The sequence below is a fragment of the Streptomyces sp. NBC_00075 genome (assembly GCF_045041225.1).
Classification (GTDB): domain Bacteria; phylum Actinomycetota; class Actinomycetes; order Streptomycetales; family Streptomycetaceae; genus Streptomyces; species Streptomyces adonidis.
Map to the genome: position 1 here is coordinate 3,512,115 of NZ_CP108243.1, position 113,531 is coordinate 3,625,645.

Below are 113,531 nucleotides of genomic sequence, written 5' to 3' on the forward strand. Positions count from 1 at the left end.
CGAGAACAGCCGCAGCACGCTGTCCGCGAACCCCGCGACCAGCGGATCCCGGTGGTACAGATACAGCCCGGGTGCGTCCAGCGCGGCATGGAGACGGCTCCTGAGTTTCCGCCAGGCGGCGGGCCGGCCGTGCACGATGTCACGGTCGTGACGGTCGTCCCAGACGAAGAACCAGGCACTGAAGTCCGCTATCGCCTGGAGTACGTCGTCCGGGGCACCGAGGTAGTACCCGGCCATGAGGTCGGTATAGCAAAGGCCGTCGGCATATTCTGCGACCTTGTCCGCCGGCATGAGGCGTTTTTCCAGCAGCCAGCCCCTGGTGTTCTCCTGAAGTCGGGGCCAATACGGATGCAGTTGCCGGGGAAACGCCGCCTCGATCACCGGTAAGGCCAGTGATGGTGGGATCGCTACCGCTGTTGTCGCCGGTGAGGTGCTGTGTGGGAAAGCAGGCACGAACAAACCCCTCTCAGCCGCCAGTTGGCGCAACACCCCTCCCGCTGTGCCGGGCGTGCGCCGTTGCGTATCCCCGCACTTCCCATTCAGCACCACAACTGACCGTTCTGGGAACGGATTTGCTTCCTTCACTACCCCAAGCTGCCGAGATTCGCCGCTGGTCTGACTGATTCTGGATCACTACAAGCACACTTGAGTCCGACTTTCGATCGAACGTGCGACGGACGCATGACCGAAACATGAACGGCCCCTGGTCAGGGGCCGTTCGTGTGCGGATGAGTGCGCGTGCGCCTCAGGAGCTGTCAGTCGTTCGCGACCACGGGGTAGCGGGGCTCGTTCTCGGCCATCTGACGCAGGGCGTCCTTGCGCTCGCGCTTGGAGAGCCGGTCGATGTACAGGTACCCGTAGAGGTGATCGGTCTCGTGCTGCAAACAGCGTGCGAAGTAGCCGGTGCCGCGCACCTTGATCGGGTTGCCCTTCTCGTCCTGCCCGGTCACCTCGGCGTAGTCGGGCCGGGCGAGCGGCGCGTACGCGGTCGGCACGGAGAGGCAGCCCTCGTTGCTGTCGTCCAGTCGGCGCCGGTCGGCGGGCAGCTCGACGAGCCTGGGGTTGCAGATGACCCCGGTGTGCCGCTGACCCTCGTCATCGGGGCAGTCGTAGATGAAGACCTTCAGATCGACACCGATCTGGTTGGCGGCCAGGCCCACGCCCTCGGCGGTGCGCTGGCTGGCGAACATGTCCGCGACCAGCTGCTCCAGCTCCGCGCCGAACTCGGTGACGTCCTGGCACTCCTTGTGCAGCACCGGATTGCCGACGACCGTGATGGGCCGCGAGGTCCCACGCTCCCGCCAGGCTGCCTCCCGCTCCTCCCCGTCCTCGGTGTCGATGACGAAGCCCTCGTCGTCCACGGGAAGCACGCCCACGTGCTGCTGATCGGTGTCCTGCTGCGCCATGACCGACGATGCCTTCCTCAAACAAACGGGGGGAGAGTTGCGGATACAGGGTACGGGCAGCGCCCCGCAGGGGCGCGCCCGTCAGGGGCGCGGGGAACTGCGCGACCAGCCCCCACCGGCCCGCACCCGGCAAGCAACCCCTAACAAACCTCTTCGAGATCCCGCCAGGCCCGAGTCTCCGGACTGTCAGCGACCCACCCGTCCAGCAACCCCCGCACCAAAGACGCAGGCGCAGCAATCCCACATTCCCGTTCAGGCGCCCAGAACTGCCCGTCCGTACGATGCCCCAACGGCCCAGGATGACCGGGCTCACTGTGATCGTGCGGATCAAGATGGTCACCGTCACCCTCGTCGGACGGCATCCGCGACTCCGAACACATCCGACACAACAACCGAACGGACGAAGACCAGTCCTCGGCGGCGAACCCCGCGTCGGACGCCAACCGCTCCAACGCGTCCCGGTCCTCCTCCGCCGCAGCCTCCAGCAGAACCACCCACGTCGGCACCGGCGACGGCGCCCACAGCTCGATCTCGTCGAAGACGGGGTAGGAGTGCCCGGCGGCAGTCGTCCGCTCACCGTGCGGCACCCCGTCGTGCAGCACGACCTCGCCCCAGCGCCGCCCGGAGGACGGCAGCGGGATCGACAGCACCTCGATCCGGGCGGGATCCAGCCGCCGCCCCCACACGACCTCGGCCTCGCCCTCGGGCGACAGCCGTACGGCCGCGCTGCCCAGGTCCATGCCGACGGGCTCACCGGCGGCGGTGACACCCCCGGGCACCCGCAGCCCGTACGCCTGCCAGGCCCGGCGGGCCAGCGGCCAGTCCTGGAGGGCGGTGGCGGCGATGCCCACGTTCCACCAATCGGGGGCACCGGTCTCCCGGTCGAGCAGCGCGACGGCCCGCAGACCGGCCGCCCTGGCCTGCTCCCAGTCGTGCCGGAACTTGTGCAGCAGGGCGAGGTTGAACCAGGACTCTGACAGCCACGGTTCAAGATCGGCGGCACGTGTCAGCAGCGCGCCCGCGTCCTCGTACCGCCCGTCGCCGATCAGCGTGAACGCGCGGTCGGTGGCCTGCCGCCATGAGGCGGAGGGCCGGTGCCGTCCCTTGCCGAAGATCCTCACGATTCCCGCCTGCCAGTGCCGTGGAGTGGGCCGGCTTCTGCCCCCGTACAGCCTCTCCCTCGCATCCAACCACGGACCGCTGGAGGGGCGCTCATTACCCATGGGTTACCCAACCGAGGGCAGCGTAAGACCGTCCACCCCTCTCCCACCACCACCTTCAGCCGATGCGCTCGCGGACGGCGCCGCCATTTCTGGCGAGCACCCGGGCGAGTGATTCCACGACCTCGGGCTCGTAGTCCCGGCCGGTCCCCAGCCGCAGCTCTTCGAGAGCCCGCAGCGGCCCGTCCGCTCCGGCTTCCCGGACTTTCTCCTCGTATGCGTTGACGGCCCGCACGATCCGCGCGGAGACCGGCTGCTCCCGGTACGGATCGGCCTGCCGCTCCACGACCACGGCGACCGCGGCGGCCACCCCCGTCTGCCGTACGACAGCCCCGCCGAGCAGCGCGATCCGGCGCTGTTCCGCCACCGGGAGTACGGCCGTGGCGCCGGCCGGTACCGGGTCGACGAGGCTGAGCTGCCCGATGTCGTGCATGAGGGCCGCGTACTCCAGCACGGTCAGCTCCGGCTCGGACAGCCCCAGCTCCCGCCCCACCGCCGTGCTCAGCACCGCGACCCGCCGGGCGTGCCCGGCCGGGGTGTACCCGGCGATCTCGGTGGCGCGGGCCAGGGAGGCGATGGTCTGCCGATAGGTGGCCCGCACGGCCGCGTACCGCCGGAAGGAGAGCTGGGTGAGGAGCAGCGGCAGCGAGAAGACAGGCAGCGCCCAGAGGCCGACCACGGCGACGGCCAGCGCCATGACGACCCCGGTCGCACACACCGCGGTCCCGATGCCCAGCGTGGCCCGCAGCTCGTCCCGCAGCAGCGGACCGAAGGGCCAGCCGGTGCGGGAGTGGGCCAGCGCGGCGGCGAGTACGGCGTCGCAGAGCGCGGTGAGCCCGAGCAGCGCGACGAGCAGCAGGACGTGGGCGGGGCCGCCCCAGGCCTCGAACACGCCCTGGTTGTAAAGGGGTTGGAAACAGACGGCGGCGAATCCGGCGGTGAGGACGCGCCGGGCGAGGTGGTCGGCGGTCGGCCCCTGCCCGCGTGCTACGTGCGGTACGCAGCCGACGAGGGTGGCCGCGAAGACGACGGCGACGACCTGGAGGGCGCCGTGGTGCGTGGCCCGCCCGGCGTCCTCCCCGAGCAGCGCGTACGACAGCGTCCCGGCGGCGGCGAGCGGCGCGATCTCCCGCGACTCGGGCCCGCTCCACCGGGTCAGCTCCCCGAGGACCACGAGCAGTCCGAAGCAGAGCGCGACGGCACGCTCGTCGAGGCCGGACCAGAGGGTGTGGGCGAGGGAGAGCAGGGTCAGCAGAGCGGCGGTGAGATGAACCAGTGTTCTCATCTCACCGTCCCCGCGGTGGACCCCAGCGGGGCCGGGATCCCGGGGGCCGGCGTGCGGTCGGCGTCGGAGTGCGCCGAGTCGGCCGTGACCGCCGGATGCCACCCGCCCCCGCGCTCCAGCCCCCGCACCAGCGCCCGGACCATCACCGGGTCGAACTGCGTCCCCGCACACCGCTCCAGCTCCGCCAGGGCCACCGGCACGGGCCGGGCCCTGCTGTAGGACCGTGTCGACGTCATCGCGTCGAACGCGTCCGCGACGGCCACGACCCGCGCGAACTCCGGGATCTGGCTCCCGACGAGCCCGTACGGGTACCCGCTCCCGTCCAGCCGCTCGTGATGGTGCAGGATCGCCGACCGGGCCTCCCCGAGGAAGCCGATCCCCCGGACGATCTCGTGCCCGTACTCCGGGTGCAGCTCGATCACCCGGCGCTCCTCCGGGGTGAGCGGCCCGTCCTTCCGCAGCAGCCGCGTGGGAACGCCCAGCTTTCCCACGTCGTGCAGGATTCCGGCGAACCGCAGCACCTCGACCCGCTCGTCGTCCATGCCCAGTTCCCGCGCGATCAGCATCGACGCCTGTCCGACCCGCTCACTGTGCCCGCGCGTGTACCCGTCCTTGATGTCGACGGCCTGCACGAGCGCCCTGATCGTCGCCTGGTGCGCCGCCCGCTCCCGGTGGTACTGGGCGAACACCCACCACGACACCCACATCGGCAGCAGCACGAGCAGTGCGGCGACGGGCCCGTAGGGGCCGCGCCACAGGACGGCCATCATCAGCCCGGCGAGCCCGTGCACCCCGACCGGCACCAGGGACCGTACGAACAGTCCCCGCCAGGCCAGCCGCACCGGGACCCGTTCGGCGAGCGCCAGGATGCCTCCGTCGAGCAGGGCCAGGACCAGGCAGAACGCGACCACGGCCACCCCGGCGCCGAACAGGGCGTACGGGAACCCGGCGGAGTCGACCGCGTCGGGACCGCCGAGCGACCAGTGCACCCGCGAGGCCGTCCAGGTGCCGATCCCGAGTTGTCCGGCCCGCCAGAGCCGGCGCGGCAAGGGCGTGCGTTCGGCGCCCCTGACCAGCAGCGCGCCCGGCAGCGGCACGAGCGCGGCCGCGGCGGGCGGCAGCAGGAAGGCGCCGGCGAGCAGGACGGGCGTGTGCCACCGGGGCGGACCGGCGCCCCCGGAACCGGCGGCACCCGGACCCTCGTACCCCCGGCCCCCGCCGAACCGGCCGACCGCGAGCTGCTCGCACGCGGCGCACAGCGCGGTGAACAGCGCCACGGCGCCCCAGGGGGCGTGCGCGGAGCGGACGGGCGCCGCGCAGAGGACGGCCCCCAGGGCGACAGCGACGACGTAGACACGCGCCCACGGTGTGATCGACCGCATGGCGCTCCCTCCCCCGTGTCCCGGACCGGGGCCGGCCGGGCTGGCGTTCGGCACAAGCCTGTTCAGGCTCCGGGACATGGAGGATAGGGCGGCCGACGGCGGCCATACCGGGGCATTGGGCGAATCCCAGGCCTCAGGAGCCGCAGATTAGCCCGTTAGAGGGAACCGTGAGCTTCTGTGTCAGTACGCCACATCCGCGGCCAGCACCTTGGTCAACTCCTCGACCGTGGCCGGGGATTCACGCTGGAACGCGGCGATGTCCAGCCCGTCGTCGCCCATGACGGTCAGCAGGGCGCGTTCGCCGACGGCCAGCACGATGACATGCCCCGCACCGCAGCGGGCGACCACCTCGCGGAGCACTCCGACGTTCGCCTGCTCGGCGATCCGGCGGCTCACTCCGAGCGTGGCGGCGGCGAGCGCGGCGATCGACTCGGGGTGCGCAGTGTCCGTGTCGGCGACGACGAGAAGGCCGTCCACCGTGGACAGGACGCTTTCGGAGACTCCCATCACCCGGTCCCGCAACGAGGTGAGGATGCCGGTCAGCTGGACGGACTGGGAGGGCTCCGGATTTTCTTCGCTCAGGGGAGGGCTCAGGGGACCCATGGGACGTACTCCTTGCGGTCAGTCGGGCTCCGGAAGAGCGCGCAACGCATGGCGGACCCGCCGCAGCGTCTCGACAGAGGGTTGGTCGGCGGCCAGCTCTTCGGCCGTGGGGCCCAGTAGGGCGGTGTTCGCGGGAGGCCGTACGGGAAGCGGCTTCCGTACGGGCGGAGTGGGTGTGCTCACACCCTGATCGTTCTGGGTGGCCGCGCCTTGGTCGGCGGTTTCGCCAGCTGTTCCCCCGTCGGCTCCCCTGTTGGTTCCTCTGTCGGTTTCCCTGTTGGTTCCGGCAGCGCTTTCGGCATCTTTTCCGTCGTCCGCACTCACTACCCCCCTCTCTCTCCGCCCCTGGGCATACGCCTCGGCAGCGGCTCGGTTCTCGACGGCACCGGCGGCGGGCCGGTGGCCGTCGTACGGCCGGGGGTGACACGCGGCGCGGTGCTGGGCCGGCCGCCGGGTGCGGTCGGGGTCCCCCATCGGAGGAGCCCGAGCGTCTCCATGCGGATCAGGTCCAGCATCACGGCGTACAGTCCGCGCCCCAGCGCGAAGGCGATGTCCCGGGCCGTACGGCGCCCGTTGACCTGGTTCAGAACGTCCTCGTGCCGACCGGACAGCGGTCCCTCCACGACCCCTGTGCCCGGTGTGGGGCGCGCGCGGGCGAGTTCGCCCGGGGGTCCCCACAGACGGCTGAGCAGCGCGATGCGCCGCGTGGTCTCGTCGGTCAACTGCCGCGGTTCCACGCCGGGCCGGACACGGAGAGCCGGTTCCGGGGCGCTCAGCTCCCAACTGCCCGGCGCGCCCAGCGACATGGCGAAGGCCGCGTCGAACACGGCGGCCGTGCAGACGACTTCGAGTTCGGCGGCGCCCACCAGCCCGTCGGCCACCAGACGTTCACCGAGCAGGTCGGGGTCGGGCTGTGCGGCGCACGCGGCGAGCCAGGCCTCGTCGTCGATCCGGCCGGAGGTCAGCAGGGCCGAGGTGGCGGTCGGCGCGCCCGGTGTCTCCACCGCGCCCACCAGACCGGCTCGTAGGTGAATCGTGCCACCAGGCATGCCCGCGACCCGTACCGTGCCGCTGAACTCCTCCTCGCGCAGCCCCAGGAGCAGCGCGGGCAGGTTGCGCGCGGCGGACGCGTTCATGCGCTCACCCGCGCTCTCGGGCCGGCCACGCCGAGGATGCCGGTCATGCGAGCACCTCGTCGGCCAGGTCGCCCATACTGCGCGCGGCGAGGGCGAGATTGGCCCGCTCGCGGTCGAGTCCGGCCGTCAGCAGCAGCGGGTCGCCGGCTTGGCGGCCCACCGCGAGCAGGACCTGATGGCGGCGCACGCTGGTCGTGACGACACTCTCCAGCTCGCCCTCGGCACCCGCCCGGCCCAGCCGGTCGGCGACGAGGGAGGCGAACTCGGAACTCTCCTGACCGTCGCCGGCCTCGGTGACGTCTCCCGCCACTCCGTAGGTGAGGCCGGTGACGGCGTCGACGAGGGCGACACCGGTGACGCCGGGGGAGTCGAGGAACCGGGCCAGCGAAGCCTCAACTGCCGTCGTCATTTCGCCATTCCCCCTTCACGTACGACCGTTGCACAGTACTTTGAACGACAACTTTCGTAACACACACCAAAGTTGATGTTTTGCGACCCGCAAGTCGCTTGAGTTCGATCGTAGTTGCACGGACAGCGACCGGTCAGCGTCACTGAGGAATTGGGGCAGCAAGAATGAACATCGAGACAGCGCTCAAGGAAGTCATGACCGTCGACGGGGCGCTCGGAGTGGCGCTCGTCGACTACGACAGCGGGATGTCGCTCGGCACCCTCGGCGGCGGCCCGGGCCTCGACCTGGAACTGGCGGCGGCGGGCAACACCGAGGTCGTACGGTCGAAGATGCGCACGCTGGCCTCGCTGGACATGGACGACACCATCGAGGACATCCTGATCACGCTGGGCAGGCAGTACCACCTGATCCGCCCGCTGGCCAGCAGCAAGGGCGCGCTCTTCCTGTACGTCGCGCTCGACCGGTCGCGCAGCAACCTGGCGCTGGCCCGGCACAGCCTGAAGCGGATCGAGAACGGCCTGGACGTCTGAGGACGTCCAGGCCGGAAAGCGGCGATCGGCCCCGCCGAGCGGGGCCGATGGCGGTTCGAGAGCGTCAGCCCTCGGTGGCGATGTCGTGCTCGGGCACGGTCTGGCCGGAGCGGATCATGTCGAGCCGCCCCATCACCTTGGCGCGCAGATCGGTCGGCACGTCGTCCTGACCGCAGCAGCGCTTGACGAGCTTCTTCACGGCCTGTTCGAGCCCGTACTTCTCCAGGCACGGAGAGCACTCCTCGAAGTGGACCTCGAACTTGGTGCAGTCCGAGTCCGGCATCTCCCGGTCGAGGAACTCGTAGAGATGATCGAGTACTTCACTGCAGTCCGTCTCGTGCGGCTCTCCGCAGCTCATGAGCCCGAGCCTTTCGCTTCGTTCGACTCTCCGGCACCGGCCGGGACCAGGCCACGGTCACGGGCGTAGTCCTCCAGCATGCCGCGCAGCTGGCGACGGCCGCGGTGCAGTCGGGACATCACCGTACCGATGGGTGTCCCCATGATGTCCGCGATCTCCTTGTACGCAAAGCCCTCTACGTCCGCGAGATACACCGCGATCCGGAATTCCTCCGGGATCGCCTGAAGTGCTTCCTTGACGTCCGAGTCGGGCAGGTGGTCGAGCGCCTGCGACTCGGCCGAGCGCAGACCGGTCGACATGTGCGACTCGGCGCGCGCGAGCTGCCAGTCCTCGATCTCCTCGGCCGCACTGCGCTGGGGCTCGCGCTGCTTCTTGCGGTACGAGTTGATGAACGTGTTCGTGAGGATGCGGTACAGCCACGCCTTGAGGTTGGTGCCCTCACGGAACTGGTGGAAGGACGCGTACGCCTTCGCGTACGTCTCCTGCACCAGGTCCTCGGCGTCGGCCGGGTTGCGCGTCATGCGCAGCGCGGCCGAGTACATCTGGTCGAGGAATTCGAGCGCGTCCCGCTCGAAGCGCGCGCTGCGCTCCGCGGTCGACTCACTCCTGCCCGGGCCCTCGGGCTGCTCCGCCTGGCCGTGTTCGGTCCCTGCGTCGGTCCCAGTGACCGGACCCACCTCCTCCAATGACGTTGCGAGACCGAAACCGATCCCACTCGAATCGGAGGATAGACGAACATCGTGTCCGCCCGCCGCCCGAATAGGGGCGGTCTTCGCCGCGTGCAGGACCGTCCAGTCCAGGTCAGCGCTGCTGCGGCGATTCGGGCAGATGGTCGAACCCATGCGGCGGACTTCCTCTCGTACGACGGTCACCACACGCTTGTGGTATCTGATCCGCACAACAGCAGTCCGCCGCCCGGCATTCCCGGCCGTCACCCGAGTGACGCGGTCCACTCCACGACCCGCCCCGTGATCAACGCCACGGCCTCGTCCTGCCCGAGGGGTGCCCTCTTGGGCACGGCGAAACCATGATCGCCGTACGGCACCTCCGCCAACTCGAAGTCCCCCGCCGGGAACTCGTCCGGCTTCCCGAACGGATCGTTGCCGCCCTGGACGACAAGGGTGGGCACCCCGGCCCCGAGCAGCTCGTCGGCCCGCGACTTCTCGGGCCTGCCCGGCGGGTGCAGCGGGAAGGAGAGCGCGAGCACGGCGACGGCGCCCAGTTCCCCGGCGGTACGACAGGCCACGCGGGCCCCGGCGCTGCGCCCACCGGCGATCACCGGCAGCCCGGCCTCGGCGAGCGCGGGCCAGATCCCCCGCCACCCCACGTCCAGCGTCTTCGGCGCGGGCGCCACCTTCTTCCCGGCCACCCGCCAGGGCTGCTCGACGAGCGCGACGGTGACGCCGTGCGCGGGCAGCTCCCCGGCGAGCGCCTGAAGATCGCGGGCCTCGATGCCGCCCCCGGCGCCATGACTGACGGCGAGGACGAGGCGCTGCTGCGGGGCCGGGTGCCAGGTGATGCGAGCGGGACCGGCGTCGGTCTCGACGGTCTGGATACGTGTGTTGGTTGGGCTCACGTCAGAAGAGTGTGCCCTCCTCGGGCCCCTCCAGCTCGGTCAGCAGCTCCGGTCCGTTGTTGCGGACGTTGCTGACGGCCGTGGAGACGGGGTACGCGCGCATCAGCCCGGCGGGCGGCGGCGCGAGCAGCTCGCGCAGGTCGTCCACGTCCGTATGAGCGGGGTCGAGCCAGGCGTCCCAGTGGTCCGGGGTGAGCATCAGGGGCATCCGGGGGTGGATGTCGGCCAGGGCGCGCGGGCCCTCGGCGGGGCCGACGGCGAGCGGGGAGGTCTCGGCCTCGGTGGTGATGACCGAGCACGTCACCCACCAGGCCTGCGGGTGGTCGTCGGGCAGGGTCCGGTCCCGCCAGAACTCGTACAGCCCCGCCATCGCGAAGACCGACCCGTCGGCGGGCGTCACGAAGTACGGCTGCTTGCGGGGCCGCTTCTTCTTCCCCTCGACCTCCAGCTCCCGCTCGCCGGCCGCGGTGACCCACTCGTAGTAACCGTCGGCGGGCAGGATGCAGCGCCGGGTGGTGAAGGCCCGCCGGTACGAGGGCTTCTCGTGGACGGTCTCGGCGCGCGCGTTGATCATCCGGGCGCCGCCTTCGGGGGTCTTGGCCCAGGACGGCACAAGCCCCCACTTCAACTTCCGCAGCTGCCGAACCGGCTTCGGATCCTCGGCGTCCTTGAGAGGACGGTCGAGTACCGCGTAGACCTCTTTGGTCGGGGCCACGTTGTAGTCGGGGGCGAGTGTCTCCTCGGGATCCCACTTGTCGATCTCAAAGACTCCTGCGAGATCCTCGGGCGCACGACTCGCTGCATACCTACCGCACATACATGTCACACTGCCAGATTCGACGCGACACTAGGGAGCCTCCGCCGACAATGGACAGCACCGCATCCACCTCGCTGGCCGGCCTCTGGGACGAGATCTTCGGCAGCCAGCCCGACCCCGACCTGTGGGTGGTGATCGCGACCCTGGTGGCCGCGCTCGCCGTGACCGTCCCGCATCCCCTGTGGCGCCTCTCGCGCAACGCCATCACCATCGCGCACGAGGGCGGCCACGGTCTGGTCGCGCTGCTGACCGGCCGTACCCTCACCGGCATACGCCTGCACTCCGACACCAGCGGCCTCACGGTCAGCCGGGGCAAGCCGCACGGCATAGGCATGATCCTGACGGCCGCGTTCGGCTACACGGCTCCCCCGCTCCTGGGCCTGGGCGGCGCCGCCCTGCTGGCCGCAGGCCACATCACGGCTCTCCTATGGCTGGCGACAGTCCTGCTCGTCGCGATGCTGGTGATGATCCGCAACGCGTACGGCGCCCTGACGGTGTTCATCTCCGGCGGCACCTTCCTGGCGGTCTCCTGGCTGACCGGCCCCCAGATCCAGGCGGCCTTCGCCTACGCGGTGGTCTGGTTCCTGCTGCTGGGCGGAGTCCGCCCGGCCTTCGAACTCCAGGCAAAACGCCGCAGGGGCGGAGCAGGCGACTCGGACGCAGACCAACTCTCCCGCCTGACCCACGTCCCAGCAGGCTTGTGGCTCTTCCTGTTCCACGCGGTAAGCCTGTGCTCACTGATAGGCGGGGGCAGGTGGCTCCTGGAGGTGTGAGCCGGGTGGCGAGGGGAGGGCGGGGCCTGCGCGGACGCGGGGCCTAGGCGGATACGGGGCATGGGCGCGGATGACGCCGCCCCGAAGGGGCAGGCGTTTAGGGGCGCGGGGAACTGCGCGACCAGCCACAACGCGCCCGCACCCGACAACGAACCCACCTTCCCCAGCCAAACCCGACACACCGAACCCCCACTAAAGTGACCCCATGGCCCCGAACCCCGCAGACACCGCCCTCTGGCCCGCCCCGCACGCGAGCGGAGCCGTCGACGCGACGGTCCACGTGCCCGGTTCCAAGTCCGTCACCAACCGCGCCCTCGTCCTCGCCGCCCTCGCCTCAGAACCGGGCTGGCTGCGCCGCCCCCTCCGCTCACGCGACACCCTCCTCATGGCCGGCGCCCTCCGCACCATGGGCGTAGGCATCGAGGAGGGCGTCGGCCCCGACGGCACCGGCGAGACCTGGCGCGTACTCCCCGCAGGCCTCCACGGCCCCGCCACGGTGGACGTCGGCAACGCCGGCACCGTGATGCGTTTCCTCCCCCCGGTCGCCGCCCTCGCCGACGGCCCCATCCGCTTCGACGGCGACCCCCGCTCGTACGAACGCCCCCTCAACGGCGTCATCGACGCCCTGCGCGCCCTCGGCGCCCGCATCGACGACGACGCCCGCGGCACGCTCCCCCTCACCGTGCACGGCAGCGGCGCCCTCGACGGCGGCCCGGTGTCGATCGACGCGTCCTCGTCCTCGCAGTTCGTGAGCGCCCTCCTCCTCTCCGCCCCCCGCTTCAACCAGGGCGTCGAGGTCCGCCACACCGGCGCGACCCTGCCCTCACTCCCCCACATCCGCATGACCGTCGACATGCTCCGCTCGGTCGGCGCCCAGGTCGACACCCCGGAGTCGGGCGGCGAACCGAACGTCTGGCGGGTCACCCCGGGCGCCCTGCTCGGCCGCGACCTGACCATCGAGCCGGACCTCTCCAACGCCCAGCCCTTCCTGGCGGCGGCCCTGGTGACCGGCGGCAAGGTGACCATCCCCGACTGGCCGGCCCGCACCACGCAGCCCGGCGACCGGCTCCGCGAGATCTTCACGGAGATGGGCGGCTCCTGCGAACTCACCGAGTACGGCCTGGAGTTCACCGGCTCCGGCGCGATCCACGGCATCGACGTGGACCTGAGCGAGGTCGGCGAGCTGACCCCGGGCATCGCCGCGGTCGCGGCCCTCGCGGACTCCCCCTCCACCCTCACCGGGGTGGCCCACCTCCGCCTCCACGAGACGGACCGCCTGGCGGCCCTCACCAAGGAGATCAACGAACTCGGCGGCGATGTGACCGAGACCGCCGACGGTCTGCACATCCGCCCGCGCCCCCTGCACGGCGGCACCTTCCACACGTACGAGGACCACCGCATGGCGACAGCCGGCGCGATCATCGGCCTGGCGGTGAAGGACGTGCAGATCGAGAACGTGGCGACGACGGCGAAGACCCTCCCGGACTTCCCCGATCTGTGGACCGGAATGCTCGGGAACTGACGGGCGGACCTGGATCATGCGCCGCTACGGCAAGAACACCGACGAGGACGACATCCGCTCCCGCCCGAACCCCAAGGGCAACCGACCCCGTACGAACATCCGCCCGAAGCACGAGGACGCCGCCGACGGCATGGTCCTCACCGTCGACCGGGGCCGGCTGACCGTCCTGGTCGACGACCGGATCGTCATGGCGATGAAGGCCCGCGAACTGGGCCGCAAGGCCGCGGTGGTCGGCGACCACGTGTCCGTCATCGGCGACCTCTCCGGCAAGAAGGACACCCTGGCCCGGATCGTCCGCATCGGGGCGCGCACGTCCCTCCTGCGCCGCACGGCGGACGACGACGACCCCTACGAGCGCGTGGTCGTGGCCAACGCCGACCAGCTCGCCATCGTCACGGCCCTCGCGGACCCGGAACCCCGCCCCCGCCTGATCGACCGCTGCCTGGTGGCGGCGTACGCCGGCGGCCTGACCCCCCTCCTCGTCCTGACCAAGTCGGACCTCTCCCCGCCCGACAAGCTCCTGGAGCTGTACGGCGCCCTGGACATCCCGTACGTCGTCACGAGCCGCCAGGAGCTGGAGGACGGGACCGCTGTCGCCCGCGTACGCGAGCAGCTGGACGGCAAGATCACGGCGTTCGTCGGCCACTCGGGCGTGGGCAAGACGACCCTGGTCAACGCTCTCGTGCCGAACGACCAGCGCCGCTCGACGGGCCACGTCAACGCGGTCACGGGCCGCGGCCGTCACACCACCACCTCCGCCCTCGCCCTCCCCCTCTCGGGCGACGCGGGCTGGGTGATCGACACCCCGGGCGTACGTTCGTTCGGACTGCACCACGTCGACCCGTCCCTGGTGATCCACGCCTTCCCCGACCTCGAACCGGGCACGGAGAACTGCCCGCGCGCGTGCAGCCACGACGAGCCCGACTGCGCCCTGGACGAGTGGGTCGAGAAGGGCCACGCGGACCCGGCGCGTCTCTACTCGCTGCGCCGACTGCTGTCGACCCGGGAGCGCACCGAAGGCGACTGACCTCCGCGTTGTTTGGCCGACACTGCGACCGGTAAGTGCATAATCGCACCGAGCCGGATCCGAGCGGGACGAAGCAGTCGACGCGGTACACGGGAGGACAAGACATGGCGTGGCTGCTGGTCGTCGTGGCGGGACTCCTGGAAGTCGGATTCGCGGTCTGCCTGAAGTTGTCCCACGGCTTCACCCGTCTCTGGCCGACAGCGGCCTTCTGCGTCTTCGCCCTCGGCAGCTTCGGCCTGTTGACCCTCTCCCTGAAGAGACTCGACGTGGGCCCGGCGTACGCGGTGTGGACCGGCATCGGCGCGGCGGGCACTGCGATCTACGGAATGATCTTCCTGGATGACCTGGTGTCCGTCCTGAAGATCGTCTCGATCAGCATGGTCATCATCGGTGTGATCGGCCTGCAACTGTCGGGCTCGTCGCACTAGAGCCGGCCCAGGACCGGTCCTGCGGGGTCAGTTCCAGACAGCGGAACCGGCCGACCTCTGCAGCACACTCCCCACGAGATCGGCGACACCGCCCTCCCCCGGAGGCGCGGCGACACAGGACAGGGCGAGCCGGACGGCCAGTTCGCAGGTGCGGGACATCTCGACCGCCTCCGACTTGGCCGCGCCGGGACCGGACAGCACCGTCACGGCACGGTCGCGGACGAGCGCCACGAACTCGCCGGGCGAGGGCAGCGGCCCGTCGGCCCGCCGCTGCGCGGGCACCGAGGCGGAGGACGGCACGGCGGACAGCGTCGGCGAGGGCAGCCGTTCGCTCCAGCAGCCGGTCAGCAGGGCCCGTACGAGCACGCTGTCGCGGGCGGACGCCGTGGTCCACTCGGCGGCGGCCGTGAGCCGCTCCCGCGCACCGGCACCCGGGTCGGCGGGCCCGGTGAGCGCCCGTTCGACGCCCGCGAGGTAGGCGTCGGCCTCTCTGCGCACCAGGGCCCGGGCGAGCCCGTCCTTGCTGCCGAACTCGTTGTACAGCGTCTGCCGGGACACTCCGGCGGCCACCGCGACGTCGACCATCCGTACCGCGGACCACGGACGGCGCGCGAGCGCCGTGTAAGCGGCGTCCAGCAGGGAATCCCGCGCTGCGGGCATCATCGGCCTCCCAGGGGCGAGCGGCTCTGCGCCCCAGGTTTGACGCGGACGGAGTCACTGTCAAGGGTTCGCGGCAGCGCCAGGGGGCGCGTATCGACATTCGCACCCCGGCCAGGACCGGGCAGGGGCCGAACAACTGCGGGTAACCGCACCCATGGCCCCTGTAGCCGGGCGGCAGGCGTGAAAGATACGGTTCGCCTATGCCCGACTATCACGATGACCTGCGCCTTGCCCATGTCCTCGCGGACGCCGCCGACGCCACGACGATGGGCCGGTTCAAGGCACTCGACCTCAAGGTCGAGACGAAGCCGGACATGACCCCGGTCAGCGAGGCGGACAAATCCGCCGAGGAACTGATCCGGGGCCAGTTGCAGCGGGCCCGTCCACGCGACGCGATCCTCGGCGAGGAGTACGGCATCGAGGGCACGGGCCCCCGCCGCTGGGTGATCGACCCGATCGACGGCACCAAGAACTACGTCCGCGGGGTGCCCGTCTGGGCCACGCTGATCTCCCTGATGGAGGCGGCCGAGGGCGGTTTCCAGCCGGTCGTCGGCGTCGTGTCGGCCCCCGCCCTGGGCCGCCGCTGGTGGGCGGCGAAGGGCCACGGCGCCTACACCGGCCGCAGCCTCTCCTCGGCGTCCAGGCTGCGCGTCTCGGGCGTCTCCAAGATGTCGGACGCGTCGTTCGCGTACTCGTCGCTCACCGGCTGGGAGGACCGCGGTGTACTGGGCGGCTTCCTGGACCTGACCCGCGAGGTGTGGCGCACGCGCGCGTACGGCGACTTCTGGCCGTACATGATGGTCGCCGAGGGCTCGATCGACATCTGCGCGGAGCCGGAGCTGTCCCTGTGGGACATGGCGGCCAACGCGATCATCGTCACGGAGGCCGGCGGCACGTTCACCGGCCTCGACGGCCGCCCGGGCCCGCACAGCGGCGACGCGGCGGCATCGAACGGCCACCTCCACGACGAGATGCTGGGCTACCTGAACCAGCGTTACTGACGCCCCTCTTGTTGACCGTCTCTTTAACTGCCACTCTGAAGTTCCCCCCACTTGTGAACTTGTGAAATCCTGAACAAGGAAGTGAACAGGGGCGGGAACTCTATAGGAGGTGGCTCCACCCCATGCTCGTACGTGACGCCATGAGCACCGTGGTCCTCACCATCGGCCCCGATCACACACTCCGCCAGGCCGCCGCACTGATGGCCGCGCGCCGTATCGGCGCGGCGGTGGTCCTCGACCCGGACGCCGGCGGAATCGGCATCCTCACCGAACGCGACATCCTCAACTCCGTAGCCCTGGGCCAGAGCCCCGACACGGAACGCGCCCACGCCCACACCACCAACGACGTAGTCTTCGCGGCCCCCTCCTGGACCCTGGAGGACGCGGCACATGCGATGGCCCACGGCGGCTTCCGCCACCTCATCGTCCTGGACGACACCGGCGAGCCCACGGGCATCGTCTCGGTCCGCGACATCATCCGCTGCTGGGCCCCGACACGCCTGAGGGCCGGAGCCCTGTAACGGACTCCGACCCTCAGTTCAAAGTAGCGGGGACAGGATTTGAACCTGCGACCTCTGGGTTATGAGCCCAGCGAGCTACCGAGCTGCTCCACCCCGCGTCGGTAAACCCAACGTTACGTCAGCCCAACCAACAAAGGCAAATCACTTACGTTCAGCACCGACCGGGGCACCACCAGCCTGTCCGGCGTTTGAGGACGAGCACGTCCAGCCCGCCCCTCTCTCCCACCAACCCGCCACACCCCCACCCAGCCCGTCCGGCGTTTGAGGACGAGCACGTTCAGCGCGAAGGGGGGTCTGGGGGCGCAGCCCCCAGGAACGGGATGGGACGGGTAGGGGCGGCGGGGGCGAAAAAAACCAACGCCCCCCGCTCAAGCGGACAGCTCCTCCCGCAACGCATCCCGCAACCGAGCCGCCCGCTCAGCGACCTCCCCCGGCCCAAGAGAAACCGCGAGATCAGCCCACCGCTGCCCCTCCGCCAACTCCCCCCGCCGCGCATACACCAGCGCCAACCTCAACGCCGCCCGCCCATGCCCCGCCTCAGCCGCCCGAGCCCACCACACAGCCGCCTCGGGCTCACTCCCCTCACGGGCCAACAACAGCCCCAGGTTGAACGCCCCGTTTCGAGAACCGGCCTCAGCCGCCGCCCGGTACCACCGGGCCGCCTCCACCACGTCCCCCCGAGCCGACGCCAGCATCCCCACCCGCACCTGCGCCCGCCGATGCCCCTGAGAAGCCGCCCGCTCGTACCACTCCTCGCACTCGGTCTTCTCGTGCGCGATCTCACCCAGCTCGTGCGCGGGCGCAGGCGGACGCCGCGCGTCGAGCACCGCGGCCAGCCGATAGGCCGCCTCGGCGCTCCCCCCACCCGCCGCACACCGCAGATACCGCTCCGCGTCCCGCTCGTCCCCGTCCCGCAGCCGCGCGGTACCGACCTGAAGCGCCGCCTCGGTGTGCCCGGCGCCGGCGGCACGCTCGTACCACCCCAGCGCGGCATCGTCCTCGCCTCGCCCGGCGTACAGGATCCCGAGGTTGAAGGCGGCGTCCACGCTCCCCGCCTCGGCCGCCTTGGAGAACCACGGCTCGGCCCCCGACGTGTCCCCGCCCTGCAGCAGCAGAATGGCGAGCGCGTTGGCGGCCTCACGGTGCCCGGCGTACGCGGCCCGCCGGTACCACTGCTCGGCCTGCGCGGTACGTGCCTGCTCGGCGCAGAGCAGACCGAGGTTGTACGCGCCGTTGACATCCCCCGCGTCCATCGCCGCGCGGTACCACCGCTCGGCGGTCTGGGTCTCACCGCGCTCGGCGTGCAGCGCGCCCAGCGCGTTGGCGGCGTTGCCGTCCCCGTCCTGGGCGGCCCGCAGCCACCACACGGCGGCGCTCTCGGTGTCCCCCGCGTCCCGCAGCAGGAACCCGAGCGCGCACGCGGCCCGGGCCTCGCCGTCCTTGGCGGACGTCAGATACCAGCGCCCGGCCTCCTTGAGTTCACCGCGCTTCTCCAGAATGGCCCCGAGATGCAGCGCGGCCCGCTGATGCCCCCGAGCGGCGGCCTGCCGATACCACTGCTCGACCTCTCCTGCACCGCTCTCGGAACCCTCGCCCTCGCCACCCTCCGCGGCCTTCCGGTCCAGCGCACGGGCCAGCCGATAGGCGGCCTCCCGATGCCCCCGCTCGGCAGCGACCCGCATCCACTGCTCGGTGGCCGCGTCCCCGCGGTGCTCCAGCAGATCGGCGAGCGCGTACGCGCCCAGCACATGCCCCTGCTCGGCGGACTGGCGCAGCCAGTACTCGGCGGCCGGTTCGTCACCGCGCTCACGGTGGTGGCGGCCGAGGGCGTGCGCGGCGGGGGCGGAGCCGGCGACGGCGGCGATCCGCCACCAGCCGGCGGCGTCGTCGGCGTACCCGCGCTGATGGAGGAGGACACCGAGGTTGTTGGCGGCGGCACGGTCACCGGCCGCGGTGGCGGCACGCAGTTGAGGCTCGGCTCCGTCGAGATCACCACGGCGCAGCAGCATGGCTCCGAGGACACTCATCGCCTCGACATCGCCGGCTTCGGCGGCGAGCCGTTGACGTGCCTCTTCTACCGCCTCGCCGGTTTCGTCCCGGTCGGAAGGCTGCACAAATCGCCCTGTCTCCAACAGAGTTGCCTTGTCCCCCATAACGTCCATCGTCGCACCACCTGCAACCTGGGTACACCTGGTATACCGCAGTCAGTGAGGTCTCTACAGCGTTTTGTCGACATGCCCACAGAGAGACAAGTCAAACACAGTTCCCTTCAACTGCCCCGGGAAGACGCGGCCTTCACCATGTCGGCACATGCGTTCGCACAACGCGAAGGCCCGGATCCTTGGAGGATCCGGGCCTTCGCGATCAGTAGCGGGGACAGGATTTGAACCTGCGACCTCTGGGTTATGAGCCCAGCGAGCTACCGAGCTGCTCCACCCCGCGCCGTTGTGTTGCAACCGTACCACGGCGCGGGAGGGGCGGAGGCCACTGCCTCAACAGGGCCTCCGACCAGCACTAACCGCTACTTGGACTACTGCTGGGACTGGGACTCGCGCTACTGGAAGAACCGCTTCCGGCACCACTCCCGTTCCCGCTCCCACTCCCTGCCTTGTCCGCGTCGGCCTGGGCCTCCTCGGCCCGCTGGAGCGCGTCCTCAAGGGCCGCCTGTGCCTTGCCGTACGCCTCCCAGTCGCCCTTCTTGAGGGCCGCCTGGCCGTCGTCGAAGGCCTTTTGGGCATCGTTGAGTGCCTCTTGGACCGTCGGATCCTCGGCTGTCGGCGGTGTCGTCGTACCACCGCCCTCGTCCGGTGGCTCGGTCGTCGTGCCCTCCGCCCCGAAGACCTTGTTGAGCGCGGCGTCGAGCGTGTCCTCGAAGGCGGTCTGGCCGCCGTAGGTCACCAACACCTTCCGCAACAGCGGGTACTTGAGGCCGCTGCCGCGGACGTAGACGGGCTCCACGTAGAGCAGGCCTCCGTCGAGCGGCACCGTCAGCAGGTTGCCGTACTCGATCTCCGAGTCGCCGCCTCTCAGCAGCCTGATGGACTCGGCGATGTCCTGTTCGGAGTTGAACTGGCTCTGGACCTGTTTGGGCCCGTCGACGGTTCTGCTCGTCGGCAGCTTCAGGATTCTGATCGTGCCGTAATCACTCGTCCCCGCCTCGGCGTTGACGGCCATGAAGGCACTGAGGTTGTCCCGGCCGTTCGGCGTGAACGTCGTCGTCAGGGAGAACGCCTGCGCCTGCTGGTCGGGCATCTTCATGCTCAGGTAGTACGGGGGCACCGCGTCGCCCGACTTGTTGCTCGGGTCGTCCGGCACCTGCCACACCTCGCTGCCGGAGAGGAACGTCTGCGCGTCCTTCACGTGGTAGCGGGTCAGCAGCTCGCGCTGGACCTTGAACAGGTCCTGCGGGTACCGGAGATGAGCCATCAGGGACGCCGAGATGTCGCTCTTCGGCTCGACCGTGTTCGGGAAGGCCTTCATCCAGGTCTTCAGAACCGGGTCCTTGGTGTCCCACTGGTAGAGCTTGACCTCGCCGGTGTACGCGTCGACGGTCGCCTTCACCGAGTTGCGGATGTAGTTGACCTGGTTCTGCTGGGCCACCACCGCGCGCTGGTTGTTGTTGGCGGTCAGCGAGTCGGCCGTCGTGTCGCCCAGGGTGGTGCGGGAGGCGTACGGATAGCCGTTCGTCGTCGTGTACGCGTCGACGATCCACTGGATCTCACCGTCGACGACAGCCGGGTAGGCGTCACCGTCGATGGTCAGCCAGGGCGCGACCGCCTCGACGCGCTCCTTGGGCGTGCGGTTGTACAGGATCCGCGAACCTTCGCCGATGGCACCGGAGTAGAGGATCTGCGGCTCGCTGAACGCGACGGCGTACGCGGCACGGTTTATCGGGTTGGAGAGGTTGACACCGCTCTTCCCCTTGTAGCTGGTGGTCTTCTCACCGGCGTCGTCGGAGTAGTCGATCTCCTTCTGGGGACCGCCGACGATCGAGTACTGGCTGGTCTTCTCGCCGTAGTAGATCCGCTGCTGGTACGTCCCGAGGTCACCCGTGGACGGCAGGTCGGACTCGGTGAAGACCGGGCGGCCCTCGGCGTCTGCCGTGGTGCCCTTGGCCGCGACCACACCGAAGCCGTGCGTGTAGCGGAAGTGGTCGTTGATCCAGTTGTTCTTCGGAATGCCGTTGAGGTTCAGCTCACGCAGACCGATGACCGTGTCCTGCTCCTTGCCGTCCTTGCTGTAGCGGTCGACGTCGAGGTTGGTCGGGAACGCGTAGTAGTTCCTCATCTGCTGGAGCTGCTGGAACGTCGGCGACACGATGTTCGGGTCGACGATGCGGATGCTCGCCGTCGCGTCGACGTCGTCACGCAGCTTGGTCTTGTCCTCGGTGTCGCTGCGGCCGGGGTACTCGCTGACCTTGGCGTCGTCGATGCCGTACGCCTCGCGCGTCGCCTTGAGGTTCTTGGTGACGTACGGCGCTTCCTTGGCCTGCTCGTTCGGCTGGACCTGGAACTTCTGCACGATCGCCGGGTACAGCCCGCCGATGAGGATGGCCGAGAGGACCATCAGTCCGAAGCCGATGACGGGCAGCTGCCAGGTGCGCCGCCAGAGCGTCGCGAAGAACAGCAGCGAGCAGATGATCGCGATGCAGAACAGGATCGTCTTGGCCGGCAGATAGGCGTTGGCGTCGACGTACCGCAGGCCCGTCCAGTTGCCGGTCGCCTTGAAGTCGCTCGACTTCACCGCGAGGCCGTACCGGTCGAGCCAGTACGCGACCGCCTTCAGGGCGACGAAGAGGCCCAGCAGCACGGACAGATGCCCGGTCGCCGCGGACGTGGCACGGGCTCCCGGGCTGGTGACGCGCAGCCCGCCGTACAGATAGTGGGTCAGGGCCGCGGCGATCAGGGAGAGGATCGTGGTGGCGAAGCCGAAGCCCAGCAGGAAGCGGTACCAGGGCAGGTCGAAGGCGTAGAAGGACACGTCCAGACCGAACTGGGGGTCCTTCTGTCCGAAGGACACTCCGTTGACCCACATCAGCCAGGTCCGCCACTGCCCGGACGCCGAGGCGCCCGCGATGAGGCCGACCAGGGCGGTGATACCGAGCAGCAGCCACTTCTTGTACGGGGCGATGCCCATGCGGTACCGGTCGAGGCTCTGCTGCTCCATCGACATGGCGCTCAGCGGCGGGCGCAGCCGGTGCGCCAGCCAGATGTTCACTCCTACCGCGGTCGCCATCAGCAGACCGAAGACGAAGAACAGTCCGATCTTGGTCCACAGTGTGGTCGTGAAGACCGACGAGTAGTTGACCGAGCGGTACCAGAGCCAGTCCGTCCAGAAACCCGCGAACATGACGAACGCCATGCCGAGTACGGCAAGGACGCCCAGCGTCATGAGCAGGGTCCGGACGCGCCGGGACGGGCGGCCCACTCTGATCCGTGGCCCCTGCGGGCCTCCGCCGCGGTCCGGCATCTGGAAAGCCAAGGTGGCACCTCAAAAGTCGCTGTCGGTCCGTCAGGCCCCCGTGATCGCGGACCATCCGTCAGGCCTCGTGATCGTAGAGGCCTCACCTATGCAACTTACTCACGCTTTACTCGGTTCCCGGTTCGGGCCATGAACGAGGCAGGATTGTGACCATGTCCAACACTCCCATGGCGGCGAACCCGCTCACCCGGGCCGTACTCGAGATCGACGAGTACGTCTCCGGCCTCGGCTGGGACCAGCCGGCCAGGCTCTTCGCCCTAGTAGACACCGCCCGGCTGAAGGTCCAGGAGCCCTCTCTCGCGGCCCAGCTCGGCCTGACCGACGAGCAGGAGGCCGTCGGCCTCACCCCGATCGAGCAGGACGAGATCCCGGCGGGCAAGCCGCTGGACGAGTTCCTCGCCACCATCGCCTGGCCGGACGCGGTGGTCGGCTGCGCGCTCACCGTGGAACGCCTGATGCTGCCGCCGTCCGCCGAGGCGTCGGTGCCGCAGGGACTGAGCGACAAGAAGCTGACGGCCTGGGTCGCCGCGCACCCGGACCGGCAGGAGGTACGGATGACGGTCGCGGTGCTGCGCGACGGCACCCGGGACTCGGCGGTGCGTCTGCGCGAGAAGGACGCGGCGACGGAGGTGCTCACGGGCTCGGGCCTGGTACCGGGCCTGGCGGAGGCCCTGTCGGCGACGTTCGCGGAGTAGCGAAGGAGCGAGTGAGCAGTCCTACGGACTGCTCACTCGGTGCTGCACTTCGGCAGATCGCCGGTGTCTCCGGAGCGGATGTCCTTGAGGGCGCTCAACGCGTCACCGATGGTGCCCACCTTGACGAGCGTGAGCCCCTCGGGGGTGTCCTTGGCGGCGGCCGCGCAGTTGTCGGCGGGCGTCAGGAAGTACTGGGCCCCCTTGTCCCGCGCGCCGACGGTCTTCATCTCGATCCCGCCGATGGGACCGACCTTGCCGTCGTCGTCGATGGTGCCGGTACCGGCCACGAACTTGCCGCCGGTGAGGCTCCCGGACGTCAGCTTGTCGTAGATCCCCAGGGCGAACATCAGCCCCGCACTCGGGCCACCCACGTCGGCGAGCTTGATGTCGATGGTGAACGGGAAGGTGTGATCGGTCCCGGCCGAGATCCCGACGATGGCGCGCTCGGCCCCGTCGTCGTCGGACTTGGCGGTGGTGATGGTGATGTCCTGCGTCTTGGTCGCCGCCCGGTTCGCCTTCTCGGCGGCGGCCTGCTCCGCGGCGGGCACGATGGTGAAGACGACCTTCTCGCCGGCCTTGTGCTTGGTCACCAGCTTGGCGACGTCGGTGGGCTCCTTGACGGTCGTACCGTCGACGGCCTTGATGACATCACCGGCGTGCAGCGCGCCCTCGGCAGGAGACCCCTTGAGCACGGTGGAGACGATCACCCAGGACTGCACAGGAACGTCGAGCTCTTTGAGGGCCGCGACCTTGGCGCTCTCCTGGGACTGACTGAACTCCTCGGCGTTCTCCTGGGTCGACTGCTCCTCGGTCTTGCCGTCCGGGTAGAGCGTGTCGTGCGGCACGACCTTGTTGTCGTGCGCGAGCCATCCGTACACGGCCTCGACGAGGTTCATGTTGTAGTCGGCGCTGGTGACCCGGACGGTGGTCATGTTCAGGTGCCCGGAAGTCGGGTAGGTCTTGCGCCCGGAGATCTGCAGCACCGGCTCGCCGTCGTGGTCCCCGAGTGTGTTCACGGTCGGCCCCGGCGACATCTCCGCGTACGGCACGGTGATGAACACTCCTGCGCAGAGGAGCGCGATCAGCATGAGGGTGGAGGCGAGCATCGTCGCGGTGCGGCGTGGCATGGCACGACAGTACGGGACGGTCCTGTCGGCGCACCGTCAGGGCCGCCCATGCGGTGTCTCAGGTGCGGGACTTCTCCATGGCCTCACGGAACCGCACATAACCATCGAGCTCGGGCCCGTCACCGCGGGTCCTGCGAGTCCGGTTGGCCCAACTTCCCCACAGGCCGGCGCCGATCGCAGCCACCAGCGGAATCAGCAACCAGGCGAGCGCCGCCATGCCGACCTCCCAACCCCAAAGAGTGACCGCAACTGACTGATCAGCAGATTAACCTCCGCTGTGTTAACGCTCACGCCCGGGGGCCGGTTACGCAACCGGAGCCGGGTGGCTCAGCAGGCGCCGACCCATTCCTCGGTCCCGTCGGAGAACGTCTGGTGCTTCCAGATGGGCACTTCGTGCTTGAGGTCGTCGATCAACTTCCGACACGCGGCGAAGGCCTCCCCCCGATGAGGACAGGACACGGCGACAACGACAGCCAGATCCCCCACACGCAAATCCCCAACACGATGCACAGCGGCGAGCGCCCGCACCGGAAACTCGGCGACGACCTTCTCGGCGACACGCCGCATCTCGGCTTCGGCACTGGGATGACACGAATAGCCGAGCGCCTCGACATCGGCACCCCCGTCATGATTCCGCACGGTCCCCACGAAGAGCGCGGTCCCCCCGGCGGAGTCGTCCCCCACGGCCCGAAAAACCTCATCCAGAGAGAGCGCCTCATCCCGAACAGCAAGAAGCTTGATGGGCTCCGAAGCGCCCTGCTCACCAGGATGATCACTGAGAGATGCCATACCCCCATCGTGCCATCTCAGGGCGCGGTCATTTCAGCCCGTCCGGCGTCTGAGGACGAGGCCGTTCAGGCCGAGCTTCTGCCCACCCACCCGCCGCACCCTCCACCACAGCCCCCAGGCACCTCCAGCCCGTCCGGCGCTTGAGGACGAACGCGTTCAGCGCGACAAGGGGGTCTGGGGGCAGCGCCCCCAGGGATGGGACGGGTAGGGGCGGCGGGGGCGAAACAAACCCACCCCACCCCCGGCCCTCAGATCCGCCGCCGAGCCTTCCGAGCCCGCCGAACCACCGCAGCCGCACCCAACAACGCCACCGTCGCCCCAGCAGCCCCCGCCGCAGTCGCATCCTTCCGCCCCAGCCGCCGCCCCACCACGGTATGCCGCCCCGCAACCTCCTCGAGCAGCTCAGCAAGCACCTCCTCATTGCTCCACTGAGGCCGCCACCCCGCATCGTGCAACCGACTCCCGCTCACCACCCACGGATACATCGTGTACGCCAGATCCCCGGCGGGAGACGGCGTGAGCCCGATCCGGTGCAGCCGGGCAGCCGCCCCCAGAGCGACAGCGGACGGCAGCTCCATGCGCCGGATCCCGCTCAGCTCCTCGACCTCCTCCTGCTCCAGCCACCCGTCACACCCGACGGCAAGCTCCCCCTCGACCTTCTCCAGCACCGCGTACTCAAGAGCGCTGCACAGATCCTCGACGTGACAGAACTGCCACGCAGGCCGCGACCCGGCCACGACAAGCAGCCGAGGCGACTCGAAGTACCTGGTCAGAGCGGTGTCCGTGCCTCCGATCAGCACCGCGGGCCGCACGACCGTCACATTGAGCCCGGGATGCGCCCGCGGTGCGCGCCGCGCGAGCCGCTCGATCTCCAGCAGGTCACCGACACCCGTCGCCTCGGCGGTCGCCCGCAGCTCGGCGTCCTCCGCCAGCGGCAGTTCGTTGTCCGGCAGCGCCCCGTAGACCATCGCCGACGTGCACAGCACGACCCGATGGACCCCGGCCGCGGCGGCAGCCGTCAGCACGGTCTGCGTCCCGCGCACGTTGTACGCCGTTCGGGCGGCCCCGTCCGTCTCCAGGTCCAGATCGACGGCCAGATGCACCACGACGTCGGCGCCGCGCAGCTTCTCCGCGATGGCCGGATCCCGTACGTCGATGATGTGCCACTGCGCCGCCGCGCACTCGCCGCGCCGCTCGTCGATGGCGACGACCTGCTTGATCTCCTCGGACGCGGCGAGCCGCTCGGTGAGCAGCGCTCCGATGCCGGTCGCGGCGCCGGTGACCGCGACGACCGGCCCTCGTACGGCCGGGTTGGTTGAGTGGTTTCGCGCTGCGCGAACCTGCGGATCTGGGGAACTCACCGGCGTCTCCAGCGGTTGTCTTCAGTAAGGACGCGCGTGACGCGTACGTACCAGGTGACATCCATCCTGCCGCAGGCCAGGAGTCGGCGGAGCACCGAGCCCCACAACCGGCCGCGGTGTCTAGGCTGGGTGGTGTTGTCGGGCAGCCGCCGTCGAAGAGCCGACGGCCTTACCAGCCGAGGAATCCCGTGAGTGACACCCCATTCGGATTCGGCCTTCCGCCGGAGGAGCCGGAGAACGGCGACGAGGGCAAGAAGAAGGACCAGCAGGGCGGCGGTGGTCAGGGACCGTTCGGTTTCGGACTGCCCGGCTTCGGCGGTCCAGGAGGCGACAATCCGCTCGCAGCCATGTTCGGTTCCATGAACCCCAACGACCTGGGCGCGGCGTTCCAGCAGCTGGGCCAGATGCTCTCGTACGAGGGCGGTCCGGTGAACTGGGACATGGCCAAGCAGATCGCCCGCCAGACGGTCTCCCAGGGGACGTCCGACGGCGTCAAGGACTCAAGCATCGGTCCCGCCGAGCGCACGGCGGTCGAGGAGGCCGTCCGGCTGGCGGACCTGTGGCTGGACGACGCGACGTCGCTGCCGTCCGGTGCGAGTTCCGCCGTGGCGTGGAGCCGCGCGGAGTGGGTCGAGGCGACCCTGCCCGCGTGGAAGGAGCTGGTCGACCCGGTCGCCGAGCGTGTCGGCGCGGCCATGGGCGATGTCCTGCCCGAGGAGATGCAGGCCATGGCGGGCCCGCTGATCGGCATGATGCGCTCCATGGGCGGCGCCATGTTCGGTACGCAGATCGGGCAGGCCGTCGGCGTGCTCGCGGGCGAGGTCGTCGGCTCGACGGACATCGGTCTGCCGCTGGGCCCGGCGGGCCGGGCCGCGCTGCTGCCGGCGAACATCGAGGCGTTCGGCAAGGACCTGGGTGTGCCCCAGGAGGAGGTGCGGCTGTATCTCGCCCTGCGTGAGGCCGCCCACCAGCGCCTCTTCGCCCACGTGCCGTGGCTGCGCTCGCACCTGTTCGGCGCGGTCGAGGGCTACGCGCGCGGGATCAAGGTCGACACGGCCAAGCTGGAGGACGTGGTCGGCCAGTTCGACCCGCAGAACCCGGAGCAGATCCAGGAAGCGCTCCAGCAGGGCATGTTCCAGCCGGAGGACACCCCGGAGCAGAAGGTCGCCCTGGCCCGTCTGGAGACGGCTCTGGCGCTCGTGGAGGGCTGGGTCGACGCGGTGGTCCACGCTGCCGCGAAGCCCCGTCTGACGTCCGCTGACGCGCTGCGCGAGACCCTGCGCCGCCGGCGTGCCTCGGGCGGCCCGGCCGAGCAGACGTTCGCCACGCTGATCGGCCTGGAGCTGCGCCCGCGCCGGTTGCGCGACGCCTCGCGCCTGTGGGCGTCGCTGACGGACGCGCGCGGTGTCGACGGCCGTGACGGCCTGTGGGCCCACCCGGACATGCTGCCGACGGCCTCCGACCTGGACGACCCGGACGGCTTCGTGCACCGCGAGCAGCTGGACTTCTCGGAGCTGGACAAGATGCTCGGCGAGGCGGCGGGCGGCTCCGCCGACAAGCCGAACCTGAAGAAGGACGACGACTCCGAGTGACGCTCCACGGTGACGCGGTCCAGGTGCTGGAGAAGTACGAGGACCAGCAGGATCTCCGTCAGGTCTACCTGGACCATCTGGACGGCCATCCCGACGGGATGTGGAAGGCCTGCAAGGACGGACACATCACGGCCAGCGCTCTGGTGATCGACCCGGAGCGTGAGCGGGTCCTGCTCACGCTCCACAAGAAGCTGCGGATGTGGCTCCAGATGGGCGGGCACTGCGAGCAGGGCGACGACACGCTGGCGGACGCCGCGCTCCGCGAGGCCACGGAGGAGTCCGGCATCCCGTCGCTGCGGCTGCTCCAGAGCACTCCGGTCCGCCTGGACCGGCACCACACGCCCTGTGCCTGGCACCTGGACGTGCAGTACGCCGCCGTGGCTCCGAGGGGAGCCGTGGAGGCGATCAGCGACGAGTCCCTGGACCTGCGCTGGTTCCCGTACGACGAAGTGGCGGGCGTGGCGGACGACTCGGTCGTACGACTGCTCGAAGCGACGCGCGCCAGACTGTGAACGGGTAAGGGGCGACCGCCCATGGTGGTCGCCCCTTACATGTCCGCTCCGGCTAGCTCCAGGCGTTGCCCTGGTTCTGCGCCCGGACCCCCTGCTGCCCCATACCGAACTGGGCGGCGGCGCCCTGGCCGATCTGGGCGTGCTGCGGCGGCAGCAACTCGCTGGGCTGGACCAGCGCGTAGCCGCTGCCCATGAAGCTGAGCTCCCAGCCCTCACCCGTGTTGCCGCGGCGCCGCCACACACCGGAGGTGTGCGTCTGGGCCTGCATCTGCACACGCAGGCCGGTCGACCAGGCGACGATCGCGTCGGCGTCGCAGTTGACGTACTTGTCGGGCGTCACCTGCATCATCAGCGGCGCGCCCGAGGTCATCAGGGCGACCCTGCCGCGGCCGGTGATGTTGAGCTGGTACTTCCCGGAACCGGAGATGCCGTACAGGCTGTCCACGGCGATGACCTCGTGGTGCAGCCCGGAGTCCATCGCCAGTACGTAACTGCTGTCGACCGTCAGCCCGTCCTGTTCCACGTCCACCAGATGGATGTGCTGGGCGAGGTTGGCGAGAAAGACCGTGCCCTGCCCGTGGCAGCGCATCAGGTCCAGGCCCTCGCCCGTGCGGGCGCGGGAGCGGCTCTGGTTGCCGCTCTGGTACTCGGCGTCGAACTCCATCAGGCCCTGGTAGGCGACCATCGTGCCCTTGCGGGCGAGGATGTCGTCGTTGCCCTCCAGGGTGACCCGGAGCATCTGCTTGTTCTGCAAACTCCAGCGTTCCTGGGTCTGCGAGTCGTTGTGCGCGAAAAGTGGGCTCTGCATGGCGTTCTGGCTCCCCCTCAGCCCCGGATCCGGAGACGGTCGGTGCTGTCCTCGCTGGGCTGGACGACGACGATGCCCTGGCCGGAGAAGGCCATCTGGAAGGCCTCGCCACTGCCCCGGCCGATGAGCGACTGCGCCTTGAAGCTGCGCTTGCCCTTCACCTTGAGGTTCGGGGACCAGGCGACGAGCGCGTCCGGGTCGACGTACGTCTCGTCCTCGCCGCCACCGCAGTCGACGACGATCGGCTTGCCCCGGGAGGTCAGCGCGACCCAGCCCTGCCCGGAGATCCTGGTGTTCCACAGGCCCTGCCCGGCGAACTTCGCCAGCCCCTTGACCCGCTCGACGCCCCAGGTGAGGTGTGCGTCGAAGGCGAGCAGGTTGGTGGCGTTGACGGAGATACCGTCGCCGTTGAGGTTGATCACGATCACGTTCGCGCCGTAGTCGGCGAGATAGAGCAGGCCGTCCCCCGAGCACTTCATCAGGGGCGCGCCCTCGCCGGTGGCCCAGTCGCGCGCGATCTGGCGTACGGCCGGCGGGTTGGGCTCGTACTGGACGAAGCCTTCATAGGCGACCATCGACCCCACGCGCGCGAGGAGGTCGTTTCCGGTCTGCATGGCGACCTTCAGCATGTGGTTGCCGTGGTTCTCCATGCGGGCGGTGACGGGTGCGGGAGCGTAGCCCGCGAGCGGCTGGTTCATGACGGGCTCCCTCAGACCTCGTACGGCTGGACGACGATGAAGTTTCCGGGCGCGCCTCGGAACTGGAGGTTGACGCTCTCTCCGGTGTCGCCGGGGTAGGCGTTGCGGCGCATCCGTACCTGGCTGGAGACGACCACCTGGGAGGCGGCCGACCAGGCGACCACTGCGTTGCAGTCGGCGAACGTGGTGGGCGTGACGGGCAGCACCACGGGCGTGCCGTGCGTCTTCACGACGATCGTGCCGGTGCCCTGGAACTGCATCGTGAACAGAGCGCCGCCGGGAATGCCGTGTCCCTCGACGCGGCGGACCTCGTACTGGAGGCTCTCGTCGAAGGCGAGGACGTTCTCGGCGGAGACGCAGATCGCGTCTCCCTGGAGCTCCACGGGGTGCAGATGGGTGGAGTTGTCGGCGAGGAACACCTGGCCCTGGCCGGTACAGCGCATCAGCTGCATCTCCTGGCCGGTCGCGTTGCCCACGATCCGGCCGGCGAATCCGGCGCCCTTGTAGCTGAAGTCGACCTTGCCCTGGTAGAGCACCATGCTGCCCTGCCGGGCCAGCACGGGCTGGCCGCCGACGCCCAGGTCGACACGGATCAGCTTCTTGCTCTGCGGTGTCCAGCGCTGCCCGGTCGGCGTCTCCTTGAACTGCTGGAGCGCGGCTGTGACACCGGGGTTCTGCCCGGCGCCCTGCGGCACCCCGTAGGAGGCCTGCGGGCCGGGGACCTGCCCGAACGGCGGCTGCTGGCCGAAGCCGGGAGGGCTGGGAGGACCGGGAGGAGCCTGGGGCGGCTGCGGCTGGCCGTAGCCGGGGGGCAGCGTTCCGGTCTGACCGGGTACCTGGCCGTACGGAGCCTGCGGGGGCTGGGGAGCCTGCGGAGGTACCGGCTGTCCGTAGGGCGCGGGGGCCGGAGCCGGGGGCGGCACCTGGGCACCGCCGGGCGGTGTCATGGGCGCGACGATCGTGGGAGCCGCGTGCATCGACGGCGCGGGGGCCGGAGCCGGGGGCGCGGGGGTTGCCGGAGGGGGCGCGAAACCCTGGGCGGCGGGCTGCGGAGCGGCCGGGGCCGGCGCCGGAACGCCGAACGCGGGAGGCGCGAACCCGGGAGCGGCAGCGGGCTGGGGCTGCTGCGGCTCAGGGGTCTCCTCCTCGGCGACCTCCCCGCCGAAGTTCTTCAGCAGCGCGTCGAGGCCGCCGTCGAAACCCTGTCCGACCGCGGCGAACCGCCACACGTCCTTCAGGTAGAAGTCGCCCAGCATCACGGCCCGCTCGGTGGAGAACTCCGAGCCGTCGAAGGAGTAGCGGGCCACCTCCTCGCCGCCGGCGACGATACGGACGTATCCGGGGGCGATCTGCGACATCTGCCCGGCGCCGTCGAGCGTGGCCGTGAACGACAGTTTCTGGATCTGCGGCGGGATCCGGTCGAGCGTGACGCGGAAGGACTCCGTGTCGCCCGCCTGAGCGCCCAGGAGCTGGATGGACTCCTCGGGAGACTTCGGCTGGTTGAAGAAGACGAAGTACCGGTCGTCCGAGAGCTGTTCGTCGGCGTCGAGGCCGAAGCAGCTGATGTCGAAGGTCAGCCCCGGTCCGGAGATCTGCACGCCTACGTACAGATCCGTGCCCGCGGTGAGATCACTGATCCTGGCCTTGTGGCCGCGCTGGAATTCCCTGGCCATGCGTACCGACCGTCCCCCATCCCGAATGCCGAATGCGTCGGGTCAGGCTAACGGCTAATTCCGGCCGTGACCGAGGCCGGTACAAACCCGGTACACAACGCCCCGTCACCACCGTGCGCCCGCCGCCCGGAGATCACTCCCCGCGCGCGGAGGGCGGATGCGGCAGCCGGTCGGCGGCGACCACTCCTTCGAGGTAGCCACGGGCCCGCTCGGTGCGCGGATAGGCGTCCAGGAGCCGCCAGAAGCGGGGCCCGTGTCCGGGTACCAGCAGATGGGCCAGCTCATGGAGGAGGACGTAGTCGACGACGTACTCGGGCATGCCCTGCAACCGGTGCGACAGCCGGATGCTGCCCTCGGCCGGGGTGCACGAGCCCCAGCGCGTGTTCTGGTTGGTGACCCAGCGCACCGAGGTGGGCCGGGCCCGGCCGTCGAAGTACTGGGCCGAAAGCTGCTCGGCGCGCTCGGCCAGCTCGCTGTCGCCGGGCACCCGTTTGTGTTTGCTCTCCTGGGCGGCCAGTTTGTCGAGCATGACAGTCACCCAGCGCTGTTCCTCGGCCTCGGACATCCGGGCCGGGATGAGCACGACGGTGCGATCGCCCTCGCGGTACGCGGAGACCGTCCGGCGTCGCCGGGCACTCCTGCGAACCTCGATCACGCTCGCCCCCGAGCCGCTTGGCGGCTGGCTCGTCGTACTGCGCTGTGGGTTTCCGGCGCGGTGCAGTGGGTCGGCGGGCACGGCACGACGTTACCCGCTGCACATGGGGGAAGTCTTGACTCCGGGACGGTTCGGCGTCGATCCCCCACCATGCGTTTGATTTGTACGACGAATACCCACCGCCTGTGGACAACTTTCGACGCCCGATGAGCAAACCCGGCATGCTGACTCTCGTCGACGGAACGAGCACCGACATCCGCCGACAAACAGGGACTTTCAACGGGGACTTTCTCTGGCTACGGGGGCCTGCCATGCGATCAACCACCACACCCGCGCCTGCGTCGGACACACCGGACACGTCTGTCGCGCCGCCGGACACGACCCACTCGGGTGAGACCCGCCCGCGCGTCACCCATCCGATGATGAAACCCGCGCTGCGGCGTGGCTGGCGGGATCTGAACACGGTCCAGTTCGGGATGACACCCGCACACGCGATGACCCTCGGTCCGATGGACACGGCGACGGGCAGCTTCCTGAACATGCTCGACGGCACGCGCGGACTGTCCCGCCTCCACGAGGAAGGGCATCGCATGGACCTGCCGGTCCATCATGTCGACGGACTGGTGGAGCGACTGGGCGAGGCCGGCCTCCTCGACGACGCGACGGGCGGCGGCCCGGCCGTCGAAACGCTGCGCGGCAAGAAGAAGGTCCTGGAGCGGCTGAGCCCCGATCTTGCCTCCCTCTCCCTGGTCGCACCGGCACCGGGCGAGGCGATGGCACGGCTGGCCGCCCGCCGGTCACTGCGCGTGCAGGTCCGGGGCGCGGGCAGGGTGGGCGCGGTGGTGGCGTCACTGCTGGCGGGTGCGGGGGTGGGTCACGTCGATGTGCGCGACGGCGGCGTGGTCGAGCCGTGGGACGTCGCACCGGGTGGCCTGCCCGCCGAGTCCGTCGGCGAACGCCGGGACGAGTCCGCCCGGCGCGCTGTCCGACGGGCGGCCCCGGACCGCGCACCACGGCGTACGGAGGTCCAGTCGCCGCCCGGCGAGAGCGACCCCGGTTTCTCCCTGGTGATCCTCGCCCCGCGCGACGACCTCGCCGTGCACGCGCCCGACCCGGCCGCCGCCGAACCACTCGTGACCTCCGGCACACCGCATCTGTACGCCGGTGTCGTGGAGGGAACCGGTGTCGTGGGCCCGCTGGTACTGCCCGGGGAGACGGCCTGCGCCGGCTGTATGGACCGCTGGCGCGTCGACCGGGACGCCGTCTGGCCACGACTGGTCGCGCAGTGGCGTTCCGCACGACCACGCCAGGTCAGGGCCTGCGACCTGCCCCTGGCGACGACGGTCGCGGGGCTGACCGCGAGCCATGCGCTGGCCTTCCTGGACGGCAGGACCCCGTCCACTGCGGGTGCCCGCTGGGAGGTCTCCCTCCCGGGGCTCGACTGGCACGCCCGCCCGGTCTGGGCGCACCCCGCATGTCCCTGCGGTGCCGAGGAGAAAAGTAAGAAGGGGCAACGCACCTCCGAGGACGGGGAGTCGCACGAGACAATGGCTGAGCAACGGCCGTCGACCGGGTTACGCCGTAAGGCACACACGACGCGGCCGTCCGGAACTTGGAGGGCGCATGTCTGATCTTCCCCGGAAGGCGGTCACCCGTACCGCCAAGCTCGCCGCGCTCCCGCTCGGTATCGCCGGGCGGGCGACCTGGGGACTGGGCAAACGGATCGTCGGTGAGTCGGCGGACATCGTCGGCCGCGAGTTGCAGCAGCGCACGGCGGAACAGCTGTTCAAGGTCCTCGGCGAGCTGAAGGGCGGCGCGATGAAGTTCGGGCAGGCCCTGTCCGTCTTCGAGTCGGCCCTGCCCGAGGAGGTCGCGGGCCCTTATCGCGCGGCGCTGACGAAGCTTCAGGAAGCGGCTCCACCGATGCCTACGCGCACGGTGCACTCGGTTCTGGAGAAGCGGCTCGGCGCGGACTGGCAGGAACTGTTCCTGGAGTTCGAGGAGAAGCCGTCCGCCGCGGCCTCGATCGGCCAGGTGCACCGGGGGGTGTGGCACGACGGACGCGAGGTCGCGGTCAAGGTGCAGTATCCGGGCGCCGGCGAGGCACTGCTCTCCGACCTGAACCAACTGAGCCGCTTCGCCCGCCTGTTGGGCCCACTCATCCCCGGGATGGACATCAAGCCGCTCATCGCCGAACTCCGGGACCGCGTCTCCGAGGAACTCGACTACGGCCTGGAGGCCCAGGCCCAGCGGGCCCACGCGGCGGAGTTCACGGACGATCCGGACGTCGTGGTACCGGACGTCGTCCATCAGTGCGAGCAGATCCTGGTGACGGAGTGGATCGACGGCATACCGCTGTCGGAGGTGATCACCGACGGCACCCGGGAGCAGCGGGACCGCGCAGGCCAGCTGCTGGCCCGGTTCCTGTTCTCGGGCCCCGCCCGCACCGGCCTCCTGCACGCCGATCCCCACCCCGGCAACTTCCGTCTGCTGCCCGGCGGCCCGGCCGGCAAGGACGACTGGCGTCTGGGTGTGCTGGACTTCGGCACCGTCGACCGGCTCCCGGGCGGTCTGCCCCCGACGATCGGCGACTCACTGCGGCTGACCCTGGACGGCCAGGCCGAGGCGGTCTACGAGACCCTCTGCGCGGAAGGCTTCGTCAAGGACTCCATCGACCTGGACCCCGACGCCGTGCTCGACTACCTCCTGCCGATCATCGAACCGGCGCAGGCGGACGAGTTCACCTTCACCCGAGGCTGGATGCGCAACCAGGCGGCTCGCATAGCCGACCCGCGCTCCCCCGCACACCAACTGGGCAAGCGCCTCAACCTGCCCCCGTCGTATCTGCTGATCCACCGGGTGACCTTGAGCACCATCGGTGTCCTGTGCCAGTTGGGGGCGACGGTCCGCATGCGCGCGGAACTGGAGGAGTGGCTGCCGGGTTTCCTGCCGGAGGACGAGGAGGAGGCGTCGGCTGCCGGAGTCTGAGCCGGTTCACCACCAGGCCGAGTCCAGCCGTCCCTCGATCGCTCTGAGGTTCTGCCGGGCGCATGTGTCGCAGAGGTAGTGACGCGTGCCGTTCTCCACCGAGCAGGTCCAGGTCAGCGGCGGGCCCTCGGCCTGCGTGCCGCAGTGGGCGCACACGACGGTGTGGGGTTCCGTGGAGGAACCGCTGTCGTCACCGCCACCGGGGAGGTCGTTGCTGCTTGGAACACTCGTCACCAGCCGACGATATCGCTGTGACCGGTGGTCCGGCGGGCACAACGCACTGCGGGGGCCGGTCCGTTCGGACGGACCGGCCCCCGCGGGAAGGGACTGCTGTTACTGCCGAATCGCCGTGGTCGTTACTGCATGACCGCCATGGCAAGCGCACGGCGGGCACGCAGCGAGGCGCGCTCGGCTCGGCGCTGGAGCCGACGGGCGGTCACCACGCGGTGCGCGCGGCGTTCCCGCTCGGCCTCCTGAAGGCGGTCGTGCATATGCGCACGAGCCAGGGCTTCTGGGATGAGTTGCATCTCTCGGGTCCTGTTCTGGCGCGAGTCGTTCGCACCGGTGGTGGTGAAGTCCGGGGTCGCGGAGCCGACTGGCTCGCTGGTGGTCGGCGTCATCGGGGCCTGCTTCTTGGGGTCGTGCGTGAAGGGGCGGTCGATCGTTCCTGTGATGTTCATGCCGTGACCGGGTTCTTGCGCGGACGGCCACGCGGCCGCTTGCGGGCCACGACGACACCCTGGACGAACAGTTCGCCGCCCCAGACACCCCACGGCTCACGCCGCTCCTTGGCGCCGGCGAGGCAGGCCTCCATCAGCGGGCAGGTGCGGCAGAGCGACTTGGCGTACTCGACATCGGCCGGCGACTCGGCGAAGAAGACCTCCGGGTCGTAGGAACGGCAGGGGACGGGTACGCCGAGGTTCTCGATGGCGTCGTCGAGCGCGGTGAGCGCAGTGAGCGGGATCAAGGTGGAGTCCTCCGTGAGGCCGGGCGGGGGGATCGTTTCGGAAGGCGGTACTGACGGGGCGTGCGCTTCGAGTTGCACGGTTCGTCTTCCTCGTCTGTTCGTCCCGGCCCTGTTGGGCCGGTGTGGCTGGTACCGGCGGGTTTTCTCTTGTCCCGAGGCCCCTTCACTCCGTCGTCCCCGTTCGGGGAAAACAGAAGGGCCGCGGATCCCGGATGGGGTTCCGCGGCCCTGAAGGCGCCGGCCTGATCACTCAGGCTGGATCACTCCAGGGTTCTGGCCCACGGAAGGCCCACATCGTGTGGTGCTGCGTCGTCTGCTTCAGGGATCCGGCACCGGCCGCGAAGGCATAGACCGGGGCCTGTGCCTTTACTGCTCCTGCTTCCAGTGCCTTGATCGGTCGCTCATTGCGCTCGCGGACAGGGAGACCCGCGAGAGACAGGGAGGACGCCGGCCGGACGGCAGGAATGCCGGACAGACCGGTGCCCAGGTTCGAGACGCCGAGCATGCACAGGGAGACGGCCGAGAGATCGGTCATTTTGACCTCGCTGACAGAGCTGGTGTAGATGCTGATCACTGGACTCGCCTCCTCTCGGCGTCTTGGGGGACTGGGGTGAACCAGTCCAACGGATATACGACTATGAAGTACAGCACGGATCCAGGTCTTCTGAGAAGACTCCGTGCCCGTGGCTAAGAACCTATGGGGATTGCCGGGGCATGCGCAAACTATTTTTCCGACGAGTTTGAATCAGTCACTCCCGCCCTCACCCTCAACTCCCTGACCAGCGCAGATGGCCAGGACATCGGCTCCGTACCGGTTGAGCTTGCGCACCCCGACGCCGGGGATGCGGGCCAACTCCCCTGCTTCGTCCGGGACGGTCTCCGCGATCGCCATCAGGGTCCGGTCGGTGAAGACGCAGAAGGCGGGCTGCCCACTGCGCGCCGCCTGGTCCGCCCGCCACTCGCGCAGCCGCTCGTAGAGGCCCTCGTCCATGTCGGAGGGGCACTCGTCGCAGCGCATCAGTTTCATCTCGCCCGCGTCGGTCAGCGTGCGCCCACAGACCCGGCAGCGGGCCGGTGTTCTCTGGGTCCGGCGCGGGGCCACGCCGGGGCTGCCGCCGAAGCCGCGCTCGATGCCGCCTGGGCCGGCCGTGCCCGTCCGGTGGGCGGTGGTGACGGAGCCGGGGCGCAGGCCGTCGAGGAAGCGGCTGGGGCGGCGGTTCGGGCGGCCTCCGGGGGCGCGGGAGAGCGCCCAGGAGACATGGAGGCGTTCTCGCGCACGGGTCACACCGACATAGAGGAGACGGCGCTCCTCCTCGATCTGCTCGTCCGTCTTCGCGTAGGAGATCGGCATCATGCCCTCGGCGACTCCGACGACGAAGACGACGTCCCATTCCAAGCCCTTGGCCGAGTGGAGGGAGGCGAGGGTGACGCCCTGCACGGTCGGGGCGTGCTGGGCGTTCGCCCGCTCGTCGAGTTCGGCGACGAGGTCGGCGAGCGTGGCGCCCGATTTCGCGGCCGTGAAGTCCTGTGCGAGGTGCGCCAGTGCGGCCAGCGACTCCCAGCGCTCTCTCACGGCCCCGGAGCCCGCGGGCGGCTCGCTCGTCCAGCCCTCTCCCGACAACACGGCACGCACTTGTGAGGGCAGGTCGACGACATCGTCCAGGAGGGAGTCGTTGCCTCCGAAGCGGGCGGCGGCACGCAGCGCGCTGATGGCCTTGCGCACCTCGGGTCTGTCGAAGAACCGTTCGGCGCCGCGCAGTTGGTAGGGGACTCCGGCATCAGCGAGGGCCTGCTCGTACGTCTCGGACTGGGAGTTCGTCCGGAACAGGATGGCGATCTCGCCCGCCGGGACGCCGGCGGCGACAAGGTCGCGGATGCGGCGGGCGGCGCCTTCGGCCTCGGCAGGCTCGTCGGCGTACTCGGTGTAGCCGGGCTCGGGTCCCGGGTCGCGCTGGGAGATCAGTTCCAGGCGGTGTTCCGCGGCACGGCCTCGGGCCTGGGCGAGCAGGCCGTTGGCGAGGTGGACGACCTGGGGGGTGGAGCGGTAGTCGCGGACCAGCTTGACGACGGTGGCACCGGGGTGGCGGACGCGGAAGTCGAGCAGATGGTCCGGAGTTGCTCCCGTGAACGAGTAGATGGTCTGGCTGGCGTCGCCGACCACGCACAGGTTGTCCCTCTCCCCGAGCCACAGTTCCAGCAGCCGCTGCTGGAGCGGGCTGACGTCCTGGTACTCGTCCACCACGAAGTGCTGGTACTGGGAGCGGACCTGTTCGGCGATGTCGCGCCGGTCCTGGAGGACGGCGACGGTGAGCAGCAGGACGTCCTCGAAGTCGATGACGGAGCGGTCCCGCTTGAGGTCCTCGTAGGTGGCGTAGATCTGGGCGATCTCGGCCGGGTCGCGGGGGGCGACGCGGCCGGACTTGGCGACGGAGGGCGCGTAGTCGGCGGGGACGGTCTGGGTGACCTTGGACCACTCGATCTCGGCGGTGACGTCCCGCAGTTCGCCCCGGTCGAGGCGGATACGGCAGGCGGCCGCGGCATCGGCGACGAGCTGGATCTTGCGGTCGACGAGGCGGGGCATGGAACCGCCGACGGCCTTCGGCCAGAAGTACTGGAGCTGGCGCAGCGCGGCCGAGTGGAAGGTACGCGCCTGGACTCCGCCTGCGCCGAGCTGCCGCAGGCGCCCGCGCATCTCACCGGCCGCCCGGGCGGTGAAGGTGACGGCGAGCACGCTGGAGGGCTGGAGGATCCCGGCGCGGACGCCGTAGGCGATGCGGTGGGTGATCGCCCGTGTCTTTCCCGTGCCGGCGCCTGCCAGCACGCACACCGGACCGTGCAGGGCGGTGGCCACTTCGCGCTGCTCGGGATCGAGTCCGTCGAGCACCGCGTCGGCCGAGTCCGGAACCTGCGGGAAGAGGGTGGAGTGCGTTGCTGCTGTCACACGGCCATGCTGCCAGGTCGCCGGAGACAGGTGAGCCGGTTGTCCACAGGCACCCCCTTGCAGTCGTACTAATGTGGCAGGCGTGTCCCTCTCGGAAACCCCCGGATACTCCCGGATACCCCCCTCGGGAATGGCGGACGGGTCGCGTACGTTCCACCACAGCGAGCACCCGTCCCCCGAACTGCTGAGGAGCGCGAGAGACATGCCGGGCACTGTGACGATGTACAGCACCACGTGGTGCGGCTACTGCCGTCGGCTGAAGAGCCAGATGGACCGCGAGGGCATCGCGTACAACGAGATCAACATCGAGCAGGACCCGGACTCCGCGGCGTTCGTGGAGAAGGCGAACGGCGGCAATCAGACGGTTCCCACGGTGCTGATCGTGCCTTCCAACGACGGCCCCGAGGTCGTGATGACGAACCCGAGCCTCGCGCAGGTGAAGCAGGCCCTCGGCGCCTGACCCGCGTGTCCCCGACCCCCGACCGGCCCGGCGGCCGCGCGGGGGTCTTCTCATGGGTCAGAGCGCGCTGCCCGGCTTCGGCAGTGGCTTGCCGTACCAGAGTTCGATCAGGCGGGCCGCGATCGAGATGCCGTACGGCGGGAGGACCTCGCCGGACTCGAAGCCGGCGCGCAGCTCCTCGCGGGAGAACCAGCGTGCCTCGTGGATCTCGTCGCCGTCGACCTCGATGTCGGTGGAGGCAGCGCGGGCCATGAAGCCGAGCATGAGGCTGGACGGGAACGGCCAGGGCTGGCTGGCGACGTACTCGACGTGGCCGACGAGGATGCCGGCCTCCTCGAACACCTCGCGGCGCACCGACTGTTCGATGGACTCGCCGGGCTCGACGAATCCGGCGAGCGTCGAGAAGCGGCCCTCGGGCCAGTGGACCTGGCGGCCGAGGAGGATACGGTCCTCCTCGTCGGTGACGGCCATGATCACCGCCGGGTCGGTGCGCGGGTAGTGCTCGGCGCCGCAGGCCGGGCAGCGGCGGATGTGGCCGGCGGCGGCGATGACGGTGCGCTCGCCGCAGCGGGAGCAGAAACGGTGCAGCCGCTGCCAGTTCTCCAGGGCGACGGCGTGGACCATCAGCCCCGCGTCCCGGGGCGAGAGGAGCAGGCCGGCCTCGCGCAGACCGGCGGGGCGCGCCGACTGGTCCATGCGGCCGGGCAGGGCGTCCTTCTGGAGGGCGAAGTAGCTGGTGCCTTCCTCGTCCTTGCCGAGGAAGTAGCGGTGCGCCTCGGTGAGGGGGGCTTCGAAGGAGGGGGTCATGACGAGTTCGGTACGTCCTTCGGACGTCTCGTCGATGAGGACCTGGCCGCCGGAGACCACGAAGCAGCGGGTGGTGGGGTGGCTCCACGCCGCGGCGAGCCAGGCCTCGTCGAGCCGGTGGTGCGCGGCCCGGTCGATGCCGCTGGGGGCGGTGAGCGAGATCGGACGGTCGGCGGTGTGGTCGGTCCAGGTGGTCACAGGTGCTTCCAACTCCCCCGGTGGAACGGATATTTCGGCGGGCGGTTCGGCGGGATGCGGGTGGGGACGCGTGGGGGGCGGTGGTTTTCGAGCGGGCTCGGGCGGGTGCGGGGCAGTGCTCCCAGTGTGCCCCGGGACGGCTGCCGACTCCGACCGCGCGGGGTCGTCAGGACTCATGGCGCCAGTTCCCTGCGAGGTCGCCCCAGAGGTGGGCGGTGGTCTCGACGCCCTTGAGGAGCAGGTCGATCTCCACCTTCTCGTTCGGGGCGTGCCAGCCGTCGGAGGGGACGGAGATGCCCAGGAAGAGCACGGGGGCACCGAGGACGTCCTGGAGGTCGGCGGCCGGGCCGCTGCCGCCCTCGCGCGTGTAGCGGACCGGTTTGCCGAAGGCGCGGCTCATGGCGCGTACGACGGACTGCAGGGCGGGGTGGTCCAGCGGGGTCAGGCACGGGCGCGTGGCCGCCGCGAACGTGATCTCGTACCGGATCCCGTCGGGAACCCGGGCCGCGGTCCAGTCGCGGACGATCTTCTCGATGTGGTCGGGGTCCTGGCCTGCGACGAGCCGGAAGGAGAGCTTCACCATGGCCGAGGCCGGGACGATGGTCTTGCTGCCGGGGCCCTGGTAGCCGCCGCCGATGCCGTTGACCTCGGCGGTGGGGCGGGTCCAGACGCGCTCCAGGGTGGTGTGTCCGGCTTCGCCGTGGGTGGCGTACGACTTGGCGGTGCGCAGCCACTCCTTCTCGTCGAAGGGGAGTTCGGCGAGGAGTTCGCGCTCGCGGTCGCCGAGTTCGGTGACGCCGTCGTAGAAACCGGGGATCGTAACGCGCGCGTGCTCGTCGTGCAGTGCGGCGACGAGGCGGGCGACGGCGGTCGCCGGGTTGGGCACGGCGCCGCCGAAGGAGCCGGAGTGGATGTCCTGGTCGGGTCCGTGGAGCTGGATCTCGCACTCGGCGAGGCCGCGCATGCCGGTGCACACCGTGGGGGTGTCCTCGGCCCACATGCCGGTGTCGGAGACGATCACGGCGTCGGCGGTGAGCCGGTCGGCGTGCTCCTCGACGAGGTCACGGAAGTGGATGGAGCCCGACTCCTCCTCGCCCTCGACGAGCATCTTCAGGTGGACGGCGGGTGCGGTGCGGCCGGTGACGGCGAGGTGGGCGCGGACGCCGAGTGTGTGGAAGAACACCTGGCCCTTGTCGTCGGCGGCCCCGCGCGCGTGGAGGCGGTTTCCCCGGACGACCGGTTCGAAGGGGTCGCTGTCCCAGCCGTCCTCGCGGGCGGCGGGCTGCACGTCGTGGTGGCCGTAGACGAGGACCGTGGGGGCGGCGGGGTCGTCGGCGGGCCACTCGGCGAAGACCGCCGGGGCACCGGGGGTCGCCCAGACCTCGACGGTCGGGAAGCCGGTTTCCCGGAGTTTGGCGGCGAGCCAGTCGGCGCTGCGGCGTACATCGGCGGCGTGGTCGGGCTGGGCCGACACGGACGGGATGCGCAGCCACTCGGCGAGGTCGTCGAGGAAGGCCGCGCGGTGCTGCTCGATGTACGTACGGACGGCGCTGACGTCACTGTCAACGGGATGGCTCATGGTCAAGAGCCTATCGGCCCGCACTGACATCCTCGTCCGGTACTTCGAACGCGGCCGGCTCCTCCAGGAGCAGCCGCTCCAGCGCGGCCCGGTCCGGGAGATCGGGCCGTACGATCTCGCCGCTGCGCACGTACAGGAAGGCGGCCCCGACGGCCTCCGGCGGCACGCCCTGCTGTTCGGCCCAGGCCAGGCGGTAGACGGCGAGCTGGAGGGGGTCGGCGGTGGGGGCGCGGTGGGTCTTCCAGTCGACGATCTCGTACGTCGCCTCGTCGCCGTCGCCTTCCTTGTAGACGGCGTCGATCCGGCCCCTTACGACGCGTCCGGCGATGGCGAGGTGGAAGGGGGCCTCGACCCGGTAGGGCGTGCGGTGTGCGTACGGGGTGTGCTCGAAGGCGTCCTTGAGGTTCTCCAGGTCGCGTTCGTCGGCGATCTCGGCGTCGCTGCCGGGCAGTTCCTCGGGTTCCAGCATGGGGAGCTGCAGTTCCTCGAAGCGGGACTCGACCCAGGCGTGGAAGCGGGTGCCCCGGCGGGCGGCGGGCCGTGGCGGGCGTGGCATGGGGCGGGCCAGCTCCTGCGCGAGGGCGTCCGGGTCGGCGGCCAGGAGCATCAGCTGGGTAGCGGTCAGCGACGGGGGCAGGGGTACGTCGGTGACGCTCTCCCGCGCGCGGAGCAGTTCCCCGGTGAGTGCGTCGAGGTCGCGGTCCCAGGAGGCGACGGCGCGGGCCTCCTCGGGGGTGAGATCCGCTTCGGCGGGGTGTCGGCGGGCGTGGGGCACGGTGGGCACGCGCGCGTGGGAGGGCGTTCGTGTGGGCGGTTCGGGGCGGTCCGTGGACAAGGCGTCCCAGTCTGCGTCGTCGTCCTCCGGGAGCGAGGCATCGTCCAGCGGGCCGTCGTCAAGTGGTTCGTCGTCCTCGTACGGAATCTCGTCGTCGTCGGGCGGCGGGGGCCAGTCCGGGTCTTCGTACATGTCCGGGTCCGGCGCGGCCGCAGGGTGGCCGTCCTCGTGGGAGGCGAGGGTCTCCAGGTGGGCGAGGACCGTCTCGGCAGCGGCCCTGCGGTGGCGGAACGCGGCGTCGTCCAGCGGGAGGGGCCAGAGCTGGTCGGCGCTCGTAGCGTGCAGGGCGGGGTTCTCCTCGCCCTCCTCCGGTTCGTCCGCCCAGGCCTCGATCTCGCCGTGTCCGGCCACGCAGTGGTCGTGGAGGGCCTGGAGGAAGTCGGAGGGGCCGCGGGGCTTCTTCTGGGAGGGGCCCCACCAGTGGCCGGAGCCGAGCAGGAGGGAGCGGGGGCGGGTGAAGGTGACGTAGCCGAGGCGGAGTTCCTCGGTGTGCTGGTGGTCCTTCATCGCCTCCTGGAAAGCCTTCATGCCCCTGGCGTCCCAGGCCTCGATGTCGGGCAGTGTGTCGGTGTCGCCGCGCAGCTCGTGCGGCAGGACCTTGGCCTGGGAGGTCCACTTCTCGCGGCCCTGGGCGCTGGGAAAGGTGCCGGTGACCAGGCCGGGGACGGCCACGACGTCCCACTCCAGCCCCTTGGACTTGTGGGCGGTGAGCACCTTGACGGTGTTCTCGCCGCCGGGCAGGGCGTTGTCGAGACCCTTCTCGTACTGCGCCGCCGTGCGCAGGAAGCCGAGGAAGGCGAGCAGGCTCGCCTCGCTCTCGTGGGCGGCGAACGAGGCGGCGACGTCGAGGAAGTTGGAGAGCGTCTCGCGACGGCGGGCGGCCAGCGCGTGCGGGGACGCCGACAGCTCCACCTCCAGGCCGGTGACGGCGAGCACGCGGTGCAGTACGTCCATCAGCGGGTCGGCGAGTGAGCGGCGCAGGTCGCGCAGTTCGACGGCGAGCCGGGCGAAGCGCACGCGCGCGTCCGGCGAGAAAGGCAGCCCGTCGTCGTCGCCCTCTCCTCTGAGGGACGTCTCCAGGAAGGTGTCGAGGGCGTCCGCGAGCGATATCACCTCGGAGGGGTCGACCCCCTCGACGGCCTCGGCGAGCCGGCGGTCCGGGTCGTCGGTGTCACCCACGCGCGCGTGGGACACGAGAAAGCGGGCCCGGCGGCCCAGGAGGGCGAGGTCGCGCGGGCCGATGCGCCAGCGCGGGCCGGTCAGCAGCCGGACCAGGGAGGCGTTGGCCCCGGGGTCCTGAAGGACCTCGCAGACGGACACCAGGTCGGCGACCTCGGGCAGGTGCAGCAGCCCGGAGAGCCCGACGACCTCGACGGGGATGTCCCGGGCGACGAGCGCGCCCTGGATCTCGGCGAAGTCGGTGGCGGTGCGGCACAGGACGGCGATCTCGCCGGGTGCCTTGCCGGTGTTCACGAGGTGGGCGATGGAGTCGGCGAGCCACTCGATCTCCTCGGCGTGGGTGCGCAGCAACGCGCAGCGCACCTGGCCGTCGCGTTCTGCGCCGGGTGCGGGGCGGAGGGCCTCCACGCCCGCGTGCATGGCGCGCAGGGGCTCGGCGAGGCCGTTGGCGAGGTCGAGGAGACGTCCTCCGCTGCGGCGGTTCTCGCTGAGGGACTGGCGGGCCGCCGAGCCGCCGTCGGCGTGGGCGAAGTGCTCGGGGAAGTCGTCGAGGTTGGCGACGGAGGCGCCGCGCCAGCCGTAGATGGCCTGGCAGGGGTCGCCGACCGCGGTCACCGGGTGGCCGGTGCCGCCGCCGAACAGGCCTGCCAGGAGGACGCGTTGGGCCACCGAGGTGTCCTGGTACTCGTCGAGGAGGACCACCCGGAACTCCTCGCGCAGGACGCGGCCCACTTCGGGGATCCGGGCGAGCGTCGCGGAGTGGGCGATCTGGTCGCCGAAGTCGAGGAGGTCGCGCTCGCGCTTGGCGGCCCGGTAGCGGGTCACCAGCTCGGTGAGTTCCCGGCGGGCGGCGGCCGTCTCGGGGACCTTGCGCAGGTCCGCGTTGGTGAGTTTGGCACCTTCCAGGGCCAGCAGCAGCTCGGCGTCGTACGCGCGCAGTTCCTCGGGGCGGACGAGGTGTTCGGCGAGTTCGGCGTCGAGGGTCAGGAGGTCGCTGACGAGGTCCGGGAAGGAGCGGGTGAGTGCCGGGTACGGACCGGGGGCCTCGCGCAGTACGCGCGCGGCGAGCTGGAAGCGGGTGGCGTCGGCGAGCAGGCGGGCCGTGGGTTCGAGCCCGATGCGCAGGCCGTGGTCGGTCAGCAGGCGGCCGGCGAAGGCGTGGTAGGTCGAGATGACCGGTTCGCCCGGCGGGTTGTCGGGGTCGATGACGTCCGGGTCGGTGACGCCCGCCTTGACGAGTGCCTTGCGGACGCGTTCGGCGAGTTCACCGGCGGCCTTGTTGGTGAAGGTGAGGCCGAGTACCTGTTCGGGGGCGACCTGGCCGGTGCCGACGAGCCACACCACGCGTGCCGCCATCACCGTCGTCTTGCCCGACCCCGCTCCGGCCACGATCACCTGCGGGGCGGGCGGCGCGATGATGCAGGCCGTCTGCTCCGGGGTGAACGGGATACCGAGGAGCTCCTTGAGCTGCTCGGGGTCGCTGATACTGGCTGGCACGTGAGAGAGGCTAGCGGCGGCCACTGACAGCCGGTGTCACTCGACCACGTGCCGGCCTTCCGGGCGGGCGCTGCACGAGGCCCGGAAGGAGCAGTGCGCGCAGTGCTGGCCGGCGGTCGGCGTGAAGCGTTCGTCGAGCACCTTGCCTGCGGCCGTGGCCAGCAGGTCGCCGACCCACTCGCCCTCCGCGCCTTCCCCGGCCCTTCCTTCAAGGGGGGCCTGGGCCTGCACCTTGGGCAGGGTCTCGCCACCGTCCCTTTTGGCGGCGCCCTGGCGCAGCTGGACGAGTTCGGCGCCGCCCGGTTCGGGGCGCACCCCGTCGAAGGCGTCGTCGACGGCGCCTTCGCGGACGGCGAGCTGGTAGACGGCGAGCTGGGGGTGGCGGGCCACCTCGGCGGCGGTGGGCGCCTGTTTGCCGGTCTTGAAGTCGACGACGTAGGCGCGGCCCTCGCCGTCGGTCTCGACGCGGTCCATGGAACCGCGGATACGCACTTCGTAGTCGCCCGCCCCGAGGGTCACGTCGAAGTCGTGCTCGCTCGCGACGGGGGTACGGCCGGTGCGCGCGGAGTCGACGTGCCACGTCAGGAAGCGTTCGAGCGCCACGCGCGCGTGCTCCTTCTCCTGCGCCGACTTCCACGGCGCGTCGAAGGCGAGCGCGTTCCACACGGAGTCGAGGCGTTCCATGAGGACGTCGAGGTCTGCGGGGGTGTGCCCGGAGGCGACCTCGTCGGCCAGGACGTGCACCACGTTGCCGAAGCCCTGGGCGGCGGTCGCGGGGGCGTCGGCCTTCACCTCGCGGCCCAGGAACCACTGCAAGGCGCAGGTGTTGGCGAGTTGGTCGAGGGCGCTGCCGGACAGCACGACGGGCTGGTCGCGGTCGCGCAGCGGGACCTTGCTCTCGGTCGGCTCGTACATGCCCCACCAGCGGTGGGGATGGGCGGACGGCACGAGTGGGCGGCTGTCCTCGTCCGTGAGCGCGGCAAGGCGGGCCAGGCGGCGGGCGGCGGCTTCCCTCAGAGGGCCGGAGACGCGCGGGTCGACCGTGGTGGCGCGCAGTTCGGCGACCAGGGCGGCGACGGAGAGGGGACGGCGAGGGCGGCCTGTCACGTCCTTGGGTTCGACGCCGAGTTCGGTGAGGAAGCGGGAGGGCTGGTCCCCGTCGTCGGCGGGGGCCTTCACCGCGGTGACGACCAGGCGGTCGCGCGCGCGTGTGGCGGCCACGTAGAACAGGCGCCGTTCCTCGGCGAGCAGTGCTCCCGGGGTGAGCGGTTCGGCGAGACCGTCGCGGCCGATACGGTCGGCCTCCAGGAGGGAGCCGCGGCGGCGCAGGTCGGGCCACAGTCCCTCCTGGACGCCGGCGACGACGACGAGGCGCCATTGGAGACCCTTGGAGCGGTGCGCGGTCATCAGGCGCACGGCGTCGGGGCGTACGGCGCGGCGGGTGAGGGTGTCGGCGGCGATGTCCTCGGCGTCGATCTCCTCCAGGAAGTTGAGGGCGCCCCGGCCTCCGGTGCGCTCCTCCGCGCGCGCGGAGGTCGCGAACAGCGCGCACACAGCGTCGAGGTCCCGGTCGGCGTTGCGTCCGGCCGCGCCGCCGCGCCGGGCGGCCCGCTCCAGCCGCGTCGGCCAAGGCGTGCCGTTCCACAGGTCCCAGAGGGCCTCTTCGGCCGTGCCGCCGCCCGCGAGGCGCTCACGGGCCTTCCTGAGCAGCGCGCCGAGGCGCTGGGCACCGCGCGCGTACGTCGGGTCGTGGGCGACGAGGCGTTCCGGTTCGGCGAGCGCGCGGGCGAGGAGTTCGTCCGAGGGCGGCGGTACGGGGTTGCCTCCGGCCCGCTCCTCCTCGCGCAGGGCGCGGCCGAGGCGGCGCAGGTCGGCGGCGTCCATGCCGGCGAGGGGGGAGGTGAGGAGCGTAAGAGCGGTCTCCGTGCCGAGCCAGGCGGTGTCTCCCGGCACGGCGGTGCCGGCGTCTCCTGGCTCTTCGGCGCCCGTCTCCTCGTCCGCGCCGGACGCCTCCGCCGTGGCCACCGCCCTGAGCGCCGTCAGGAGCGGTGCCACCGCCGGTTCGTGGCGCAGGGGCAGGTCGTCGCCGTCGATGTCCAGGGGGACCCCGGCGGCCGTGAGGGCGCGCCGGACCGTGGGGATCGTCCGGCCGCCGGCCCGCACCAGGACGGCCATCTCGCCCCAGGGGACACCGTCCTCCAGATGAGCGCGGCGCAGGATGTCGGCGATGTTGTCCAGTTCCGTACCGGCCGTCGGGTACGTGCAGACCTCGACACGGCCTCCGTCGCGGACCGGGGTGAGTGCCCGGTGGGCGCGGACCTTCTCGGCCGGGAGGCGGGTCAGGGGCATGCGCTGGGTGAGGAGACGGGTGGCGGTCAGCGGGACGGCGGCGGAGCGGCGGGACGTCCTGAGGACCTCGACCGGCGCGGGGCGGCCGTCCGCGCGCGGGAAGGCCGCCGGGAAGTCCAGGATGCCGTTGACGTCCGCGCCGCGGAACGCGTAGATCGACTGGTCGGGGTCGCCGAGGGCGACGAGGGTCCGGCCGCCCCCGGCGAGCGCGTGCAGCAGCCGCACCTGGGCCGGGTCGGTGTCCTGGTACTCGTCCACGTAGACGGCGTCGTAGCGGGCGGCGAGCTGCCCCGCGGTGTCGGGACGGTCGGCGAGGAGCACCGCGCGGTGCACGAGTTCCGCGTAGTCGAGCACCCCTTGCATGTCGAGCACGTCGAGGTACTCGGCGAGGAAGGCGGCGGCGGCGCGCCAGTCGGGTCGGCCGATGCGTCGGGCGAAGGCGTCCAGGGCGTCCGGGCCGAGGCCCAGTTCGCGGCTGCGGGCGAGGACCGCGCGGACCTCGTCGGCGAAGCCGCGGGTGGTGAGGCAGGCGCGCAGTTCGTCCGGCCAGCGCACATGGGCGAGGCCGAGCCGCTCCAGGTCGGGCTGGCCGGCGAGCAGCCCGCGTACCGCCACGTCCTGTTCGGGGCCGGAGAGCAGCCGCAGGGGCTCCACGAACAGCTCGCTGTCCTGGTGGGCGCGGACCAGGGCGTAGCAGAAGGAGTGGAAGGTGGTCGCGCGGGGAGCGCGGGCGGCGCCGATGCGCAGCGCCATCCGGTCGCGCAGCTCGACGGCCGCCTTGCGGCTGAACGTCAGCACGAGGATCCGCTCGGGGTCCCCGCCCCGGGCGATGCGGGCCGCCACGGCCTCGACGAGCGTGGTGGTCTTTCCGGTACCCGGGCCTGCGAGGACGAGCAGTGGTCCCCGCTCATGGTCAACCACTGCGCGCTGTGCGGCGTCCAGACGAGGGGGGTCCTGCCGCGTGGGCGGGGTACGCACCAGTCGGTAAGCGCCACGGTCCCCCTGTCGCACCTGAGGGTGCGACAGGCGCCTGGTGGAGGAAGAGGAGCTCACGTGGTTCGCCGGTCCTGGTGGGTGTGCTGGTTGGACGACCGTCGTGCGTGGAGGACGGTGGCCGGGAGGTGAGGGGGACAGGTGCAGCCGACGGTACGCCGACGGGCGGTTCGGAAGCAGGACTTCCGCTTGTTCCCTCCCGCCCCGAGCGCCACCTCGGCCCCACGCCCCACGAACGTACGCCATGGCACGGACGTGCCCGGTTTACCCCGTACGGGCCACAGGTTCCCCTGACGCCCGCCCGATGGCGGAAGCTGTCAGGTGTGACCCTCCGCCGGCTCTCCGCCGTCCCACCGCGCGCGTCTCATGTCGAGGCGCGGCAGATGCCCCTCTGCGGCTCTGCTCGCCTCCTTCAGAGGCGTGCCCTCCGCGCGGTAGTGATCGAGGGCCTCCAGTTCGTGGCCCGGGAGCAGGGCGCCGTCCGCGCGGACGACCCGCCACCACGGAACGGCCCCTCCATAGAGGGCCATCACCCGCCCGACCTGGCGCGGTCCGCCCTCCTCCAGCCACTCGGCCACATCGCCGTACGTCATGACACGCCCGGGCGGGATCTGTTCCGCGGCCTCCAGGACCCGCTCGGCGTACTCCGGCAGGGCGTCCGCCGGAAGGCTCTCGTTGCTCATCCGGCCCATCCTGCCCCACCCCACCGACAATGTGACGAGGCGGCGAGCGTGGGTATTCCTCGCCCCGGAGCGGCGCTTGCGGCAGACTGTGCGCCCCCGCACTGCACCCTGATGCCCCTGTGTGTCAGTGGGGCATGCCACCATCGTGCGGGCGGTGACCGGTGATACGAGACCAAGAAGAGACCATGAAGCAGCAGGGCGTGCACCCCGAAGACGCGGAGGGCACCTCTGAGGTCTCGTCGCGCCCCGGTGCCGACGGCACCGGTCACGAGCCCGAGCGGACACCGGCCGACCCGGCCGCCGACTGCCCCGACGACGACCCCCACGCCGAAGAAGTCGAGGGCGACGAACCGCTGCTCCCCGCGCGCGTGCACCGCCCCTCCGACCTCATGCGGCTCCTGGCGGGCGTCTTCGCGGTCGTCGTCCTGCTCGCGATCGCCGCGTTCGCGCACGGCACCACCTCGGGGCTCGAACAGGACATCAACAAGGGCACCGGCCAGGCGCCCGACCTGCTGATCAAGATCGCGGGTCTGGCGTCGAGCATCGCGATCCTCCTCGTGCCGGTCGCCTTCGCGATCGAGCGGCTGATCAAGCGGGACGGGCTGCGGATCGCCGACGGTGTCCTCGCGGCGGTCCTCGCGCACGGAGTGACCCTCGCCACCGACCTGTGGGTCGCCAAGGCCGCCCCGGACTCCATCCAGGAGGCGCTGACCCAGCCCTCCCCCGGTGACATCCACGCCCTCACCGACCCGGTGCACGGCTATCTCGCGCCGGTCATCGCGTACATGACGGCCGTCGGCATGTCCCGCCGGCCGCGCTGGCGCGCCGTCCTGTGGGTGGTGCTGCTGCTCGACGCCTTCTCGATGCTGGTCACCGGCTACACGACACCGTTCTCGATCATCCTGACGGTGCTGATCGGCTGGTCGGTGGCGTACGGGACGCTGTACGCGGTCGGCTCGCCGAACGTGCGGCCCACGGGGCGCAACCTGATGGCGGGCCTGCGGCACGTCGGTTTCCGCCCGGTGAGCGCGGCCCGTGAGGAGGTGCCGGAGGCCACGGACAGCGGTGACCGGGGCCGGCGCTACTTCGTCACCCTGGAGGACGGCCCCCCGCTGGACGTCACCGTGGTCGACCGGGAACAGCAGGCGCAGGGCTTCTTCTACCGCATGTGGCGCAACATCACGCTGCGCGGCCTGGCCACCCGCAGCAGCCTCCAGTCGCTGCGCCAGGCCCTGGAGCAGGAGGCACTCCTTGCGTACGCGGCGATCGCCGCCGGGGCCAACGCGCCCAAACTGATCGCGACCTCGGAACTCGGCCCCGACGCCGTGATGCTCGTCTACGAGCACACCGGGGGCCGCACACTCGACTCGCTGGACGACGAGGACATCACCGACGAACTGCTGCGCAACACCTGGCATCAGGTCAGGGCACTACAGTCGCGGCGCATCGCGCATCGCAGACTCGTCGCCGACGCGATCCTGGTGGATCGTTCCGGCAAGGTGATCCTCACGGACCTCCGGGTCGGCGAGATCGCGGCCGGGGACCTGCTGCTGCGCATGGACATCGCCCAGCTGGTGTCGACCCTGGGCCTGCGCGTGGGCGCCGAACGCGCGGTGGCGTCGGCGGTCGGGGTGCTCGGCCCGGACGCGGTGGCGGACTGTCTGCCGATGCTCCAGCCCATCGCGCTGTCCCGCTCCACGCGCGCGACGCTGCGCAAACTCGCCCGCGAGCGCGCCCAGCGTCAGCGGGAGGCGGTCCTGGAGGCGTCCCAGCAGGCCAAGCAGGCCCGTCTGGAGGCGGCCCACGCCGACACCGGTCCCGTCGTACTGGAGAAGCCCGGCAAGAAGGCCGTACGGGCGGAGCAGCGGGCCGAGAAGCGGGCCCTCGACGAGGCCCTGGAGGGGGCCCGTGAGGAGGATCTGCTCACCCAGATCCGCCACCAGGTACTGCTGATCAGACCCCAGGCACCGGTCGAACCGGCCCGGCTGGAGCGGGTGAGACCGCGCACGCTGATCAGCTTCATCGCCGGCGCGTTCGGTGCGTACTTCCTGCTCTCCCAGCTCACCCATATCGAGTTCGGCACCCTGTTCGACAACGCCGAGTGGGGCTGGGTCATCGCGGCCGTGCTGTTCTCGGCGCTGAGTTACTTCGCCGCGGCGATGAGTCTGCTGGGCTTCGTACCCGAGCGGGTGCCGTTCATGCGGACCGTGGCCGCGCAGGTCGCCGGGTCCTTCGTGAAGATCGTGGCGCCCGCGGCGGTGGGCGGTGTGGCCCTCAACACACGGTTCCTGCAACGCGCGGGGGTGCGGCCGGGGCTCGCGGTGGCCAGTGTCGGCGCGTCGCAGCTGTTCGGGCTCGGCTGCCACATCCTGATGCTGCTGTCGTTCGGTTATCTGACCGGTACCGAGAAGACGCCGTCGCTGTCGCCGTCCCGGACGGTCATCGCGGGTCTGCTGACCGTCGCGGTGCTCGTCCTCGTGGTGACCTCTGTGCCGTTCCTGCGGAAGTTCGTCGTCACGCGCGTGCGGTCGCTGTTCGCCGGTGTCGTACCGCGCATGCTGGACGTCCTCCAGCGGCCCCAGAAGCTGGTCACCGGTATCGGCGGCATGCTGCTGCTGACCGCGTGCTTCGTGATGTGCCTGGACGCGTCGATCCGCGCGTTCGGCGACGAGACGACCTCGCTCAGCCTCGCCAGCGTCGCCGTCGTCTTCCTCGCCGGCAACGCGCTGGGGTCCGCGGCGCCGACCCCCGGTGGTGTGGGCGCGGTCGAGGCGACCCTGACCGTCGGTCTGATCGCCGTCGGCCTCCCCAAGGAGGTCGCCGCCCCGGCCGTACTGCTCTACCGACTGCTGACCCTGTGGATCCCGGTGCTGCCGGGCTGGCTGTTCTTCAACCATCTGACGCGGAAGGGCTCCCTCTAGGGAGTGCGGTTTCGGGCGGGTGCGCTCAAGGGCGTGCGCGGTACCTCGTACGGCTCGCGCCCCGAGCGCCCCGCCGGGTGCCACCGCAGGATGGGGGCATGCCCAACCCCCTCCGGCCGCGTGCCGCTGCCCTGACGGTCACCGCCCTCCTGCTGGCCTCACTGGTGGCGGGGTGCAGCGACGACTCCGGCTCCACGGACGAGGATCTGTCGGCCCAGAAGCTGAGCTGGAAGGACTGTCCCGCGCCGTCCGAGTCGGAGGGCGGCGGCGATGCGCCGTCCCCGCTGCCGGGTGGCGACGACTGGCAGTGCGCCACCATGAAGGCGCCACTGGACTGGGCCGAGCCGAAGGGCGACACGATCGGGCTCGCGCTGATCCGGGCGGAGGCGAGCGGCGCCGCGAGCAGGCGCATCGGGTCCCTGATCTTCAACTTCGGCGGCCCCGGCGGCTCGGGAGTCACCACGCTCCCCGCGTTCGGCAAGGACTACACGGCCCTGCGCACGCGCTACGACCTGGTGAGCTTCGACCCGCGCGGGGTCGGCCGCAGCGCCGGTGTGCGCTGCGAGGACAACGAACAGCTCGACGTCTACTTCCAGCAGGACGCGACGCCCGACGACGCCACCGAGCGCTCCGAGCTGCTGGACAACACCCGGGAGTTCAACGCGGCCTGCGAGAAGCACTCCAAGAAGGTGCTCCCGCATGTGCGCACCACCGACGCGGCCCGCGACATGGATCTGATGCGCCAGGTCCTCGGCGACGACAGGCTGTACTACTTCGGCATCTCGTACGGCACCGAACTCGGCGGCGTCTACGCACACCTGTTCCCCAAGAGGGTGGGCCGGGCCGTCTTCGACGCGGTCGTCGACCCGACCCAGACCCCCGAACAGGGCTCGCTCGGGCAGGCCAAGGGCTTCCAGCTGGCGCTCGACAACTTCGCCGAGGACTGCACGTCGAAGGTCGAGGACTGCCCGGTCGGCGACACCGCCCAGGACGTCGAGGACCGGATCGCCAAGCTCCTCAAGGACCTCGACGCCAAGCCGATCCCGGGCGTCTTCCCGCGCGAGCTGACGCAGAGCGCGGCGGCCAACGGCATCGCGCAGGCCCTGTACTCCCAGGAGTTCTGGCCCTACCTCACCGCAGGCCTTGAACAGGCCTACGACGGTGACGGCAAGGTCCTGATGCTGCTGTCCGACTCGATGAACGGGCGCAACGAGAACGGGGAGTACAGCAACATCACCGCGGCGAACATCTCCATCAACTGCTCCGACGAGAAGCCGCGTTACACCGTCGCGGACGTCGAGGCGAGGTTGCCCGAGTTCCGCGCCGCCTCGCCCCTGTTCGGCGACTTCATGGCCTGGTCCATGGTCAGCTGCACCGACTGGGCCGTGCCGGGCGCCGCCGACCACCCCGACGTCGACGCGACCGGATCGGCGCCGATCCTCGTCGTCGGCAACACCGGCGACCCGGCCACGCCGTACGCGGGCGCGCGGAAAATGGTGGGAGCGCTGGGTGAGGGCGTGGGGGTCGAGCTGACGTACAAGGGGCAGGGGCACGGCGCGTACGACAGCGGGAACCGTTGTGTGCTGAAGGCGGTGGACGGCTATCTGCTGAACGGGAAGGTACCTGCGGCCGGGACCGTCTGCTCCTAGAAAAACGCAGGTCAGAAGGTTATCCACAGGCTGAAACGGCCTCGGCGTGATCCGCCTACTATGGCCGGACCGCCATCCGCTGACCGAGCGGAGGGCTCGCAGGGGGGAAGTGCGCATGTCTCGTTTCGTACGCTGGACGGCCGCGACCGCCGCCGCGTTGCTGGTGGCCGGCTGTAGCGGTGGCTCTTCCGACAGCGGTGACGACAAGGGCTCCGCCCCGACGCCGTCGTCGGCCACGTCCTCGTCCCGGGCCTCGCCCGGGCTGCCCGCCTCGCTGACCTCGCAGAAGCTCGACTGGGGCCGCTGCGAAGGCACGGCCGACTCCCCCACGCCGGGCAACGACTGGCAGTGCGCGACGCTCAAGGTGCCGCTGGACTACGGGAAGCCGGACGGCGAGACGATCGGCCTGGCCCTCATCCGCGCCAAGGCCACCGGGGGCAGCCGCATCGGGTCCCTCCTGTTCAACTTCGGCGGACCGGGTCAGTCGGGCATCTCCGTGATGCCTTCGTACGCAGGCACGGTCTCCGCACTCCGCGAGCGCTACGACCTGGTGAGCTGGGACCCGCGCGGGGTCGGGGCCAGCGAGGGCGTGCGCTGCCGCAGCGACAAGGAGATCGAGACCGCCGAGTCGGTGGACCCGACGCCGGACGACGCGGCCGAGGAGAAGGCGTACCTCCAGGACGCCGCCGACTTCGGCAAGGGCTGCGAGAAGGCCGCCGGAAACCTCATCGCGCATGTGTCCACGACCGACTCCGCCCGCGACATGGACCTGATGCGCCAGGTCCTCGGCGACACGAAGACGCACTACTTCGGCATCTCGTACGGCACCGAACTCGGAGGTGTGTACGCCCACTTGTTCCCGAAGAACGTGGGACGGCTGATCCTCGACGCCGTGGTCGACCCGAGCGCCGACATGGTGGGGCACGCCAAGAACCAGGCCAGAGGCTTCCAGCGGGCGCTCGACGACTATCTGAAGTCGACGGGCCAGGATCCGGACGAGGGATCGCGGAAGATCGCGGCCCTGCTGAAGCGGATCGACGCCGCGCCGCTGCCCACCTCCTCCGGGCGGAAGCTGACTCAGGGCCTGGCGCTCACCGGCATCGCCGTCACGCTGTACAGCGCGCAGAGCTGGCCGGCGCTGACCGGGGCCCTGGACGCGGCCGAGCAGGGCGACGGCTCGGACCTGCTGGCGCTCTCGGACAGCTACAACGACCGCGACGCGTCGGGCCACTACGGCACGACGACACATGCCCAACGGGTCATATCGTGCTTGGACGACAAGCAGCGGCCGACCGCTGCGCAGACCAAGAAACAACTGCCCGAATTCCGGAAGATCTCGCCCGTGTTCGGGGAGTTCATGGGCTGGGACACGGCCGGCTGGTGCCACGACTGGCCGGTCGCCGGTCAGTACGACACACCGGAGACCAGCGCGCCCGGCGCTGCGCCCGTCCTGGTGGTCGGCAACACCGGGGACCCGGCGACGCCGTACGAGGGCGCGCGCAAGATGGCGGACGAGTTGGGCAAGGGCATCGGTGTGATGCTGACCTGGAAGGGCGAGGGGCACGGGGCGTACGGCAGTGGGAACGACTGTGTCGACTCCACGGTGAACGCGTATCTGCTGGACGGGACGGTGCCGAACGACGGCAAGGTCTGTTCATGACGGCGGCGGGGGCCCCGGGCACCTGTGGTGCGCGAGACCCCCGCCGACCGGACACGACGAACGGGGTGGTGAGTCTTAGGTCAGTACACCGGCTTGTGCGGCTCGATCTGGTTGACCCAGCCGATCACACCGCCACCGACGTGGACCGCGTCCGCGAATCCGGCGGACTTCAGGACCGCGAGGACTTCCGCACTGCGGACACCCGTCTTGCAGTGCAGGACGATCTTCTTGTCCTGCGGGAGGGTCTCCAGGGCGGCGCCCATGAGGAACTCGTTCTTCGGGATCAGCTTGGCGCCGGGGATCGAGACGATCTCGTACTCGTTGATCTCGCGGACGTCGATGATCTCGATGTTCTCGCCGTCGTCGATCCACTCCTTGAGCTGCTTGGGAGTGATCGTCGAGCCGGCCGCCGCCTCCTGGGCCTCCTCGGACACGACGCCGCAGAAGGCCTCGTAGTCGATGAGTTCGGTGACGGTCGGGTTCTCGCCGCAGACCGCGCAGTCGGGGTCCTTGCGGACCTTGACCTGGCGGTACTGCATCTCCAGGGCGTCGTAGATCATCAGACGGCCGACGAGAGGCTCACCGATGCCCGCGAGGAGCTTGATGGCCTCGTTGACCTGGATGGAGCCGATGGACGCGCACAGCACGCCAAGGACACCGCCCTCGGCGCAGGAGGGGACCATGCCCGGCGGCGGGGGCTCCGGGTAGAGGCAGCGGTAGCAGGGGCCGTGCTCGGACCAGAAGACGGAGGCCTGGCCGTCGAAGCGGTAGATCGAACCCCAGACGTAGGGCTTGTTCAGCAGTACGGCCGCGTCGTTGACCAGGTAGCGCGTCGCGAAGTTGTCCGTGCCGTCGACGATCAGGTCGTACTGGCTGAAGATCTCCTTCACGTTCTCGGCCTCGAGCCGCTCTTCGTGAAGGACCACGTTGACGTACGGGTTGATGCCAAGGACGGAGTCGCGGGCCGACTGGGCCTTGGAGCGGCCGATGTCCGCCTGGCTGTGGATGATCTGGCGCTGGAGGTTCGACTCGTCGACCTCGTCGAACTCCACGATGCCGAGCGTGCCCACGCCCGCCGCGGCCAGGTACATCAGCGCCGGCGAGCCCAGGCCGCCGGCGCCCACACAGAGCACCTTGGCGTTCTTCAGCCGCTTCTGCCCGTCCATCCCCACATCGGGGATGATCAGGTGGCGGGAGTACCTGCGGACCTCGTCTACGGTGAGCTCGCCAGCGGGCTCGACCAGGGGTGGCAGCGACACGGGGACTCCGTTGGTCGGTCAATCACTACAGTTGTTCTCCCCGTAACACTGCCACGCCCTTCTTCATTCCGAGACACCCGTTCCGAGGCGCGAGACGATGTCGTCCCAGTAGCCGGGCATGGTCTCCCAGGGATCGGTGCGGCCACCGCGGTCCGTACGGTCGGTGAAGTAGATCGTGGCGGCGCCCTGCCAGCGGGCGACGCGCAGCGCCTCGTCGAGATGGCCGTGCGGCAGTCCGTGCACGAAGTGGCAGAAGCGGTCGGGCGGATGCTCTGCGGTCCACTCGGCCACCTGCGACCAGCGGTAGTCGCTCCAGTGGCCGGAGAACGTGACGAGCTGGTCGCCGTGCTCCTCGTAGGCCGGGTGCGGATGGGTGCCGTGGCCCAGGACGATGTGCGTGTCGTCGTCCGCCGCGCGGAGCGTGTCGACCGTGCGGCCGATCGCCGGGAGCGCGGTGCGGTCGGTCGGGCAGCGGTCCAGGAGGAAGCCGTCGGCCTTGTACCAGTCGCGGTACCGCTGCGCCTCGGCGGCCAGTTCACCGTGTGTGCGGGCCCCGTGGGCCGTGTCGAGGTGGCCGAGGACACGGACGCCCGCGTTGCGCAGTCGGCCGGCGGCCTCCAGACAGCGCGGGTCGGGGCGGCTGCCCGGGCCGTCGGCGACATTGAGGACGACCCAGTGCAGGGGCATGCCAGGCCGAGTGAGTTCGCCCCACTCGGTCGGGGCGAGCAGGGGGTGCGCGAAGCCCGGGATGCCGAAGCCGGTGCGGACGCCGGTGCTCGCGGTGCCCGCTCTGGCGCTGGTCAGATGCGGCATGCCGCCTCCATCCAGATGTCGGCGAGGGACTCCTCCAGGTTGATCCGGGGCCGCCAGCCGAGCCGGTCGCGGGCGGTGCGTACGTCGGCCTGCTGCCAGCTGCCGCAGCCGTCCGGGTACGGGTACGCGGCCGGGGGCGCGTGGTCCGGGTCGGGGCGGGGGTGGCCGATGGACGCCCGCAAGGGGCCGGGCGGGCCGTCGAGTTCGTGCAGCGCGCCGCCGTATCCGGCCACGCGGGCGAGGACGGACGCGGCGTCGCGCAGCCGCACGGCGCGGCCGGATCCGATGTTGATGACGCCCTGCGCGGCCGAGAGCGAGGCGGCGTGGACGGCCCGCGCCACGTCCCGTACGTCGATGAAGTCGCGCTGCGCGCCCAGCCCGCCGAGCTTCAGCTCGCCGTCGCCGGACTGCATCGCGCGGCGCATCGCCTCGGCGAGACGGCCGAGCGGGGAGCCGGCGGGCGTGCCTGGACCGGCCGGCGAGAAGACGCGCAGGACGACGGCGTCGAGGCCGGAGCCGAGGACGAGTTCGGTGGCGGCGAGCTTGCTGACGCCGTACGGGCCGCCGGGGCGGGGCACCGCGTCCTCCGCCGTGGAGGAACCGGGCTGGCTGGGTCCGTACTCGGCGCCGCAGCCGAGCTGGACCAGACGGGCGCCGCAGCCGCTGCGCCGCAGGGCCTCGCAGACGGTGGCGACGGCGACGGTGTTGTGGCGGGTGAGTTCGCGGGCGCCGCCGCGGGTGGCGCCCGCGCAGTTGACGACGACTCCGGGGTGGACGGCGTCGAGGAAGCGGGTGAGTGCGCCGGGGCTGCCGGACGCGAGGTCGAAACGGACGTCGGCGTCGTCGCCGCGGCCGAGGGCGGTGAGTTGCACGGCCGGGTCGGCGAGCAGTCGGTCGGCGACGAAGCGGCCGAGATAGCCGTTGGCTCCGATCAGCAGAACCCTCATCGGACGGCTCCCTCGGCGGATTCTCCGGCTCCGGGTCGGGAGGTGATCATCGGTTTGCTCCTTCTGGGGTTGCGGGTGCGTTCGTGATGGGGGGCCGGGCGATGCTGGATCGGTCACCTGCCGTGGTCGTGGTCCGGGGCGTCATCCGGCCTCACCCGGCATCGCGTGTGCCGACGCCCTGGTCAGCGTGCGGGTCGCGTGGAGCAGGAGGACCAGGGCCGCCCCTCCGCAGGCCGCCGCCGGGATGCCCGCCGCACCCCAGGCGGCCACGACGACGTCCAACGGGACGGCCAGGAAGGCGCAGCCGGGGAGGTGGGACGCGAAGGCGGTGGCCAGGGCCGCCGCCTCCGTCGCCGCTGCCGCGCCGAGGAGCACCGCCGGGGCGTGGGTGAAGCCGTGTGCCGTGAGGAGGCGGGCCAGGAGGAGCAGGGCGCCCAGGGTGACGGTCGTGGTGTAGGCCGCCGGTGCGTGCAGGACCGTTCCGGAGACGGCCACGAGCGCCGCCAACATGCCGAGGAACAGGGCGAACGTGCCCAGGAGGAGGGGTTTGACTGCTGCCGTGAAGTCGGCCAGGCCACGGCTGGCGGCCAGTTTGCGACGGGCTCCGCGCGCGAAGAGGTGGGCGCACCAGGCCGCCGGCGCGCAGGCCGCGGTGAGGGCCAGCACCGGGGCGGTGGCCAGGTCACCGGCGGCGGCCGGGATTCCGTCCAGGCCGCCCGTCAGCGCGGCGGTGAGCAGGTCGTCGCCCAGGAGGGCGTATGCGAGGAGCCAGTAGGTCCACGCGCGCGTGGACGCCGGGGTGTGGCTCGCGTAGGTGCCGGGGGGCGCCGGGTGGGACCTGGGGCCCAGCGGCCCCCGGCCGAGTGCCGCGCGTACGGCCAGCGCCACGGCCAGGGCGCCCAGGGTCGCCACGGCGAGCCGGACGCGGCCCTCGGTGAGGTGCAGGCCCGTCACCGTCGCCGCGCACAGGGCGCCCGGCAGCAGCGAGAGCAGGACCCAGTCGGCCCGTACGCGGGGTGCGGCCGGCGGGGTGGTCTGCGGTGCCGTTTCTGCGTCCCGGGAGACCCTGGCGTACATCTCCTCGGCCAGGGAGAACACGTCCCGGTGGCGGAAGCGGGCGGCGGTCCGGTCCGTGACGCCGTGGGCCTCCAGGCCGGCGGCGATCTCCAGCGGGTCCACCGCGCGCTCGCACAGCTCACGGTGTCGGTGCATGAGCGCCTTCACGGGGTCCGCGGTGCCTCGGCGCGCGGTGCGGGTGGAGGGTGCGGCCGTCCGGTCCTGCGCCCGGGTGTCCTGCGCGTTCGTCTCTGTGCCTGGTGCGGTCGTCTCCGTGTCCGGTGCGTCGGTCTCCGTGGCGCCCATGAGCCATTCCTCCGAGCTCTCGTCCCAGGCTCCGGGGCTGTTCGGTGTCCCAGGGCGGTCCAGTTCTCCCAGCTCGCTCATCGCGCGCCCTCCCCGGCCGGTACGGGGGTCGCCTGTACCGGTGCGGATGCGCGTCCTGTCGCCCAGCTGGGCCCGCCCCGGGCCACCACGCCTATGCCGGCCTGCGTCCAGCGGCCGGCGACGTGGGCCTCCGCGGGGACGGCGAACGGGAGCGGTTCTCCGGTGCCGTCGAGGACCACCTTGTTGACGGGGCTGCGCGAGACGACCTCCAGGTAAATGCCGTGAAATGCCGCGATGTTCTGCTCGACGGTGAACAGTTCGAGGGCACGGGCGCGGGCGGCGGCGCCCAGGCGCTCCCGTCGCGCCGGATCCTGCAACAGCGCCACGCACGCTTCCGCGAGCGCCTTCGGATTGCGCGGCGGCACCACGAGGCCCGTACCGCCGATGATCTCGACCACCGCGCCCACGTCCGTCGACACGGTCGCCCGGGCGCAGAACATGGCCTCGACGAGGCTGATCGGGAAGCCCTCGACCACGCTGGACAGGACGACGACCGCGCCCGCCGCGTACGCCTCCGCGAGCGTCGGCGCCTCCGGGCCGCCGATCTCCTCGAAGGACACCGGGTTGTCGCCGACGGCGTGCATGCCGTCGGCCTCGTCGGGGAAGAGCTGCGCGGCCAGCGCCTTGCAGTGGCCGAGATACGCCTCGCTCTCGGCTCCGGCGGCCGCGCCGATGATGCGCAGGCGGGTCTTCGGCTCCTCCTTGCGGACCTCCGCGAAGGCGTGCAGGAGGGAGATCAGGTCCTTGGCGGGCTCGATACGGCCGACCCAGATCAGCGTGCTGGGGTCCGCGGTCTCCGGCGACTCGCCCACTTCCGCGAAGTGGGACGCGTCCATGCCCGGGTACACGGTGCGCAGCTTCTCCCGGTCGGCCCCGCATCTCTCCTGCCAGCGGCGGGTGTGCGTGTTGCCGGGGGTGACGAGCCCGGCCTTCCGGTAGGTCTCCGAGGCGAGCCTGCCGTGGAAGGCCGCGAGCAGGGACCGTACGGCGGGGGTGCTGTCGTCGGCGCCCGAGGCGAGGTAGTGCGCCCGCAGCGGGACCCCGTACTCCGTGACCAGCAGGGGCACGCCGGAGAAGTGGTGGGCGAGCAGTCCGGGGAGCGCCGCCGGGCCGCCGCCGGCCGCATGGCACAGGTCGACCGAGCCGAGCCCGTCGTCCTCGTACCAGTCGAGCGAGAGGGGGCGCAGGGCGCGCTCCAGGTACGCGGCGACGGTGAGCAGATCCGGGACGCGCGCTTCGCGCGCCGCTCCCAGCGCGCTGGGCGCACGACAGGCGCGCTCCAGGGCGCGTACGGCGGCTTCGGAGCGGAGCGCTCCCACCAGCCCGCCCTCGTCCCGGGCGAGTTCGGCCAGTCCGTACAGCGCGCTGCCGAAACGGTCCGCCTCAGCGGTGGACGTGTCCGGTCCGTCCGACGCGTTGCCCGCGTCGGGTCCTGCGCACAGCGCTGCCGCCAACTCGCCGTAGCACTCGGCGAACCGGCGGCGCGCGCGGCGGCCGTACGCCACCCCGTCGTCCTCGGCCGTCCAGAGCGGAGCGGTCCGGACCCGGCTGACCTGCGGCGGCAGCTCGATCCAGCCCTCGTCCTCCTGCCGCTCACTGCGGCTGAGCGCGTATATGTCGAACTCGTGCCCGCCGAGCCCGCGCACGAGCCGGTCGCACCAGAGTCTGGCGTCACCGCTCACATACGGATAGCCACCCTCCGTCAGCAGTCCGATGCGCACGAGCACACCCCCGATCTCCCGTATGGGGAGCCGCCGTTGACCCGGCGGCTCGCAGCGGGACGAACGTATGCGGACATGGCGGTGGTGCGACGGACGGTTGTCCGTCGCACCACCAAAAGGGGTGAACGGTCGTAACTTTCCCGAACGAATCGCGTTCCGTCGCGCTAAGGGATCACTCCCACACGCATGGTCACGAACGGGCGTACGGTCAGGCCGGGGTCAACTCCCGTCGTGCGGTGCGCCGTCGGGCCGCGATCTCCGGGTCCAGAGCGGGTACGGCGGCCAGCAGCTGCCGGGTGTAGGGGTCCTGCGGATTGTCGTACACCTCGTCGGCGGGGCCCGACTCGACGATCCGTCCCCGGCGCATCACCGCGACGCGATCGCTGACCTGGCGTACGACGGCGAGGTCATGGGCGACGAACACCAGCGCGAGGCCGAGTTCGCGCTGGAGTTCGCCGAGCAGGGCGACCACCTGGGCCTGCGTCGTGACGTCGAGCGCCGAGACCGGCTCGTCGCAGACGATGACGCGCGGTTCGGCGGCCAGCGCCCGTGCGATGCCCACGCGTTGGCGCTGGCCGCCACTGAACTCGTGCGGATAGCGGTCGAAGTGCGCCGGGTCGAGCCCCACGCGCTCCAGCAACTCCCCCACGCGCTCCCGTACGCGCCCCTCGTCCCTGTCGCCGCGTGCCCGCAGCGGGTCGGCGATCGACTCGCCCACGCTGCGGCGGGGGTTGAGGGAGGAGACGGGGTCCTGGAACACCATCTGCACGGCCGGGCCGACCCCGGACCGCAGGCGACCCTCGTAGCGCACCTCGCCGGCCGTCGGCTCCAGCAGCCCGACCAGCATCCGCCCGAGCGTCGTCTTGCCGCTGCCGCTCTCGCCGACGACCCCGAGGGTCTCGCCCCGGCGCACGGTCAGCGACACGTCGTCCACGGCCGCGAACGCCCGTTTCCCGCGCCCGAACTCGCGCCGCAGGCCGGTGGCCTCCAGCACGACCTCCTCGGAGCCGGAGGCGTTCCCAGGGAGCCGCCTCGCGTCCACGCGCGGTACCGCGGCGAGCAGTTCACGGGTGTACGTCTCGGCAGGCGCCCCCAGTACGGCGGCGACCGGGCCGTGCTCGACGGCGCGTCCGTGCCGCATCACCAGCACGTCGTCGACGCTCTCCGCCGCGACGCCCACGTCGTGCGTGACGAGCAGCAGCCCCATGCCGGTCTCCTCGCGCAGCGCGTGCAGCAGGTCGAGGATCTGGGCCTGGACGGTCACGTCCAGCGCGGTCGTCGGCTCGTCGGCGATCAGCAGGTCGGGCTCGCAGGCGAGCGCCATCGCGATCAGCGCACGCTGGCGCATCCCGCCGCTGAACTCGTGCGGCCGGGACCGGGACCGCCGTACCGCGTCCGGAATCCCGACGCGGTCCAGTACGTCGACGGCACGCGCGCGTGCGGCACGCCGGGACGCCTTCGTGTGCACCCGGTACACCTCGGCGATCTGGTCGCCCACCGCGTAGTAGGGGTCCAGGGACGACAGCGGGTCCTGGAAGACCATCGCCGCCTTCGCCCCGCGCAGCCCGCGCAGTTGGGCCTCGGACGCGTGCTGTACGTCGGTTCCGGCGACCCGGATCGCGCCGCCGACCTCCGCTCCCGTACCGCGGTGCAGCCCCAGCAGGGCCGACGCGACCGTGGACTTGCCCGAGCCGGACTCGCCGACCAGGCCCAGCGCGGCGCCCTTGGCGAGCCGGAACGACAGCCCGTCCACGGCCCGCAGGGAGCCGAAGGCGACCGTCAGGCCGTCGACCTCCACGAGAGCCGCGTCCCGCGGGCCTTCCGCCTGAGCCTCGATTGAGGCCTTGTCCAGGCTCATACGAGCACCACCCGTCGATCGGCCACCGCGTACAGCACATCCGCGACGGCGTTGGCGATGACCACGAAGAATCCGGTGACCAGGACCATGCCGACGACCACCGGCAGGTCGACGACCTTGACCGCGTCGACGAGTTCCTGTCCGATTCCGGGCAGCCCGAAGAGCGACTCCGTCAGTACCGCGCCGCCGAACATCGATCCGAAGTCCGTGGCGTTCAGGGCGATCAGCGGAGCCACCGCACCACGCAGCGCGTGCCGCCCGATGATGGACCGCTCCCCGACGCCGTACGCGCGGAAGGTGCGTACGTGGTCCTCGGCGAGGGTCTCCAGCATCGACGCCCTGGTCAGCCGGGCGTACTTGGCGGACTCGATGAGCGCGAGCGACAGCCAGGGCAGCAGCAGGTTCCAGGCCCACTGCTCGGGGTCGTCGACGAAGGGCACGTACTGCGGGAACGGCAGCAGCTCCAGCTGGCCGCAGACGACGATCATCAGGATCAGTCCGATGACGAAGACGGGAGTGGCCGTGCCGGCGAGCGTGAGGCCGGTGAGGATGCGCTCGGTGGGCCGGCCTCGCCGCCAGGCTGAGAGCACTCCGGTGCCGACGCCGATGAGCAGCCACAGCGCCATCGCGCCGAGCGCGAGCGAGCCGGTGACCGGCAGCTTCGCCAGGATCAGCTCGGTGACCTGCTGGTCGGTCTGGTACGACAGGCCCAGGCAGGGCGCCGAGCAGTGCTGGACGGACGTACCGGTCGAGTAGTCCTGGCCGGCGAAGATGCCCTCCAGGAAGTGCCAGTAGCGCAGGTACAGCGGGTCGTCGAGGCGCAGTTGCTCGGCGACCTGGTGCACCTGGGCGGGGGAACAGCGCGGGCCGCAGGTGATCTGGGCGACGTTGCCGGGGGCGACGTAGAAGACGACGTAGATGATCACCGAGATGGCGAGGAGGGTGACGATCGCGCCGACGACACGGCGGGCCACGAAGCCGCCGAAACCGGAGATGTTCATGCCCCGGCCCCCTTCTCCGATGCGACCCCGGCCTTCTCGGACGGGACGCTGTCCGTCGTGACCTTGGCCTCGCGCCTGCGCCCCGTCCCGATGCGCAGTCGCGAGGCCGCGCGCGGGTCGAGGGCAGTGCGCACACCGTCACCCAGGACCGTCAGCGCCAGGACGGTCACGAAGAGCGCGCCCGCAGGCAGCAGCAGATACTGCGGTGCCGCCTGGTACCAGACGTCGGCGGCGGTGATCATCTGCCCCCAGGACGGCGTCGGCGGCTTCACACCGACCCCGAGGAAGGACAGCGCGGCCTCGACCGTGATGTTCAACGGGAAGAGCAGCGCCGCGTACGTGATGACGGGCGCGGCGAGGCCGGGCAGCAGTTCGCGGCGGGCGATGCGCCAGGGACCCCAGCCGCTGAGCCGGGCCGCGGCCACATAGTCCAGCTGTTTGAGGGTGAGCGTCTGGGCGCGGACGATCTTCGCGACCCCGCCCCAGGCGATCAGCCCGATGACCAGGGCGACGAGCACGGGCCGCGGGAAGCTGCTGGGCACGATCGCCAGCAGGGCCAACGACATGATCATGAGCGGCAGGGCGATGATGACATCGGTGAGACGGCTCAACAGTTGATCAACCCATTGACCGCCCAGCGCGGACGCGATGCCGACCACGACACCGATCAACACCTGGACGAGGGTTGCCGCGAGCGCGACCCCCAGCGAGACCCGGGCCCCGTAGACGAGCCGGGCGAACAGATCGCGGCCCGTCTGCGGTTCGACGCCGAGCCAGTGGTCGCCGCTGATGCCCCCGAAGGAGCCGATCGGCACGCCCCCGCGCGCGGAGTCGACGAGGTCTGGGTGGTACGTGGTCGGGTCCTGGCCCTCGATGGCGGTGAACAGCGGCGCGGCGAGCGCGACCAGGACGAGCAGCGCGACGACGGCCGCCGCGACAAGGGCGGCGCGCTGCGCACGCAGCCGCCGCCAGAACTGACGGGCCGCCGAGCCCGCCGGGACGGGTGTCGAACCCGTCCCGGCGGCCTGGGAGGCGAGAAGAACCTCGCTCACGGCTTCGGCTACTTCACCGCGACCTGGGAGATGTCGAGGACACCCGTCCAGTCGCTGATCACGATGTTCTTGACGTCCTTGCCGTACAGCCGCTTGTAGACGGGGTGGAACAGCGGCACGGTCAGTGCCTGCTCGCCGATCTTGCTGTCCAGTGCGCCCCACCTCTTGGCGGCAGCGTCAAGATCGGTCAACTTGTTGATCGCGTCAATCTCGGCATTGACGGTCTTGTCGTTGAGGAAGCCGGTGTTGAAGTTCGCACCGTCCTTGACGATCTGCCGGCCGTCGAAGATCGGGGCGAGGAAGGGACCGCCGGAGGGCCAGTCGGCACCCCAGTGGGCGAGGAAGAACCCGGGCTCCTTGTTCACGTCGTGGATCGTGTCGGAGTAGTCGTTCTCCTCCAGCCCCCGCAGCTTGACCGTGATGCCGGCCTTCTTGAGCGCGTCCTGGACGGCGGTCGCGATCTCCGGGCTGGTCTCGAAGTCCTTGGCGTTGGAGTGGGTGAGGGTGACGGTCAGCCCGTTCGGGTAACCGGCCTCCTTCAGCAGCTCCTTGGCCTTCGCCGCGTTCCCGGACGCACCCGCCGGGAAGTGGTCGTACGGCGTGTACCCGAAGGACTTCTGGTTCGGCAGATAGGTGGTGGCGGCCTCGGCGAGCGACGATCCGCCGGCCGCGTTGATGACGCTCGTGCGGTCGACGGCGTACGAGATCGCCTGGCGCACCTTGATGTTGTCGAACGGCTTGATCTTCGGGTTGAACGCTATGTAGTTGGTGTAGCCGAAGTGCCCGGTGCCGACCCGCGCCGCCAACTCCTTGTCGCCGGTGACCTTGGCGAGTTCGGCCGGGCCGAGGTTGGTGTCCGTGGTGACGGACGCGGCGTCCGCCCCTTGGGACGCCGACAGCCGCTGGTTGATCACCGAGGAGTCGAGCCCTGACCGTACGTCGATCTTGTCGGGGTACGCCTTGCGCTCGGCGTCCGTGGCGGCCGACCAGTAGGTGTTGCGCTCCAGGATCAGCCGCTCGCCGTCGCCCTCGTTGCTGACGACCTTGTACGGCCCCGACGAGATCGGGTGCTCCTCGTACTTCGTACCGGTGTCCTTGGCCTTCGGGACCGGCGTGAACTGCGTCTGCGTGGCCAGGTAGGGGAACTCGCCCTCGGGCTTGTCGAGGTGGAAGACGATCGTGAGGTCGTCCGGCGTCTCGATCGCGTCGAGCCCCTTGCCCTTGTCCTTGTAGGGCCCCTGGTAGTCGGCGGCGCCGATCAGCCAGTCCCTCAAGTAGGGCGCGCCGCCGGAGAGTTCAGGGGCGAAGGAGCGCTCGATGCCGTACTTGATGTCGGCGCTGGTGATCGCCGTACCGTCCTCGTACTTGAGGCCCTTCTTCAGGGTGTACGTCCACACGGTCGCGTTCTCGCTCGGGCGCCCGGTGTCCGTGGCCAGGTCGGGGACGACTTCCGCGCCCGCAGCCCCGCTCTCGCGGTTGCGCGTGGTGAGCGTACGGAAGACGAGCGAGGGGACGTTTCCGCCGCCGGAGGTGTACAGCCGGGCGGGGTCGAAGTCGTCCTGCGGGTTGGAGTTGAGGACGGTGAGCGTGCCGCCCTTCTGTGGCTCGGAGTCGCCGCTCGCGCCCTTGGCATCGTTGTCTTTCGGCCCGCACGCGGCGACGCCGGCGGCCAGGACCAGGCTGACGGACACCGCTGCCACACGGCGCTTTCTGACGGACGGTTGGCGCATCGGAAGACGACCTCTCGAATGATGAGACGGAATGACGAGGAATGAGACGGAAGAGGACACACGTCTGCCCGGGCGTCGGGTCGCATCAGGTCGTGGTCGACCGAAGAAGTCGACCGAAGAAGGAAATGGTGAACGTCGCGACACGCACGCCGGGGGCGGGTGTCAGCGACAGAGAATGTCTGCCACGCAGAGTGGGGTCACGCCGATCAGCGCCAGCTCGATGGCTGCGCGTTCGACATCATGACTAGACCACATGCGCAAAAATATGAACGAACTTTCCACCCGTGTCAACGTGACTTCTGAGCCACGGGTCAACTCCCGGGATACGGCCAGGGATTGGGCAGGCAGTGGATCCCGTCGTGGTCGAGGAACTTGGTCTGCTGCTGCATCACGGGAGCCAGCTCGCCGTCCTTGTCGCAGGTCACATGCCCATTGCCCAGCCGGTGGCCGACCTCGTGGTTGATCAGCATCTGCCGGTACGCGTAGATCTTCTTGTCGCCGTAGGTCTCGGACCCCTGTGCCCATCGGTAGGCGTTGATCATCACGCGCTCGGTGGCGGTCGAGTTGCAGGACACGTTGTCCTCGGTGGTGTCGAGCCCAGACTTGGCGCACCAGAAGGCGGTGGTGCCGGGGCTCGCCAGCGTGATCACGAAGTCGGGCTGGCCGGAGGAGATCCGCTCGAACGTACGACCACCGCCGTGGGCCCAACTGCGGTCGTCGTTGAGCGTCTTCTGCACGGCCTGCGCGAACAGCGTCCCGTCGAGCCCGAGCCCCTGCTCGACGTCCACGCGGTATGTGTACTTCTGCCCGGTCCCGGGCGCCTTGGCGAACCCGCGGATCGCGTCGAACTTCCCCGAGCCCTTGAGGGTCGCCCCGAGCGCGTACGTCTTGGCCATCTTCTGGTCGTACGTCAGTGTCGTGACCGCGGCCGGCGCGTCGGACGCGGAAGGGGCGGCGTCGCTGTCCGCCGCGGAGTCCTCGGAGCCCCGTACGTCCTGGCCCGAGCCGTTCGCGGTCTGGGTGCGCACGCCACCGTCGCTGTCCTGGCCGTCGGTGACCTGCCCGGCCACGACGACCGCCAGCACGGTGGTGACGGCGGCAGCCGCGATCCCGGCGAACGCCCGCCCCTTGGCACCGCCCTTGCCCTTGACGGGCTCGGCGGGCGGGACGTACCCGTCGCCCGCGTCGGCCTCGGACTCCCACGTGGTGACGTCCCCGTAGGGATCGGCGGAGTGGCGCGCCCGGGCGCGCGGCGCGAAGAGGTCGACGTCCTCGGCGCCGGACGTACCGACTCCGTCGAAGGCGTCGACGTACGCCTGCCGAGGTCCCCGCGCGTTCGGGGGCGCGGAACGCTGACCCGGTATGGCCGGCCCGGTGCCGGTCCGCGTGCCCAACTCGCCCCAGCCGCCGCCGGTTTCCCGCTGCTCGGGATGCCCGCCTCGCCGGATGCGGGGAAAGCCGTGGGCAGGGGTTCCGTCCGGGAAACGCGGCATCCCGTGTGCCGGGGTGCCGTCGGGCAGACGCGGGAAGCCATGAGCGGGCGTACCTTCAGGAAACCTCTGGGGCCGGCCCTGTTGAGGCTGCTGCCGCTGCTGAGACTGCGGAATCTGCTGAGGTCGCTGCCCTTGTTGTGGTTGCTGTCCCTGCTGAACCACAGGGATGTTCGCCGTGTCGCCCTTACTGGCGCTGCCGCCGGTACGGCCGCGACGGCTGTGACGTCCCACCTCGCGTCTCAGCTCCCCGCGTTCGCGGCGTCGGCCCGGCTGCCGACGGTCCTCGCTGCCACAGTACCGGTATCCGCTGTCAACTCATCTGTGTCCCCGAGCAGTTCACGAAACGCCGATGCCACCGTCTCCGGGTACTCCATCATCGCCACATGTCCTGCGTCGGGCAGCGAGAGCAGCCGGGAGTCACGGAAGGTGCGTGCCGCCCGCTGGGCCATGCGGTAGGAGACGAGCTGGTCACGGCCGCCGTAGACGAGGAGCGTCGGCGCGAGCACCCGCTCGGCCTGGCGCCACAGACTGTGCTGGCCGCCGAGCGTGTACGCGTTCACGATCCCGCGCGAGGAACGCGTCATCGCGTCCCAGAAGTACGGCAGTTGCAGCCGTCGTTCCATCTCTTCGACCGCGTGGCGGAATCCCTCGGGTGTCACCTGCTCAGGATCGCCGTAACAGAGCGCCGTGACACCGCGGACGCGCTGTTCGGCGCTCCACTGCGCGGTCATCCGGGTGAACAGCCGGGCCACGCCGGGCAGGGCGAGCAGCGCGGTCGGCACCGCGGTGCGCTGCACGCGGACCTCCGGCAGCGCGGGCGAGACGAGCGTGAGCGTCCGGACGAGGTCGGGCCGCACCGCCGCGACGCGCGTCGACACCGCGCCGCCCATCGAGTTCCCGAACAGGTGCACGGGCCCGCGCCCGGAGGCGTCGAGGTAGCGGATGACGGCACGCGCGTGCCCGGTGATCGAGTAGTCGCCGTCGTCCGGTGGCGGAGAGTCGCCGAAGCCCGGCAGGTCGAGCGCCTCGCTGTCGACGATCCCGTCGTGCAGCTGCATGAGCGCCGACCAGTTCTGCGAGGAACCGCCCAGGCCATGGACGTACAGCGCGGGAGGCAGTCCCTCGCGCGCGGGGGGCCGCGACCGCACGGTCAGGGTGATCCCCGGCAGCCCCACCGAGCGCAGCCGCTCACCCTCCGCGACCCTGACGGGCGCCACTTTCGGCAGCACATTGGTGGCCGGTACGTACGGCGGCTCGGTCGAAGACATGCGGCAATGTTACGAGACGATCACGCAGTGGCTCGTGTGTTCGGCGTCACAGGCGCGCGTCCCGCCCGTCCGGGACCCCGATGGCATGGCGTCCGGCCCCCATGTCTCCTAGGCTCGTAAACAGGGCACCCGCAGTAGGGCCATACCCCCGGGAAGGGAGCCCAGCATGGCCGTCGACCCCACCGACCCCGAGACCTTCGAGGAGATCGAGGGCTTCGAGGACGGGGACAGCGCCACCGATATCGACGTCGAGGCCCCCGAGCGCGACGCCGCCGAGCAGCACACGGATGTCACCCAGCAGCACGACGCCCCGTTCACCGGCGAGAACACCGACCGCGCAAACGAGGCCGACCTCGCGGAACAGGCCCGCGTCGTGAAACTGGACGAGGACGACTACCGGTAGCCGAGCCCGCCGATACCGGTAACGCCACCGCTCTTCCGTCGCCGCTCCGCACTCAGCACAGGATTTGTTGCTATTTGACTAATTAGCCCGGAACATACAGTCCCTCGGTCGAGGAATTTCTGCGCTCGCACCGCGCACACCAGGGTTACCGAAAAGTACGATGGCCGCGCGGCGCACACCGCATGTGGACGAAATTGGGAGGCGGCGTGACAGCCATCGAGCAAACTGAGGCGGCACGCCCGCGGGGCACGCGGTTGCCGCGTCGCGCCCGACGGAATCAGCTGCTGGGCGCCGCCCAGGAAGTGTTCGTGGCGCAGGGCTACCACTCCGCCGCGATGGACGACATCGCCGAACGGGCCGGCGTCAGCAAGCCGGTGCTCTACCAGCACTTCCCGGGCAAGCTCGACCTCTACCTCGCGCTCCTCGACCAGCACTGCGAGGCACTGATCGAGTCGGTCCGTACGGCTCTGGCGTCGACCTCCGACAACAAGCAGCGCGTACGGGCGACGATGGACGCGTACTTCGCCTATGTGGAGGACGACGGCGGCGCCTTCCGGCTGGTCTTCGAGTCGGACCTGACGAACGAGCCCGCCGTGCGCGAGCGCGTCGACAAGGTGACGAACGAGTGCGCGGAGGCGATCTGCGAGGTCATCGCCGAGGACACCGGTCTCTCGCGTCCGGAGTCGATGCTGCTCGCCTCCGGCCTGGGCGGCCTCTCCCAGGTGGTGGCGCGGTCCTGGCTGCACAGCGACCGCAGTGTGCCGCGCGATCAGGCGGTCCAGCTGCTGGCCTCGCTGGCCTGGCGCGGCATCGCCGGTTTCCCGCTGCACGGCACCGAGCACCACTGACCGCCCGTTTGTTCCCACCTGCTGTTCGCTCCTGGCGTTCCCGGGCGGAACATGTACGTCCCCTCACCGGGCTAATGTGTGCTGGGTACGGCGCGGATGCCCGCGCACTTCACTGACCGTCGGAGGGACATAGCCGTGGAGGTCAAGATCGGCGTGCAGCACGCGCCCCGCGAGATCGTTCTGGAGAGCGGTCAGAGCGCCGAGGAGGTCGAGCAGGCCGTAGCCGAGGCCCTGTCCGGCAAGTCGGCACTGCTGAGCCTCGTGGACGACCACGGCCGCAAGGTCCTGGTACCGGCCGACCGTCTCGCGTACGTCGAGCTGGGCGAGCCGACGGCCCGCAAGGTGGGCTTCAGCGCGCTGTAGGGCATGCACATGGGAGGGGCCCGGCGGTTTCGAACCGCCGGGCCCCTCCCATGTCCGCTCCCCTGTCCGCATTCACAGGTTGACCACACGTCACCCTTACAAGTGGGTTGCTCCGAGCAGGTCACGGGTATGACGGGCTGTGAACGCGATGCGCAGGCAGGCTGTGGGAGGGACCCCGACATGTTCTTGGAAGCACTCGGCTCCGCGATCCTCGGCCTCGCCCTGGCATGGGCGGCGGCCTACCGCCTGCCCGACCGTCTCCCGGCCCGCCCCCTGGTCCTGTCGACCGGTGTGGCCGGAGCCCTGTTCGGTGCCTTCCTCACACACAGCGCGCTGGGCGCCGCCCACTTCGTACTGATCCTGCTGGGCGCGACGGCGCTCTCGGCAGCCTCGGTCTCCCTGCTCCTGCGCCCTAAGGGAAGACTCCGCCGATCATCGGCACCGGCGTAAGCAGGAGCGCCCCAAAGGGGCGCGGGGAACAGCGCGACAAGCCACAGCGGCGCCGCAGACAAAAACCTACGCGGCCAACCCCAACGCGGCCATCCGCTTGGTGTGCGCCTCAGTGATCCGCGAGAACATCCGCCCGACCTCAGCAAGGTCGAACCCGTCCGCCACGCCCCCCACAAGCATCGTGGACAGCGCGTCCCGGTCGGCGACGACCCGCTGCGACTGCGACAACGCCTCACCCATCAGCCGCCGCGCCCACAGCGCGAGCCGCCCACCCACGCGCGGGTCCGCGTCGATCGCGGCGCGCACCTTCTCGACGGCGAAGCTCGCGTGCCCGGTGTCGTCGAGGACCGCGAGCACCAGCCGGCGGGTGTCCTCGTCCAGGCGGGCCGCGACCTCGCGGTAGAAGTCACTGGCGATCGAGTCACCGACGTACGCCTTGACGAGTCCCTCCAGCCAGTCGGAGGGCGCCGTCTGCTTGTGGAAGCCGTCGAGCGCGGCGACGAACGGCTCCATCGCCTGGGTCGCGTCGGCGCCGATCTCCGTGAGCCGGTCCCTGATCTGCTCGAAGTGGTGGAACTCCGCCGACGCCATCTTGGCCAGTTCCGACTTGTCGACGAGCGTCGGCGCGAGCTTCGCGTCCTCGGCGAGCCGCTCGAACGCCGCCAGCTCGCCGTACGCCAGCGCGCCGAGCAGGTCGACGACCGCGGCGCGGTACTGCGGGTCGGTGGCGGCCTGCGCCCAGTCCTGGGCGGCGATTCCGGTGGGTGCGGGAGCGGCTTCGGCCGCGGTTTCTACCGTGCTTTCGTCGGGGGTCGCGGAGGTACCGGAGGCGTTGTCAGGCGTCGTCATGAAGCGCACAATAGCCCGCCTGCCGCAAGGCGGAAGTCCCTGCTCAATCAGTGTGACGACCACTACGTGACCGAATCGGCCATCGCATGTGCGCGATTCCGGGGTATGGTGGTAATGCGCTCGTTGAGTTGAAAGACGTATCTCGACGGGCCACACGAATGAGGATGCCCGGTCGGTGGCCCGATCGGCTCCGACCCGACAGCTCTCCTCGTCCGTACGGCACGATGCGTACGGAATTCGGAGGGACCCTCAGCGGTACGAGCGCTCGAGCGTCGGCAGTGGTCCCGTGCCACTCGGCCCGCCCGTGAGGCGGCCGAAGTTTCCGGCACGGTCCCGACACGACCCCCGCGCTCGCCTCGCACCGCGTACACAGAAGAGGCATTGCCCTGACTACGACTTTCCGGGATCTCGGAATCCTTCCCGAGACCGCCGAGGCGCTTGAAGCCGTCGGCATCATCACCCCCTTTCCCATCCAGGAGATGACCCTCCCCGTCGCCCTCACCGGCACGGACGTCATCGGCCAGGCCAAGACCGGCACCGGCAAGACGCTCGGCTTCGGACTCCCGCTCCTCGAGCGCGTGACCGTCCCCGCCGACGTCGAGGCAGGCCGCGCCCAGCCCGAGCAGCTCACCGAGGCCCCGCAGGCACTCGTCGTCGTCCCGACGCGCGAGCTGTGCCAGCAGGTCACGAACGACCTGCTGACGGCCGGCAAGGTCCGTAACGTGCGCGTGCTCGCCATCTACGGCGGCCGGGCGTACGAGCCGCAGGTCGAGGCCCTCAAGAAGGGCGTCGACGTCGTCGTCGGCACCCCCGGGCGGCTGCTCGACCTCGCGGGCCAGAAGAAGCTGAACCTGAAGCACGTCCGCGCGCTCGTCCTCGACGAGGCCGACGAGATGCTCGACCTGGGCTTCCTGCCCGACGTCGAGAAGATCATGAACATGCTGCCGGCCCGCCGTCAGACGATGCTGTTCTCGGCGACCATGCCGGGCGCGGTCATCGGTCTCGCGCGCCGCTACATGTCGCAGCCCACGCACATCCGCGCCGCCGCGCCGGACGACGAGGGCAAGACCGTCGCGAACACCGCGCAGTACGTCTACCGCGCGCACAACATGGACAAGCCCGAGCTGGTCGCACGCATACTGCAGGCCGAGGGCCGGGGACTGGCCATGGTCTTCTGCCGCACGAAGCGTACGGCCGCCGATCTCGCCGACCAGCTCGCCCAGCGCGGCTTCGCCTCCGGCGCCGTCCACGGCGACCTCGGCCAGGGCGCCCGCGAGCAGGCGCTGCGCGCCTTCCGCAACGGCAAGGTCGACGTCCTCGTCTGCACGGACGTGGCCGCGCGCGGTATCGACGTCGAGGGCGTCACGCACGTCATCAACTACCAGTCTCCCGAAGAGGAGAAGACGTACCTGCACCGCATCGGCCGTACGGGCCGTGCGGGCGCCAAGGGCATCGCGATCACGCTGGTCGACTGGGACGACATCCCGCGCTGGCAGCTGATCAACAAGGCGCTGGAGCTGAACTTCAACAACCCGCCGGAGACGTACTCCACGTCACCGCACCTGTTCGAGGAACTGAGCATCCCGGCCGGCACCAAGGGTGTCCTGCCGCGCTCGGAGCGGACGCGCGCCGGCCTGAACGCCGAGGAGGTCGAAGACCTCGGCGAGACGGGCGGACGCGGTGGCCCGCGCGGCCGCGGCGGCCGCTCCGGCCCGGCCGCCGCCTCCGCTCCGGCGGAGCGTGAGCGCCCGGCACGTACGCCGCGCAGTCGCCGCCGTACGCGCGGCGGTGCCGCCGCGGACGCGCCGACGACTCCGGTCACCGAGGCACTCGCCCCGTCCGAGCAGCCCACCGAGCGCCGTACGCCGCGCCGCCGTCGCCGTACCCGCGGTGCGGCAGCGGAGCCGGTGGCGGCGTCCACGCCGACGTTCGTCGAGCCGTCGGCCGAGGCCGCGGTCGCGACGGCGGAGGGCACGACCCCCGAGGCGTCGGAGCAGCCGCGCCGGCGCCGCACCCGCAGGTCGGCGGAGCCCACGCCGACCGAGGCGGTCGTCGCCGAAGCCCCCGTGGCGGAAGCACCGGCAGAGCAGCCCCGCCGCCGCACCCGCAAGACGGCCGAGCCCGCGCTGACCACTCCGGACCAGGTCCTCCCGGCCGAGGCTCCGGAGGAACAGCCGCGCCGCCGCCGCACCCGTAAAGCGGCGGAGCCGACGCTGACCACCCCGGACCAGGCCATCCCGGCCGAGACCCCGGCAGAGCAGCCCCGCCGCCGCACCCGCAAGGCGACGGAGCCGACGCTGACCACCCCGGACCAGGTCACTCCGGCCGAGACCCCGGAGGAGCAGCCGCGCCGTCGCACCCGTAAGACGGCGGCGCCGGTCGTCGAGGCCACGACGGCACCGGCCGCGGAAGCCGCCGTGGACACCGCCGAAGGCGTCGAGGCCAAGCCGCGCCGCCGTACCGCCCGCAAGACGGCCGAGCCGGTCGCGGTCGAGGCCTCCCCGGAGAAGCCCCGCCGGACGCGTAAGGCAGCGGTGGCCGCCGAGGACGTGGTCGACACCGTCGAGGCCAAGCCGCGCCGGACGACCGCCCGTAAGGCGACCGCCCCGGCCGCCGAGGCAGCCGTGGACACCGCCGAGGCGACCGAGGCCAAGCCCCGCCGCCGGACCACCCGCAAGGCCGCCGAACCGGTGGTCGTGGTGGAGACCGCCGAGATCCCGGCCCAGCCGACCTCGGCCGAGACCCCGGAGCCGAAGCGCCGTACGACGCGCAAGGCGACGGCACCGGCCGCTGAGGCCGCCCTGGACACGGCGGAGGGCGTCGAGGCCAAGCCGCGCCGCCGCGCGACCCGCAAGGCCGCCGAGGCCCCGGTCGTCGCGGAGGCGGAGGCCACGGAGCCGAAGCCGCGCCGGACCCGCAAGGCGACGGCAGCGGAGGTCACGGTCGACACCGTCGAGGCGACCGAGGCCAAGCCCCGCCGCCGTACGGCTCGCAAGGCCGTCGAGGTCGTCGCCGACATCCCGGCGCAGGCCGCGGACGAGGTCAAGCCGCGCCGCCGCACCCGCAAGGCCGCCGAGCCGGCGGTCGTGGTGGAAGCGGCACCGGAGGCCGTCGAGGCGAAGCCGAGGCGGCGCGCCACCCGCAAGGCGGCCACGGACACCGTGGAAGCCTGAGCACCAGCCACACCCTGCGGCCCGGCCCACCTCCCCAGGTGGGCCGGGCCGTCGGCGTTCCCCTGGCTCTTGAACTTTCTCGCCCCCGCCGCCCCTACCCGTTCCCATCCCTGGGGGCTGCGCCCCCAGACCCCCCTTTGTCCTCAAACGCCGGACGGGCTGAAAGATCCAGCCCCTTGGGGGGTCCCCCTCTGGGGGAGTTTGAGGAGCGGGGGTTCGGGGGCAGCGCCCCCGAGGATGGGAACGGGTAGGGGCGGCGGGGGCGAACCAATTGGTCCCAAGCCGCCCACCTCCCCCTCACCCCCGCCGGATAACCTCGTCCCATGAGCAGGCCTCTGACCTTCGACCCGCCCCCCGGCGCCCGTGCCTACGCGCTGCGTACCGCACGCGGCGAGTTCGCCGTCGTCGACGCCTCCGCCGGCGCCGAGCCGAAGGGGACTGTCCTGCTGCTGCCCGGGTTCACCGGCAGCAAGGAGGACTTCATCTCGACGCACGAGCCACTCGCCGCGCGCGGATACCGCACCGTCGCCGTCGACGGCCGAGGCCAGTTCGAGTCACCCGGCCCCCGGGACGACGAATCGGCGTACGCGCAGAGCGAGTTGGCGCAGGACGTGCTCGCCCAGGCCGCAGCCGTAGGCACCCCCGTGCACCTCGTCGGCCACTCGCTCGGCGGCCAGATCGCCCGAGCCGCCGTCCTCCTCGACCACACCCCGTTCGTCTCCCTGACCCTCATCTCCTCTGGCCCCGCCGAGATCTCCGAGCCCCAGCAGCAGCGCGCGAAGCTCCTCCGGGACGCGCTCGCCGTGATGAGCATGGCCGAGGTCTGGGAGGCCATCCAGGCCATGGACGACCCGCAGGCGGGCGGCGGCGACCTCGACTCGGTGGACGCCGGGCTCGACGACCGCGAGGATCTGCGCCGCCGCTGGATGGGCAACAGCCCGGCCCAACTCGTCGCCACGGGGCGCCAGTTGTGCACCGAGCCGGACCGCGTGGCGGAACTCGCCGCCGTACCACTGCCCTTCCATGTGCTGTCCGGCGCCGAGGACGGCACCTGGGCCATCCCGCTCCTCGACGACATGGCCGTACGACTGCGCGCGCACCGGACCGTCATCGACGGCGCCGAGCACTCCCCCAACACGGACCGCCCGCTGGAGACGGCCCGCGCGATGGCCGACTTCTGGGACACCACCGGCCGATGACAACAACGCCCATTCAGTACTGCGTCTGAAGGTGCTCCCAGAACCCGTCCCGCAGCGCACGCCGCAGCTCGGCCTGTCCCCGCAGCGAGTACTGGAGCAGCCCCTCCGCCTCCACCAGCAGGTCCTGGTCGACGGACCCGGGCAGATACGGATGCCCGGGCAGCAGCTCGACCAGTGACTCGCGCCCCCGCGCCGCCAGCCACTTCGCCGCGATCTGCGCGCCGACGAACCGCACGTCCTCGCGCGTGGGCCGCGTCCCGACCGACGCCTCGTAGGACGCGGCCGTGCGCCGGGCGACGTACGGCTTGAAGAAGTCGAGGTCGAACGTGCGCTGGCTGTCGACCTCCCAGAGCAGCGGCTCGGCCTGGTTGCGGCCCTCGGGCGCCTCGATGCCCCAGAGGTGGACGCGTGCCCCGTACCCCTGTGCCGCCTCGACCGCCGACACCAGGTCCTCGTCGCCGCCGATGAGGGCGGCGTCACTGATGGCGCGGTGCCGGGCGAGTGACTCCAGGTCGGTCCGGATGAGTGAGTCGACGCCCTTCTGCTGGTTGTTGGCGTTGAGGTTGCCCAGGCGCACCTTCACATCGGGAAGTTCGGCGATCGACTGCTGCTCGATGGTGTGGATGCGGCGCCGGGCACCGTCGTACCAGTAGACGCGCAGCAGTCGGCTGTCCGCGAAGATCGTGCGGGCCTTGTCGATGAGCGCCTCGATGAGACCTTCCGCGTCCAGTTCGTAGCTGCGGCGGTCCTCGGTCCCGGCGACGAGCCGGCCCGCCGCCGCGTACAGATATCCGGCGTCGACGAAGATCGCATGTGTCGAGGGCGTCTTCGCCACCTCGGCGAGCATGCGATGGAGCAGCTCGTTCGTACGGTCGAGGCGGGCGCTCAGCTCCGCGTGGTCGTCGTTGTTCATATACCTCCATTGTCTCGGCGGTCACGCTTCGAACACAACCGGTCCCGGTCAGCTCTTACCAGGCGGTAGTTAGACGTTCGAAAAATTTATTTAGCGTAGGGAATGTTCGTAACACTCACGTAGTTGAGTACTACGTAACCAAGTAGTTCTCCTCAGGAGGATGACCAGACGAAGGGAGAAGCCCATGCGCTTCGAAATCATGCGTCTTGACGACGTCGACGGCACCCCTGTCGACAGTACGGTCGTGGACGCCGCCTCCGTCAACCGGATCGTGCAGCAAGCAGCCGCCATAGGGCAGCGCCTCTGGATCCGCCCGGCCGAGACCTCGGCCTCATAACGCGCGACACGCGCGGATGACGCTCGCGGACGACGAGCAGACTTCAGAACCCCTGTACGGCACCGACGCCGTACGGGGGTTCTGCATATCAGCTCTGCTGGACCACCTGGGTGACCCCGTTGATGATCTGCTGCACGGCGATCGCGGAGAGCATCATCCCCGCGAGCCGGGTCACCAGGACCACGCCCCCGTCCTTGATGACGCGGATGATCAGCAGCGAGTACCGCATCACCACCCACAGCACGACATGGACGGCCAGGATCGCCGCCCACACCGACACCTGCATGGCCACGCCGTCCGCCTTCTGCACGGCCAGGATGACCGACACGATCGCACCGGGCCCGGCCAGCAACGGCATGCCGAGCGGGACGAGGGCGACGTTCACGTCCTTGGTCTGCTTGGGCTCGTCCGTCTTGCCGGTGAGCAGGTCGAGGGCGATCAGCAGGAGCAGCAGCCCACCCGCGATCATCAGGGCGGGCACGGAGACATGCAGATAGTCCAGGATCTGATGCCCGAGCAGCCCGAACACGGTGATCACACCACCGGCCACACAGACGGCCTGGAACGCCATCCGCTTCTGTACGCGGGCCGGGCGCCCCGCGGTGAGCGCGAGAAAGATCGGGGTGATCCCAGGGGGATCCATGATCACGAAGAGGGTGAGAAAGAGCGAGCCGAAGACAGCGACGTCGAACATGGGTGAGGGAGCCTTGCGTAGGTACGGGGAAGGGGGGCGCGGACGACCGTCAGACTCCGCCGGTCCCCGGCACCGGGAACGCCCCGGTGGCCCGCCGTGTGATCTCCCCGTACACCTCGGGGTCCGTCGTGTACTCCCCGAGCACACAGGTCTTCCGGCTGCCGTGGTAGTCGGAGGAGCCGGTGGCCAGCAGCCCCAGCTCCGCCGCGAGGCCGCGCAGCCGCGCGCGGGTCGCCGGTTCGTGGTCCATGTGGTCGACCTCGATGCCGTCGAGCCCGGCGGCGGCCAGCTCCGCGATCGCGGACTCCGGCACCGTCCGCCCCCGCTTGCTCGCGGCCGGGTGCGCGAACACGGCCACGCCACCGGCCCCCTTGATCAGCCGCAGCGCCTCGAAGGGGTCGGTCTCGTGCTTCGGTACGTAGGCCCGGGCGCCGTCGGCCAGCCAGTCCCCGGTGAAGGCGTCGTTCACGGTGGGTACGACGCCCAGCTCGACCAGCGCCGTCGCGACATGCGGCCGGCCCACGGAACCGTCACCGGCGATCCGCAGGACCTGCTCCCAGGTGATGGGCACACCCAGCTCCCGGAGCTTGGCCACCATGCCCTGGGCACGCGGCACGCGGTCGTCCCGCACCAGCTCCCGCTCGGCGAACAGCGCGGGCTCTTCGGGATCGAACAGGTAGGCCAACATGTGCATGCTGATCCCGTCGAGCCGACAGGACAGCTCGGCCCCGGTGACCAGCGTGAGCCCGGCGGGCAGCGCGGCGATCGCCTCGGCGTATCCCCGGGTCGTGTCGTGATCGGTCAGCGCGACGACATCCAGCCCAGCGGCAGCGGCATTGCGCACCAGTTCGGCGGGCGTGTCGGTCCCGTCGGAGGCCGTGGAGTGGCAGTGCAGATCGATGCGCACGGTGCGAACTCCAGCAGGTGACGGTGCCAAGGGGGGACGCCTCAGCATAACGGGCCGTCTTTTGTCTTCAGGGGCGCGGGGAACTGCGCGACCGGCCCCCACCGGGCCCGCACGCGACAACGAACCCAGGTACCCCGAACCCAGCAGAGCGCTAAGGCTGAAGCAACCTAGGCGACAACGCCCCGCAGGGAACCAACTCCACCTCAGCCCCCGCATCCCGCAAATCCGTGAGCACCAGCTCGTCATACATCAGCAACCCCGACTGCTCGGGCCACACAACCGCCCACAACCACAGCCCGAGCGCCTCCCCCGCGAACACCGCCCGGTCATCGGGCCCACCCGTGACATGCCACAACGGAGTAGGCCGCCCCGCAGCCAGCACCTTCGCCTCGGCCGGCTTCTCGACGTTCATGTACGGCCCAGGGTCGGGCCCATCGATCCCCGCATACCGCGCACCGAGCCCGACACCGAGCTCCTCCGCGACCAGGATCAGCTCGCCCATCCCCCCGAGCGGTCCGGGACCCGAACAGGCCACCGCCGTCGCGCGGCCGCCACTTCTGTCGTCGCCCGCACAGCCCACGCCCGTGAAGAGCCAGCCGACCGGCAGCGGCCACGGCATCCACACCGGAACCTGCGTGCGATGCACGACGACGCTGAGGGCCTCGACGCTGGGCGGGATCACGGGCTGTAGCGGATGCACCGTCCCGTGCACATCACACTGCCAGGAGTCGGCAAAGAGTCCGGGAGCCCTGACCCGGCCACCACACTTCGGGCAACTGGGTTCGCCCCTCATAGGGCCCCACGGTCCTCCCCGTCCTTCCTCCCGTCAAGGACGATCACCCGTCCGGAGTGACACGTTTCCACCGTTTCCACCAGGTGGAATTAGATGTAGCTTGCATTAATTAGCAACTCTAACTTACTATGTGCATACACCAACCATCTCCCGGGGAGCAGACATGAACAGCAGTACGGGAGGCACGGAAAGCCTCCTCCGGCAGCCGAAGGCCGTCTGGGCGACCGCCGGCGCGTCCGTCGTCGCCTTCATGGGCATCGGGCTGGTCGACCCGATCCTGCCGTCCATCGCCAAGGGCCTGGACGCCACGGCCGGCCAGGTCTCCCTGCTCTTCACCTCGTACTTCCTGATCACCGCCGTGGCCATGCTGGTCACCGGCTTCGTCTCCAGCCGCATCGGCGGCCGCAAGACCCTGCTCCTCGGCCTCGCGTTCGTCGTGGTCTTCGCGGGTCTGGCCGGCACCTCGGGCTCGGTCGCCGAACTGGTCGGCTTCCGGGCGGGCTGGGGCCTCGGCAACGCGCTCTTCGTCTCGACGGCCCTCGCCGTCATCGTCGGCGCGGCGGCCGGCGGCAGCGCCGCGGCGATCCTGCTGTACGAGTCAGCCCTGGGCCTCGGGATGGCGTGCGGCCCCCTGCTGGGCGCACTGCTCGGCAACGCCAGCTGGCGCTACCCCTTCTTCGGCACGGCGTTCCTGATGGCGATCGGCTTCCTGTGCATCACGGTGTTCCTGAAGGAGCAGCCGAAGCCGGCCCGGAAGACCTCGCTGCTCGACCCGGTCAAGGCGCTCGGCCACGGCGGTCTGGCCTCGGCCGCGATCTCGTCCTTCTTCTACAACTACACGTTCTTCACCGTGCTGGCCTTCACCCCGTTCGTGCTCGACATGACGCCCTACAAGTCGGGGGCCGTGTTCTTCGCCTGGGGTGTGCTGCTGGCCGTCTCGTCGGTGCTGGTCGCTCCGCGGTTGCAGCGGCGGTTCGGATCGCTGACGGTGCTGGGTGGCTCGCTGGTGCTGCTCGCCGTGGACGTGTTGGTCCTCGGCTACGGCAGCCACACCACTGCCGTGGTCTGCACGGTGCTGTCCGGTGCGTTCATCGGCGTGAACAACACGGTGTACACCGAGCTGGCGCTCGGGGTCTCCGACGCGCCCCGCCCGGTCGCCAGCGCCGGTTACAACTTCGTGCGGTGGTTCGCGGCGGCTGCGGCGCCGTTCTTCGCGCCGAAGATCGAGGGGTGGACGGACGTCCACATGCCGTTCGTGGTCGCGGCGGTGACCGCCGTGCTGGGCGCGGTGGTGGTTGTCGTACGGCGGAAGTCGCTGACGCACGAGGTGGAAGAACTGGAGACGCGGCACGCGGCGGAAGACAGTGTCGCCGTGTTTGCGAGTTGAGCGCGCCGCGGGCGCGTGGTGATTTACCCGCGGGCCGGTGGGGGCTGGTCGCGCAGTTCCCCGCGCCCCTGAAGGGGCGCTGCCCAACTGGTGTTCTCCAGGCGGCCGTTGGTGATGTCCGTCACTCCGGAGCCGAACGTGAGGGTCAGTCCAGGGGGACGGACCTGCGGGACGGGTCCCGTAGGTCTGTTCCGTTGGTGAGCCAGCGTTCCTGGAGGGCCTGGGCGCCGTGGACGCGTTTCCAGGCGGCCTCGTTCGGGGTCATCGGGAGCAGGGGCAGGAAGCGGACGGGGTCCATGGGGTCGTCCAGCTCCAGGTCCTCGATCAGGCCGCCCGGCTCGGCGACCAGGACCGAGGTGAAGGGCGCCCCCGGCCACAGCGGCTCACCGACGTCGAGCGAGGCGCCGGGGGCCACGATCACCCCCTCGACCTGCGGGGACGCGGCGAGGACGGCGAGCGGGCGCAGCACCTTGTCGGTGTCGGCGAGGCCGGCCCGGACGGAGATGACCAGTTCGGCGCGCGGGCCCTTGACCGGGTCGGCGAGCACCGCCGTGGGGTCCGCCATCGGCTGCGCGGACATGCCGAGCGTGGCGTAGCGGACGATCTCCCCGTCCCCCCCGTCCCGGTCCTGGCCCTGGAAACGCAGCACCTCGACGCGGTCCGTACCGAGGAAGGTGACCGCGGCGCGCGCGTCCGGTTCGCCCAGCGTCGTACGCAACCGGGCCTCGACCAGAGGAAGAACTTCAGCCATGCGGCGAGCATAGAACTCGTCAGTTGCGGGCAAACGCGCACCTTGACAGTTCCGTCGGCTGTTACCCTAGGCCGGGTCCGGGCAGCACGCAGATGGGGGTACCACCCAGGCCTTCAAGGCACTGGGGGAGTCGCGATCAAGTCCCGACACCTACGAAGTTCCCCTTAGGGGGCTCCCCTTGAAGGGGAATGATCGTCCCTCACGAGGGACCGGCCGGAGGAGGTGGGGCTGCAATGGATCGAAGTCATCCGTGCAGTAGCACCCGCTCTTCCGCCCGCTGATGTAGTTGCTCCGGCCGTTACCGCTGGGCTGTCACCTCTCGCATTCGCGTCATCGCGGAAGAGCACTTGGTTTCGTTTTGCCTGATCCATGTGATCTGAGTCAGTTCTGAATCAGTAGCGAAGCTCACCACCGCGACGGTGCGGTGCTCCCCGCTTTGTGGACGTGCCAAACATCCTCAGTCAGGACGTCCCCATTCCGGGCAGTTCCAACCGTTGACGGCGGTCTTTCGTTGCGTGTCGCGAAGGAGCCTGCCAATGTCGATGATCCACAACCTGCGTGCCGCGGTCCGCCCGTCCCGTCCCTCCCTGCGCAAGGAGAGCGGCAGCTACGACACCACCCGCGACCCCTCGACGCCCTCGGCCGTCGTCGACTGCGCCGTCTACCGCGACGGTGCCCGGGTCGACAACCCGAGCACCGCGAAGACGCCGACCCCGCACGAGGCGATGCGCAAGGTGCGCCGTGACGGCGGCTTCGTGTGGATCGGGCTGCACGAGCCGACGGAGGCCGAATTCTCCGGTATCGCCAGCGAGTTCGGGCTCCACCCGCTCGCCGTCGAGGACGCCATCCAGGCCCACCAGCGGCCCAAGCTGGAGCGGTACGACGACACGCTCTTCACCGTCTTCAAGACCATCCACTACGTCGACCACGCCGAACTCACCGCGAACAGCGAGGTCGTGGAGACCGGCGAGGTGATGTGCTTCACCGGACGGGACTTCATCATCACCGTCCGGCACGGCGGCCAGGGCTCCCTGCGCGCGCTGCGCCACCGCCTCCAGGACGACCCGGAGCTGCTCGCCAAGGGCCCTTCCGCCGTGCTGCACGCCATCGCCGACCATGTCGTCGACGGCTATGTCGCGGTCGCGGACGCCATGCAGGACGACATCGACGAGGTCGAGACGGAGGTGTTCTCGCCGGGGCGCAAGGGCACCCCGCGCGGTACCGACGCCGGCCGGATCTACCAGCTCAAGCGTGAGGTCCTGGAGTTCAAGCGGGCCGTGTCGCCGCTGCTGCGGCCCATGCAGCTGCTGAGCGAGCGCCCGATGCGGCTGATCGACCCCGACATCCAGAAGTACTTCCGCGATGTCGCCGACCACCTCGCCCGGGTCCAGGAGCAGGTGATCGGCTTCGACGAGCTGCTCAACTCGATCCTCCAGGCCAACCTCGCGCAGGCGTCCGTCGCGCAGAACGAGGACATGCGGAAGATCACGTCCTGGGCCGCGATCATCGCCGTACCGACCATGGTGTGCGGGGTCTACGGCATGAACTTCGACTACATGCCCGAGCTGCACTGGAAGTTCGGCTACCCGGTCGTCATGACGGCCATGGTGGGCATGTGTGTCGGCATCCACCGCACGCTGAAGCGCAACGGCTGGCTGTAACGGGGGCTGGTGGCGGCGGGCGTCGTCGTCGTTACGCTTCTGCCCATGACTGACACGCTGCTCGACCGGGCCCTCGTCGAGGAGGCCACGAAGAAGTCCGGCCTCGTCTGGGTCAAGGGTCCCGCCGGGCCCTCCCGCGCGTTGTGGCACGTCTGGCACGAGGGTGGGGCCGTCGTGGTCGGCGACGGGCCCGGTGAGCAGCCCTTGCCGGGGCTGGTCGACGGGGCCGAGGCGGAGGTCACCGTCCGCAGCAAGGACAAGGGCGGGCGGCTGGTCACCTGGGCGGCGACCGTTGTGGAGCTGGACCCTCAGTCCCCTGAGTGGGAGGCGGCTGTCGCCGAGCTCAAGGGGAAGCGGTTGAACGCGCCGGACGGTGAGGGGATGACTTTGCGGTGGGCGCGGGAATGCCGGGTGGTGCGGTTGGTGCCGTGCGCGGGGGGCTTGCGCCCGCTGCCTGAGGGGTCGTTGGCTGCGCCGCCGGTGCCTACGTCGGCGACCACTCGGGAGCCGATCCCTGCGGGGTTGCCGCGGCTGCTGTTCCGGAAGCGGCGGGGTCGGTAGTTCGTTCGCCTGCCGGCCGGTGGGGGCTGGTCGCGCAGTTCCCCGCGCCCCTATGGGGGGCCAAGCCCCCCCAAACCCCCCATCAGGACGACGGGAGCTGCTGCCCGTAGTCCACCGTCTCGTTCTTCTTCGGTTCCTCCAGGGCGAAGTCCTTGCCCCAGTCGCTCAAAAGGAGGGTTCCCGCGCCGCCCGCGCGGACCAGGCGCAAGGGATACGGGGAGCCCTCCAGGGAGACGTCCAGGGTGCCGCCGGAGCCCTCGTCGCCGGTGATGCGGATCGTGCGGATGCCCGACTGTTTGTGGTGGCCGTCCGTCGCGAGGCTGCCGTGGAGGGTGAGGAGGCCGTCCAGGAGGACGTCCTTGTCGGTGAAGCCGCTGAACTTCTTGTACGAGGGGTCGCCCGTCGGCACCTTCACGAACAGGCCCCCGAGCTTCTTGGCGGCTGCCACGTCCGACTCGCTGTCCTCGGCCTTGCCGGTGCTCTCGTGGGTCCAGAACTCGGCGTCCGCCTTCAGGAACAGGTGGTCCCCGACCCGCAGCAGCCGGAACGTCGACCCCTTCGAGGTGACCGAGCCGGTGCCGCCGTCGTCCTTGAGACGCATGTCCAGGGTGTAGGTCGTGCCGTTGGTCACCACGGTCCCCGAGAGCCGTACGGCGTCGGCGGACTCGGCCGCCGTACGGGTCTTCGTCTGGATGGTGTCGGCGGGCAGCTTGCCGACCCCGTTGGTGCCCTCGTCCGGGTCCGAGCTGCATCCCGTGAGTCCTGTCCCCGTCACGACCAGGGCGCACATCGCGCCCACCAGTCCGGCGCTGCGGGTACGGCCACGGGGAATCGCAGACACAGGTGGGCTGCCTCTCGTACGGGTGTCCTGAGCGGTCTGGACGGCAGCGTACCGGTGCCGTCGCGCCCCGGCGGAGCCAGTCCGTCCGGACCCCCCACCAGGGCGGAGGCGAACCGGACGGGCTAGCCTGAAGCGCATCCGAGCAGGCAATTCGGATACCCGCGGACACAGTCCGACGCGCTTCCCGCAGCGCACACCGAGACAGGAGGCACGGTATGGCGGCGGCCTCTGCCCGTGTCTTCGTCTCGCACCTCGCCGGTACGGCCGTCTTCGACCCGAACGGCGACCAGGTGGGCCGGGTGCGCGACCTCGTCGCCATGCTGCGCGTCAGCCACCGCCCGCCCCGGCTGCTCGGCCTCGTCGTCGAACTCACCACCCGGCGCCGCGTCTTCATGCCCATGACCCGCGTCACCGGCATCGAGTCAGGACAGGTCATCACCACGGGCGTACTGAACGTCCGGCGCTTCGAACAGCGCCCCACCGAACGGCTCGTCCTCGGCGAACTCCTCGACCGGCGCGTCACGCTCAACGAGACCGGTGAGGAGGTCACCGTCCTGGATGTGGCGGTACGACAGCTGCCGGCCCGCCGGGAGTGGGAGATCGAGCGGGTCTTCGTGCGGAAGAAGGGCCGCGGCGGAGCCTTCCGGCGCAACACCGGCGAGACGCTGACCGTCGACTGGTCCGCCGTCACCGGGTTCTCCCTGGAGGAGGACGGACAGGGCGCCGAGAGCCTCCTCGCCACCTTCGAGCAGCTTCGCCCCGCCGACCTCGCCAACGTCCTGCACCACCTGTCGCCGAAACGGCGCGCCGAGGTGGCCGCCGCCCTCGACGACGACCGGCTGGCCGACGTCCTGGAAGAGCTGCCCGAGGACGACCAGATCGAGATCCTCGGCAAGCTCAAGGAGGAACGCGCCGCCGACGTCCTGGAGGCGATGGACCCGGACGACGCCGCCGACCTGCTCGGCGAGCTGCCCGAGGACGACCAGGAGCGCCTGCTGAGCCTGATGCAGCCCTCCGACGCGGCCGACATGCGCCGGCTGATGGCGTACCGCGAGGACACGGCGGGCGGGCTGATGACGACCGAGCCGATCGTGCTGCGCCCCGACGCGACCGTCGCCGACGCGCTGGCGCGGATCCGCGAACCCGACCTCTCCCCCGCGCTCGCCGCCCAGGTGTACGTGTGCCGCCCGCCGGACGAGACGCCGACCGGCAAGTACCTGGGCGCCGTCCACTTCCAGCGGCTGCTGCGCGACCCCCCGTACACCCTGGTCGGCTCGCTCGTCGACGACGATCTGCAACCCCTCTCCCCGGACGCCGAACTGCCGGTCGTCGCCGGGTTCTTCGCGACGTACGACATGGTGGCGGCGCCGGTGGTCGACGAGAGCGGGTCGCTGCTGGGCGCGGTGACCGTGGACGACGTACTCGATCACATGCTGCCCGAGGACTGGCGGGAGACCGAGTTCCACCTCGACGAAGCCGTTCCCTCGGCCGGGGAGGACGGTGCCCATGACTCCTGAGCGCGAGTCCGGTACGCGCGAGCGCGCGGCCACCGGTGCCACCGCGACCGGGCGCTCCCGGGTCCGGCTCGACCAGCCGCGCGCCCCTCGTCGCCGGCTGCTGCCCGAGTACGACCCCGAGGCCTTCGGACGGCTGTCCGAGCGCATCGCGCGCTTCCTCGGGACCGGGCGGTTCATCGTCTGGATGACGGTCGTCATCATCCTGTGGGTGCTGTGGAACGTGAGCGCCCCGCGTGACCTGCGCTTCGACCACTACCCGTTCATCTTCCTGACGCTGATGCTGTCCCTCCAGGCGTCCTACGCGGCCCCGCTGATCCTGCTCGCGCAGAACCGGCAGGACGACCGTGACCGCGTCAACCTCGAACAGGACCGCAAGCAGAACGAGCGGTCGATCGCCGACACCGAGTACCTGACCCGCGAGATCGCCTCGCTGCGCGCCGGGCTCGGCGAGGTCGCGACCCGGGACTGGATCCGCTCCGAGCTTCATGACCTGGTCAAGGAGCTGGAGGAACGGTACGAGGAGCGGTACGCGGACGGGCATCCCAAGCACCGTCCCGACCGACCCGGCGTATTCCCGGCAGAACGGCCGCGGGGGCGTGACGTAGAAGACCGGTGACGGGCTTTCCGGGGGCAGTGCGCGGCGCCGTACCATCGTGGTTATGGCTACGGAAGACGCGGTGCGTGAAGCACTGGCGACGGTGAACGACCCCGAGATCCAGCGACCCATCACCGAGCTGGGGATGGTGAAGTCGGTGGTCGTCGGCGCGGACGGGGCGGTCGCGGTCGCCGTGTACCTGACGGTCTCCGGCTGCCCGATGCGCGACACGATCACGAAGAACGTGACGGAGGCGGTCTCGCGGGTCGAGGGCGTCACGCGCGTCGACGTCGAACTCGACGTCATGAGCGACAACCAGCGCAAGGAACTGGCGTCCGCCCTGCGCGGCGGCCAGGCCGAGCGCGAGGTCCCCTTCGCCAAGCCCGGCTCCCTCACACGCGTGTACGCCATCGCGTCCGGCAAGGGCGGTGTCGGCAAGTCGTCGGTCACCGTCAACCTGGCGGCGGCGATGGCGGCCGACGGCCTCAAGGTGGGCGTGGTCGACGCCGACATCTACGGCCACAGCGTGCCGCGCATGCTGGGCGTGGACGGCCTGCCGACCCAGGTCGAGAACATGATCATGCCGCCGTCCTCGCACGGCGTGAAGGTCATCTCGATCGGTATGTTCACCCCGGGCAACGCCCCGGTCGTCTGGCGCGGCCCGATGCTCCACCGGGCCCTCCAGCAGTTCCTGGCGGACGTGTACTGGGGCGACCTGGACGTCCTGCTGCTCGACCTCCCGCCGGGCACGGGCGACATCGCCATCTCCGTCGCCCAGCTGGTCCCGAACGCCGAGATCCTCGTCGTGACGACGCCTCAGCAGGCGGCGGCCGAGGTGGCCGAGCGGGCGGGCGCCATCGCCGTCCAGACCCACCAGAAGATCGTCGGCGTGGTCGAGAACATGGCCGGCCTGCCCTGCCCGCACTGCGGCGAGATGGTCGACGTCTTCGGCACGGGCGGCGGCCAGAGCGTCGCCGACGGCCTGACCAGGACCACGGGAGCCTCGGTCCCGGTCCTCGGCTCCATCCCGATCGACGTCCGCCTCCGAGAGGGCGGCGACGACGGCAAACCGGTCGTCCTGTCCGACCCGGACTCCCCGGCGGGCGCATCCCTGCGCGCGATCGCAGGCAAGCTGGGAGGCAGGCAGCGGGGTCTTTCGGGACTGTCGCTCGGGATCACTCCGAAGAACAAGTTCTAGAGGGCCGACCCAGGGGCGCGGGGAACTGCGCGACCAGCCACGACGGCGCAGCACCCGCCGCACAACCCCGGCCCCGACGACGAAGGGGCGCCGCAAACAACCGGCGCCCCCAAATCTCACGCGTACACGCCAATATCCTTGATCACGGCGAAGCCAAGACCGTACGCACTCATCCCCCGCCCGTACGCCCCCACATGCACCCCCTCCTGAGTCGACCCGGCCAGCACCCACCCGAACTCCGACTCCCGGTAGTGGAACGGCGTAGGCACCCCGTCCACCGGCAGGGACAACGTGGACCAGTCGGACCCGCCGAGATCGTCCGCGAGGACCCACGCCGTCTCCGTCTGCTGGTCGAGCCAGTCGTCCCGCAGGGTGTGGTCCATCTGCCCGGGCCAGGTGAAGGACAGCAGCCCCACCCCGGCCAGCCAGGCCGCCGACGACACCGAGGTGGCCTCCAGCAGCCCCGTCCCGTCCGCACTGCGCCGCACGGGGTTCGCGGCCACGGTGACGACCACCGCGAACCGCTCCTTGTCCTCCCCCATGGCCTCGTGCCGTACGGAGGGTTCGTCGCCGTGCCCGATCGAACCGTGCTCGACGGCACCGTCGGCCGCCGTACCCACCTGCATCAGCCAGCGCGGTCCCGTGAAGGCCTCGTCGAGGCCGTACCAAGGGAAGGGCGCCAGCAGATAGCCGTCAACCGTGCGCCGGGCGGAGGGGACCTGTTGTCCGCCCTCCGCGGCCGGCGCCTGTGCGCCCACCCGACTTGTCGTCTCCATGTACCCGGACGCCTCCTCGTTCTCGTCGGCCCGGACGGCCCGCCCCCCTTCGGGCGTACTCGTCCGGTCCCACAACAACTCGGCAGCATAGCCACCCCGCTCCGAACAGCAGGGAAAGCGCCCGGCGCGTAGGCCGCGCAGACGTCCGGATCGGGCCGTCCGAGGCCCAGTCGGAGTATGAATCACGTCACGCGCACACGGACATGTGCACGCAGGCGTACGACGATCAGGTGGCGTCCGCGTCGTAGGGCGGGCGCTCGTCCGCCTCGGGCTTCTTCGTCATGTCGACGGTGCCGCCGGAGGAACCGGACGCAGTGGTGGAGCCCGATGAAGAGGAGTCGGCGTCGCGGCCGTGCACCGCGTCCGTGACCTCCGCCATCTCCTTCTTCAGGTCGAAGCCGTTGCGGATCTCCTTGAGCCCCAGCTCGTCGTTGTCCAGCTGCTTGCGGATGAACGTCTTGGGGTTCAGGTCCTCGAACTCGAAGTCCTTGAACTCCGGGCCCAGTTCCTGGCGGATGTCCTGCTTCGCGCCCTCCGAGAACTCCCGGATCTTGCGGATGGTGCGCGTGACGTCCTGGATCATCTTCGGAAGCTTCTCCGGACCGAAGACGAGCACAGCGAGGAGCACGAGCGTCACCAGCTCGAGCGGTCCTATGTCATTGAACACCTGAAGCTCCTTGCGAGTCCTCGGTCCTCGGCCCTCGGTGGTCCGTGCGGTCTTCGCGGTCTTCCGTGGTCCGGGCCGGTTCCACGGTACCCGGCCATCCTGTCCCACCGGTACCGTCCGGGGGCCGAAGAGTGCGTGTACGCGACCGGTTTTCCGCGATGTTTGCCTAGTGGGAGGCGGTGCGGGCCCGCCACCTGTGACGTTTCTGTCAGTTGCCGGCAGACGAGCCCAGGACGAGGGAGATCGTCCGTTCCCTGCCGCCGCGCACCAGGGACAGTTCCAGCCGGTCGCCGGGGCGGTGGGCGCGGATCTTGACGATCAGTTCCTCGCCGGAGTGGACGCGCCGCCCGTCGACCTCGGTGATGATGTCGCCGGCCTCCAGGCCCGCCCGGTCGCCGGGGCCACCGGTGGTGACCGCGGGCCCGCCGTCGTTGCCCTCGGTGCCGACGCGCGCGCCGTCGCCGGAGTAGTCCATGTCGAGGGTGACGCCGATGACGGGGTGGGTGGCCTTCCCGGTGTTGATCAGTTCCTCGGCGACGCGTTTGCCCTGGTTGATGGGTATGGCGAAGCCGAGCCCGATCGACCCGGACTGTGCGCCGTCCAGCCCCGAGGCGCTGTCGGCGGAGCGGATCGCGGAGTTGATCCCGACGACCCTGGCCCGGGCGTCGAGCAGCGGCCCGCCGGAGTTGCCCGGGTTGATGGGCGCGTCGGTCTGGAGCGCGTCGACGTACGACACGTCGCTGCCGTCCCCGCTCTCGCCCCCGGCGGTGATGGGCCGTTCCTTGGCGCTGATGATGCCGGAGGTGACGGTGTTGGCGAGGTCGAAGGGGGCCCCGATGGCGACGACGGGGTCGCCCACCGCCACGTTGTCGGAGTTCCCGAGGACCACCGGCTGGAGCCCGTCGACGTCGGTCACCTTGACGACGGCGAGGTCGTATCCGCTGTCCCGTCCGACGACCTCGGCCTCGGCGGTCTCGCCGCCGCTGAAGGTCACGGTTATCGCGCCGTCGGCACCGGCGGGTTCGACGACGTGGTTGTTGGTGAGGATGTGTCCCCGGCCGTCGAGCACGAACCCGGTACCGGTGCCCTCGGCCTCGTCCCCGCGCACATGCAGCGTCACCACGCTGGGCAGCGCACGCGCGGCGATCCCGGCCACGCTGTCCGGGGCCCGCCCGACGGACTCGTCACTCGCGGCCTGCGGCAGCTGGATCCGCTCGCCGTCCCCGCCGTGCCGCTCCAGATACGACCCGACGGCGCCCCCGACGCCCCCGGAGAGCAGCGCGATCAGCACGGCCCCGACCACCAGTCCCCGCTTCCGCGCCCCGGGCCGGGCGTCGGCGGGGGCGGCCCCGTTCTGCTGGAGGGGCTGGAGGGACCGCAGGGGCGAGGCCGACCAAGGGTCGTAGCGCTGCCAGGGGTTGGGTCCGGAGCCGGTCTCGGGAGGGGCGGGAGGCGTGGCAGGAGCCTCGGGTACATCCGACACGTCTTCCGGTACGTCGGACAGCCCCGGGGGCGTCAGCGGCCCCGGTACGGCCGTGCCGTGCGCCGGGGTCATCGCGGGGTGCTGGACCGGTGGAGCGGGCGCCCAGGGGCCGGGATGGCCGTAGGGCGGGGTGCTGTAGGGATCGGGGTCGTGGAGAGGCTGAGGCGGCGGTCCGGGCGGAAGGTCCGGCTGGGCGGCGGGCGCGGCTTCAGGTACCGCAGGTACTCCGGACGCGTCCGACGCTCCAGGCACCGTCGCGGGCGGCGACAGCTCGAAGTCACCGTCACCGGCGGCCCCCGCCACAACCTCTGCGGAAGCCACACCCTCCTCGGAGGACAGCCGCACCTCGGCGGCCAAACCCCCCTCGGCGGCCGAGCCCCGCTCGGAGGTCGAATCCCGCTCGAAAGCCGAGCCCCCGTCGGCGGCCGGAACCTCCTGGCCGGAAACCGACGCCTCCTGGCCCGGCGGCGCCGACTCCCCCTGAGGCCGGTTCCACCACTTGGCCTTCGCGGGCTTCCCCTCGTTCATGCTCTCCCCACACCTGGCCCGCTGTCGTGCGGCCCGCACCTCGGATTCAACCAGGTTCGTGGGGTCAGCGGACGGTGTCCGTGGAGGAAGGGGACGGCGAGGGGGACGAGTCGGGCGCCGGTGCCATGAGCAGGCCCTGGACGGCCACCTCGGGCGCCGTGGACCACGAGGTCAGGGCGACCTGCGGGGCCTCCAGCGGGCGTATCAGCGGGGACAGCACCGCGGCGGCGGCCACGACGGGCGTGGTCAGCGGATGCATGGCCTCGCGCTCCCGGCCCCCGGAGGCCGGTGCCGGCACACCGGGCAGCAGCGGCGCGGACGCCCCTGTCGACGCCACCGGCGCCTGCCCGAACGTCCCCTGCCCGAACCCCTGCGAGAGCAGCGGGCCGACCGAGCGGCGCCGCTGGCTGTCGGGAGCCGTCGCGGCTCCCCCGCCCTGCGGACGCATCGGCGTCACATTGCTGCCCCCGGAGGCGCCCCGGGCCTCCGCGGTGTCGCCGGGAACGCCCGTCGACACCCCGCCCAGCGCGATCGCGGCCAGCGACACCGCACCGGCGGCGGCGAACGCGAACCGCAGGCTACGCGAGGACGAGCGGTCGGCGTCGTGCCGGCCGACGTCATGGATACGGAAACCCCGGCCGGGGGCGGACGGCGGGAGGACGGAGGTGTGCGGCCGGGCCGGGACGTACCCGAACCCCTCGCCTCTCACCCCGAAGACTCCCGAGCCGACTCCTGGACCCCCGGGGAACGGGGAAAGCCCGTCGGTGAACCCTCCCCCGCCCAGCGGTGAGCCGCCGGAGTCGGAATCACCTCCGCCGGGCAGGCCCTGGAGGCGGGCCAGGAAGCTCTCGGAGGGCGGTGGCGGGGCCATCTCCGCGAAGACGTTCTTCAGACGGCGCTGTGCGTCGGCCTCCGACTTGCACTTCGGACAGGTGGCCAGGTGCGCCAGGACGCGTTCACGCGTCTCATGACCGAGTTCTCCGTCCACAAGGGCGGAGAGGCGGTCTCCCAGATGCTGCTCTGCCAGACGACGCTCGGCAGAGTACGGCCGCGATCCACTCACGCGCTCGCGCCCCCTCCTCCCAGCGCGGCCACCCGTGGCACCGCGAAGCGGCGCTCGGCACGGGCCTCCGGAGAGCGGTGCGCGAGGGCCTTGCGGAGCTGGGAGCGGCCTCGGTGGATACGGGAGCGGACGGTGCCGAGCTTCACGCCGAGAGTCGCGGCGATCTCCTCGTACGACAGTCCCTCGATGTCGCACAGGACGACGGCGGCGCGGAACTCGGGCGCGAGGGTGTCCAGCGCCTGCTGGACGTCCGCGTCGAAGTGCGCGTCGTTGAAGACCTGCTGCGGGGAGGGCTCACGGCTGGGCAGACGCTCGGCCGCGTCGTCGCCGAGGGCGTCGAAACGGATGCGCTGCTTGCGGCGGACCATGTCCAGGAAGAGGTTGGTGGTGATGCGGTGCAGCCAGCCCTCGAAGGTGCCGGGCGTGTACGTCGACAGCGAGCGGAAGACGCGGACGAAGACCTCCTGTGTGAGGTCCTCGGCGTCGTGCTGGTTGCCGGTGAGGCGGTATGCCAGGCGGTAGACACGGCCGCTGTGCGTGCTGACGATCTCCTCCCACGTGGGCGGAGTCCACGCCTGCCCGTCCGCGTCGGTGGAGAAGGTCGCGGTCTGGGCTCGGTCAGCGGCGTGGCTGGGGTCAGCAGCAGTGTTGTTCACGGATTTCGGCCTGCCCGCTGATCCGAGAAGACGCCGGAGCGCTCCTCCCCGATCCACAGGCGCAGCCGCACCTCCCCTGTCGGCTCTGGTGGTGACCAGTGGAGCCCCTACCATAGCCACCTCGCCCGTTAGCTCCGGATAAGCGGTTTTACGAGAAATTGATCTGTGCTGATACGGCTCGGCAGGCCGCGTGAGCACCTGTCCCGCGCCCTCCGCATACCCTGCGTTCTCAGCCTTCTCGGTGTGCTGGTCCATCCGCTTGTCCCCCTGGTGCTCGGCCTGTCTGTCCCACCTCGTCCCGCACCCCTCTAAACGCCCGGTCCCATCTGCGGGTTCCCGGCCGCAACGGATACAGTCACGCCCAGGCAACTGCGGGGACAGGAGAGGGTCATTACCGGCAACCGGCAGACGAGCTGGGCGTTCGCCGACGCCTTTGTCGCCGAGGACGAAGCACTGCGCTGGGCCCGTGACCGGGCCCGCGAGGCAGGGCTGCGCTCGGTGGCGCCCAGCACGGGCGCCGCGCTACGGCTGCTGGCCGCCTCCGTGGACGCGAAGGCGGTGGCGGAGATCGGGACCGGGACGGGCGTCTCGGGCATGTACCTCCTACAGGGCATGCGCGCGGACGGGGTCCTGACGACGGTCGACCCCGAGCCCGAGCACCAGCAGTTCGCGCGCCAGGCCTTCCGCGCGTCCGGCTTCGCCAGCAATCGCGCCCGCTTCATCCCGGGCCGCGCCCTGGACGTGCTGCCCCGGCTCGCGGACGCCGGCTACGACCTCGTGTTCTGCGACGGCGACCGGCTGGAGAGCCTCGACTACCTAGCTGAATCGTTGCGTCTGCTCCGTACGGGTGGCCTGGTGGTCTTCGAGGGCGTCTTCGCCAACGGCAGGACGGTCGATTCGGGGCCCCAGCCCACCGAGGTCATACGGCTGCGGGAGCTGCTGCGCGCGGTGCGCGAGAGCCAGGAGCTGGTGTCGTCCCTGCTGCCCGTGGGCGACGGTCTGCTGTGCGCGGTCAAGCGCTGAGAGCGGATTCCAGGTCGGCGGCCGGACAAAACAGTGCCCCGGCACCGTGTGTTCACGGTGCCGGGGCAGCTGAAAGGGTATGGACGCGTCCGCGCGTCAGCCGACGACCTTCTTGAGGGCATCGCCCAGCGCGTCGGCCTCGTCAGGGGTCAGCTCGACGACGAGTCGACCGCCGCCTTCGAGCGGAACGCGCATGACGATGCCCCGCCCCTCCTTTGTCACCTCGAGCGGGCCATCGCCCGTCCGCGGCTTCATGGCCGCCATGCTCGTTCCCCTTCCTGAAACCAGCTCATCGTCGCCGACGGCCCCTTAGGAGGGCACGCCCATCCCCTCATGGGACGAACGTCACCGGCATCGAACACATTGCTTCCAAGCCATTATCCCGCATCTCAGGACCCTATGACCAACATCAGTCGGCATCGCTTGGGCAACGCGCGCGATCAAAACCACTCAATTCGCCGATGTGGCTGCGATACTTCGCCGCCGCGCGGACCCGTGCCGACGCCGGACGGACGGGAATTCTTTGACGCAGGTCACATGACCGGCCCTCTCCTGGGACCGCGATCTCCGCCATGCTGTCCTGCGACGACCGAGCCGCGACACCCACCGGAGGGGACCCCCATGGCCGACACCGTGCTCTACGAGGTGCACGAGGGACTGGCGACGATCACGCTGAACCGCCCCGAGGCGATGAACGCGCTGAGCATCGCGACCAAGGTCGCGCTCCGGGAGGCGGTCCAGGCGGCGGCCACGGACGGCGCCGTACGGGCGGTGCTGCTGACCGCCGCCGGGGACCGGGCGTTCTGTGTGGGCCAGGACCTCAAGGAGCACATCGGGCTTCTGGCGGCCGATCGCGAGGCCGGCACGGGTCAGACCATGACGACGGTCCGCGAGCACTACAACCCCATCGTGCGGGCTCTGACGGGCATGCCCAAGCCGGTGGTGGCGGGCGTGAACGGCGTCGCGGCCGGGGCCGGCTTCGGTTTCGCGCTCGCCGCCGACTACCGGGTCGTCGCGGACACGGCGGCCTTCAACACGTCGTTCGCGGGCGTGGCGCTGACCGCCGACTCGGGTGTCTCCTGGACGCTCCCGCGCGTGGTCGGCCCCGGGCGCGCCGCGGACCTGCTCCTGTTCCCGCGCAGCATCAAGGCGCAGGAGGCGTACGAGCTGGGCATCGCGAACCGGGTCGTCCCCTCGGCGGACCTTCGCGCCGAGGCCGAGAAGACGGCACGGGCCCTGGCCGACGGCCCGACAGTGGCGTACGCGGCCCTCAAGGAGGCCGTGGCCTACGGCTTCTCCCACTCCCTGGAGGAGACCCTGGAGAAGGAGGACGAACTCCAGGCACGCGCGGGCGCGTCGGAGGACCACGCGATCGCGGTACAGGCGTTCGTCAACAAGGAGAAGCCGAAGTATTTGGGGCGGTGAGTTCTCTCTTTTGGGGTGGGGAGCGCCGTTGAGAGCTGCGGGTCCGGTGGGGGCTGGTCGCGCAGTTCCCCGCGCCCCTTCAGGGCGCGCTTCTCGCTACGCACGTTTCCAAGTGGTCGTCGACAAGGCCGCACGCCTGCATCAGGGCGTACGCCGTTGTCGGACCTACGAAACGCAGCCCGCGCTTCTTCAGGGCCTTCGACAGGGTGGTCGACTCGTCGGTGACCGCGGGGACGTCGGCGAGGGTCTTGGGGACCGGGCGGGTGGCCGGGTCCGGGGCGTGGGACCAGATCAGCTCGTCCAGTTCCCCGGGGGCCCAGTCCGCGAGCACGCGCGCGTTGGCGATCGTCGCGTCGATCTTCGCGCGGTTGCGGATGATGCCGGCGTCGGCGAGAAGCCGTTCGCGGTCGGCGTCCGTGAAGGCCGCGACGGAGGCGATCCTGAAGCCGGCGAAGGCGGTACGGAAGCCCGGCCGGCGGCGCAGGATGGTGATCCAGGAGAGGCCGGACTGGAAGGCCTCCAGCGAAAGCCGTTCGAAGAGGGCCTCGTCGCCGTGGACCGGGCGCCCCCACTCCTCGTCGTGGTACGCGACGTAGTCCTCCGTGGACAGCGCCCAGGGGCAGCGCAGAGCGCCGTCGGGCCCGGCGAGGGCCTCGCCGGGCCCGGCGCTCACTGCTCGCTCCCCTGGGCCGGCTTGTCCATGGCGACCCGCGACGCGGCCTGGGCGCCGGACAGCGCGGACTCCAGGTCGGCGATACGGGCGTCCCGCTCGGCGAGTTCGGCACCGAGACGGGTGAGCGCGTCGTCGACGTCCGACATGCGGTAGCCACGGGCGGCGACCGGGAAGCGGAGGGACTCGACGTCGCCGCGGTCGACCGGGCGGTCGAGCGGCAGCGGGTCCTCGAGCCGCTCGGGCGCGGCCTCCGGCAGGACGGCGTTCTCGCCGCCGCCCACCACGGCCAGCGTCACCGCGGCGACCACGACGGCGAGCGCGACGACCAGGAACAAGAACATCAACATCGCTGGTTCCCCATGGATTTCGGATGGATCGGAAGAAGCAGGTGCATCGGGCGGACCGGGTGGATCTGGTGGATCGGATCGATGGGCGGTGCCTCAGCCCAATGCGGCAGGGTCCGATCGTGCCATGCGAGTCTGGCAGTCATGGCCGCAGGCGGCCGAATACCGGGAACGTACTAGGAGAGGTCACAGGCGATGCTCAGACTGGGCAGGCGTGAATTCGGCGCGTACGAGCCGGTGATCATGGCGATCGTGAACCGGACCCCGGACTCCTTCTACGACCAGGGAGCCACCTTCCGCGACGAGCCCGCGCTCACGCGCGTGGAGCAGGCGGTGTCAGAGGGTGCTGCCATCATCGACATCGGCGGGGTGAAGGCGGGACCCGGCGAGGAGGTGACGGCGGAGGAGGAGGCGCGGCGGACCGTCGGCTTCGTGGCGGAGGTGCGGCGCCGGTTCCCCGACGTGGTCATCAGCGTGGACACCTGGCGGGCGGACGTGGGCGAGGCCGTGTGCGAGGCGGGGGCCGATGTGCTGAACGACGCGTGGGGCGGCGTCGATCCGCGGCTCGCGGAGGTCGCGGGGCGGTACGGGGTGGGGCTGGTGTGCACGCACGCGGGCGGTGCGGAGCCTCGGACTCGTCCGCATCGGGTGGAGTACGGGGATGTCATGGCCGACATCCTCCGGGTGACCGTCGGGCTGGCCGAGCGGGCCGTGTCGCTGGGGGTGCCTCGGGAGTCGGTGATGATCGATCCGGGGCATGACTTCGGGAAGAACACGCGGCACAGTCTGGAGGCGACTCGGCGGCTGGGGGAGATGGTGGAGACGGGGTGGCCTGTGCTGGTGTCGCTGTCCAACAAGGACTTCGTGGGCGAGACGTTGGACCGGCCGGTGAAGGAACGGCTGGTGGGGACGTTGGCGACGACGGCGGTGTCGATGTGGCTGGGGGCGCGGGTGTACCGCGTCCACGAGGTCGCGGAGACCCGCCAGATCCTGGACATGGTGACGTCGATCGCGGGCCACCGTCCGCCGACGGTGGCGCGGAGGGGGTTGGCGTAGGGCTTTTCCTCGCCCCCGCCGCCCCGAACCCCCGCTGTCGGCCCTGAACGGGCCTTGTCCTCAAACTCCCCCAGAGGGGGGACCCCCAACGGGCTGAGTCAGTCAGCCCGTCCGGCGTTTGAGGACAAAGGGGGGTCTGGGGGCGCAGCCCTCAGGGATGGGACGGGTAGGGGCGGCGGGGGCGAAGGAACTACCGCCCCGCCTCCTTGGACACCAACGCCACCGCCTCGTCCACGTCGTCCGTGACGTGGAACAGCATCAGGTCCTTCTCCGAGGCCTTGCCCTGGGCGATCAGGGTGTTCGTGAGCCAGTCGATCAGGCCGCCCCAGTACTCGCTCCCGAACAGCACGATCGGGAAGCGTGTCACCTTCTGCGTCTGGACCAGGGTCAGTGCCTCGAAGAGTTCGTCCAGGGTGCCGAGACCCCCGGGCAGGACCACGAAGCCCTGTGCGTACTTCACGAACATCATCTTGCGGACGAAGAAGTAGCGGAAGTTGAGGCCGATGTCGACGTAGGGGTTGAGCCCCTGCTCGAAGGGCAGCTCGATGCCCAGCCCCACCGAGACGCCCTTCGCCTCGCACGCCCCCTTGTTCGCCGCCTCCATCGCCCCGGGCCCACCACCCGTGATCACCGCGAACCCGGCCTCCACCAGACCCCGGCCGAGGCGGACCCCCGCCTCGTACTCCGGCGAGTCCACCTTCGTACGCGCCGAGCCGAACACGCTGATGGCGGGCGGGAGTTCGGCGAGCGTGCCGAAGCCCTCGATGAACTCCGACTGGATGCGCAGCACCCGCCAGGGGTCCGTGTGGACCCAGTCGGAGGGACCGCCCGCGTCGAGGAGACGCTGGTCGGTGGTGCTCGCCTGGACCTGCCCGCGCCTGCGCAGCACCGGTCCGAGCCGCTGCTCCTCCGGTGGCTGCTTGCTGCCCTCGGGGTTGCCGGTAGCCATGGCCGCTCCCTTCCTCCGCTTGCTGTGGTTCCACCTCAGCGTAGATCTCCGCCGGTTACGGACGGGGGACGTAAGCATGTCCGCCATGAAGCGCCGCCCCGGCCACCTGCCCGTACCCCTGCCGGGTCAGGACGTCAGCCAGGCCCGCAGCCGTTCCTCGCCCGCCAGGATCTTTCCGGTTTCCACCCGTTCGTCCCGCTTGTGTGCCAAGTGCGGGTTCCCCGGGCCGTAGTTGACGGCCGGGATGCCGAGCGCGCTGAAGCGCGACACGTCCGTCCAGCCGTACTTGGGCTGCGGGGTGCCTCCCACCGCCTCGATGAAGGCCGCCGCGGCCGGGTGGGAGAGGCCCGGCAGGGCAGCGCCGCTGTGGTCGTCCACCACGAACTCCGTCACCCCGCAGTCCGCGAAGACCTCCCGCACGTGCGCCAGCGCCTCCTCCTCCGAACGGTCCGGCGCATAACGGAAGTTGACCGTCACCACGCACTCGTCGGGGATGACGTTGCCCGCCACCCCGCCCCCGATCCGGACCGCGTTGAGCCCCTCCCGGTACTCCAGGCCGTCGATCACCGGGTAACGCGGCTTGTACGAGGCCAGCTTGGCCAGGATCGGGGCCGCCGCGTGGATCGCGTTGGAGCCCATCCAGCTGCGCGCCGAGTGGGCCCGCTCGCCCGCCGTCTTCAGCAGCACCCTGAGCGTGCCCTGGCAACCGCCCTCCACCTGGCCGTCGGACGGTTCGAGGAGCACCGCGAAGTCGCCCTCCAGCCACTCCGGGTGCGCCTCGGCGACATGCTTGAGGCCGTTCAGCTCGGCCGCGACCTCTTCCTGGTCGTAGAAGACGAACGTCAGGTCCCGGTTCGGTTCCGGGACGGTGGCCGCGATCCGCAGCTGCACCGCGACCCCCGACTTCATGTCACACGTCCCGCAGCCCCACAGAACGCCGTCCTCGTCGAGCCGCGAGGGGACGTTGTCGGCGATCGGGACCGTGTCGATGTGGCCGGCCAGGATCACGCGTTCCGCGCGGCCCAGGTTCGTCCGGGCGACGACGTTGTTGCCGTACCGCTCGACCGTGAGGTGCGGCAGGGCGCGCAGAGCCGTCTCGATCGCGTCCGCGAGGGGCTTCTCGCTGCCGCTCTCCGAGGGGAAGTCGACGAGCCACGCGGTCAGGCGAGCGGCGTCCAGCGTGAGGTCAAGCGGTGTATCGGCCATGCCGACGACCCTAACGCGCCGCCCGGTCACGCCACCGCACAGCACGGGAACAGCACCGGCACAGCACGGGCAGAGCCCCACACCGCCCCCACACCACCCCCTCACCCCCTTCCGACCTCCCTCCTCACCGAACACGGAAACCGCGGACCCTACTCTCCAGTACCTTGTACGGATGCCGGAGCCGTCCCCCAACCGCAAGCGTCGTGGCCGCCTCCTCCGTCGTGGGGCGTCCTTCCTGGTCCTGCTGGCCGTCGCGGGCTATCTCGCGGTGCAGTACGTCACCGGCGGGACCGGCGATCCGGCCTGCGAGGTCGTCTCGGCCGACGGCGACGGAACCGCGTACGAGTTCACCCCGGAGCAGGCGGTCAACGCGGCGACGATCACCGCGGTCGGCACCGCGCGCGGGCTGCCCGAACGGGCCGTGGCCATCGCGCTGGCGACCTCCCTCCAGGAGTCGGGCCTGCGCAACATCACCCACGGCGACCGGGATTCACTGGGCCTGTTCCAGCAACGCCCCTCGCAGGGCTGGGGCACCGAGAAGGAGATCCTGGACCCGACCTACTCGGCGGGCGAGTTCTACGAGCATCTCGTCAAGGTCTCCGGCTATGAACGCCTCCCGCTCACCGTGGCCGCGCAGCGCGTGCAGCGCAGCGGCTACCCGGAGGCGTACGCGAAGCACGAGCCGGACGCCACGCTGCTGGCGGCGGCCCTGACCGGCCGCGCGGCGGCCACCCTGACCTGCCAGGGCCGCCTGGACACCACCCCGACCGGCGGCCCGGACGCCGTACGGGCGGCGCTCGTACGGGACTTCGGCCGCGATGTGCTCACCGTGGCCGCCGCGGAGGTGGGCCGCAAGACCGCCGCCACCCCCACGCCCTCGCCCACCGCCTCCACCACCGTGACGCTTCCGGTGCCCTCGGACACCGACACGGCCGCCGGGACGACGGTCCAGCAGCGCGGCTGGCAGCTGGCGCACTGGGCGGTGGCCAACTCCTCGGCGCTGCACATCGAGAACGTCACGTACGCGGGCCGCCGCTGGACGGCGGGCAACACCGACAGCGAGTGGCGTCCGGTCGGCACGGAGACGGAGAAGGACACGGAGAAGGACACGAAGGCGGTCCTGATCGTCACCGCGCGGTAGTACGGGCAGGAGTGCGGGGAGTCCCTCGTACGGGTTACTCCTGGCGGGTCCCGGCAGGAGTCCGCCCGGGTTTTCGCCGAGTCACTCCCACATCCGCCCACTGCCCGTCAGAACCCTTGCGATCAAAGGGCTGTAACGCGCCGCAAGCATTCACCCGACTTTCGGACCGGGTGGCCTTTGCCCGTTTTTATCCGCAGGCGATAATGCGACGCATTGCCAACTCTTTGCATTCGGGCGCCGCAACCTTCAGGGGCCTTCGAGCGGTAGTCACTGCGTCCGAGTCCGGACGATCAACAGTCAACCGACACTCAGGAGCATCATGTCCCTCCCTCTGACCCGCCGGATCGCCCGTGCAGCGCTGCTCGTCGCAGCGGGAGCGGCAGCCGGGGTCGGTGCGGCCGGTTCCGCCAGCGCGGCGCCCGCCGGGCTGCCGGCCACCCCGAACCTCGGCGGTCTGACCGCCCTGGACACGGCGAACGTCGACGCGGTCACGAAGGCCGTGCCGACGACGGCCGGCGGTGACGTCCTCGGCGACACCGCGAAGACCGCGACGAAGGGCGGCCTGCCGACGGACGCGCTCCCGACGAAGGGGCTGCCGGGCGCCGGCCAGCTGCCCCTCCAGGGCCTGCCGCTGGGCTGACCCGAGCGCGGTGACCAGGTGATGGCGGAGGGGCCCGGGGATCTTCCCCGGGCCCCTCCGTCGTACAGCGGCAAGGGCCGTCTACAGGCGCGCGACCGCCGCCGCGACCCGCTCGTCCGTCGCCGTCAGGGCCACTCGGACGAAGGTCTCGCCCGCCGTGCCGTAGAAGTCGCCCGGTGCGACCAGGATGCCCAGGTCGGCGAGGTGGGCGACGGTGTCCCAGCAGGACTCCCCGCGGGTGGCCCACAGGTAGAGGCTGGCCTCGCTGTGCTCGATACGGAAGCCGTGGCGCACGAGGGCCTCGCGCAGGGCCGTACGGCGGGCCATGTACCGCTCGCGCTGCTCGGCCACGTGTGTGTCGTCGCCGAGGGCGGCCACGACCGCCGCCTGGGTGGGCGCCGAGGTCATCATGCCGCCGTGCTTGCGGATCTGGAGGAGCGGGCCGAGGACCTCCGGGTCACCGGCGAGGAAGGCCGCCCGGTAGCCGGCGAGGTTGGAGCGCTTGGAGAGGGAGTGGACGGACACGATCCCCTCGTACGAGCCGCCGCAGACGTCCGGGTGCAGTACGGAGACCGGGTCGGCCTCCCAGCCCAGTTCGATGTAGCACTCGTCGGAGAAGATCAGCACGCCGTGCTCGCGGGCCCAGGCGACCGTCCGGGTCAGCTCCTCCTTGCTCAGCACCCGGCCCGTGGGGTTCGAGGGCGAGTTGAGCCAGAGCAGCTTGAGGTTGGTCGGGTCCAGCTCCGTCGGGTCGTCGTAGACCTCGTACTCGGCGCGGGCCAGGCGGGCGCCCACCTCGTACGTCGGGTACGCGAGACGCGGGTAGGCGACCTTGTCGCCCGGGCCCAGGCCCAGCTGGGTCGGGAGCCAGGCGACCAGTTCCTTCGAGCCGACGATCGGCAGGACGTGTCGGTGGGTGATGTCCCGGGCGCCGAGGCGGCGCTCGACCCAGCCGGTGAGCGCGTCGCGCAGCTCGGGCGTGCCCCAGACGGTCGGGTAGCCCGGCGAGTCGGCCGCCGCGACCAGCGCTTTCTGGATCAGCTCGGGGACCGGGTCGACCGGGGTGCCGACCGACAGGTCGACGATGCCGTCCGGGTGCGCGGCGGCCGTCTTCTTGTACGGCTCCAGCTTGTCCCAGGGGAAGGTGGGGAGGCGGTCGGAGACTGCGGAGGACACGATTACTGGCTCACTTTCGTACGTACGGCAAACGCCTCGGTCCCGTACGGCGGTCATGATCAAGGTGATCAGGCCGTACGGGACCGAGGCGGCGCGGGCTCTGCGGGCCGCCGTCAGCCGTTCTGCGGCGGCAGCGCGGCGATGAAGGAGTGATCGCGCTCGATCAGTCCCAGCTTGCTGGCGCCGCCGGGCGAGCCGAGTTCGTCGAAGAACTCGACGTTCGCCTTGTAGTAGTCCTTCCACTCCTCCGGAGTGTCGTCCTCGTAGAAGATCGCCTCGACCGGGCAGACCGGCTCACAGGCACCACAGTCGACGCATTCGTCCGGGTGGATGTACAAGGACCGGGAGCCCTCGTAGATGCAGTCGACCGGGCACTCCTCGATGCACGCCTTGTCCTTGACGTCGACACAAGGCTGCGCGATGACGTAGGTCACGCTGTCGTTCCTCCTCGATAGGGCGCTGGCGAGCCGTCTTCAGGCTCCGCCACCTGGCGCGCGGGAGCGCGGCGTCGTCGATGCCCGCACCTAGTATCTCCGTTCTTAGGCATGATCCATACAGGAGGGGTGAACTGACCTGTGGAAATCTCTGCTCTCGGCCGCCTCGAGGTCCGTATCACCGCTGCTGACGTGGGCAAACGTGTCTCCGTTCGACGGCTGAACGAAGAAGCCACCGATAGTGAGAAGTTCACCGACACGGTGGGTGTTCTCACATCATGGGACGAAGTCGCGGGTGTGCTTCTGATCACACGGCGCGATGGCGAGCGCGTCCGCATCGCGGCGGCATCCCTGGTCGCGGGCAAAGTGGTCCCGGCGACCCCCGCCCGCCGGCGCGGTCCCGCCGCCTCGTACGAGGAGCTGGCGCGGGTCTCCGCGCGGTCCTGGCAGCCGGTGGAGAGCGAGCGTCTCGGTGAGTGGGAGCTGCGGGCGGCTTCCGGGTTCACGCGGCGCGCCAATTCCGTGCTGCCGCTCGGCGACCCCGGCCTGCCGCTCGACGAGGCGCTGACCGCCGTACGCCGCTGGTACGCCGATCGCGGCCTCCCCGCGTACGTCCAGACCGCGACCGGCGCCGAGGGTACGCAGGAGCTGCTGTGCGCGGAGCTGGAGGAGCGCGGGTGGACGCGTGAGGTGACGGCCGAGCTGTGGGTCGGGGGGCTGGCGCCCGTCGCCGACCGGGGGGACCCGGACGGGGTCGTGCTGTCGCGGGAGGCCGACGAGGCGTGGCTCGCCCGGTATCACCGCAAGGGTGTGAGTGAGGTGGCGCTCTCGGTCCTGCGGAGCGGGCCGTCGGTGTGGTTCGCGACCGTGCCGGGGGGTGCGGGCGAGCCGCCGGCCGCCATCGGGCGGTGTGTCGTGGACGGGCGGTGGGCCGGGTTCGGGGCGGTCGAGGTGGACCCCGGGCGGAGGCGGCAGGGGCTGGCCACGGCTGTCATGGCCGCGTTGGCCGGGCGGGCACTGGAGGAAGGGGCGTCGGCCGCCTGGCTCCAGGTGGAGGCGGACAACGCGGGGGCGCGGGCGCTGTACGCCGGGACGGGATTCGGAGCGCATCACTCCTACCACCACTATCGATCGGTGTGAGAGGGCACGGGCCTGGTATGCGTTTCCCTCATCCCCCGCCGTATCCCCCGGGACCCGAACGGTCCACCGAGTTGCGCAGGCTCTTCGCCGACGAGGCCCGGTCCGAACGGCCCGATCTGACGACGCTGTGCCTGCTGATGGGCGGGGTCGCGGACCGGGCGCTGGACGAGGCCGGTGTCGACGCCGTCCAGATGGAACTCGACCGGCTGGCCGGGCAGTTGCCGTTCCGGCCGGGCGGTCCGCGCTCCTGGGCGACGGCCCTGCACGAGCTGTTGGGCGAGCGTCTCGGCTTCCGGGGCAGCCCGGCCGACTATCAGCGGCTGGAGTCCTCGCTGCTGCACGAAGTGGTGGTACGGCGGCGGGGGTTGCCGATCCTGCTGTCCGTGCTGTGGATGGAGGTCGCGCGGCGGGCGGGGGCGCCGGTGTACGGGGTCGCGCTGCCCGGGCACTTCGTCGTGGGCTTCGGGCCCGTCGACCAGCAGGTGCTGGCCGATCCCTTCGACGGGGGGCGGGTGTTGAGCGGGGGCGACGCGGAGCTGCTGGTGGCCGGGGCGACCGGGGAGGCGCTGGATCCGTCGATGCTGGTGCCGGCGGATCCGTTGGATGTGGTGCTGCGAGTACTGAACAACATTCGGGCGTGGGCGGCGGCGCGGCCGGAGCGGTCGGAAGTGTCGTTGTGGGCGGTGGAGTTGGCGCTGCTGCTGCCTTCGCATCCGGCTCGGCTGCGGTACGAGCGGGCTCAGTTGCTGGTAGGGCGGGGGGAGTTCTTGATGGGGGCGGCTGAACTGGAGGGATACGCAGAGGTTGTCGAGGCGATCGACGAGGCGGGGGCCGAGCGGGTACGAGGACAGGCTCGAGCGGCTCGGGCCCGCTTGAACTGAGGTAGCGGTCGCGGTTCCGGCCCGAGTGCGAGTGCGGGCCCGGTGGGGGCTGGCCGCGCAGTTCCCCGCGCCCCTAGGGGGTTGCCCGCGGCCCTGATTTGGAAGCCGAGGCGCATTCCCGCGGGCCTAGGCCGTTGCCCACAACCCTCGTCGGAAACCCACCCGCACCCCTGCGCCCCTAGGGGGTTCCCCGCGACCCTCGCTGGAAGCCGGGCCGCATCCCCTCGCCCCTAGGGTTTGCCCGCAGCCTTCGTCGGAAACCGACCGCACCCCTGCGGGCCCAGGTGGTAGCCCACGCCCCTCGTCGGAAGCCGGGCCGCATCCCCGCGGGCCTAGGGGGTTCCCCGCGACCCTCGTCGGAAGCCGGGCCGCCTCCTCGTGGGCCTCGGTGGGTGTAGCGGGATCGGTCGGTGGCGGGGAATCCGGGGGCGGAACGGCGCCCCGATAGGGGCGCGGGGAACTGCGCGGCCAGCCCCCACCGGGCCCGCAGCGATCCTCGAAGCTCAGCCGCCCCCCCTACAGCCACCCCTTCTCCCTCGCGATCCGTACCGCTTCCGTTCTGTTTCTGGCCGTCAGTTTTTGGATCGCCGTGGACAAGTAGTTCCGAACCGTCCCCTGGGACAAATGCAGAGTCGCCGCCAACTCGGCGTTCGTCGCACCGTTCGCCGCCGCGCGCAACACCTCTCGTTCGCGGTCCGTCAGCGGATTGGCGCCGTCCGCCAACGCCGCTGCCGCCAACGTCGGGTCGATGACCCGCTCCCCCGCCAGCACCTTGCGTACCGCTTCCGCCAGTTGGGCGGCCGGGGCGTCCTTGACCAGGAAGGCGTCGGCGCCGGATTCCATCGCGGCGCGGAGATAGCCGGGGCGGCCGAAGGTCGTGAGGACGACCAGCTTCAGGGACGGGAACTCCCTGTGGAGCTGGGCCGCCGCCTCGATGCCCGTGGCGCCCTGCATCTCGATGTCCAGGAGGGCCACGTCCAGGTCGGCGTGGGTCCGGGCGGCGGCCAACACCTCGTCGCCGCGTGCCACTTGGGCGACGACCTCGATGTCGGGCTCAAGACCGAGCAGCGCGGCCAGCGCCTCGCGGACCATCGACTGGTCCTCCGCCAACAGGACCTTGATCATGCGGCTCATGGACCGGATCCTACGTCCGTGGGAGACGGAGACAGGTTCGCCGGGACCCTTGCCACCAGGCGGAAGCCCTGTCTCGTACGGGCCGTCTCCAGGGAGCCGCCCGTCTTCTCCAGGCGTTCCGCGAGGCCCGTCAGGCCGTTGCCCGGGGTGCCGGGTGAGCCGTCGCCCTTGCCGTTGTCCTCGACCGAGAGTTCGAGGACCGGACCCTCCAGGGTCTGCCTGCTCAGCACCTCCACCGTGCAGCGCCGGGCCCCGCTGTGCCGTACGACGTTCGTCACCGCCTCGCGCAGCGCCCAGGCGAGGGCGGACTGCGCCTCCTCGTCGATGTCGGTCTCCGCGGCACTCACCGGCAGGTCGGCCGTGATGCCCGCCGCCGTCAACGCGACCTTCGCACCCGCCAGTTCACCGGCCAGGCGGGGACGCCGGTAGCCGCTCACCGCCTCGCGTACGTCCACCAGGGCCTGCCGGCTCACCTTCTCGATGTCGGCCACCTGGAGGGCCGCCTTCTCGGGGTGGGCGGGGAGCATCCGGCCCGCCAGCTCGCTCTTGAGCGTGATCAGCGACAACGAATGCCCGAGCAGGTCGTGCAGGTCCCTCGCCAGGCGCAGACGCTCCTCGTTCGCCGCCAGCTGGGCGACCGTGGCCCGGGCCTCGCGCAACTCGATCGTCGTACGCACGAGTTGACGTACGCCCATCATGGCGCCGCCTCCGAGCAGGGCCGGGATGAGGAGCCCGGCCAGGTAGGAGTGGCCGCCGGGGACCGCCAGGGCGACCGCCGTCATCAGGGCCGACACCGCCACGATCGCCCAGCGGGCCATGCGCGTCGGCAGGGCGGCGCCGGACGCGGTGGACACGTACACGAACAGGACCAGCCACTCGCGGCCCAGGGTGAGGGACAGGAGGGTCGACTGGGCCGCGAGGACCGCCAGGGAGCCAATGACCAGGCGGTTCGTCTCGCCGCGGCCCGTGCGGAAGACCATGGCCACATACCAGGCCACGAACACCACCAGGCCCAGCCAGCCGAGGAGCCGTACGCCCGTGCTGTGGCCGCCGTGCAGGAGGTCGCTGACCGGTGCGCTCAGGTAGACGAGCCAGATGCCGATCCACAGGGACTTCACGACCCGCTGTCTGCGGGTCGTGGGGCGCTGTCCGATGCCGACGCTGCTCACGCCTTCAGCGTGTCCTTCCGGTACAGCCAGGCCGCGCCGCCCGCGAAGAGGACGAACGAGACGGCCAGGATCGCCACGTCCTTCGCCTGCGGGGCGTCGCCCAGCTCTATGGACTGTCCCAGGGCAGCGTACGCGTGCGTGGGCAGCCACTTCGCGATGTCCTGCAACCAGTCGGGGAAGCTCGTCGTGGGCATCCAGAGGCCGCCGAGCATGGACAGGCCGAAGTAGACGATCATCGTGATCGGACGGACCGCGTCCCCGCTCGCCAGATAGCCGAGGGCGACTCCCAGGGCCGCGAAGACCAGGCTGCCCACCCAGATCGTCCCGGTGAGCGCCAGCCACTTCCAGGCGTCCAGGTGGACGTCCTTCACCGCCGCCGCGACGACGAAGACGACCACGATCGACGGGAGGCTGATCACGGCCGCGCTCGCCGTCTTGGCGAGGACATAGCCGCGGCCGGGGAGGGTGGTCAGGCGCAGCTGCCTCACCCAGCCGCTCTCGCGCTCCTTGGCGATGCGCTCGCTGTTGCCCATCAGGACGGCGGTCAGGGCGCCGAAGGAGGCCATGGCGACCATGTAGAAGGTCGGGAGGGTCAATTCCGTGCCCGTCACCTTCGTGGTGCTGTCCGCGCTGCCCGCTATCAGGAGGAACAGCGCCGACGGGTAGATCACCGAGAAGAAGAGGAACTTGCGGTTGCGCAGGGCCCGGGTGATTTCGAGGCGGATGAGGTCGTTCATGAGGTGCGCGCCTCCTCGGCTGCCGCGGTGAGGGTGACGAACGCCTGCTCCAGGCCCAGGCCGGCCACTTCGAGGTTGCGGGGGTAGAGGCCGAGGCCGTACAGGGCGTGGACGGTCGCGTCGGCGTCGGAGGACTGGATGCGGACCGTCTGGCCCGATACATCGAGGGAGGTGAGGAAGGGCAGGCTCCGGAGCGCCGCTTCCTCCGCCGGGCTCTCCGCCACGAACTCCAGGTCGAAGGAGATCCTGCGGGCGCCCGCCTTCGCCTTGATCTCGGCGGCCGTGCCGTCGGCCAGCAGGCGGCCCCGGTGCAGGACGAGGACGCGGTCCGCAATCGCGTCCGCCTCCTCCAGGTAGTGGGTGGCGAACAGGACCGTACGGCCCTGGTCCGCCTGCTCGCGCATGGTCGCCCAGAAGGACTGGCGGGCGGTGACGTCCATGCCGGTCGTGGGCTCGTCCAGGACGATCAGGGCGCTGTCCCCGGCCGTGGCGAGCGCGAACCGGACGCGCTGCTCCTGGCCGCCGGACAGCTTGTTGACCTTGCGGTCGGCGAACTGGGTGATCCCGGCCCGGGAGAGAACCTCGCCGACCGGGAAGGGGCGGGGGTGCAGAGCGCAGGCGAGCGTGACCAGTTCACGGACGGTGACCTCGTCCATCAGGCCGCCGCTCTGGAGCATGGCGCCGACGTGCCCGCCGACGATGGCGTCCCGGGGGCTGCGGCCGAGGACACGGACCGTACCGCTGTCGGGCTGCTTGAGACCGAGAAGCAGATCGAGGGTGGTCGACTTGCCGGCCCCGTTGGGGCCCAGCAGGGCCACGGTCTCACCGGCCCGAAGGGTGAGCGCCAGCCCGTCGACGGCTCGTACCTCGCCATAGCTCTTGGTGACCTGGTCGAACGCGACCACTGGGGTGGTTTCCATGGGGTCCATGGCATCCATCGTGGCTGCGGGGCCGGTCCGCCCGGCAGTGCCGACGGTCCTGACTCCCGGATGACAGATGTCATTCCCCGCGCCCGAAGGGGCGCGGGGAACTGCGCGACAAGCCCCCACCGACCCGCGGCCAAAAACCCGCGTAACCGGCGGAGCCCTCAGCTCGGGTCGGTCTCGATGACGCCGACCCGGTTGGTCGTACTGACCAACGCGGGACGCATCGCGCCGATCACGTCCTCGACAGTCACCGGCGTCTTGTTGCCGTTGCCACGAGCGATCAGAACCTGATCGAACGTACCCCCGTACAACTCCTTCAGCGCGGCCTTGTCGTACGACTCGACGAGCTTGCCGTTGAGCGGCTTCACCTGGAGGAACTTCCACAGGGAGTTCTGCGGGCTGAACTCCACCTCCGGCACGCCGCTGCCGACACGGACGATGACGTTGGCGGACATCGCCGGCGTGGCGAACGCCTTCATCATGCGGTCGACCTCGGCGTTCGAGATCGTCGGTTCCTGCGTCTTGGTGGGGACCTGGACCGGCGTGCTCGTGCCGCTCTCCACCTGGCTGCGGTAGGCGTTCTCGACGGACTCGGCGGCAGCGGCGGCGTCGATGCCCTTGCCCGCCTTGCCGTAGACGGCGACGGCCTTGCCCGACTCGAACCTGATCGTGCCGTCGCTGGCCGAACCGGATCCGCCGGCCACCCGCTGGAGCGCGGCGGTCAGCTTCTCCTCGTCGACCGGCATGACGGGCTCGACGACCCGCTGCTGGCCGAAGAGCGAGCCGATCACCGACACCGGGTTGTAGTCGCTGACGGCGGCGGCCCGGACCGTGGCCTGGGTGTCGAACTGGAGTCCGGCCTGGTCCGGCTTCAGCTCGACCGTCTTGCCGTCGACGGACAGCTTCAGGGCCTGGGTCATCCGTTTGTCGAAGGCGTCGTCGAGCTTCTTGACGGCGTCGTCGCGAGTGCCGCCGCCGATGTCGACGCCGAACACGGTGGTGCCCTTGGGCACGTCGGAGTGGTTCATCAGCAGCCCGGCGCCGTACACGGCCCCGGCGATGAAGAAGACGGCGACGATGAGCAGCGTCAGCTTGCTGCGGCCCTTCTTCTTCGCCTTCTTGCCCTTGGGCGCGGCAGCGGCGGGCGTGCTCGGCGACACCGGCTCGGGCAGCTTCGGCGGGGTGTGCGGAAGCGGGCCGTCGGCGTGCGGGCCCGGCCCGAACGGGGAGTTCCGGTCGGCCGGGACGACGGGCATGCCGCTGGTGAGGGTGGAACTGGAGACGTTGTCCACGGAGCCGCCGTAGCCGCCGTATCCGTCTGCGCCCGGTTCGGGGGCCTGCTTCTGCGGGGTGAGGATCGCGGTGTCGTCGCTGAGGCCGCCGCCGAGGCGTCCCGTGCCGGAGACACCGGGGGCGCCGGACGGGCCGCCGCCGACGGGCGGGACGACCGGGCCGTCGCCGGTGACGGGACCACCGGTCGGGCCCGCGGGGCCGCGTCCGCGCGGGCCGCCGGGACCACCGGGTCCGAAGCCGTTCTGGCCGTTCGGACCGTTGGGGCCGCCGAAGTCGGCCTGGGCGGCACCGAAGTCGCCGAAGTCGTTGGGCGCCGTGAAGTCGTTCTGGGCGGCGAAGTCGTGCTGGGGCCCGAAGCCACCGGCCTGACCGTTGGAACCGCCGACCTGGCCGTTGGGGCCGCCACCCTGAGTGCCACGCCCGTCTTGCCCGTTCTGCCCGCCCTGCCCGTTCTCCGCGAAGTACGGCAGGTCGTCGCGGCGCGGCTCGCCACGGCCGTCGGCCGCCCGAGGACCGGCCCCGGGGCCGCCAGGCTCACGGGGGCCGCCGGCCGGCGGGTAGGGGGACGTGCTCAGCGGGCCCGTCCCGGCCGCCAGCGCGGACACGTCGAAGGAACCGGTGCCGCCGCCGTGCCCCGGCGCCACGGGACCGGCGCCGGTCGCACCGGGGAGCCCGGCACCCTTCGTACCGCCACCGGCCGCGCGTGGGCCGCCCGCGTTGCCCGCGGCGCCCATGACACCCAGACCGGGGCGCGAAGACCCCGTGGGACTACCGCCGTTGGGCCCACCGGGACGGGAAGCGCCCGCCGGACCGCTGCCGTTGGGACCGCCCGGACGAGCGCCACCGGGCGCGGGACCCGAACCACCGGGCAGACCGGCGCCGTTGCTCGCGCCGCCGCCCGGACCGCCCTTGGGCGCACCGGACTTGCGCGGCGCGAACCAGTCGCTGGTCTTCTCCCCGGCCTGGGCCGGGGCGTCGGCGGACGGCGCGGCGGCGCCGTTGGACGCGACGGCGCCCGACGCTCTGCCGTCGCCCCCTGTCGTCCCCGGCCGCGCGTGGGACCCGGTCTCCTCGGAGGACGAGTACGACGGGGACTCGGCGTCCGCGACGGGCGTCCGGACGACGACCGGCGGAATGGGCCGGGATCCGGGGATGTTGATCCGGATCCGGGTCGTCAGCGTGGTCTCGGTCTTGGGCCCGTCGGGCTCCGCGGCCGAACGGCCCGCGTCCGTACC

106 protein-coding genes, 2 tRNA genes and 1 pseudogene (2 of these 109 cut by a window edge) are annotated in these 113,531 nt (G+C 70.8%); 36 read left to right on the plus strand and 73 right to left on the minus strand.

Features of this window, described 5'->3' with window-relative positions; translation table 11 throughout:
• The 9 genes from cyc1 to OG787_RS14975 all read right to left on the minus strand — a co-directional run.
• Window positions 1-453 carry the 5' end (the start) of an epi-isozizaene synthase gene (cyc1, locus tag OG787_RS14935; RefSeq protein ID WP_405535478.1) on the minus strand. It extends 633 nt beyond the left edge of the window, so 453 of the gene's 1,086 nt are visible here — the first part of the coding sequence; the start codon lies at window positions 451-453; the stop codon falls past the left edge of the window.
• A gap of 302 nt (window positions 454-755) precedes the next feature.
• Window positions 756-1,406 carry a peptide deformylase gene (gene def / locus OG787_RS14940; RefSeq protein WP_369035897.1) on the minus strand — a complete coding sequence of 217 codons (651 nt, stop codon included), beginning with the start codon at window positions 1,404-1,406 and terminating at the stop codon, window positions 756-758.
• Window positions 1,407-1,546: 140 nt separating this feature from the next.
• A complete protein-coding gene (locus OG787_RS14945) occupies window positions 1,547-2,527 on the minus strand; it encodes a tetratricopeptide repeat protein (RefSeq protein ID WP_369035898.1) in 981 nt (326 codons plus the stop codon).
• A gap of 157 nt (window positions 2,528-2,684) precedes the next feature.
• Entirely contained in the window at window positions 2,685-3,911 is a 1,227-nt protein-coding gene (locus OG787_RS14950) for an HD-GYP domain-containing protein (RefSeq protein WP_369035899.1), read from the minus strand.
• Window positions 3,908-5,293, minus strand: a complete 1,386-nt coding sequence (locus OG787_RS14955; protein WP_405535479.1) for an HD-GYP domain-containing protein — start codon at window positions 5,291-5,293, stop codon at window positions 3,908-3,910. The genes OG787_RS14950 and OG787_RS14955 overlap by 4 nt, the downstream gene beginning before the upstream one ends.
• Window positions 5,294-5,473: 180 nt before the next feature.
• The gene (locus OG787_RS14960; RefSeq protein ID WP_369035901.1) at window positions 5,474-5,896 is read right to left on the minus strand and encodes a roadblock/LC7 domain-containing protein; all 423 of its coding nucleotides are present in this window, start codon (window positions 5,894-5,896) and stop codon (window positions 5,474-5,476) included.
• An 18-nt stretch (window positions 5,897-5,914) separates the two neighbouring features.
• On the minus strand, window positions 5,915-6,079 hold the full coding sequence (locus OG787_RS14965; protein ID WP_369035902.1) for a hypothetical protein: 165 nt from the start codon (window positions 6,077-6,079) through the stop codon (window positions 5,915-5,917).
• Between the two features lie 140 nt (window positions 6,080-6,219).
• On the minus strand, window positions 6,220-7,032 hold the full coding sequence (locus OG787_RS14970) for a hypothetical protein (protein WP_369035903.1): 813 nt from the start codon (window positions 7,030-7,032) through the stop codon (window positions 6,220-6,222).
• A gap of 43 nt (window positions 7,033-7,075) precedes the next feature.
• Window positions 7,076-7,441, minus strand: a complete 366-nt coding sequence (locus OG787_RS14975) for a hypothetical protein (RefSeq protein ID WP_369035904.1) — start codon at window positions 7,439-7,441, stop codon at window positions 7,076-7,078.
• Between the two features lie 164 nt (window positions 7,442-7,605).
• Here OG787_RS14975 and OG787_RS14980 point away from each other — a divergent pair, with 164 nt between their 5' ends.
• A complete protein-coding gene (locus OG787_RS14980) occupies window positions 7,606-7,971 on the plus strand; it encodes a hypothetical protein (protein WP_366879837.1) in 366 nt (121 codons plus the stop codon).
• Window positions 7,972-8,035: 64 nt separating this feature from the next.
• Here OG787_RS14980 and rsrA read toward each other — a convergent pair whose 3' ends face one another.
• The 4 genes from rsrA to OG787_RS15000 form a co-directional block, all read right to left on the minus strand.
• On the minus strand, window positions 8,036-8,329 hold the full coding sequence (gene rsrA / locus OG787_RS14985) for a mycothiol system anti-sigma-R factor (RefSeq protein WP_369035905.1): 294 nt from the start codon (window positions 8,327-8,329) through the stop codon (window positions 8,036-8,038).
• Window positions 8,326-9,006, minus strand: a complete 681-nt coding sequence (gene sigR, locus OG787_RS14990; RefSeq protein ID WP_055524911.1) for an RNA polymerase sigma factor SigR — start codon at window positions 9,004-9,006, stop codon at window positions 8,326-8,328. Before sigR ends, rsrA begins: the two co-directional genes overlap by 4 nt.
• Window positions 9,007-9,260: 254 nt before the next feature.
• Window positions 9,261-9,905: an alpha/beta family hydrolase gene (locus tag OG787_RS14995; protein ID WP_405535480.1), complete on the minus strand. Its 645-nt coding sequence runs from the start codon at window positions 9,903-9,905 to the stop codon at window positions 9,261-9,263.
• A gap of 1 nt (window position 9,906) precedes the next feature.
• A complete protein-coding gene (locus OG787_RS15000; RefSeq protein WP_369035907.1) occupies window positions 9,907-10,722 on the minus strand; it encodes an SOS response-associated peptidase in 816 nt (271 codons plus the stop codon).
• 50 nt (window positions 10,723-10,772) lie between these two features.
• On the opposite strand from OG787_RS15000, the gene OG787_RS15005 reads away from it, so the two are divergent.
• From OG787_RS15005 to OG787_RS15020, 4 genes are all read left to right on the plus strand, one after another.
• Complete coding sequence (locus OG787_RS15005; protein ID WP_235474963.1) at window positions 10,773-11,495, plus strand: M50 family metallopeptidase; 723 nt, start codon at window positions 10,773-10,775, stop codon at window positions 11,493-11,495.
• A 205-nt stretch (window positions 11,496-11,700) separates the two neighbouring features.
• Window positions 11,701-13,017 carry a 3-phosphoshikimate 1-carboxyvinyltransferase gene (aroA, locus tag OG787_RS15010; RefSeq protein WP_369035908.1) on the plus strand — a complete coding sequence of 439 codons (1,317 nt, stop codon included), beginning with the start codon at window positions 11,701-11,703 and terminating at the stop codon, window positions 13,015-13,017.
• Between the two features lie 16 nt (window positions 13,018-13,033).
• On the plus strand, window positions 13,034-14,044 hold the full coding sequence (gene rsgA, locus OG787_RS15015) for a ribosome small subunit-dependent GTPase A (RefSeq protein ID WP_369035909.1): 1,011 nt from the start codon (window positions 13,034-13,036) through the stop codon (window positions 14,042-14,044).
• 104 nt (window positions 14,045-14,148) lie between these two features.
• On the plus strand, window positions 14,149-14,472 hold the full coding sequence (locus tag OG787_RS15020; protein ID WP_235474966.1) for a multidrug efflux SMR transporter: 324 nt from the start codon (window positions 14,149-14,151) through the stop codon (window positions 14,470-14,472).
• A gap of 27 nt (window positions 14,473-14,499) precedes the next feature.
• On the opposite strand, the gene OG787_RS15025 is transcribed toward OG787_RS15020, so the two are convergent.
• Window positions 14,500-15,132 (minus strand): TetR/AcrR family transcriptional regulator, encoded by a 633-nt coding sequence (locus OG787_RS15025; protein ID WP_369035910.1) that lies wholly within the window; start codon window positions 15,130-15,132, stop codon window positions 14,500-14,502.
• 200 nt (window positions 15,133-15,332) lie between these two features.
• Between OG787_RS15025 and hisN the strand changes: the two genes are divergently transcribed.
• A complete protein-coding gene (gene hisN, locus OG787_RS15030) occupies window positions 15,333-16,133 on the plus strand; it encodes a histidinol-phosphatase (RefSeq protein WP_235474968.1) in 801 nt (266 codons plus the stop codon).
• Window positions 16,134-16,255: 122 nt separating this feature from the next.
• Complete coding sequence (locus OG787_RS15035) at window positions 16,256-16,654, plus strand: cyclic nucleotide-binding/CBS domain-containing protein (RefSeq protein ID WP_389348650.1); 399 nt, start codon at window positions 16,256-16,258, stop codon at window positions 16,652-16,654.
• A gap of 24 nt (window positions 16,655-16,678) precedes the next feature.
• On the opposite strand, the gene OG787_RS15040 is transcribed toward OG787_RS15035, so the two are convergent.
• From OG787_RS15040 to OG787_RS15055, 4 genes are all read right to left on the minus strand, one after another.
• Window positions 16,679-16,752: transfer RNA gene (locus tag OG787_RS15040), tRNA-Met, on the minus strand.
• A 270-nt stretch (window positions 16,753-17,022) separates the two neighbouring features.
• Entirely contained in the window at window positions 17,023-18,816 is a 1,794-nt protein-coding gene (locus OG787_RS15045) for a sel1 repeat family protein (protein ID WP_405535481.1), read from the minus strand.
• Between the two features lie 206 nt (window positions 18,817-19,022).
• Window positions 19,023-19,096 (minus strand) — tRNA-Met (locus OG787_RS15050).
• Window positions 19,097-19,168: 72 nt separating this feature from the next.
• Entirely contained in the window at window positions 19,169-22,123 is a 2,955-nt protein-coding gene (locus OG787_RS15055) for a UPF0182 family protein (RefSeq protein WP_369033628.1), read from the minus strand.
• A 164-nt stretch (window positions 22,124-22,287) separates the two neighbouring features.
• Here OG787_RS15055 and OG787_RS15060 point away from each other — a divergent pair, with 164 nt between their 5' ends.
• Window positions 22,288-22,830, plus strand: coding sequence for a PPA1309 family protein (locus OG787_RS15060; RefSeq protein ID WP_369033548.1), 543 nt, complete (start codon window positions 22,288-22,290; stop codon window positions 22,828-22,830).
• 32 nt (window positions 22,831-22,862) lie between these two features.
• Here the strand turns inward: OG787_RS15060 and OG787_RS15065 are convergent, their stop codons facing one another.
• The 5 genes and pseudogenes from OG787_RS15065 to OG787_RS15085 all read right to left on the minus strand — a co-directional run bounded on the left by OG787_RS15065 (window position 22,863) and on the right by OG787_RS15085 (window position 26,107).
• On the minus strand, window positions 22,863-23,957 hold the full coding sequence (locus OG787_RS15065) for a PDZ domain-containing protein (RefSeq protein ID WP_405535482.1): 1,095 nt from the start codon (window positions 23,955-23,957) through the stop codon (window positions 22,863-22,865).
• A 58-nt stretch (window positions 23,958-24,015) separates the two neighbouring features.
• Complete coding sequence (locus tag OG787_RS15070) at window positions 24,016-24,174, minus strand: hypothetical protein (RefSeq protein ID WP_189147013.1); 159 nt, start codon at window positions 24,172-24,174, stop codon at window positions 24,016-24,018.
• 110 nt (window positions 24,175-24,284) lie between these two features.
• Window positions 24,285-24,746, minus strand: coding sequence for a molybdenum cofactor biosynthesis protein MoaE (locus OG787_RS15075; RefSeq protein WP_369033546.1), 462 nt, complete (start codon window positions 24,744-24,746; stop codon window positions 24,285-24,287).
• 31 nt (window positions 24,747-24,777) lie between these two features.
• A pseudogene (locus OG787_RS15080) lies at window positions 24,778-25,023 on the minus strand (hypothetical protein); the annotation flags it as partial.
• Window positions 24,995-26,107 carry an SDR family oxidoreductase gene (locus OG787_RS15085; RefSeq protein ID WP_369036314.1) on the minus strand — a complete coding sequence of 371 codons (1,113 nt, stop codon included), beginning with the start codon at window positions 26,105-26,107 and terminating at the stop codon, window positions 24,995-24,997. The gene OG787_RS15085 and the pseudogene OG787_RS15080, both read right to left, overlap by 29 nt.
• 188 nt (window positions 26,108-26,295) lie before the next feature.
• Between OG787_RS15085 and OG787_RS15090 the strand changes: the two genes are divergently transcribed.
• Both OG787_RS15090 and OG787_RS15095 read left to right on the plus strand, forming a co-directional pair.
• Window positions 26,296-27,699 (plus strand): zinc-dependent metalloprotease, encoded by a 1,404-nt coding sequence (locus tag OG787_RS15090; protein ID WP_405535483.1) that lies wholly within the window; start codon window positions 26,296-26,298, stop codon window positions 27,697-27,699.
• Window positions 27,696-28,211, plus strand: coding sequence for an NUDIX hydrolase (locus OG787_RS15095; protein ID WP_405535484.1), 516 nt, complete (start codon window positions 27,696-27,698; stop codon window positions 28,209-28,211). Before OG787_RS15090 ends, OG787_RS15095 begins: the two co-directional genes overlap by 4 nt.
• A gap of 52 nt (window positions 28,212-28,263) precedes the next feature.
• Here OG787_RS15095 and OG787_RS15100 read toward each other — a convergent pair whose 3' ends face one another.
• From OG787_RS15100 to OG787_RS15115, 4 genes are all read right to left on the minus strand, one after another.
• Window positions 28,264-29,019 carry an AIM24 family protein gene (locus OG787_RS15100; RefSeq protein ID WP_405535485.1) on the minus strand — a complete coding sequence of 252 codons (756 nt, stop codon included), beginning with the start codon at window positions 29,017-29,019 and terminating at the stop codon, window positions 28,264-28,266.
• Window positions 29,020-29,036: 17 nt separating this feature from the next.
• Window positions 29,037-29,717 carry an AIM24 family protein gene (locus tag OG787_RS15105; RefSeq protein WP_369036318.1) on the minus strand — a complete coding sequence of 227 codons (681 nt, stop codon included), beginning with the start codon at window positions 29,715-29,717 and terminating at the stop codon, window positions 29,037-29,039.
• An 11-nt stretch (window positions 29,718-29,728) separates the two neighbouring features.
• Window positions 29,729-31,390, minus strand: a complete 1,662-nt coding sequence (locus tag OG787_RS15110; protein ID WP_405535486.1) for a TerD family protein — start codon at window positions 31,388-31,390, stop codon at window positions 29,729-29,731.
• 133 nt (window positions 31,391-31,523) lie between these two features.
• Entirely contained in the window at window positions 31,524-32,126 is a 603-nt protein-coding gene (locus tag OG787_RS15115) for a M48 family metallopeptidase (protein ID WP_405535487.1), read from the minus strand.
• 338 nt (window positions 32,127-32,464) lie between these two features.
• Between OG787_RS15115 and OG787_RS15120 the strand changes: the two genes are divergently transcribed.
• Window positions 32,465-33,676, plus strand: a complete 1,212-nt coding sequence (locus tag OG787_RS15120; RefSeq protein ID WP_405540490.1) for a TOMM precursor leader peptide-binding protein — start codon at window positions 32,465-32,467, stop codon at window positions 33,674-33,676.
• Complete coding sequence (locus OG787_RS15125; protein ID WP_369036321.1) at window positions 33,669-35,033, plus strand: ABC1 kinase family protein; 1,365 nt, start codon at window positions 33,669-33,671, stop codon at window positions 35,031-35,033. The genes OG787_RS15120 and OG787_RS15125 overlap by 8 nt, the downstream gene beginning before the upstream one ends.
• A gap of 6 nt (window positions 35,034-35,039) precedes the next feature.
• On the opposite strand, the gene OG787_RS15130 is transcribed toward OG787_RS15125, so the two are convergent.
• The 5 genes from OG787_RS15130 to OG787_RS15150 all read right to left on the minus strand — a co-directional run bounded on the left by OG787_RS15130 (window position 35,040) and on the right by OG787_RS15150 (window position 38,941).
• Window positions 35,040-35,267, minus strand: a complete 228-nt coding sequence (locus tag OG787_RS15130; RefSeq protein ID WP_369036322.1) for a hypothetical protein — start codon at window positions 35,265-35,267, stop codon at window positions 35,040-35,042.
• Between the two features lie 122 nt (window positions 35,268-35,389).
• Window positions 35,390-35,713 (minus strand): hypothetical protein, encoded by a 324-nt coding sequence (locus OG787_RS15135; RefSeq protein ID WP_164409200.1) that lies wholly within the window; start codon window positions 35,711-35,713, stop codon window positions 35,390-35,392.
• Window positions 35,710-36,078 (minus strand): WhiB family transcriptional regulator, encoded by a 369-nt coding sequence (locus OG787_RS15140; protein ID WP_020119791.1) that lies wholly within the window; start codon window positions 36,076-36,078, stop codon window positions 35,710-35,712. Before OG787_RS15140 ends, OG787_RS15135 begins: the two co-directional genes overlap by 4 nt.
• A gap of 172 nt (window positions 36,079-36,250) precedes the next feature.
• On the minus strand, window positions 36,251-36,574 hold the full coding sequence (locus OG787_RS15145) for a hypothetical protein (RefSeq protein WP_369036323.1): 324 nt from the start codon (window positions 36,572-36,574) through the stop codon (window positions 36,251-36,253).
• A 171-nt stretch (window positions 36,575-36,745) separates the two neighbouring features.
• Window positions 36,746-38,941 (minus strand): ATP-dependent DNA helicase UvrD2, encoded by a 2,196-nt coding sequence (locus tag OG787_RS15150; RefSeq protein WP_405535488.1) that lies wholly within the window; start codon window positions 38,939-38,941, stop codon window positions 36,746-36,748.
• A gap of 202 nt (window positions 38,942-39,143) precedes the next feature.
• Between OG787_RS15150 and OG787_RS15155 the strand changes: the two genes are divergently transcribed.
• Complete coding sequence (locus OG787_RS15155; RefSeq protein WP_369036325.1) at window positions 39,144-39,401, plus strand: glutaredoxin family protein; 258 nt, start codon at window positions 39,144-39,146, stop codon at window positions 39,399-39,401.
• Window positions 39,402-39,458: 57 nt separating this feature from the next.
• Here OG787_RS15155 and nudC read toward each other — a convergent pair whose 3' ends face one another.
• The 5 genes from nudC to OG787_RS15180 form a co-directional block, all read right to left on the minus strand.
• Window positions 39,459-40,406 (minus strand): NAD(+) diphosphatase, encoded by a 948-nt coding sequence (gene nudC / locus OG787_RS15160; RefSeq protein WP_369036326.1) that lies wholly within the window; start codon window positions 40,404-40,406, stop codon window positions 39,459-39,461.
• Window positions 40,407-40,572: 166 nt separating this feature from the next.
• On the minus strand, window positions 40,573-41,985 hold the full coding sequence (locus tag OG787_RS15165) for a dipeptidase (RefSeq protein ID WP_405535489.1): 1,413 nt from the start codon (window positions 41,983-41,985) through the stop codon (window positions 40,573-40,575).
• Window positions 41,986-41,995: 10 nt separating this feature from the next.
• The gene (locus tag OG787_RS15170) at window positions 41,996-45,496 is read right to left on the minus strand and encodes an ATP-dependent DNA helicase (RefSeq protein WP_405535490.1); all 3,501 of its coding nucleotides are present in this window, start codon (window positions 45,494-45,496) and stop codon (window positions 41,996-41,998) included.
• Between the two features lie 36 nt (window positions 45,497-45,532).
• Window positions 45,533-48,898 (minus strand): ATP-dependent helicase, encoded by a 3,366-nt coding sequence (locus OG787_RS15175; protein ID WP_405535491.1) that lies wholly within the window; start codon window positions 48,896-48,898, stop codon window positions 45,533-45,535.
• A gap of 257 nt (window positions 48,899-49,155) precedes the next feature.
• Entirely contained in the window at window positions 49,156-49,521 is a 366-nt protein-coding gene (locus OG787_RS15180; protein WP_369036330.1) for an MGMT family protein, read from the minus strand.
• A 185-nt stretch (window positions 49,522-49,706) separates the two neighbouring features.
• Between OG787_RS15180 and OG787_RS15185 the strand changes: the two genes are divergently transcribed.
• The 3 genes from OG787_RS15185 (at window position 49,707) to OG787_RS15195 (ending at window position 55,751) form a co-directional block, all read left to right on the plus strand.
• A complete protein-coding gene (locus OG787_RS15185) occupies window positions 49,707-52,442 on the plus strand; it encodes a YbhN family protein (protein ID WP_405535492.1) in 2,736 nt (911 codons plus the stop codon).
• Window positions 52,443-52,540: 98 nt separating this feature from the next.
• Window positions 52,541-54,091: an alpha/beta hydrolase gene (locus tag OG787_RS15190; RefSeq protein ID WP_369036332.1), complete on the plus strand. Its 1,551-nt coding sequence runs from the start codon at window positions 52,541-52,543 to the stop codon at window positions 54,089-54,091.
• 115 nt (window positions 54,092-54,206) lie between these two features.
• The gene (locus OG787_RS15195) at window positions 54,207-55,751 is read left to right on the plus strand and encodes an alpha/beta hydrolase (RefSeq protein WP_405535493.1); all 1,545 of its coding nucleotides are present in this window, start codon (window positions 54,207-54,209) and stop codon (window positions 55,749-55,751) included.
• An 80-nt stretch (window positions 55,752-55,831) separates the two neighbouring features.
• Here the strand turns inward: OG787_RS15195 and moeZ are convergent, their stop codons facing one another.
• From moeZ to OG787_RS15255, 12 genes are all read right to left on the minus strand, one after another.
• Complete coding sequence (gene moeZ / locus OG787_RS15200) at window positions 55,832-57,010, minus strand: adenylyltransferase/sulfurtransferase MoeZ (RefSeq protein WP_369036334.1); 1,179 nt, start codon at window positions 57,008-57,010, stop codon at window positions 55,832-55,834.
• 63 nt (window positions 57,011-57,073) lie between these two features.
• On the minus strand, window positions 57,074-57,823 hold the full coding sequence (locus OG787_RS15205) for a spherulation-specific family 4 protein (protein ID WP_405535494.1): 750 nt from the start codon (window positions 57,821-57,823) through the stop codon (window positions 57,074-57,076).
• Entirely contained in the window at window positions 57,811-58,770 is a 960-nt protein-coding gene (locus tag OG787_RS15210) for an NAD(P)-dependent oxidoreductase (protein ID WP_235474996.1), read from the minus strand. Before OG787_RS15210 ends, OG787_RS15205 begins: the two co-directional genes overlap by 13 nt.
• 141 nt (window positions 58,771-58,911) lie before the next feature.
• Window positions 58,912-60,213, minus strand: a complete 1,302-nt coding sequence (locus tag OG787_RS15215; RefSeq protein WP_405535495.1) for a hypothetical protein — start codon at window positions 60,211-60,213, stop codon at window positions 58,912-58,914.
• Complete coding sequence (locus OG787_RS15220) at window positions 60,210-61,934, minus strand: DUF3492 domain-containing protein (protein ID WP_405540492.1); 1,725 nt, start codon at window positions 61,932-61,934, stop codon at window positions 60,210-60,212. Before OG787_RS15220 ends, OG787_RS15215 begins: the two co-directional genes overlap by 4 nt.
• A gap of 208 nt (window positions 61,935-62,142) precedes the next feature.
• Window positions 62,143-63,792 (minus strand): dipeptide ABC transporter ATP-binding protein, encoded by a 1,650-nt coding sequence (locus OG787_RS15225; RefSeq protein ID WP_405535496.1) that lies wholly within the window; start codon window positions 63,790-63,792, stop codon window positions 62,143-62,145.
• Window positions 63,789-64,787, minus strand: coding sequence for an ABC transporter permease (locus OG787_RS15230; protein ID WP_405540493.1), 999 nt, complete (start codon window positions 64,785-64,787; stop codon window positions 63,789-63,791). Before OG787_RS15230 ends, OG787_RS15225 begins: the two co-directional genes overlap by 4 nt.
• 2 nt (window positions 64,788-64,789) lie before the next feature.
• Entirely contained in the window at window positions 64,790-65,845 is a 1,056-nt protein-coding gene (locus OG787_RS15235) for an ABC transporter permease (RefSeq protein ID WP_405535497.1), read from the minus strand.
• 8 nt (window positions 65,846-65,853) lie between these two features.
• Complete coding sequence (locus OG787_RS15240) at window positions 65,854-67,575, minus strand: ABC transporter substrate-binding protein (protein WP_405535498.1); 1,722 nt, start codon at window positions 67,573-67,575, stop codon at window positions 65,854-65,856.
• Between the two features lie 162 nt (window positions 67,576-67,737).
• On the minus strand, window positions 67,738-67,830 hold the full coding sequence (locus OG787_RS15245) for an Ms4533A family Cys-rich leader peptide (RefSeq protein WP_369036348.1): 93 nt from the start codon (window positions 67,828-67,830) through the stop codon (window positions 67,738-67,740).
• A 56-nt stretch (window positions 67,831-67,886) separates the two neighbouring features.
• The gene (locus OG787_RS15250; RefSeq protein WP_405535499.1) at window positions 67,887-69,068 is read right to left on the minus strand and encodes a DUF3152 domain-containing protein; all 1,182 of its coding nucleotides are present in this window, start codon (window positions 69,066-69,068) and stop codon (window positions 67,887-67,889) included.
• Window positions 69,069-69,307: 239 nt separating this feature from the next.
• Window positions 69,308-70,336, minus strand: a complete 1,029-nt coding sequence (locus OG787_RS15255; RefSeq protein WP_369036340.1) for an alpha/beta fold hydrolase — start codon at window positions 70,334-70,336, stop codon at window positions 69,308-69,310.
• A gap of 166 nt (window positions 70,337-70,502) precedes the next feature.
• Here OG787_RS15255 and OG787_RS15260 point away from each other — a divergent pair, with 166 nt between their 5' ends.
• The 4 genes from OG787_RS15260 to OG787_RS15275 all read left to right on the plus strand — a co-directional run bounded on the left by OG787_RS15260 (window position 70,503) and on the right by OG787_RS15275 (window position 72,400).
• Window positions 70,503-70,739, plus strand: coding sequence for a hypothetical protein (locus tag OG787_RS15260; protein ID WP_369036341.1), 237 nt, complete (start codon window positions 70,503-70,505; stop codon window positions 70,737-70,739).
• A 206-nt stretch (window positions 70,740-70,945) separates the two neighbouring features.
• Window positions 70,946-71,587: a TetR/AcrR family transcriptional regulator gene (locus tag OG787_RS15265; protein WP_235475001.1), complete on the plus strand. Its 642-nt coding sequence runs from the start codon at window positions 70,946-70,948 to the stop codon at window positions 71,585-71,587.
• A 135-nt stretch (window positions 71,588-71,722) separates the two neighbouring features.
• A complete protein-coding gene (locus OG787_RS15270; RefSeq protein ID WP_235475002.1) occupies window positions 71,723-71,950 on the plus strand; it encodes a DUF3107 domain-containing protein in 228 nt (75 codons plus the stop codon).
• A gap of 180 nt (window positions 71,951-72,130) precedes the next feature.
• Window positions 72,131-72,400: a hypothetical protein gene (locus tag OG787_RS15275; RefSeq protein WP_369036342.1), complete on the plus strand. Its 270-nt coding sequence runs from the start codon at window positions 72,131-72,133 to the stop codon at window positions 72,398-72,400.
• Window positions 72,401-72,466: 66 nt separating this feature from the next.
• Here OG787_RS15275 and OG787_RS15280 read toward each other — a convergent pair whose 3' ends face one another.
• The gene (locus OG787_RS15280) at window positions 72,467-73,258 is read right to left on the minus strand and encodes a ferritin-like fold-containing protein (RefSeq protein WP_405535500.1); all 792 of its coding nucleotides are present in this window, start codon (window positions 73,256-73,258) and stop codon (window positions 72,467-72,469) included.
• A gap of 470 nt (window positions 73,259-73,728) precedes the next feature.
• Here OG787_RS15280 and OG787_RS15285 point away from each other — a divergent pair, with 470 nt between their 5' ends.
• Both OG787_RS15285 and OG787_RS15290 read left to right on the plus strand, forming a co-directional pair.
• Complete coding sequence (locus tag OG787_RS15285) at window positions 73,729-76,422, plus strand: DEAD/DEAH box helicase (protein WP_405535501.1); 2,694 nt, start codon at window positions 73,729-73,731, stop codon at window positions 76,420-76,422.
• Between the two features lie 323 nt (window positions 76,423-76,745).
• Window positions 76,746-77,621: an alpha/beta fold hydrolase gene (locus tag OG787_RS15290; protein WP_405535502.1), complete on the plus strand. Its 876-nt coding sequence runs from the start codon at window positions 76,746-76,748 to the stop codon at window positions 77,619-77,621.
• A gap of 13 nt (window positions 77,622-77,634) precedes the next feature.
• On the opposite strand, the gene OG787_RS15295 is transcribed toward OG787_RS15290, so the two are convergent.
• Complete coding sequence (locus tag OG787_RS15295; protein ID WP_369034889.1) at window positions 77,635-78,534, minus strand: NYN domain-containing protein; 900 nt, start codon at window positions 78,532-78,534, stop codon at window positions 77,635-77,637.
• Between the two features lie 184 nt (window positions 78,535-78,718).
• Between OG787_RS15295 and OG787_RS15300 the strand changes: the two genes are divergently transcribed.
• Window positions 78,719-78,871 carry a hypothetical protein gene (locus OG787_RS15300; RefSeq protein WP_107055985.1) on the plus strand — a complete coding sequence of 51 codons (153 nt, stop codon included), beginning with the start codon at window positions 78,719-78,721 and terminating at the stop codon, window positions 78,869-78,871.
• Window positions 78,872-78,959: 88 nt separating this feature from the next.
• Here OG787_RS15300 and OG787_RS15305 read toward each other — a convergent pair whose 3' ends face one another.
• From OG787_RS15305 to OG787_RS15315, 3 genes are all read right to left on the minus strand, one after another.
• Entirely contained in the window at window positions 78,960-79,565 is a 606-nt protein-coding gene (locus OG787_RS15305; RefSeq protein WP_235475009.1) for a MarC family protein, read from the minus strand.
• Between the two features lie 49 nt (window positions 79,566-79,614).
• A complete protein-coding gene (locus OG787_RS15310; RefSeq protein ID WP_369034890.1) occupies window positions 79,615-80,472 on the minus strand; it encodes a PHP domain-containing protein in 858 nt (285 codons plus the stop codon).
• Window positions 80,473-80,623: 151 nt separating this feature from the next.
• On the minus strand, window positions 80,624-81,265 hold the full coding sequence (locus OG787_RS15315) for a DUF6758 family protein (RefSeq protein ID WP_369034891.1): 642 nt from the start codon (window positions 81,263-81,265) through the stop codon (window positions 80,624-80,626).
• A 163-nt stretch (window positions 81,266-81,428) separates the two neighbouring features.
• Between OG787_RS15315 and OG787_RS15320 the strand changes: the two genes are divergently transcribed.
• Entirely contained in the window at window positions 81,429-82,652 is a 1,224-nt protein-coding gene (locus OG787_RS15320; RefSeq protein ID WP_369034892.1) for an MFS transporter, read from the plus strand.
• A gap of 145 nt (window positions 82,653-82,797) precedes the next feature.
• Here the strand turns inward: OG787_RS15320 and OG787_RS15325 are convergent, their stop codons facing one another.
• Window positions 82,798-83,403: a suppressor of fused domain protein gene (locus tag OG787_RS15325; RefSeq protein WP_369034893.1), complete on the minus strand. Its 606-nt coding sequence runs from the start codon at window positions 83,401-83,403 to the stop codon at window positions 82,798-82,800.
• Window positions 83,404-83,939: 536 nt separating this feature from the next.
• Here OG787_RS15325 and OG787_RS15330 point away from each other — a divergent pair.
• A complete protein-coding gene (locus tag OG787_RS15330; protein WP_369034894.1) occupies window positions 83,940-85,064 on the plus strand; it encodes a magnesium and cobalt transport protein CorA in 1,125 nt (374 codons plus the stop codon).
• Window positions 85,065-85,109: 45 nt separating this feature from the next.
• Window positions 85,110-85,625 (plus strand): hypothetical protein, encoded by a 516-nt coding sequence (locus OG787_RS15335; protein ID WP_405535503.1) that lies wholly within the window; start codon window positions 85,110-85,112, stop codon window positions 85,623-85,625.
• A gap of 82 nt (window positions 85,626-85,707) precedes the next feature.
• Here the strand turns inward: OG787_RS15335 and OG787_RS15340 are convergent, their stop codons facing one another.
• Complete coding sequence (locus OG787_RS15340; protein ID WP_405540494.1) at window positions 85,708-86,415, minus strand: hypothetical protein; 708 nt, start codon at window positions 86,413-86,415, stop codon at window positions 85,708-85,710.
• Between the two features lie 266 nt (window positions 86,416-86,681).
• Between OG787_RS15340 and OG787_RS15345 the strand changes: the two genes are divergently transcribed.
• Genes OG787_RS15345 through OG787_RS15355 form a run of 3 tightly spaced genes read left to right on the plus strand, consistent with a single transcriptional unit; the run spans window position 86,682 to window position 89,776 of the window.
• Window positions 86,682-87,983, plus strand: coding sequence for a magnesium transporter MgtE N-terminal domain-containing protein (locus OG787_RS15345; protein WP_369034897.1), 1,302 nt, complete (start codon window positions 86,682-86,684; stop codon window positions 87,981-87,983).
• A complete protein-coding gene (locus tag OG787_RS15350; protein WP_369034898.1) occupies window positions 87,973-88,599 on the plus strand; it encodes a DUF1003 domain-containing protein in 627 nt (208 codons plus the stop codon). Before OG787_RS15345 ends, OG787_RS15350 begins: the two co-directional genes overlap by 11 nt.
• A gap of 43 nt (window positions 88,600-88,642) precedes the next feature.
• Window positions 88,643-89,776 (plus strand): Mrp/NBP35 family ATP-binding protein, encoded by a 1,134-nt coding sequence (locus OG787_RS15355; protein WP_369034899.1) that lies wholly within the window; start codon window positions 88,643-88,645, stop codon window positions 89,774-89,776.
• 116 nt (window positions 89,777-89,892) lie between these two features.
• Here OG787_RS15355 and OG787_RS15360 read toward each other — a convergent pair whose 3' ends face one another.
• The 5 genes from OG787_RS15360 to sigE form a co-directional block, all read right to left on the minus strand.
• Window positions 89,893-90,552, minus strand: a complete 660-nt coding sequence (locus OG787_RS15360; protein ID WP_235475020.1) for a hypothetical protein — start codon at window positions 90,550-90,552, stop codon at window positions 89,893-89,895.
• 226 nt (window positions 90,553-90,778) lie between these two features.
• The gene (locus tag OG787_RS15365) at window positions 90,779-91,219 is read right to left on the minus strand and encodes a sec-independent translocase (protein WP_235475021.1); all 441 of its coding nucleotides are present in this window, start codon (window positions 91,217-91,219) and stop codon (window positions 90,779-90,781) included.
• Between the two features lie 208 nt (window positions 91,220-91,427).
• Window positions 91,428-93,230 carry a trypsin-like peptidase domain-containing protein gene (locus tag OG787_RS15370; RefSeq protein ID WP_405535504.1) on the minus strand — a complete coding sequence of 601 codons (1,803 nt, stop codon included), beginning with the start codon at window positions 93,228-93,230 and terminating at the stop codon, window positions 91,428-91,430.
• A 64-nt stretch (window positions 93,231-93,294) separates the two neighbouring features.
• A complete protein-coding gene (locus OG787_RS15375) occupies window positions 93,295-94,293 on the minus strand; it encodes an anti-sigma factor (protein ID WP_369034901.1) in 999 nt (332 codons plus the stop codon).
• Window positions 94,290-95,063, minus strand: a complete 774-nt coding sequence (gene sigE / locus OG787_RS15380; protein WP_235475024.1) for an RNA polymerase sigma factor SigE — start codon at window positions 95,061-95,063, stop codon at window positions 94,290-94,292. Before sigE ends, OG787_RS15375 begins: the two co-directional genes overlap by 4 nt.
• A 210-nt stretch (window positions 95,064-95,273) precedes the next feature.
• Here sigE and OG787_RS15385 point away from each other — a divergent pair, with 210 nt between their 5' ends.
• Window positions 95,274-95,972, plus strand: a complete 699-nt coding sequence (locus tag OG787_RS15385; RefSeq protein ID WP_369034947.1) for an O-methyltransferase — start codon at window positions 95,274-95,276, stop codon at window positions 95,970-95,972.
• Window positions 95,973-96,068: 96 nt separating this feature from the next.
• Here OG787_RS15385 and OG787_RS15390 read toward each other — a convergent pair whose 3' ends face one another.
• Window positions 96,069-96,236 carry a DUF3117 domain-containing protein gene (locus OG787_RS15390; RefSeq protein WP_003966491.1) on the minus strand — a complete coding sequence of 56 codons (168 nt, stop codon included), beginning with the start codon at window positions 96,234-96,236 and terminating at the stop codon, window positions 96,069-96,071.
• A gap of 357 nt (window positions 96,237-96,593) precedes the next feature.
• Between OG787_RS15390 and OG787_RS15395 the strand changes: the two genes are divergently transcribed.
• Window positions 96,594-97,397: an enoyl-CoA hydratase/isomerase family protein gene (locus OG787_RS15395; RefSeq protein ID WP_369034902.1), complete on the plus strand. Its 804-nt coding sequence runs from the start codon at window positions 96,594-96,596 to the stop codon at window positions 97,395-97,397.
• Window positions 97,398-97,476: 79 nt separating this feature from the next.
• Here the strand turns inward: OG787_RS15395 and OG787_RS15400 are convergent, their stop codons facing one another.
• Together OG787_RS15400 and OG787_RS15405 are read right to left on the minus strand one after the other, a co-directional pair.
• Window positions 97,477-98,070: a DNA-3-methyladenine glycosylase I gene (locus OG787_RS15400; RefSeq protein ID WP_369034903.1), complete on the minus strand. Its 594-nt coding sequence runs from the start codon at window positions 98,068-98,070 to the stop codon at window positions 97,477-97,479.
• Window positions 98,067-98,417: a DivIVA domain-containing protein gene (locus tag OG787_RS15405; protein WP_369034904.1), complete on the minus strand. Its 351-nt coding sequence runs from the start codon at window positions 98,415-98,417 to the stop codon at window positions 98,067-98,069. The genes OG787_RS15400 and OG787_RS15405 overlap by 4 nt, the downstream gene beginning before the upstream one ends.
• A gap of 192 nt (window positions 98,418-98,609) precedes the next feature.
• Between OG787_RS15405 and folP the strand changes: the two genes are divergently transcribed.
• Window positions 98,610-99,470 (plus strand): dihydropteroate synthase, encoded by an 861-nt coding sequence (gene folP / locus OG787_RS15410; RefSeq protein ID WP_369034905.1) that lies wholly within the window; start codon window positions 98,610-98,612, stop codon window positions 99,468-99,470.
• A gap of 190 nt (window positions 99,471-99,660) precedes the next feature.
• Here the strand turns inward: folP and OG787_RS15415 are convergent, their stop codons facing one another.
• Together OG787_RS15415 and dapE are read right to left on the minus strand one after the other, a co-directional pair.
• Window positions 99,661-100,419, minus strand: a complete 759-nt coding sequence (locus tag OG787_RS15415) for a TIGR00730 family Rossman fold protein (RefSeq protein WP_235475028.1) — start codon at window positions 100,417-100,419, stop codon at window positions 99,661-99,663.
• Window positions 100,420-100,545: 126 nt separating this feature from the next.
• Window positions 100,546-101,625, minus strand: coding sequence for a succinyl-diaminopimelate desuccinylase (gene dapE / locus OG787_RS15420; RefSeq protein ID WP_369034906.1), 1,080 nt, complete (start codon window positions 101,623-101,625; stop codon window positions 100,546-100,548).
• A 172-nt stretch (window positions 101,626-101,797) separates the two neighbouring features.
• On the opposite strand from dapE, the gene OG787_RS15425 reads away from it, so the two are divergent.
• Window positions 101,798-102,766, plus strand: coding sequence for a heavy metal transporter (locus OG787_RS15425; protein ID WP_369034907.1), 969 nt, complete (start codon window positions 101,798-101,800; stop codon window positions 102,764-102,766).
• 319 nt (window positions 102,767-103,085) lie between these two features.
• A complete protein-coding gene (locus OG787_RS15430) occupies window positions 103,086-103,406 on the plus strand; it encodes an ATP-binding protein (RefSeq protein ID WP_235475031.1) in 321 nt (106 codons plus the stop codon).
• A gap of 81 nt (window positions 103,407-103,487) precedes the next feature.
• On the opposite strand, the gene OG787_RS15435 is transcribed toward OG787_RS15430, so the two are convergent.
• Window positions 103,488-104,582, minus strand: a complete 1,095-nt coding sequence (locus OG787_RS15435) for a bifunctional succinyldiaminopimelate transaminase/glutamate-prephenate aminotransferase (RefSeq protein WP_369034908.1) — start codon at window positions 104,580-104,582, stop codon at window positions 103,488-103,490.
• Window positions 104,583-104,695: 113 nt separating this feature from the next.
• The gene (gene fdxA / locus OG787_RS15440; protein WP_369034909.1) at window positions 104,696-105,016 is read right to left on the minus strand and encodes a ferredoxin; all 321 of its coding nucleotides are present in this window, start codon (window positions 105,014-105,016) and stop codon (window positions 104,696-104,698) included.
• A 141-nt stretch (window positions 105,017-105,157) separates the two neighbouring features.
• On the opposite strand from fdxA, the gene OG787_RS15445 reads away from it, so the two are divergent.
• Together OG787_RS15445 and OG787_RS15450 are read left to right on the plus strand one after the other, a co-directional pair.
• Window positions 105,158-106,156, plus strand: a complete 999-nt coding sequence (locus tag OG787_RS15445; RefSeq protein WP_369034910.1) for a GNAT family N-acetyltransferase — start codon at window positions 105,158-105,160, stop codon at window positions 106,154-106,156.
• 17 nt (window positions 106,157-106,173) lie between these two features.
• A complete protein-coding gene (locus OG787_RS15450; protein WP_369034911.1) occupies window positions 106,174-107,037 on the plus strand; it encodes a transglutaminase-like domain-containing protein in 864 nt (287 codons plus the stop codon).
• Window positions 107,038-107,553: 516 nt separating this feature from the next.
• Here the strand turns inward: OG787_RS15450 and OG787_RS15455 are convergent.
• The 5 genes from OG787_RS15455 to OG787_RS15475 all read right to left on the minus strand — a co-directional run.
• Window positions 107,554-108,171 (minus strand): DNA-binding response regulator, encoded by a 618-nt coding sequence (locus OG787_RS15455; protein ID WP_405535505.1) that lies wholly within the window; start codon window positions 108,169-108,171, stop codon window positions 107,554-107,556.
• Complete coding sequence (locus OG787_RS15460; RefSeq protein ID WP_369034913.1) at window positions 108,168-109,340, minus strand: sensor histidine kinase; 1,173 nt, start codon at window positions 109,338-109,340, stop codon at window positions 108,168-108,170. The genes OG787_RS15455 and OG787_RS15460 overlap by 4 nt, the downstream gene beginning before the upstream one ends.
• Window positions 109,337-110,077 carry an ABC transporter permease gene (locus OG787_RS15465; protein WP_369034914.1) on the minus strand — a complete coding sequence of 247 codons (741 nt, stop codon included), beginning with the start codon at window positions 110,075-110,077 and terminating at the stop codon, window positions 109,337-109,339. The genes OG787_RS15460 and OG787_RS15465 overlap by 4 nt, the downstream gene beginning before the upstream one ends.
• Complete coding sequence (locus OG787_RS15470; protein ID WP_405535506.1) at window positions 110,074-111,006, minus strand: ABC transporter ATP-binding protein; 933 nt, start codon at window positions 111,004-111,006, stop codon at window positions 110,074-110,076. The genes OG787_RS15465 and OG787_RS15470 overlap by 4 nt, the downstream gene beginning before the upstream one ends.
• 158 nt (window positions 111,007-111,164) lie before the next feature.
• A protein-coding gene (locus tag OG787_RS15475; protein WP_369034916.1) for a hypothetical protein crosses the window boundary here: on the minus strand, window positions 111,165-113,531 show its 3' portion. 105 nt of this gene lie beyond the right edge of the window; the window shows 2,367 of its 2,472 coding nt (coding positions 106-2,472); the start codon falls outside the window, past its right edge; the stop codon is at window positions 111,165-111,167.

Bases quoted from the DNA above. Each gene is read 5' to 3' on its own strand.
- def (WP_369035897.1), bottom strand. From the start codon at position 1,406: ATGGCGCAGCAGGACACCGATCAGCAGCACGTGGGCGTGCTTCCCGTG.
- OG787_RS14950 (WP_369035899.1), bottom strand. From the start codon at position 3,911: ATGAGAACACTGGTTCATCTCACCGCCGCTCTGCTGACCCTGCTCTCC.
- OG787_RS14955 (WP_405535479.1), bottom strand. From the start codon at position 5,293: ATGCGGTCGATCACACCGTGGGCGCGTGTCTACGTCGTCGCTGTCGCC.
- OG787_RS14960 (WP_369035901.1), bottom strand. From the start codon at position 5,896: ATGGGTCCCCTGAGCCCTCCCCTGAGCGAAGAAAATCCGGAGCCCTCC.
- OG787_RS14970 (WP_369035903.1), bottom strand. From the start codon at position 7,032: ATGAACGCGTCCGCCGCGCGCAACCTGCCCGCGCTGCTCCTGGGGCTG.
- OG787_RS14975 (WP_369035904.1), bottom strand. From the start codon at position 7,441: ATGACGACGGCAGTTGAGGCTTCGCTGGCCCGGTTCCTCGACTCCCCC.
- OG787_RS14980 (WP_366879837.1), top strand. From the start codon at position 7,606: ATGAACATCGAGACAGCGCTCAAGGAAGTCATGACCGTCGACGGGGCG.
- rsrA (WP_369035905.1), bottom strand. From the start codon at position 8,329: ATGAGCTGCGGAGAGCCGCACGAGACGGACTGCAGTGAAGTACTCGAT.
- OG787_RS15000 (WP_369035907.1), bottom strand. From the start codon at position 10,722: ATGTGCGGTAGGTATGCAGCGAGTCGTGCGCCCGAGGATCTCGCAGGA.
- OG787_RS15005 (WP_235474963.1), top strand. From the start codon at position 10,773: ATGGACAGCACCGCATCCACCTCGCTGGCCGGCCTCTGGGACGAGATC.
- aroA (WP_369035908.1), top strand. From the start codon at position 11,701: ATGGCCCCGAACCCCGCAGACACCGCCCTCTGGCCCGCCCCGCACGCG.
- rsgA (WP_369035909.1), top strand. From the start codon at position 13,034: ATGCGCCGCTACGGCAAGAACACCGACGAGGACGACATCCGCTCCCGC.
- OG787_RS15020 (WP_235474966.1), top strand. From the start codon at position 14,149: ATGGCGTGGCTGCTGGTCGTCGTGGCGGGACTCCTGGAAGTCGGATTC.
- OG787_RS15025 (WP_369035910.1), bottom strand. From the start codon at position 15,132: ATGCCCGCAGCGCGGGATTCCCTGCTGGACGCCGCTTACACGGCGCTC.
- hisN (WP_235474968.1), top strand. From the start codon at position 15,333: ATGCCCGACTATCACGATGACCTGCGCCTTGCCCATGTCCTCGCGGAC.
- OG787_RS15035 (WP_389348650.1), top strand. From the start codon at position 16,256: ATGCTCGTACGTGACGCCATGAGCACCGTGGTCCTCACCATCGGCCCC.
- OG787_RS15045 (WP_405535481.1), bottom strand. From the start codon at position 18,816: ATGGACGTTATGGGGGACAAGGCAACTCTGTTGGAGACAGGGCGATTT.
- OG787_RS15055 (WP_369033628.1), bottom strand. From the start codon at position 22,123: ATGCCGGACCGCGGCGGAGGCCCGCAGGGGCCACGGATCAGAGTGGGC.
- OG787_RS15060 (WP_369033548.1), top strand. From the start codon at position 22,288: ATGTCCAACACTCCCATGGCGGCGAACCCGCTCACCCGGGCCGTACTC.
- OG787_RS15065 (WP_405535482.1), bottom strand. From the start codon at position 23,957: ATGCCACGCCGCACCGCGACGATGCTCGCCTCCACCCTCATGCTGATC.
- OG787_RS15070 (WP_189147013.1), bottom strand. From the start codon at position 24,174: ATGGCGGCGCTCGCCTGGTTGCTGATTCCGCTGGTGGCTGCGATCGGC.
- OG787_RS15075 (WP_369033546.1), bottom strand. From the start codon at position 24,746: ATGGCATCTCTCAGTGATCATCCTGGTGAGCAGGGCGCTTCGGAGCCC.
- OG787_RS15100 (WP_405535485.1), bottom strand. From the start codon at position 29,019: ATGCAGAGCCCACTTTTCGCGCACAACGACTCGCAGACCCAGGAACGC.
- OG787_RS15105 (WP_369036318.1), bottom strand. From the start codon at position 29,717: ATGAACCAGCCGCTCGCGGGCTACGCTCCCGCACCCGTCACCGCCCGC.
- OG787_RS15110 (WP_405535486.1), bottom strand. From the start codon at position 31,390: ATGGCCAGGGAATTCCAGCGCGGCCACAAGGCCAGGATCAGTGATCTC.
- OG787_RS15120 (WP_405540490.1), top strand. From the start codon at position 32,465: ATGATGAAACCCGCGCTGCGGCGTGGCTGGCGGGATCTGAACACGGTC.
- OG787_RS15125 (WP_369036321.1), top strand. From the start codon at position 33,669: ATGTCTGATCTTCCCCGGAAGGCGGTCACCCGTACCGCCAAGCTCGCC.
- OG787_RS15135 (WP_164409200.1), bottom strand. From the start codon at position 35,713: ATGAACATCACAGGAACGATCGACCGCCCCTTCACGCACGACCCCAAG.
- OG787_RS15155 (WP_369036325.1), top strand. From the start codon at position 39,144: ATGCCGGGCACTGTGACGATGTACAGCACCACGTGGTGCGGCTACTGC.
- OG787_RS15165 (WP_405535489.1), bottom strand. From the start codon at position 41,985: ATGAGCCATCCCGTTGACAGTGACGTCAGCGCCGTCCGTACGTACATC.
- OG787_RS15180 (WP_369036330.1), bottom strand. From the start codon at position 49,521: ATGAGCAACGAGAGCCTTCCGGCGGACGCCCTGCCGGAGTACGCCGAG.
- OG787_RS15185 (WP_405535492.1), top strand. From the start codon at position 49,707: ATGAAGCAGCAGGGCGTGCACCCCGAAGACGCGGAGGGCACCTCTGAG.
- OG787_RS15190 (WP_369036332.1), top strand. From the start codon at position 52,541: ATGCCCAACCCCCTCCGGCCGCGTGCCGCTGCCCTGACGGTCACCGCC.
- OG787_RS15195 (WP_405535493.1), top strand. From the start codon at position 54,207: ATGTCTCGTTTCGTACGCTGGACGGCCGCGACCGCCGCCGCGTTGCTG.
- OG787_RS15205 (WP_405535494.1), bottom strand. From the start codon at position 57,823: ATGCCGCATCTGACCAGCGCCAGAGCGGGCACCGCGAGCACCGGCGTC.
- OG787_RS15210 (WP_235474996.1), bottom strand. From the start codon at position 58,770: ATGAGGGTTCTGCTGATCGGAGCCAACGGCTATCTCGGCCGCTTCGTC.
- OG787_RS15215 (WP_405535495.1), bottom strand. From the start codon at position 60,213: ATGAGCGAGCTGGGAGAACTGGACCGCCCTGGGACACCGAACAGCCCC.
- OG787_RS15225 (WP_405535496.1), bottom strand. From the start codon at position 63,792: ATGAGCCTGGACAAGGCCTCAATCGAGGCTCAGGCGGAAGGCCCGCGG.
- OG787_RS15240 (WP_405535498.1), bottom strand. From the start codon at position 67,575: ATGCGCCAACCGTCCGTCAGAAAGCGCCGTGTGGCAGCGGTGTCCGTC.
- OG787_RS15245 (WP_369036348.1), bottom strand. From the start codon at position 67,830: ATGTGGTCTAGTCATGATGTCGAACGCGCAGCCATCGAGCTGGCGCTG.
- OG787_RS15250 (WP_405535499.1), bottom strand. From the start codon at position 69,068: ATGCCGCGTTTCCCGGACGGAACCCCTGCCCACGGCTTTCCCCGCATC.
- OG787_RS15255 (WP_369036340.1), bottom strand. From the start codon at position 70,336: ATGTCTTCGACCGAGCCGCCGTACGTACCGGCCACCAATGTGCTGCCG.
- OG787_RS15260 (WP_369036341.1), top strand. From the start codon at position 70,503: ATGGCCGTCGACCCCACCGACCCCGAGACCTTCGAGGAGATCGAGGGC.
- OG787_RS15275 (WP_369036342.1), top strand. From the start codon at position 72,131: ATGTTCTTGGAAGCACTCGGCTCCGCGATCCTCGGCCTCGCCCTGGCA.
- OG787_RS15285 (WP_405535501.1), top strand. From the start codon at position 73,729: ATGACCCTCCCCGTCGCCCTCACCGGCACGGACGTCATCGGCCAGGCC.
- OG787_RS15290 (WP_405535502.1), top strand. From the start codon at position 76,746: ATGAGCAGGCCTCTGACCTTCGACCCGCCCCCCGGCGCCCGTGCCTAC.
- OG787_RS15295 (WP_369034889.1), bottom strand. From the start codon at position 78,534: ATGAACAACGACGACCACGCGGAGCTGAGCGCCCGCCTCGACCGTACG.
- OG787_RS15300 (WP_107055985.1), top strand. From the start codon at position 78,719: ATGCGCTTCGAAATCATGCGTCTTGACGACGTCGACGGCACCCCTGTC.
- OG787_RS15305 (WP_235475009.1), bottom strand. From the start codon at position 79,565: ATGTTCGACGTCGCTGTCTTCGGCTCGCTCTTTCTCACCCTCTTCGTG.
- OG787_RS15315 (WP_369034891.1), bottom strand. From the start codon at position 81,265: ATGAGGGGCGAACCCAGTTGCCCGAAGTGTGGTGGCCGGGTCAGGGCT.
- OG787_RS15320 (WP_369034892.1), top strand. From the start codon at position 81,429: ATGAACAGCAGTACGGGAGGCACGGAAAGCCTCCTCCGGCAGCCGAAG.
- OG787_RS15325 (WP_369034893.1), bottom strand. From the start codon at position 83,403: ATGGCTGAAGTTCTTCCTCTGGTCGAGGCCCGGTTGCGTACGACGCTG.
- OG787_RS15330 (WP_369034894.1), top strand. From the start codon at position 83,940: ATGTCGATGATCCACAACCTGCGTGCCGCGGTCCGCCCGTCCCGTCCC.
- OG787_RS15335 (WP_405535503.1), top strand. From the start codon at position 85,110: ATGACTGACACGCTGCTCGACCGGGCCCTCGTCGAGGAGGCCACGAAG.
- OG787_RS15340 (WP_405540494.1), bottom strand. From the start codon at position 86,415: ATGTGCGCCCTGGTCGTGACGGGGACAGGACTCACGGGATGCAGCTCG.
- OG787_RS15345 (WP_369034897.1), top strand. From the start codon at position 86,682: ATGGCGGCGGCCTCTGCCCGTGTCTTCGTCTCGCACCTCGCCGGTACG.
- OG787_RS15350 (WP_369034898.1), top strand. From the start codon at position 87,973: ATGACTCCTGAGCGCGAGTCCGGTACGCGCGAGCGCGCGGCCACCGGT.
- OG787_RS15355 (WP_369034899.1), top strand. From the start codon at position 88,643: ATGGCTACGGAAGACGCGGTGCGTGAAGCACTGGCGACGGTGAACGAC.
- OG787_RS15360 (WP_235475020.1), bottom strand. From the start codon at position 90,552: ATGGAGACGACAAGTCGGGTGGGCGCACAGGCGCCGGCCGCGGAGGGC.
- OG787_RS15370 (WP_405535504.1), bottom strand. From the start codon at position 93,230: ATGAACGAGGGGAAGCCCGCGAAGGCCAAGTGGTGGAACCGGCCTCAG.
- sigE (WP_235475024.1), bottom strand. From the start codon at position 95,063: ATGGTAGGGGCTCCACTGGTCACCACCAGAGCCGACAGGGGAGGTGCG.
- OG787_RS15390 (WP_003966491.1), bottom strand. From the start codon at position 96,236: ATGGCGGCCATGAAGCCGCGGACGGGCGATGGCCCGCTCGAGGTGACA.
- OG787_RS15395 (WP_369034902.1), top strand. From the start codon at position 96,594: ATGGCCGACACCGTGCTCTACGAGGTGCACGAGGGACTGGCGACGATC.
- OG787_RS15405 (WP_369034904.1), bottom strand. From the start codon at position 98,417: ATGTTGATGTTCTTGTTCCTGGTCGTCGCGCTCGCCGTCGTGGTCGCC.
- folP (WP_369034905.1), top strand. From the start codon at position 98,610: ATGCTCAGACTGGGCAGGCGTGAATTCGGCGCGTACGAGCCGGTGATC.
- OG787_RS15415 (WP_235475028.1), bottom strand. From the start codon at position 100,419: ATGGCTACCGGCAACCCCGAGGGCAGCAAGCAGCCACCGGAGGAGCAG.
- dapE (WP_369034906.1), bottom strand. From the start codon at position 101,625: ATGGCCGATACACCGCTTGACCTCACGCTGGACGCCGCTCGCCTGACC.
- OG787_RS15425 (WP_369034907.1), top strand. From the start codon at position 101,798: ATGCCGGAGCCGTCCCCCAACCGCAAGCGTCGTGGCCGCCTCCTCCGT.
- OG787_RS15430 (WP_235475031.1), top strand. From the start codon at position 103,086: ATGTCCCTCCCTCTGACCCGCCGGATCGCCCGTGCAGCGCTGCTCGTC.
- OG787_RS15450 (WP_369034911.1), top strand. From the start codon at position 106,174: ATGCGTTTCCCTCATCCCCCGCCGTATCCCCCGGGACCCGAACGGTCC.
- OG787_RS15455 (WP_405535505.1), bottom strand. From the start codon at position 108,171: ATGAGCCGCATGATCAAGGTCCTGTTGGCGGAGGACCAGTCGATGGTC.
- OG787_RS15465 (WP_369034914.1), bottom strand. From the start codon at position 110,077: ATGAACGACCTCATCCGCCTCGAAATCACCCGGGCCCTGCGCAACCGC.
- OG787_RS15470 (WP_405535506.1), bottom strand. From the start codon at position 111,006: ATGGACCCCATGGAAACCACCCCAGTGGTCGCGTTCGACCAGGTCACC.